72 protein-coding genes and 12 pseudogenes (2 of these 84 running past the window's edge) are annotated in these 115,343 nt (G+C 43.6%); 27 read left to right on the plus strand and 57 right to left on the minus strand.

What is annotated here, in order from left to right; all coding sequences use genetic code 11:
* Together J5A56_RS12070 and J5A56_RS13790 are read right to left on the minus strand one after the other, a co-directional pair.
* Positions 1-71: the 5' portion of a division plane positioning ATPase MipZ gene (locus J5A56_RS12070; protein ID WP_036918809.1), read on the minus strand. The gene continues 733 nt to the left of window position 1, outside the view; the window shows 71 of its 804 coding nt (coding positions 1-71); it begins with the start codon at positions 69-71; the stop codon falls past the left edge of the window.
* 13 nt (positions 72-84) lie between these two features.
* The gene (locus J5A56_RS13790) at positions 85-207 is read right to left on the minus strand and encodes a hypothetical protein (RefSeq protein WP_282958285.1); all 123 of its coding nucleotides are present in this window, start codon (positions 205-207) and stop codon (positions 85-87) included.
* A gap of 454 nt (positions 208-661) precedes the next feature.
* Here J5A56_RS13790 and J5A56_RS12075 point away from each other — a divergent pair, with 454 nt between their 5' ends.
* The 3 genes from J5A56_RS12075 to mobC all read left to right on the plus strand — a co-directional run bounded on the left by J5A56_RS12075 (position 662) and on the right by mobC (position 4,432).
* A complete protein-coding gene (locus tag J5A56_RS12075) occupies positions 662-1,048 on the plus strand; it encodes a hypothetical protein (RefSeq protein ID WP_004346347.1) in 387 nt (128 codons plus the stop codon).
* Between the two features lie 16 nt (positions 1,049-1,064).
* Complete coding sequence (mobB, locus tag J5A56_RS12080) at positions 1,065-2,345, plus strand: conjugal transfer protein MobB (protein WP_009347074.1); 1,281 nt, start codon at positions 1,065-1,067, stop codon at positions 2,343-2,345.
* Between the two features lie 83 nt (positions 2,346-2,428).
* Complete coding sequence (mobC, locus tag J5A56_RS12085) at positions 2,429-4,432, plus strand: conjugal transfer protein MobC (protein WP_009347073.1); 2,004 nt, start codon at positions 2,429-2,431, stop codon at positions 4,430-4,432.
* Between the two features lie 190 nt (positions 4,433-4,622).
* On the opposite strand, the gene J5A56_RS12090 is transcribed toward mobC, so the two are convergent.
* Together J5A56_RS12090 and J5A56_RS12095 are read right to left on the minus strand one after the other, a co-directional pair.
* A complete protein-coding gene (locus tag J5A56_RS12090; protein ID WP_004343303.1) occupies positions 4,623-4,829 on the minus strand; it encodes a hypothetical protein in 207 nt (68 codons plus the stop codon).
* A gap of 128 nt (positions 4,830-4,957) precedes the next feature.
* Positions 4,958-8,647 (minus strand): peptidase M26, encoded by a 3,690-nt coding sequence (locus J5A56_RS12095; RefSeq protein WP_211815531.1) that lies wholly within the window; start codon positions 8,645-8,647, stop codon positions 4,958-4,960.
* 678 nt (positions 8,648-9,325) lie between these two features.
* On the opposite strand from J5A56_RS12095, the gene J5A56_RS12100 reads away from it, so the two are divergent.
* Positions 9,326-10,354, plus strand: coding sequence for a helix-turn-helix transcriptional regulator (locus J5A56_RS12100; RefSeq protein WP_007367162.1), 1,029 nt, complete (start codon positions 9,326-9,328; stop codon positions 10,352-10,354).
* A 185-nt stretch (positions 10,355-10,539) separates the two neighbouring features.
* On the plus strand, positions 10,540-11,901 hold the full coding sequence (locus tag J5A56_RS12105) for a DUF4099 domain-containing protein (protein WP_021670734.1): 1,362 nt from the start codon (positions 10,540-10,542) through the stop codon (positions 11,899-11,901).
* A gap of 90 nt (positions 11,902-11,991) precedes the next feature.
* Here J5A56_RS12105 and istB read toward each other — a convergent pair.
* The 4 genes and pseudogenes from istB to tnpA form a co-directional block, all read right to left on the minus strand.
* A pseudogene (gene istB, locus J5A56_RS12110) lies at positions 11,992-12,779 on the minus strand (IS21-like element helper ATPase IstB).
* Positions 12,780-12,785: 6 nt separating this feature from the next.
* Complete coding sequence (istA, locus tag J5A56_RS12115) at positions 12,786-14,366, minus strand: IS21 family transposase (protein ID WP_004353653.1); 1,581 nt, start codon at positions 14,364-14,366, stop codon at positions 12,786-12,788.
* Between the two features lie 337 nt (positions 14,367-14,703).
* Positions 14,704-15,822, minus strand: a complete 1,119-nt coding sequence (locus tag J5A56_RS12120) for a tyrosine-type recombinase/integrase (protein WP_004338318.1) — start codon at positions 15,820-15,822, stop codon at positions 14,704-14,706.
* Positions 15,823-15,963: 141 nt separating this feature from the next.
* On the minus strand, positions 15,964-16,899 hold the full coding sequence (gene tnpA, locus J5A56_RS12125; RefSeq protein ID WP_004292844.1) for a transposon Tn4555 protein TnpA: 936 nt from the start codon (positions 16,897-16,899) through the stop codon (positions 15,964-15,966).
* A gap of 964 nt (positions 16,900-17,863) precedes the next feature.
* Here tnpA and J5A56_RS12130 point away from each other — a divergent pair.
* The 8 genes from J5A56_RS12130 (at position 17,864) to J5A56_RS12160 (ending at position 33,785) form a co-directional block, all read left to right on the plus strand.
* Positions 17,864-18,037 (plus strand): hypothetical protein, encoded by a 174-nt coding sequence (locus tag J5A56_RS12130; RefSeq protein WP_004339688.1) that lies wholly within the window; start codon positions 17,864-17,866, stop codon positions 18,035-18,037.
* Between the two features lie 23 nt (positions 18,038-18,060).
* Positions 18,061-19,101 carry a hypothetical protein gene (locus tag J5A56_RS13630; protein WP_021670732.1) on the plus strand — a complete coding sequence of 347 codons (1,041 nt, stop codon included), beginning with the start codon at positions 18,061-18,063 and terminating at the stop codon, positions 19,099-19,101.
* On the plus strand, positions 19,053-20,525 hold the full coding sequence (locus tag J5A56_RS13635; RefSeq protein WP_231370784.1) for a hypothetical protein: 1,473 nt from the start codon (positions 19,053-19,055) through the stop codon (positions 20,523-20,525). The genes J5A56_RS13630 and J5A56_RS13635 overlap by 49 nt, the downstream gene beginning before the upstream one ends.
* Positions 20,526-20,946: 421 nt before the next feature.
* Positions 20,947-22,911 carry a phosphatidylinositol-specific phospholipase C gene (locus J5A56_RS12140; RefSeq protein ID WP_004338310.1) on the plus strand — a complete coding sequence of 655 codons (1,965 nt, stop codon included), beginning with the start codon at positions 20,947-20,949 and terminating at the stop codon, positions 22,909-22,911.
* A gap of 107 nt (positions 22,912-23,018) precedes the next feature.
* Positions 23,019-23,531: an isoprenylcysteine carboxyl methyltransferase family protein gene (locus J5A56_RS12145; RefSeq protein ID WP_004338308.1), complete on the plus strand. Its 513-nt coding sequence runs from the start codon at positions 23,019-23,021 to the stop codon at positions 23,529-23,531.
* Between the two features lie 432 nt (positions 23,532-23,963).
* Positions 23,964-25,367: a DUF4099 domain-containing protein gene (locus J5A56_RS12150; protein WP_004338306.1), complete on the plus strand. Its 1,404-nt coding sequence runs from the start codon at positions 23,964-23,966 to the stop codon at positions 25,365-25,367.
* Positions 25,368-25,388: 21 nt separating this feature from the next.
* The gene (gene topB / locus J5A56_RS12155; RefSeq protein WP_004338303.1) at positions 25,389-27,473 is read left to right on the plus strand and encodes a type IA DNA topoisomerase; all 2,085 of its coding nucleotides are present in this window, start codon (positions 25,389-25,391) and stop codon (positions 27,471-27,473) included.
* A 93-nt stretch (positions 27,474-27,566) separates the two neighbouring features.
* Entirely contained in the window at positions 27,567-33,785 is a 6,219-nt protein-coding gene (locus tag J5A56_RS12160; protein WP_004352691.1) for a helicase-related protein, read from the plus strand.
* A 41-nt stretch (positions 33,786-33,826) separates the two neighbouring features.
* Here the strand turns inward: J5A56_RS12160 and J5A56_RS12165 are convergent, their stop codons facing one another.
* The 13 genes from J5A56_RS12165 to J5A56_RS12225 form a co-directional block, all read right to left on the minus strand.
* Entirely contained in the window at positions 33,827-34,780 is a 954-nt protein-coding gene (locus J5A56_RS12165; RefSeq protein WP_004352710.1) for an Abi family protein, read from the minus strand.
* Between the two features lie 375 nt (positions 34,781-35,155).
* Complete coding sequence (locus J5A56_RS12170) at positions 35,156-35,464, minus strand: helix-turn-helix domain-containing protein (protein WP_004338289.1); 309 nt, start codon at positions 35,462-35,464, stop codon at positions 35,156-35,158.
* Complete coding sequence (locus tag J5A56_RS12175) at positions 35,452-37,515, minus strand: bifunctional DNA primase/helicase (RefSeq protein ID WP_004338288.1); 2,064 nt, start codon at positions 37,513-37,515, stop codon at positions 35,452-35,454. The genes J5A56_RS12170 and J5A56_RS12175 overlap by 13 nt, the downstream gene beginning before the upstream one ends.
* Entirely contained in the window at positions 37,512-37,910 is a 399-nt protein-coding gene (locus J5A56_RS12180; protein ID WP_004339692.1) for a hypothetical protein, read from the minus strand. Before J5A56_RS12180 ends, J5A56_RS12175 begins: the two co-directional genes overlap by 4 nt.
* A 51-nt stretch (positions 37,911-37,961) precedes the next feature.
* Complete coding sequence (locus J5A56_RS12185) at positions 37,962-38,378, minus strand: hypothetical protein (protein WP_004339693.1); 417 nt, start codon at positions 38,376-38,378, stop codon at positions 37,962-37,964.
* A gap of 740 nt (positions 38,379-39,118) precedes the next feature.
* The gene (locus J5A56_RS12190; RefSeq protein ID WP_021671723.1) at positions 39,119-40,795 is read right to left on the minus strand and encodes an ATP-dependent helicase; all 1,677 of its coding nucleotides are present in this window, start codon (positions 40,793-40,795) and stop codon (positions 39,119-39,121) included.
* Entirely contained in the window at positions 40,780-42,825 is a 2,046-nt protein-coding gene (locus J5A56_RS12195) for an AAA family ATPase (protein ID WP_021671724.1), read from the minus strand. The genes J5A56_RS12190 and J5A56_RS12195 overlap by 16 nt, the downstream gene beginning before the upstream one ends.
* A gap of 597 nt (positions 42,826-43,422) precedes the next feature.
* A complete protein-coding gene (locus J5A56_RS13640) occupies positions 43,423-43,674 on the minus strand; it encodes a hypothetical protein (protein ID WP_249112106.1) in 252 nt (83 codons plus the stop codon).
* Entirely contained in the window at positions 43,664-44,665 is a 1,002-nt protein-coding gene (locus J5A56_RS12205) for a hypothetical protein (RefSeq protein WP_021671726.1), read from the minus strand. Before J5A56_RS12205 ends, J5A56_RS13640 begins: the two co-directional genes overlap by 11 nt.
* A 107-nt stretch (positions 44,666-44,772) precedes the next feature.
* Positions 44,773-45,786, minus strand: a complete 1,014-nt coding sequence (locus tag J5A56_RS12210; protein WP_021671727.1) for a virulence RhuM family protein — start codon at positions 45,784-45,786, stop codon at positions 44,773-44,775.
* A 25-nt stretch (positions 45,787-45,811) separates the two neighbouring features.
* A complete protein-coding gene (locus J5A56_RS12215; RefSeq protein WP_231370809.1) occupies positions 45,812-48,238 on the minus strand; it encodes a DUF262 domain-containing protein in 2,427 nt (808 codons plus the stop codon).
* 56 nt (positions 48,239-48,294) lie between these two features.
* Positions 48,295-50,280 carry a DUF262 domain-containing protein gene (locus tag J5A56_RS12220; protein WP_021671729.1) on the minus strand — a complete coding sequence of 662 codons (1,986 nt, stop codon included), beginning with the start codon at positions 50,278-50,280 and terminating at the stop codon, positions 48,295-48,297.
* A gap of 22 nt (positions 50,281-50,302) precedes the next feature.
* Positions 50,303-50,506, minus strand: coding sequence for a helix-turn-helix domain-containing protein (locus J5A56_RS12225; RefSeq protein ID WP_021671730.1), 204 nt, complete (start codon positions 50,504-50,506; stop codon positions 50,303-50,305).
* A 355-nt stretch (positions 50,507-50,861) separates the two neighbouring features.
* Between J5A56_RS12225 and J5A56_RS12230 the strand changes: the two genes are divergently transcribed.
* The 6 genes from J5A56_RS12230 to J5A56_RS12255 all read left to right on the plus strand — a co-directional run bounded on the left by J5A56_RS12230 (position 50,862) and on the right by J5A56_RS12255 (position 55,346).
* Entirely contained in the window at positions 50,862-51,173 is a 312-nt protein-coding gene (locus tag J5A56_RS12230; RefSeq protein WP_021671731.1) for a DUF3853 family protein, read from the plus strand.
* Positions 51,170-52,219 carry an AAA family ATPase gene (locus J5A56_RS12235; RefSeq protein ID WP_021671732.1) on the plus strand — a complete coding sequence of 350 codons (1,050 nt, stop codon included), beginning with the start codon at positions 51,170-51,172 and terminating at the stop codon, positions 52,217-52,219. The genes J5A56_RS12230 and J5A56_RS12235 overlap by 4 nt, the downstream gene beginning before the upstream one ends.
* A gap of 184 nt (positions 52,220-52,403) precedes the next feature.
* The gene (locus tag J5A56_RS12240; protein ID WP_036919691.1) at positions 52,404-53,294 is read left to right on the plus strand and encodes a CHC2 zinc finger domain-containing protein; all 891 of its coding nucleotides are present in this window, start codon (positions 52,404-52,406) and stop codon (positions 53,292-53,294) included.
* A gap of 100 nt (positions 53,295-53,394) precedes the next feature.
* Positions 53,395-53,742 carry a plasmid mobilization protein gene (locus J5A56_RS12245; protein ID WP_021671734.1) on the plus strand — a complete coding sequence of 116 codons (348 nt, stop codon included), beginning with the start codon at positions 53,395-53,397 and terminating at the stop codon, positions 53,740-53,742.
* The gene (locus tag J5A56_RS12250; protein WP_021671735.1) at positions 53,739-54,665 is read left to right on the plus strand and encodes a relaxase/mobilization nuclease domain-containing protein; all 927 of its coding nucleotides are present in this window, start codon (positions 53,739-53,741) and stop codon (positions 54,663-54,665) included. The genes J5A56_RS12245 and J5A56_RS12250 overlap by 4 nt, the downstream gene beginning before the upstream one ends.
* Positions 54,666-54,686: 21 nt before the next feature.
* Complete coding sequence (locus J5A56_RS12255; RefSeq protein ID WP_021671736.1) at positions 54,687-55,346, plus strand: hypothetical protein; 660 nt, start codon at positions 54,687-54,689, stop codon at positions 55,344-55,346.
* 121 nt (positions 55,347-55,467) lie between these two features.
* Here the strand turns inward: J5A56_RS12255 and J5A56_RS12260 are convergent, their stop codons facing one another.
* From J5A56_RS12260 to J5A56_RS12270, 3 genes are read right to left on the minus strand one after another with little or no spacing between them, the layout of a single operon-like run.
* Complete coding sequence (locus J5A56_RS12260) at positions 55,468-56,493, minus strand: YaaC family protein (RefSeq protein ID WP_021671737.1); 1,026 nt, start codon at positions 56,491-56,493, stop codon at positions 55,468-55,470.
* Positions 56,494-56,537: 44 nt separating this feature from the next.
* A complete protein-coding gene (locus J5A56_RS12265; RefSeq protein ID WP_211815532.1) occupies positions 56,538-57,827 on the minus strand; it encodes a PDDEXK nuclease domain-containing protein in 1,290 nt (429 codons plus the stop codon).
* Positions 57,828-57,839: 12 nt separating this feature from the next.
* Positions 57,840-59,129 carry a site-specific integrase gene (locus tag J5A56_RS12270; protein ID WP_021671740.1) on the minus strand — a complete coding sequence of 430 codons (1,290 nt, stop codon included), beginning with the start codon at positions 59,127-59,129 and terminating at the stop codon, positions 57,840-57,842.
* Positions 59,130-59,612: 483 nt separating this feature from the next.
* Here J5A56_RS12270 and J5A56_RS12275 point away from each other — a divergent pair.
* Positions 59,613-59,912, plus strand: a pseudogene (locus J5A56_RS12275) (Arm DNA-binding domain-containing protein); the annotation flags it as partial.
* A 17-nt stretch (positions 59,913-59,929) separates the two neighbouring features.
* Here the strand turns inward: J5A56_RS12275 and J5A56_RS12280 are convergent.
* On the minus strand, positions 59,930-61,147 hold the full coding sequence (locus J5A56_RS12280; protein ID WP_211815533.1) for a transposase: 1,218 nt from the start codon (positions 61,145-61,147) through the stop codon (positions 59,930-59,932).
* A gap of 195 nt (positions 61,148-61,342) precedes the next feature.
* Here J5A56_RS12280 and J5A56_RS12285 point away from each other — a divergent pair.
* A pseudogene (locus J5A56_RS12285) lies at positions 61,343-61,609 on the plus strand (phage integrase SAM-like domain-containing protein); the annotation flags it as partial.
* 205 nt (positions 61,610-61,814) lie between these two features.
* Positions 61,815-62,634, plus strand: a pseudogene (locus J5A56_RS13860) (transposase); the annotation flags it as partial.
* A 177-nt stretch (positions 62,635-62,811) separates the two neighbouring features.
* Here the strand turns inward: J5A56_RS13860 and J5A56_RS12295 are convergent.
* From J5A56_RS12295 to J5A56_RS12330, 9 genes are all read right to left on the minus strand, one after another.
* The gene (locus tag J5A56_RS12295; protein WP_021671289.1) at positions 62,812-65,268 is read right to left on the minus strand and encodes a hypothetical protein; all 2,457 of its coding nucleotides are present in this window, start codon (positions 65,266-65,268) and stop codon (positions 62,812-62,814) included.
* Between the two features lie 251 nt (positions 65,269-65,519).
* Positions 65,520-66,827, minus strand: a complete 1,308-nt coding sequence (locus J5A56_RS12300; protein WP_211815534.1) for a DUF1302 family protein — start codon at positions 66,825-66,827, stop codon at positions 65,520-65,522.
* A gap of 1 nt (position 66,828) precedes the next feature.
* A complete protein-coding gene (locus J5A56_RS12305; protein ID WP_211815535.1) occupies positions 66,829-67,608 on the minus strand; it encodes an outer membrane lipoprotein-sorting protein in 780 nt (259 codons plus the stop codon).
* A gap of 139 nt (positions 67,609-67,747) precedes the next feature.
* Positions 67,748-70,129: an efflux RND transporter permease subunit gene (locus J5A56_RS12310; protein ID WP_211815536.1), complete on the minus strand. Its 2,382-nt coding sequence runs from the start codon at positions 70,127-70,129 to the stop codon at positions 67,748-67,750.
* 111 nt (positions 70,130-70,240) lie between these two features.
* Positions 70,241-70,366 carry a hypothetical protein gene (locus tag J5A56_RS13795; RefSeq protein ID WP_282958286.1) on the minus strand — a complete coding sequence of 42 codons (126 nt, stop codon included), beginning with the start codon at positions 70,364-70,366 and terminating at the stop codon, positions 70,241-70,243.
* Entirely contained in the window at positions 70,363-72,090 is a 1,728-nt protein-coding gene (locus J5A56_RS12315) for an ABC transporter ATP-binding protein (RefSeq protein WP_211815537.1), read from the minus strand. Before J5A56_RS12315 ends, J5A56_RS13795 begins: the two co-directional genes overlap by 4 nt.
* 25 nt (positions 72,091-72,115) lie before the next feature.
* Positions 72,116-73,870 carry an ABC transporter ATP-binding protein gene (locus J5A56_RS12320; protein ID WP_211815538.1) on the minus strand — a complete coding sequence of 585 codons (1,755 nt, stop codon included), beginning with the start codon at positions 73,868-73,870 and terminating at the stop codon, positions 72,116-72,118.
* A gap of 32 nt (positions 73,871-73,902) precedes the next feature.
* On the minus strand, positions 73,903-74,517 hold the full coding sequence (locus tag J5A56_RS12325) for a TetR/AcrR family transcriptional regulator (protein WP_021670874.1): 615 nt from the start codon (positions 74,515-74,517) through the stop codon (positions 73,903-73,905).
* Between the two features lie 266 nt (positions 74,518-74,783).
* Complete coding sequence (locus J5A56_RS12330; RefSeq protein WP_081691256.1) at positions 74,784-75,689, minus strand: IS982 family transposase; 906 nt, start codon at positions 75,687-75,689, stop codon at positions 74,784-74,786.
* Positions 75,690-75,803: 114 nt separating this feature from the next.
* On the opposite strand from J5A56_RS12330, the gene mobB (J5A56_RS12335) reads away from it, so the two are divergent.
* Positions 75,804-77,084 (plus strand): conjugal transfer protein MobB, encoded by a 1,281-nt coding sequence (mobB, locus tag J5A56_RS12335; RefSeq protein ID WP_211815539.1) that lies wholly within the window; start codon positions 75,804-75,806, stop codon positions 77,082-77,084.
* Between the two features lie 72 nt (positions 77,085-77,156).
* Positions 77,157-77,420: pseudogene (locus J5A56_RS12340) on the plus strand (YWFCY domain-containing protein); the annotation flags it as partial.
* Between the two features lie 95 nt (positions 77,421-77,515).
* On the opposite strand, the gene ltrA reads toward J5A56_RS12340, so the two are convergent.
* The 3 genes from ltrA to J5A56_RS12355 all read right to left on the minus strand — a co-directional run bounded on the left by ltrA (position 77,516) and on the right by J5A56_RS12355 (position 83,271).
* Complete coding sequence (gene ltrA / locus J5A56_RS12345) at positions 77,516-78,922, minus strand: group II intron reverse transcriptase/maturase (protein WP_211815442.1); 1,407 nt, start codon at positions 78,920-78,922, stop codon at positions 77,516-77,518.
* Between the two features lie 718 nt (positions 78,923-79,640).
* Positions 79,641-79,829 (minus strand): hypothetical protein, encoded by a 189-nt coding sequence (locus J5A56_RS12350; protein WP_021671044.1) that lies wholly within the window; start codon positions 79,827-79,829, stop codon positions 79,641-79,643.
* A gap of 13 nt (positions 79,830-79,842) precedes the next feature.
* Positions 79,843-83,271 (minus strand): leucine-rich repeat domain-containing protein, encoded by a 3,429-nt coding sequence (locus J5A56_RS12355; RefSeq protein ID WP_021671043.1) that lies wholly within the window; start codon positions 83,269-83,271, stop codon positions 79,843-79,845.
* Between the two features lie 466 nt (positions 83,272-83,737).
* Here J5A56_RS12355 and J5A56_RS12360 point away from each other — a divergent pair, with 466 nt between their 5' ends.
* A complete protein-coding gene (locus J5A56_RS12360; RefSeq protein WP_021670644.1) occupies positions 83,738-84,136 on the plus strand; it encodes a transposase in 399 nt (132 codons plus the stop codon).
* A 26-nt stretch (positions 84,137-84,162) separates the two neighbouring features.
* Positions 84,163-84,996 (plus strand): annotated as a pseudogene (locus J5A56_RS12365) (IS3 family transposase); the annotation flags it as partial.
* Between the two features lie 2,360 nt (positions 84,997-87,356).
* On the opposite strand, the pseudogene J5A56_RS12370 reads toward J5A56_RS12365, so the two are convergent.
* Positions 87,357-87,797 (minus strand): annotated as a pseudogene (locus J5A56_RS12370) (RHS repeat domain-containing protein); the annotation flags it as partial.
* A gap of 164 nt (positions 87,798-87,961) precedes the next feature.
* Here J5A56_RS12370 and J5A56_RS13950 point away from each other — a divergent pair.
* A pseudogene (locus J5A56_RS13950) lies at positions 87,962-89,841 on the plus strand (IS1634 family transposase).
* Between the two features lie 44 nt (positions 89,842-89,885).
* Here the strand turns inward: J5A56_RS13950 and J5A56_RS13955 are convergent.
* From J5A56_RS13955 to J5A56_RS12460, 19 genes and pseudogenes are all read right to left on the minus strand, one after another.
* A pseudogene (locus tag J5A56_RS13955) lies at positions 89,886-90,206 on the minus strand (RHS repeat-associated core domain-containing protein); the annotation flags it as partial.
* Positions 90,207-90,239: 33 nt separating this feature from the next.
* Entirely contained in the window at positions 90,240-90,809 is a 570-nt protein-coding gene (locus J5A56_RS12385; protein ID WP_021672197.1) for a hypothetical protein, read from the minus strand.
* Between the two features lie 3 nt (positions 90,810-90,812).
* The gene (locus J5A56_RS13670) at positions 90,813-92,738 is read right to left on the minus strand and encodes an RHS repeat-associated core domain-containing protein (protein ID WP_432757720.1); all 1,926 of its coding nucleotides are present in this window, start codon (positions 92,736-92,738) and stop codon (positions 90,813-90,815) included.
* Positions 92,739-93,739: 1,001 nt separating this feature from the next.
* Positions 93,740-94,045, minus strand: a complete 306-nt coding sequence (locus J5A56_RS12395) for a hypothetical protein (RefSeq protein ID WP_196801649.1) — start codon at positions 94,043-94,045, stop codon at positions 93,740-93,742.
* Between the two features lie 322 nt (positions 94,046-94,367).
* Positions 94,368-95,285 (minus strand): annotated as a pseudogene (locus J5A56_RS12400) (RHS repeat-associated core domain-containing protein); the annotation flags it as partial.
* Positions 95,286-95,322: 37 nt separating this feature from the next.
* Positions 95,323-95,796, minus strand: a complete 474-nt coding sequence (locus tag J5A56_RS12405) for a hypothetical protein (RefSeq protein ID WP_036918826.1) — start codon at positions 95,794-95,796, stop codon at positions 95,323-95,325.
* A pseudogene (locus tag J5A56_RS12410) lies at positions 95,780-100,093 on the minus strand (RHS repeat-associated core domain-containing protein); the annotation flags it as partial. The pseudogene J5A56_RS12410 and the gene J5A56_RS12405, both read right to left, overlap by 17 nt.
* A gap of 58 nt (positions 100,094-100,151) precedes the next feature.
* Entirely contained in the window at positions 100,152-100,367 is a 216-nt protein-coding gene (locus J5A56_RS12415) for a hypothetical protein (RefSeq protein WP_155945330.1), read from the minus strand.
* 115 nt (positions 100,368-100,482) lie between these two features.
* Positions 100,483-102,144 carry an RHS repeat domain-containing protein gene (locus tag J5A56_RS12420; RefSeq protein WP_211815602.1) on the minus strand — a complete coding sequence of 554 codons (1,662 nt, stop codon included), beginning with the start codon at positions 102,142-102,144 and terminating at the stop codon, positions 100,483-100,485.
* A 583-nt stretch (positions 102,145-102,727) separates the two neighbouring features.
* Positions 102,728-103,405: a hypothetical protein gene (locus tag J5A56_RS12425; protein WP_021671509.1), complete on the minus strand. Its 678-nt coding sequence runs from the start codon at positions 103,403-103,405 to the stop codon at positions 102,728-102,730.
* Entirely contained in the window at positions 103,374-105,374 is a 2,001-nt protein-coding gene (locus J5A56_RS12430; protein WP_432757721.1) for an RHS repeat domain-containing protein, read from the minus strand. Before J5A56_RS12430 ends, J5A56_RS12425 begins: the two co-directional genes overlap by 32 nt.
* A 1,178-nt stretch (positions 105,375-106,552) precedes the next feature.
* Positions 106,553-108,169, minus strand: coding sequence for an RHS repeat-associated core domain-containing protein (locus J5A56_RS12435; protein WP_249112200.1), 1,617 nt, complete (start codon positions 108,167-108,169; stop codon positions 106,553-106,555).
* Between the two features lie 1,072 nt (positions 108,170-109,241).
* Positions 109,242-109,463 carry a hypothetical protein gene (locus J5A56_RS13675; protein ID WP_249112112.1) on the minus strand — a complete coding sequence of 74 codons (222 nt, stop codon included), beginning with the start codon at positions 109,461-109,463 and terminating at the stop codon, positions 109,242-109,244.
* 389 nt (positions 109,464-109,852) lie between these two features.
* Positions 109,853-110,440: pseudogene (locus J5A56_RS13680) on the minus strand (RHS repeat-associated core domain-containing protein); the annotation flags it as partial.
* A gap of 164 nt (positions 110,441-110,604) precedes the next feature.
* A complete protein-coding gene (locus J5A56_RS12445) occupies positions 110,605-110,946 on the minus strand; it encodes a hypothetical protein (RefSeq protein ID WP_211815540.1) in 342 nt (113 codons plus the stop codon).
* Between the two features lie 29 nt (positions 110,947-110,975).
* Positions 110,976-111,512: a hypothetical protein gene (locus J5A56_RS13685; RefSeq protein ID WP_249112113.1), complete on the minus strand. Its 537-nt coding sequence runs from the start codon at positions 111,510-111,512 to the stop codon at positions 110,976-110,978.
* On the minus strand, positions 111,512-113,308 hold the full coding sequence (locus J5A56_RS12450; RefSeq protein WP_432757722.1) for an RHS repeat-associated core domain-containing protein: 1,797 nt from the start codon (positions 113,306-113,308) through the stop codon (positions 111,512-111,514). The genes J5A56_RS13685 and J5A56_RS12450 overlap by 1 nt, the downstream gene beginning before the upstream one ends.
* A 614-nt stretch (positions 113,309-113,922) precedes the next feature.
* Positions 113,923-114,402, minus strand: coding sequence for a tetratricopeptide repeat protein (locus J5A56_RS12455; protein WP_249112114.1), 480 nt, complete (start codon positions 114,400-114,402; stop codon positions 113,923-113,925).
* Positions 114,392-115,343 carry the 3' portion of an RHS repeat-associated core domain-containing protein gene (locus J5A56_RS12460; protein WP_249112202.1) on the minus strand. The gene runs 1,070 nt beyond the window's last position, so only the last 952 of its 2,022 coding nucleotides appear in the window; its start codon lies beyond the right edge, outside the window; it ends in the stop codon at positions 114,392-114,394. Before J5A56_RS12460 ends, J5A56_RS12455 begins: the two co-directional genes overlap by 11 nt.

Genomic DNA, 115,343 nt, shown 5'->3' on the forward strand with positions numbered 1-115,343 from the left:
GTGCTTTTTCCGACACCTCCCTTCTGGGAGGAAAAGCCCAGAAAGATGGGCGATGTATTTGTCTGTTCCATTGCGATAGATATTTTATTTGTTGAACTGTCTTTTGGGCGATATGCCGTTTGAACGTTTGATTGTCCGATAGAACCATCGACAGTTTGTTTTATCGTTTGTCTTGCCGATCTGTCGGTCATTTGTTTTATCAATCATTTGTTCTATCAACCATTCGGTTTGTCAAGAGTTCGAGAAATCTACATCTCGAAATGTCGAACTATCGAGAAATCGAACAATCTATTTTCCGAACTTTTTATCGTCCTTTTTAACGTTTGTTCGAGTGATTGTCCGCTCGTTCTGTCTGCAAAATAAAAGCTTTTTCGATAGATTTTTCTATGCCTGTGAAATGGAGGGAAATATGAGGAAAAAGAGGGAATATGGCTGATAATGAGATATTTGGAAATCTGCCGTAACTTTGCAGGCGGATAGGGAACATGGAGGTAAACTACCCGAAGCGGACACCCTTACAGGTGGATGCTTCATTCGCATCAACTCTTGATACCAGCAAGGTGTGTCTTTGTCCGACAAACTCCGTTTCTGCCGACAAAGACCCTTGCCCCGAGGGGGGAGAGAATTACTCCAAAGTCGTAATTAGATAAGGATAAAAACAATGAACGAAAAGATAGAACGATGGGACAGATGGGATACCCGTCTTCCCAAGCCCAAAGACCAGCAACGGGCGATTGATTTGTTCCATAAATCAGGTGCGGAAACCAAGTCGGATTTTGTGCGTGGTCGTATCCTTGGAGAGAGTTTCAAAGTGATTACGGTGGACAAATCTGCCGTGGAATATTACCGAAAGCTCTCAGAACTGACGACGCAAATCCATAAGATTGGCGTGCTGTATAACCAAGCCGTGCGTGCCATCAACAGCTATCACAGCATAAAGACTGCACAGATTATGCTTGAGAAGTTGGAGAAATTGTCGGCTCAAATCATTGCCTTACAAGAGCAGGCTATCAATCTAACCATTGATTATAGAAAGAAGAAGTATTGAGAATTTAGTTAGAAAAATGATAGCAAAAATTTCAGCAACGGAGAACCTTGGAGGGGCACTCGGCTATAACTTCAAAAAGGTGGAGAAAGGGGAAGCAAGCATTCTCCTTGCCGCTGAGTTGTATCAGGACAGAGAGGGACGTTATACGATGGAGGACGTGCTTGCCGACATGGAGGCATTGATACCCAAGAAATGCCGAACGAAGAAGACGGTGTTCCATTGTTCCCTTAATCCGCATCCGGACGAGAAGCTCTCAGATGAAACACTCACGCAGATTGCCAAGGAGTATATGGAGGCACTCGGCTACGGCAATCAACCTTATATCGTGTTCAAGCACAGCGACATCGCCCGTGAGCATATACACATCGTATCACTTCGGGTGGACAGTCGTGGGCAGAAGATTAATGATAAGTTTGAGAAACGGCGGAGCAAGCAAATTACCGATGCCTTGGAAAGGAAGTATAACCTTATTCCGAGTTCAAAGGTTACTGAGAAGGCAGTAGCAGAAACGCCCAAGGTAGATATTGGTAAAGGGAATATCAAGGAGCAGGTGGCAAGCGTTGTCCGCATGGTGCTGAAACATTATAAGTTTTGTTCATTAGGAGAACTGAATGCCATCCTGAGTAAATATAACCTTGCCGTGGAAGAAGTGAAGACGGAGTTTCGGGGAAAGAAATATGACGGACTGGTCTATGTTCCGACAGACGACAAGAGCAATAAAGTAAGCACACCCATCCATGCCTCGGACATCGGCCGTGGTGTGGGCTATACTGCCGTACAGAACAGGATGCAAAAGTCCAAGCAAACCATCAAGCCACTGATACCAACCGTCAGGAACAAAGTGTTACAAGCTATGCGCACCTCTCCCCAGACAGAGAAAGACCTGCGGAGCAGATTGGAGGAACAAGGCTTGCGTGTGGTAATCCGAAAAAATGACAATGGAAGAATTTACGGCATTACCTTTATTGATGACGAGCAAGGTGTTGCACTCAACGGTTCACGATTGGGAAAGGGATATGCCGCCAATGTATTCAATGGCTATTTTTCCAATCCTACGCACAACCCATTCTTGGTTGAAATGCTGTATGGTGGTTCGTCTGTTCGTTTGGAACCATCGCCAACCGCTCATCCCTTGCAATCAGATACGGAAGATGGAGACAACCTTGTCGATGAACTCATCGAGGATATAGTGGGTGACTCTTTCAGATCTACGGGCAATGATGATTGGAAAGAAGCGGCATGGCAGCGTAAACTTCGCAGGCAAAGCAAAGTCAATCTCAAACGGAGGAAAAGATAAGTAGGTATTTCAAATTTTGTTTGAACAGTATTCAAACGCAATTCAAATAACGATAATACAACAAATATAAAAGCAATACGATTATGGCACAAGAAGATGATTTAAGGGCATTGGGTAAGGTTATGGACTTTATGCGGGGTATATCGGTGATATTCCTCCTTATCAACTGTTATTGGTTCTGCTACGAGGCATTTCAGCAGTGGCATTTTACACTCGGCGTCGTCAACAGAATTCTGATGAATTTCCAACACACGGCGGGCTTGTTTTCGTCTATCCTTTGGACGAAACTCTTTTGTGTGGTGTTTCTTGCTTTATCCTGCCTTGGGACAAAAGGCGTGAAAGAAGAGAAAATCACATGGCCAAAGATTTGGGCGGTGCTTTTCGCAGGTTTTGTGTTCTTCTTTCTCAACTGGTGGCTCTTAGCATTGCCCATCGGCAAGATTGGTGCAGCTACGCTATATATCTTCACGCTGTCCGTTGGTTATATCTGTCTGCTGATGGGTGGCGTATGGATGAGCCGACTGCTCAAAAACAACTTGATGGACGATGTATTCAATACGGAGAACGAGAGTTTCATGCAGGAAACACGATTGATGGAGAATGAATACTCGGTAAATCTCCCTACACGTTTTTACTATAAGAAGAAGTGGAACAAAGGTTGGATTAACGTGGTCAATCCCTTCCGTGCCTCAATGGTGCTTGGCACACCGGGTTCGGGTAAATCCTACGCCATTGTGAACAACTATATCAAGCAACAGATTCGGAAAGGCTTTGCCATGTATATCTATGATTACAAGTTTCCCGACCTTTCCGAGATTGCCTATAATCACCTGCTTCATCACTTGGATGCCTATAAGGTAAAGCCGCAGTTTTATGTTATCAACTTTGACGACCCACGCAGGTCTCACCGCTGCAATCCCATCAATCCTGCTTTTATGACGGATATATCCGATGCCTACGAGAGCGCATACACCATCATGCTCAATCTGAACCGCTCGTGGATACAAAAACAGGGAGATTTCTTCGTCGAGTCTCCGATTATCCTGCTGGCTGCCATCATCTGGTTCCTGAAAATCTATGAGGACGGGAAGTATTGCACCTTTCCCCATGCCATCGAATTTCTCAACCGTCCCTACGCACAGATATTCCCGATACTCACTTCCTACGATGAACTTGCCAACTACCTTTCTCCTTTCATGGATGCTTGGGAGGGCGGAGCGCAAGACCAGTTGCAGGGACAGATCGCCAGTGCCAAGATACCGCTTTCACGTATGATAAGCCCTGCACTTTATTGGGTGATGACGGGCGATGATTTCTCGCTCGACATCAATAACCCTAATGAGCCGAAAGTGCTTGTAGTTGGTAACAATCCTGATCGACAGAATATCTACTCGGCTGCACTCGGTCTGTATAACAGTCGTATCGTGAAACTCATCAATAAGAAAAAACAGCTCAAAAGCTCGGTAATCATAGACGAGTTGCCGACTATCTATTTCCGAGGCTTGGACAACCTCATTGCTACTGCACGAAGCAACAAAGTGGCAGTATGTCTTGGTTTTCAGGACTTTTCACAGCTTACCCGTGATTATGGCGACAAGGAAAGCAAGGTGATTCAAAATACGGTAGGCAATGTGTTTTCCGGGCAGGTAGTCGGTGAGACGGCTAAGACGCTTTCCGAACGGTTTGGAAAGGTCTTGCAGCAGCGGCAGTCCATGACCATCAACCGCAACGACAAATCAACATCTATCTCCACACAGATGGACAGTCTTATCCCGGCAAGCAAGATTTCCAACCTCACACAGGGCATGTTTGTCGGTGCCGTGTCCGACAACTTCGATGAGCGCATCGACCAAAAGATTTTCCATGCGGAGATAGTCGTGGATAGTGCCAAAATCTCCGCCGAGATGAAAGCCTATCAACCAATCCCTATAATCGCGGACTTTACAAACGAAGATGGCTCCGACAATCTCAAAGAGACCATCGAAGCCAACTATAAACGCATCAAACAAGAGATTCTCTCACTTGTGGAATCGGAGAAGGAACGCATTAAAGCGGACCCGGCTCTTGCCCACTTGTCTAAGGAGTAGACCATTTACCAACCGATGTTTCCGAGCATCTGTTCCTTGCAAAGGTTTCCGAGAAAAGTTACCTTACTATTGGGAATAGAAAGATATATGTTCGAGAGAATATCTTTCGGACTGTATGTGTACGTCATTTTCTTTAATTATCAAAAGGGCGTGGCACCTGTTATGCACCACGCCCTCGATAAAAATGGATTTAATCATCCCACAGCGATGACGGGCGGCGGCTCGGGGCGTCATAGTCATCGTCGTCCTCCTCGCCGTCAAAGAAGTTGTTGCCTTTCGAGAGTGCAGGCCCCGTGGCGGGGTCTTCACTGATGCCCACGCTGAGGGAGCCGGCGAGGATAGAGTTTTCTAATGTGATGGGGACCACTTTAATTTCCGGTTTGATGTAATTGTTCATTTTTTATTAATTAACTGTTTGTTTTAAATCATCGGGGGGAGCGCACCGCCCGTTTCCGTGGGATTCGGAACGTGATGAATCACGCCCCTGCGGCGTGCCGCACCCCCGATGAAGAGAGACTTCTTTTTTTATTTCACTATCACCTTGCGACCATTGACGATATACACGCCGGTGGGAATCTGTCGGCGCACGCTGTCGTCGAGGCGGTCGGCCACGCGCTGTCCCTGGAGGTTGTACACCGCACCGTCTGCCGCACCGTCTGTCGCACCGTCCGTCGTGCCGTAGATGCCCGTGGTCTCGCCATCGAAGACGATGGAGAGCCGCTTGGCACCCTCATGGCTGTTGTAGCTGATGTAGGCGCGGTAGGCAGGCACCGTGACGGAGGGGTTGTTGGACGTTACCTTGTGGAACAGGCCGTCGGCCTGCAGGATGTAGGCGTGATCGGAAGTGAGCCACCAGTTCACCACGTCATGCACCGCACCCTTGAAGTAGTAGTTGCCGGCAGATAGGACGATGCTGCTACGGTCGGCCTTCACCTGCAGGTTCTCTCCGCCGAGCTGTGGCGTGCCGTCAGCCACGAGCAGGTAGGGCCTGTAGGCTCCGAGCGTGCCGTTTACCTCCTTGAAGTGCACCGCGGTGCGGCTTTCCTGTCTGTCGGCAAGGGTGTAGGCCTTGAAGCCCTGCACGGGCAGGTCGTAGGGCAGGCAGAGCGTGGCCTTGCCGGCGGCGAGGGTGCGCTCGTAGCTTGCCTTCGCGGCGGTGAAGTCGAGCCCGATGGGCAGCGACTGTCCGTCGGTGAGGCGGAAGTCGTCGCACGTCCAGCCGTTGTTTTCCTTGTTATAATACACATAGTTCGGCTTCGCCTTGTCGGTCTCGCAGTAAAGGCCCGGCCACTCGCCCAGCACCTGTGCCCAGTGGCAGCTGTCGGTACGGTCGCCTTGCAACTTCTTTGTCACCTCGCCGCTCTTGAGTTGCTTCTCGACTATCCGCTCACCCTGTGCTGTGCCGCAGGGGTTGAGGTAGTAGCAGTTGTTGAGCGTGGGGTTCGGGGCGAAGGTGTAGCCGCCCTTGGAATTGTTCGTGCCGGTGTAGAGGCAGTTGTCGAAGGTGCAGGTGGCGTCGTCTGCCTGACCGCATACAAATCCGCCCATGCCCTGCCTGCTGTTGTCGGTGGTGCCATTGAGGTCGCCGGCCACGATGCAGTCTTTGAAGGTGATTTTGCCTTTGCTGTATGCTGCGCGCACCATTCCTGCGGCGCAGTAGGTGTCGTTCTTGTCGCCGTTAGTGATTTTCACATCGCTGACGCAGCCCGAGAAAGTGGTGTTGCCACCCGCCTCGAAAGCAAATACGCCCAAAGGCTCGCTGTCGGACGTCATCTGCCCCGTTACGCGCAGGTTCTTGATGGTGGCATTTGTTACAGAGGGGAACAGCGCGATGTAACCACCGCCGTTACCGTTCCAATCGATCGTGATGGTGTGCCCCTGTCCGTCGAAGGTGCCGGAATAGCCGGTGCTCTCGCTGCCTATTTTCAGGAAGTCCCCGCCGAGGTCGATGTCGGCGGTGAGCCTGGCGTTGAGTTTTCCCTCCCCGGATCTTACGAGCTCGCCGAACTTCTTCCAGTCGTCCTTGGTGGCGATGCTGATGTCTTTGAAGACCACGTTTGCCACCACGGTGGTGTTGCCGGTAACGGTAGAGGACGCCGAGAAGTCGCCCTCAAAGCTGAGCGCGTAGGTAATGTTGGGAGCGTAGTCAGCACCGAGCAGCTCCTGCACGGTGGGCAGGCTGACGGTCTGGCCGCGGTTAGCGTAGCGCATGGCCTTCACCTTGCCGTTGAGAGTGAACTTCACCTCGTACACCTGTTTTGCAGCCTCGGCGGTGGGCTGCGGAATGGTGTCGGTGCCGAGCACCTGTCCCCACACGGTTTCCTCGCGCGTGCCCTGCAACTTATGAGCCACATAGCCGTTCTTGAGTTGCTCCTTGGTTACCTGCGTGCCCTGTGCCTCGCCGCAGGTGTTGAGGTAGTAGCAGTTGTTGAGGGTGGTGGTGGCGCCGGAGGTATTGGTCGGGGCGAAGGTGTAACAATTGTTGTTGCTGTTGTCCGCGTTGTTCGTGCCGGCGTAGAGGCAGCGGGTCAGCGTGCAGGTGCCGTTCTGGCTATATACAAATCCGCCCATGCCTTTCTGCCCTTTCTCGGTGGTGGCGTCGATACTGCCCTTGACGAGGCAGTCGGTGATGGTGACGCGGGCACTGGGGAATATATAGGAAATCAAGCCTCCAGCCCCGCATCTGTCGCTGGTATAGCTGCTCGTGATGTTCACCGCGCTGACGCAGTTCGCGACGGTGATGTTGCCGCCAGCCGCTTCGTCAATCAGTCCCGACAGATAGAAACTGTTCGACCGGATGGAGCCTTCGGTGCGCAGGTTCTTGATGGTGGCGCCATTCACTCTCCCGAAGGGGGCGACGTCGTTGGCCGAGCCGGCATCCCAGTTGACGGTGAGCGTGTGGTTCTGCCCGTCGAACGTGCCGGCATAGGGCTTGTTGGCAGTTCCCGCCATCGTGATGTCCGTTTCGAGGTTGACGTCCTTCGTCATCTTCGCATCAACGGCGGTCTGTCCGTCTTCCACGAGGGCGCAGAACGCCTGCCAGTCAGCCTTCGACGCGATTTCGTAGCAGTCTTTTTCGGTGATGCTTACTGTCACCTGCCTGTCGGCTGTTACGGTGGTGGAGGCGTTGAAGCCGTCGGCAAAGGCGATGGCATAATAATGATGAGGGTTGTAGCCCGTGCCTAAGAGGTCCTGCGCCGTGGGCAGCTCGACGGTCTTTCCGCTGTTGGCATAGCGCGTTGCCTTCACCTCGCCGTTGTAGACGAACTTTACCTCGTACACCCGCTTCGTGGCGTCGGTGGTAGGCTGCGGAATGGTGTCGGTGCCGAGCGTCTGTCCCCACACCTGCGACTCTATGCCCTTCTGCAACTTATAGGCTACGTAGCCGTTCTTCAGCTGCGCCTCGGTGATCTTATCGCCCTGCACTTTGCCGCAGGGGTTGAGGTAGTAGCAGTCGGTGAAGGTGGCGCCGTAGCCGTCCTTGCCGAAGGTTTTGCTGTATTTGTCGTTGGTGGCGTTGTTCTTGCCGACGTAGAGGCAGCGAGTCAGCGTGTAGGTGCCACCATTATAAAAGACAAAGCCGGCCATTGCTCTGTCGCTTTCATCCGCATTGTCGGTGATGCTGCCTTTGACGAGGCAGTCGGTGATATGAACCGAGGCCTGGTAGGCTACAGCTTGAACCATGCCCGCGGCATTGGATGAAGCCAAACCACTGCGCCCCCCCGTGATGTCCACGTCGCTGATGCAGCCCGTGAGGGTGGTGGTGCCAAAGGCTCCATAAACCATTCCGGACAAGTTGTAACCCTTCGTCGTGATCTTCCCTTGGGTGCGCAGGTTCTTGATCGTGGCGTCCTTCACAAACGCGAAGGGGGCGATTTGGTTATCTTTGCCCGCATTCCAGTTGAACGAGAGCGTATGTCCCTGTCCGTCGAACGTGCCGGTGTAATAGAAAAAGGCATTATAGGAAGGGGAATTGAGGTCTTCTGTTCCTGCCATCACAATGTCCGAGCCGAGGTCCACGTCCTTTGTCAGCTTGGCGTTGAGGGTGGTCTGTCCGCTGTTCACCCGATTGCAAAACGCTTTCCAGTCTTCTTTCGATGCAATCGTAATGGTCTCGCTCTCGTTTCCGGAGCCGCCCTGCGCCCACGTCGGCATCGTCAGCACGAGGGCAAGCAAGAAGAGGCTGAGCCTCTGAATGATGTTTTGTTGTTTCATATTGAATTTGAAATTAAAAAAATAAATATTCTTTTGGTTATCGGGGGCGTGGCGTAGTTACTACGTTTTCCGGAAGACTTCCTTGTATATTTCTGTCCGTTCCCGATTACGTTGCACGAGAAAGTTGATCGTATCTTTGGAAAGAGAATCCAAAAGATGTTTGTGTGCCAAGCCGTCGAACGGTTTTTCAAACGGACGGAGATAAGACAACTTTTCCTTTCGCGTGGAGATTTCGGTGAACTTTTTATCCATCTCAAGTGAAAAGCCAATGATGAATTCTCCGCTTTCATTTCTTAAAATATATACCCAACAGTTGTTTTTCATTTGCCATAATCTCATTTTCTTTATGAATAACTCTTTTTGCTAATTATGAATTAAATATATTTCTACTTTCTCATTTTCTCATTTCGCATTCCTTTCTGCTGAATTTCGCATGCCTAATGGTGCTCTTCTGAGCAATTCCACAAGAAAAATCTTTGCGAGAGCAGCAAAAGATGATGCAAAAATAGCATAAAGAGAATTGTTATTTTAAGGATTATGACAGAAAAGAGCATTTTAAAGGTATTTCCGCCCCCCTAAAAACCTTAATACCACCTTAAAAACACTTAATAAAAAGCTTGGTAAAGAGAAAATAAAAACGTATCTTTGCAGTCGTTATAAAAAGTAAAAACAGCAACAATGATCATTCATTTTCTCACAGAAAAGGTATCGGCATTCCTACGGTCGCGCACTACAAACACCATTGAGCGGCACCGCGTCATCGTGTATTTGCTCCACTCTGTACTCGTTGTTACCGTCATCTCCTTGCAGTTCATGGGGCTTGGAGGTTCGCAGGAAGCGTTGCCCCAGACGATGAGCGGCATCCATCTGGCGATGTGCCTCCTTTCGCTGTCGCTCTACCTCACGCGGCGGCTGACGCTTTCCAAGGCTTTTTCACTCGTGGCGCTCGTGGCACAGTGTACCATCGCCGTGCGCTTCTTTTATTTCGCTACGGTGCGCCCCGACCATTTTCTGCAGCTCATCCTTATCAATCAGATAACATCCCTGCTGGCAATCTTCTTCCTTGTGTTGAGCTTTGTCCGGCTCACCCCCTTTATCGTCTCTGCTATCAGTGTGGTTAGCTACGGTTGTGTGGCAGCCTATCTTCAAGAGCCTTCGCTTTGGCGCCTGTTCGGTTTCTTCCTCTTCGTGCAGTTTTTCCTCTGCACGCTGGGCGAACTGCTGCGATATAATGTGATGAGTGTAACGAAGGAAAATACCGATTTGCATCACCGTGAGACGACACTGATGCGCGCCGTCAGACTGAATAAACGGGAAATAGAGGCCTACCTGCGCATGAGCAGCAACGACCACCCATCGCCCGAGGACACCGACTGCCTGTTTTCCATGCTCAAGCCGAAATCGCAACGGAACCTCGTCAACGCCGTGCGCCTGCATCTGAAAAAACACTTGATGGATGACTGCGATCTGGGACACCACTTTCCCTGTCTGACTAAATCAGAAACGGATGTGTGCCGCCTCATTCTCGCGGGAAAGAAGCGGAGCGAAATCGGCCTACTACTCGACAAAACCGAAAACAACGTCGACGTGACGCGTAACCACATCCGCAAGAAACTCAATGTACCCACTGACCAAGACTTGCAGAAATTTCTCATCAATTTATTGATAGAAAAAGAATATTCGAAAAAGGAGGAAATAAATAAATAAGTTCCTCTACCGGAAACGTTCATATTTATTTATAACATGCCATTATCCGCTTTCCATACAGATTCGGATAATGGTTTCTTGTTTTTCCCCTGTATTTCCCGCTTTTCCCAAAAGTTTTCCAATCTCTTCATATACCTATAATTTAGCCGCTTGATAACAGTATTCATCATTAAAATTATCAAGCAATGGAATCAAACAACAATGACAACTATGTGCTGGTCTTGGAAGACCGCACGGAAGTGAAGAATGAGCAGGAAGTGGGTAAATTGTCCGTCGTATCCGGTGTTGACGACAAGGGAAATCTCAAGACCACCGAGGCTGTCGCTGCCAATCAGGCAGCGTTCTTGAAGTTCAACAACAAGGACGGACTTCTGAAGAATTTCATGGCCAACTTCCTCAAACAGTTTAATAACCCGACTCACTTCGGATTATACAAGGTATTGGCAGACAATGTGGAACAGGGCGTGGACAACCTGCGTACCATGCTGCAAAACCGCGAGAAGCTCGAAAGCAAGCAGCAGCTGGCAGAGATTGGAGTGTCCTTTGATGATTATCTGCCGCAAAAGAAGAATACCACTGCCATCGACCACGAGAAAGTGGACTGGAAGATGCTCGACAGTCTTGGACTGTCCCGTGAGAGATTGGAACAGAGTGGAGAATTAGAGAAAATGCTTAACTGGCAGAAGAGTAATCTCATCACAATTGCTGTTCCTATCGGCGAGACCACTATCTACACTGAAGCACGCCTTGCGTTCCGTACGGACGATAACGGCAATATCGGTTTGGCTATTCATCCTCTGAGAAAAGAGCCACAGCTTGACTTTCCCTATATGGGCTACAAGTTCTCTCCCGAAGAAAAGGAGCAACTCCTCACTACGGGTAATCTGGGCAAGACCATCGAGGTAACACCCAAGAACGCCGAACCTTTCTCTGCATACGTTTCTATTGACCCGCAAACGAATGAAATCATCGCCCTGCGTGCCGACCGTGTGAACATCCCTAAGGAGATCAAGGGCGTAACGCTCTCTGATGCCCAGTACAAAGAACTTGTGGAAGGCAAAGCCGTGAAGGTGGAAGGCATGACTGCCAAGAGTGGTAAGTCCTTTGATGCCACGCTTCAGGTCAATGCCGAGAAGAAAGGCATTGAGTTCATCTTTGACAATAACCGTGGATTTAAGGAACGCCAGCAGCAGACACAGCAGCAAGGCGTACCACATAAGCTCTGCGGCTTGGAGCTGTCAGATAAACAGCGTGAAGCCTTGGATAGCGGTCGTACACTATATCTAAAGAATATGGTGGACAAACAAGGGCAACCTTTCAACGCGTACGTTCGTATGGACAAGGAACAGAATAGACCACGTTTTTACAAGTGGAATCCTGACAAGAAGCAGGAAACCGGCAAAGAAAAAGTGGTTGCCGTAGCCGAAGAACACAAAACACAGGTAGCCGTGAATAACCACGGTAAGACTAACGAAGCCACCAAGGATGTGAAAGAACCACTCAAAACGGGACAGATACAACCTACTGGAAAAGCCACACTAATTTGACCCACCCTGTCAAAGTATTTTAGACCCAGTAAAACGATTTATTATTGACCCACTAAATGCCCTGGTCGGGTGGGTCATTTTATTTCGCTATTACTTGGTAATATTCTTTGCTTTTATCTTTCTAAGACTCTCTCCAGTTAGTTCTATTTGATATGAGGTATGCACAATTCTATCTAGTACAGCATCTGCCACGGTAGGGTCGCCTATTGCATCATACCAGTTGTCTACAGGAAGTTGAGAAGATATGATAATCGACTTCCTTTCATGCCTATCTTCTATAATATCAAGTAATATAGGACGCTCTTTGCATCTACAGGTACAAGGAAGGCATCATCGAGGATTAACAAGCGACATCGCTCTATCTTCTTTAGCTCTGTTTCTAACGTTCCTTTGTTCTTGGCAACCTTAAGTGTCCCCAGCAGCTTTGACATGTTAGCATACATCGTTCTAATACCATTTTTACAAGCATGATAGCCTATAGCTGTAGCGATAAAACTTTTACCAGTTCCTGATGAACCAGTAATAAATATATTGCGTCCTTGCTTGATAAAATCAAGTGAGAGTATTCTCTCCATTTTGTTTTGGCTAAGGTTGCGATTGATATTATAATCTATTTGCTCAGGATAGGTTTTATATCTAAACCCTGCTGATTTTATGAGTCTTTCAATGGCTGCTGCAGAACGATAGTCCCATTCTCGAGATAAGAGCCAAGATAAAAAGGCATCTGGTGTCATCGTATCTGCAATTGTAGTTGTTAGACTTTCTTCAAAGGCAGTTGCCATACCCGTAAGCCTCATTCTATGCATTAAATCAAGAGATAACTGATTCTTATCCATTTCTTGCACAATAGGTGCTGTCTTATTATTATTTAGTTCCATAGTTGTTTACTTTAATTGTTTGCTATTATTGGATAATTGCTTTGAGAAATAATCCTTGCCTCGTATGTTCTTATGAGTTTTTGGTTTATATTCAGGAGATAGCTCCATATTATCTTCATCCATAGATATATAGGGAGCATCATCACCCTTCTGTAGTATATCCTTTATCTCATTATAGCCATAGCGTCGTCCTTCCGAGGCACAGTTACAAGCTGCTACTAGACGAGCCATGCCATACTTCTTCTCCAGCGACATGATACCACGGCAAGAGCGGAAGGCTTTTGGTGGATATTTCATCTGCGTAGCGACTTCCTTGAGATAAAGCAGAAGGATGTTGTCTATTTGCCCTGCCCGTTGATATATTTCCTCCAAATCCTTTTCAAAGCTACCATGATGACCAGGAAGATTATGTGCATCTTTCTGTGAGTAGGTATAGGGAGTATCATCTCGCTGATGGATGGTAACTAACTTTAACCCATAGTAGATTTGAACATTGTCATTATCGTAAATAAGCTCCATACGTTTGCCGATATACTCTGTTGGAACACTATAACTATGCTTTCTTAGCATAACGAAGCTATTAGCCATGACAGTAGCAGACTTTCTAGACTTCATCTGATAGCGAGCGGTAGGAAGAGGACGAAGAAAATCTTTTTCCATTTCCTCAAATAGTTCTTGACGGGATTCCTTACGCCCACTCAATCTACGGCTGTTAAATGCTTCTAAAGATGTGCGTATAGCAACATTAAGTGATTCTAGATTATGGAAAATTTGCCCTTCAATATCTACATATACCGACCGATACATTAGCTTTACAGCATTCTCAACCAGTGCCTTGTCCTTGGGACGGCGCACCCTAGCTGGATAAACAGCCATGTCATAAAATTCAGCCATAGCAGCGAAGTCGTCATTGATAACAGGCTCATTACGATCACTGCGGATAACGGCTGATTTTAAGTTGTCAGGCACAACAGCCTTGGGTACACCACCAAAGAAATGAAGAGCATTCTCGCAAGCAACGATAAGGTCTTCCTTCTTCTGCGACCACACTGCCTCGCAATAGGTGTAATGACTGCATGGAAGGGTAGCCACAAAAACCTCTACCTTCCGCACCTCACCCGTCTGTTCTTCGACTATCTCTAGCTTATCACCTGCATAATCAATATACATCTGATCGCCAGCAAGGTGCTCTACATGTCCTACGGCTCGTGTTTGACATCTGTAGGCATGGATTGCGTGTTTGAAAGTAGAATACTGGTAACCATTAGGATGAGTTTTGAGATACTCCGTGTGAAGAGATAAGATAGAAACACCCTTCTTGCTAAGCCGTTTCACATAATCAGGAACAAGTGCCTCTAACTCCAACTTGCGAGCAGAAGGCGGACGGTTACGAGAATGCCCATCTGAAAACAAGTCCGCCAGCTTATCATCTGAAAGCGACAGAATTTGCTCCATGGACAAGCCACTTTCTTGGAATTTACGGACATACTTGCGGAGGGTGTTACGAGATATATGGAAAGTACTAGAAATACTTCTTATTCCCATACCAGATGCGTAACAGCGCAATAAATTCTTTAATTTTGTCATATAAATAATAGTTTTATGTTTTTAATGCCGGCCAGGGCAGTAACACAAAACTACAAAATGACCCTAAAAAACTAGCGTTTCAAAGGGTCATTCTTATTTTGGTGAGGTGGGTCTCATTATTTTAACCTTACTGGGTCTAAAATACTTGCCAGGGTGGGTCAAATTAGTGTGGCTTTTCCAGGTCTTTTTCAATGTATTTCACGAAATGTCATCATATCATACTCTGTTTCATACTCTGAGGGGCTTATAAATGGTGGCATCAAGCCAAAAACATAGAGGGGCGATTATAGCCTTGTAGCCATAACCGCCCCTCTGAATACCTGTCAATGTGAGACATTTATGCCTCCTTGCGCTTCAAGGTTATCTTGTCCACCACCTGACACATCTGCTGCGCTGCTATCTTGGAATAGATTTGTGTGGTGGTAATGTTCTTATGTCCGAGATAGGCTTGGATGACAGCCATGTCCGTTCCCATTTCCACGTGCAGGCTTCCGAAGCTGTGGCGGGTACAGTGAAAGGTGATTTTCTTGGTTATCCCTGCTGCCGTGAGCCACCGTTGGAGTGGTCCTTGCAGCATCTTGTCCTTGAAATCCTCAAAGATAAGTCCCTCGCCCCGTTCTCCCAGCAGTCCATAGGCTTCATCACTGATGGGGTTATGCACTATTTCTTTGGTTTTCTGCATACGGGTGGTAACGAACATCCTGCCGTTGGTGTATGGTTGTATCTGCTGCCACGTGAGCTGTCTGATGTCGCTCTTTCTCAGTCCCGTAAGACAGGCGAAAAGAAAAGCTTTTTTCAAGACCTCCTCCTCACAGGGTGTTTCGGCAAGCCGTATCAGTTCCTCTTGGCTCAAATGCTCCCTGATGGTGGGAATGCACTCGATGCGGTCTAAGAAGCCGTTTGGGTTCTCCTTTATCTTCCTGTCACGGTAGGCGGTGTGCAGCACGGCACGGAAAGTTGACCAATAGCCTGCTGCGGAGTTGATGTGCAGCTTTTGGTTGGTGTGGATGGATTGGGGTGCATCAAGCAGGTATTCCATGAACTTGCGGCACAAATCCACATCCACCTCCTCAAAGGTGCATTTGCCGTTCACGAACCGCTGGAAATGCTTGTATACGTGCTGCCACTTGATATTCTTGCGGTCAGCCAGTCCTTTGAAATAGGCAAGGAAATCGCCCTTCATCTTGGTCTTGTCAAAAAAGCCGTTGTTTTCATTGAAAATGGCTTCGTAGCGCTGGTTGCGCAGGATGACCGCTTTCTTCATCATGCGTGCGTTGAAGTCCCGTTCCTGCTGGTTTGCAGGTTTGGCGAAGATGTAAATTCCTAAGGCTTCACGTGTAATCACTCTCATGGTGACATTGTCACGGTAGCCGGGATAGTAGTCAAGGCATAGTGAATACTGTGTCCCGTTCTTAATCTTGCGCTTACGCAAGGTAACTGTTTTGCATTTACTCATAATAATTATGTTTTAATTGGTTGTATACATTTTGGAGTTGTATCCATGTTTCCGATGGCAAAGGAACAACGTGAAATATCCGTGAATACCTCCACGATACATCATTTTGAAATAATTTTCGATAATCCCGATTTTTCACGGTTATTTGTTCCTTTCAGCCATGACACGCTCCACATCTGAGCGCAAAAGCAGGTTTTTCACACCCACCTTTATCTTTTCGATGTGCTTCACCTTGACGATATGGCAGATGTTGGCTGACGAAAGACCATAGATTTGCTGCACCTGCTCAACGGTATAGTAGCGTTCATCGTTCACAAGGTCAGTTCTGCGGAGTTCGTTCAAATGTGATTTGGAGTAATAGGTACGCCCGTACTCTCTTTTAGTGGGTATCTTATGGCGATAGGTGTAGGCACGGAGTGCGGTCGGCTTCATGCCGAACAGTTCCTCCACCTCCTCGGTCAGTAGCCAGTCGGTAATTTCGCTAATATCAACTGCCACACCGAAAAACTCGTCAATATGCTTCTTGCTGTAATAGTTCTTTCCTGCGATACGGCAGATGGGGATATGGTTACGCTTGGCGGAAGTGTAAAGCCATGACTGCTTTACCTTAAAAAGGGACATCACCTCCTCGCCCGAATAGAAGTCCAACACTTCTTCGCTTTCCTTTTCCCTTTTTTCTCTTTTGGCAGGTAAGGAAGATGAAGATGATTTCCTTGGTGTGGAGGTGTTGCCGGGCAGGATGCGGTGATAGGGATTGCCCTCCAACATCTGCTCGATGTCGGCTCTGCGGATGAATGCCATGCGGTTGCTGATGCGTGAGGCTTTCAGCTTGCCGATGGCTACAAGTTTGTAAATGTACTGTCGGGAACAGCCCATGAGGATGGCTGCTTTGGAAAAGGTGAGATACTCCTGATGCTGTATCTCCATCAAGGGTTGGGCGACTTTGAAGAGGTTGTTCTTCTGCATCACTCTGGCTCGTTTGGCTTCTGCCTGACAAGCCTCACTGCAATATCTTTGCATACCGCTTCGGGTTACAAAGGACTTGCCGCAAAAACTGCATTTTCTGGTTGCTTTCATACCGTTTTATCGTTTAATGGTTCATTTCTTCAATCCTATATCTCTGAAATGGTAAACGGATGTGAACGGAAGTCAACCATTGTCGCTTTTCTACACAGTGTGACTGTTTCCGCATATCGGGGCGGTTATTGTCGCTTGTCGTAAACGGTTGTAAACCCTTGTCAACTGTCTGCACGGTGTGACAAAAAACAAGCCCCGCAAATTCTCCACGTCAGAAATACGTCTCAAAAATATGTGGAAATTTGGGAAGCGACAAATGGCAACCGAAAAGTGTTAAATTTTAGAATATGCTGGTAATTAAAGATTTACACTCGGATATTTCTGATTAGTTTTGGTTGTTCTATGGTTATAAATACAGTTAAGAAACAATAGCGCTCCCATATTGGATATATTCAGGAGCAACAAAAATAAAGGTAATAACTATTTTTGATGATGTATGTATAAATATGCGACTCGCAATTTCGGCTGCCTGCCAACTTCTTCTTCCGCCTTTAGCAAAGAGTGCGAAAGAATGTTGCACTCTGCATGTTTATTAACATCTTTTATTACCCCCCCCGAATTTTTAACACTTTTTATTGGTTCGCCGCGCACTACTCTCTCTCCGCCTTTTTTCATCGCAAGAAAAGGTATGAGAGGAGTATCGCCATACCCATGAGTGTCGTGTGACTTGCGCACAGTACTCGTATGTACGAAATAGCAAAAGCAGGAAACGCTACAACAAAAAACTATGAAAACAACCTATAGTCGTGTAGCACTGATAGAGATTAAGACAATAAAAGACTATGTAACCGAAAAACGAACACGCTTATGGAGGAAAAGAGCGAAAAGGTCTGCAAGTTCCAAAACGAAGTGCAATAAAAGGTCACTCACAACACTGACCGACGTCACTCACAAACAAACTTGGGCAGGCAACAATACACGAGATTTTAACCAATTAGTATTAATAACATAAATTTTAAGAATTATGACAGAGATAATTGACACTCAAGAAACAACGAGAGAGAAAAAACAGTACGTTCGTCCAGAAATCACGATGATACCCATGCAGGCAGAGTGTACGCTGCTGGCTGCAAGCGGCCAAAATATAAATATTGGTGCAGGTGACGCTGGCGACGGGGATAATTTAATAGAAGACTAACCTACAATATATTATCAATAGCAATGAATACATTCTTTACACCAAAAACGAGTAAGATGAAATGGCTCTTATCCTGCGTGATAGTGCTCTCATTTCTTGTTTCATGCGCTGATGAAACAATGCTTAATAGCACAGATGTTAAGCAGACTACAGAGAAAAACATTGGTGAAACTTCAAGAATTGGCATTTCGGGTAATGCCTGTGTAGAGCTGGCTGATGTATCCTCCTCATTGGATGGAAATACTACAACCACACGTGCCGTTTCTGTAAATTCAAAGTATCTTCCAGTGATAGAAGGCACCGAACTCAAAGCACGAATCTTTATCGTACGTGTAGACAAAAACGCCAAGACGATGATTGACGGCAAAGAGGCGATGGACGGCAACAAGGTGGTGCTTGGAGCTGGAGAGGTAAAATTTGACAAAGTAAGCTACAATAGCGATGGCTCTATTGACGTAAAAACTAACGACATGGTTGAGTTTCATTGGCTCAACGACAAGGCATTTACACCAAAGCAAAATGAGGAATGGTATGTGTGTGGCATCATCGGAGGCGAATATAACCCAGACTTTGACAGAGAACGCAAAAATATGAGTCTTGACGACAAGACAAGGAGACGTGCAGAAAAGCTATATCATTTCTATGTAGACTTCGACCCTAATCACTCTCCATACCACAACCAACTTGATGCTAATGGAAACATTCGAGTTACCGTACCTTATGCCACAGGCTGGATGAAATTACAGATGAAAGATGGAAAAATCAATTTTGACAAATGGAAGTTTAGGTTATTGGGAACAATGATACGCTTCAAGGTGAAGCGCAATACCGACTTGGTAAAACCAGAGGGACATAAATATGCCTTTGCCAGCTCGCAAATCACTGCCCGAGGCGGTTTCCTGATGATGCCTCCCAGCCTGTTCCGCTCCAATGCCGATCTTGCTATGGACATTCTTTCGGTCTCGATTGCGAGTTGCGCCCTTGGACGAACAGCATTGAAAGCAACTTCTACTGGATGTACGAAAATGACAGGCAGATACATTTCAACAATCCTGGCAACGTGAACCCACTCGACGAGAGCGCAGACTACGGTTCGCCACTCTACGAGTATCGCTACACCTTCGATGCCTCTGCCATGCGCAAGGGAAAGGAGAAAGCCGAGTACGACGAGTTCTACGTGTGGGGTATGCCCATACCTAAGCTCAACTACATCGGGCAAACCATGCTTACCGCCGAGCGTGGAGGATTTATGCTGGGTAGGAAACAGAAAGGCAACCCACGTTATCCGTACGCTGATGAATGGTTGGTTGGGCAGTCAAAACCTCAGGAATGGTCGGGCGAGTTCAAAGTTCTCGATTTCAAAAGCAAAAAAGTTAAAGGCTGTGGCTTCTCCACGGAAGTAGGTGTGTGTCGTCCACGTTTTAGTGAGATGAGAGACGGTAAGCCTGCCTATCCGTGGGCAAACCCTTTGGAACGCTTGGCGGTAACAAACAGCAAGACCGATGAGATGGGCTTCCACGACACCAACGCACCACACCCCAACGAGGCTGATTACGGATGGGTGAACAACTGGTCGCTCAAAAGTGCCGATATGAAAATGCGCTTTGCGCTTAACAATGGCACCATGAAGCCACAAGATTACCATCTTCCCACTGGCGAAGAATGGGGAATCGCCTTGCCTAATATCCTTACAAGCATCTATAATGGTACTTTGCCTATAGGTCTTACAGGCTGGAATAACATCAAGTCTGCTCCCAACCCTTACTTCGAAATGTTCGACCCAGAGGAAGACGACATGCGCCCCATCATCACAGCTGGCGAAACACACAACAGCAACAAGGCAGATATTCAAGAAGAGCGGTTTTGGAACAATAAACCTATCTTCTACTCCTACTTTATGCAAGATAAGAGCCGGCTCGAACTCTACGCCATTCGTTTCTACGGCAACAATAAGGAGGCACAGTCGCACAAAGACCGCCGTCCCTACGGCAACCGCTATCGCTGTGCCTATCGCTGGAGGTTCATGGACGCTGGCGGTCCCGATGCCACCAACGACGGACAGGGCATGCGCCTCGTGGTACAGAGCCGTTGGATAGGCAACGCCAACGTAACCGTGCGCGACATCATGGACGACAAGTGGTGGGGAGAATGTTCGGACAGCAACCCGCTCTATCGTACCGACTGTTATCGTGTTTTGCCCTGCGTAGGCTACCCCTTCCCAAAAGGCGGAGCTACATGGCGCATGGCATACTGGTCAAGAACACGCTGGAAATACGACACCTACGACAAGGACAACGAGCACAGCAACAAGACATTCTGCTACCGTGTGCTATCCAAAGACGGCTTCGACCGTGGACATAACGATAATGCCACCCTGCACTACGGCGTTCGCCTCATGGTAAACAGAGACGTGGACGAGTTCGGCAAGCGCGCCCCACGCCAGTTGCAGAAAGACAAGGACGAGCAACGACTCATACGTCGCAAATAGTATCTAAGGTGAGGGACAATGCGTGTCCCTCACTATAGTATATAATTTTATGTTAAGGAATGGCTAAAAATAACAAATACATGTTGGTTCCTATTGGTGAATTTATCCATAACACTGTGTGTGGTAGGCTTCTATGCTTCCCTACTTATATTTTTAGCTTCCTTACCCCCGTTATTTACAATATTTAACAACCCGGATTGGGTATGTAATTTTGCGAGGCTGTGCATCTCGAAGTCCATAGATGACTACGAGATGCATTTTGCGTGTACATAGACTTTTGAAAAGAAGACCGCTGCAACTCAAAGTTACATCATTCCATTTCTTTCCAAAGCGTACGATAAATGCCAATAGTTAGGTTTTGGAAGTTGCCTATTATTCACTATCTTTGCACCTTAAAAAATAAAAATACATAGGATTTACTATGATTTCAGGACAAATCGCCCTTCAATGGGGTAAAAGAACAATCTATAATTTGACGGTGATATATGCGCTGTTATCCACCATGCTTCTATACGGATGCGACGGTGACACTACAGTGAATAGCGAAAGTTCGTCTCATCAATCAACCACGATACGGCTTACAATAGAAGTCCCTAATGGTGGTGTAGATAACACCAAGATGGTAGCAACAAGATCCTTCACCTATGGTTTTGAGGGAGATATGGTCCCACCGAAGATGCGGCTAAAAGAAGGCGAAACAACTGAGGGACTTTGTGTTATCAGAAACGAAAACCCCAAGATACCAATAAAATTAGTACAGGTGAAATGGAAAACGCATGATGGTGTCTTGTGGTGCGACACTCTCAATGCTGACGTGGAGGCTCCTCACGATGAAAAAATTGGTAATTGGCAGGCGTGTTTTCTACTTGGTCATGGAACCTACGATGAGAAGACGCACAAAATAAAAATGGGCGTAGAGCGTTTGGCACGCCCCATAAGCCAAAATGAGGAGCAACTATGGAACATGCCTTACCTGTCAGCTTGGTTGCCCTTGAAAACGAGCGACGGTTTACACCTGCGTTCGCCACATGTGAGTTTCAAACCGCAAGGAGCGTTCATACGCATGAGATTGACAAATGATACTAAACATGACATGAGCGTGGCATCACTGCGCATGCGCCCCACTGACGATTCCATGCAGGCAGCACCATTCGTGTGGGAGGCAATGTGGCAGACTGATGAACGAGGGGATGCGCCTGTCGTTTCTCCAGTTTTGCAGAAAAGCGGAGAGGATTTCGAATGTCCACTCGCACAACCACTCACATTAAAACCGGGCGAGACATCAGCCTGGTATGGCTTCTGGAGTATGCCCATAGGTAAATCCGTAGGGTATTCGGGCAATTACTTCGTCGTACCTGCAGAAGAAGCCAAGATACATCGATCGCCATGGTGGCTGTACCACACTCCACTGGAAGGAAAAAGCAATGCGCAAGGCCCCGTGGCAGGTCGAACCTACACGCTCTCACTGAAACTGCGGCAACTAATCTCCACTACCTATGCCAACTGGATGCAGGATATGGAGGACGACCGACTGGTGTGCAAGATGTCCATACCCGGAACACACGATACAGGAGCATGGTCAGGCAACTGGTGGGTGAAGACGCAAGACAAGGACATCAAGGGGCAGCTCGAGAGCGGCATACGCTTCTTCGACATACGCTTGGTGCTTGCAGATGGTGTGCTAAAGCTATGCCACGCCAGTAATGTATTCGACCGCACGTTCCACAAGGATGTATTGCGTGCCACCGCCGATTTTCTGCGGGAGCACCCATCGGAAACGGTTATCATGACCATCAAGCGTGACCACGACTACGACAAAGATGGAGGTAACAAGTACCGTACGGCAGTGGGTAACGTGTTAAGGGCTGATCCCTACGTTACACCATACATTGCAGGATCGTTCAGTCCGACACTTACAATGGGAGAACTACGAGGCAAGATGCTCATCTTGAGCCGTGAGGGCTGGTACTCCACCAACTCGGGGTGGATAGACCGCTGGTATGATAACAAACAATTCTCTACCAATATCTACTCCACCAATCACAGTCGTACCACGCTGAATGTGGAGGACACTTACAGATGCGCTGCTGGCGACAAGGTGAATCTCGTGCGCCAGAACCTGCTAAAAGCCAGTGAGGCGTACGGTGGTGCGGCACCCGACTGGTTCATCACCTTCTGCTCGTACACGGGTCCAAACGGCATAGGCACACCCAATGCCGTCACAGGATACGTTGATCCGCATGTGATAAATATTCTTAAGGGAGACCATCAGTTGCGTACAACGGGTATACTGCTTTTCAACTTTGCAGGCTGGTGGGACAACGGACTCACCAACATCGCCATCAAATTCAACGATACTGCCACACCGCCGCTCAAGCAGTGGTAACAAGTTGGGGCAAGTCAACACACCAGCCGAGCCGTGCGTAATCCCCCCCCCGCGTGTCGGCACGGCTTCATAGCGGATTATTAAACATCATAAAACATATTACAGTCATGCTATATGCAATTATCATCTTCGCAAGTTTCTTTGTATTACGCTTGTTCTCCCTCGCTTTCTCAATAAGGAACGAGAAACGTCTCATCAAATGTGGAGCTACACAGTACGGAAAACGCAACTCCCTACTGCTGACGCTTGCCCATATAGCCTACTACTTTGGTGCCCTCTATGAGGGATATACCAGCAATATGGAGTTTGACAGGACCTCTGTCATCGGCGTGGCAGTCATGGCATTCGCCTACATCATGCTGTTTTACGTCATCTACAAGCTGAGTGACGTTTGGACAGTGAAACTCTACATCGTACCCAACCATCGCATCAATCGTAGTTTCTTGTTTCGTACGGTGCGACACCCAAACTATTTCCTCAACATCATACCAGAACTGATAGGTGTGGCGCTACTCTGCCATGCTTGGACAACGTTATGCGTAGGTCTGCCCCTCTACGGCTACCTGCTAATAGTTCGCATCCGTCAAGAGGAAAGAGCCATGCGACACCTGCTATCGTAACGATCGTGACCGACGTCGATAAACTTTATAAAATACTACCTATCATCAGGATAACTTTTATAAACAGGACAGCAATCACAGACAGCCGTGAGGCATCAAGGGGGGAGGAGTTTTTCTTTTCAGAAAAAACTCCCCCCCTGTGTGTTTCATCCAATATTCTTCCAGATGTCGTCACTCACGACGCTGACCGACGTCGGTCACGGTTATTGGTAGCTGACATTCGAGCTGCAAACCAAAAAACTTATCGTTGATGTGCTTTCTCATCCATAGACTTTCTCTTGTAGGGGAAGTTTTTTTTTGTTGGTACATCAAATCTTCCTCTCATTTTGTTTCCCACTTTTTCCCACTATTTCCTCACAGTGTGAACGTTTGGTTTTATCCGTTTAATTTTGCCAATATATAACATTATATATTCATCAAAATGTAATATTTATGGAACCAAACAACAATGACAACTATGTGCTGGTCTTGGAAGACCGCACGGAAGTGAAGAATGAGCAAGAAGCGGGAAAAATCTCCGTAGTATCGGGTATCGACGACAAGGGCAACCTCAAGACCACAGAGGCTGCCGCTGCCAATCAGGCTGCGTTCTTGAAATTCAACAACAAGGACGGACTTCTAAAGAACTTCATGTCCAATTTCCTCAAACAGTTCAATAACCCGACTCGTTTCGGACTGTACAAGGTTTTGGCAAACAATGTAGAACAAGGTGTGGACAATCTTCGCACCATGTTGCAAAGTCGTGAAAAGCCAGAAAGCAAACAGCAACTGACAGAGATTGGAGTATCCTTTGACGATTATCTGCCGAAAAAGAAGAACGCCACAGCCATTGATGAGTCGAAGATTGATTGGAAGCAACTTGGTGACCTCGGTCTTACCCGTGAACGACTGGAACAAAGTGGAGAGTTAGAAAAGATGCTTTCTTGGCAGAAGAGTAACCTTATTACTATTGCCGTACCTATTGGTGACACGACCATCTACACCGAAGCACGTCTTGCATTCCGCACGGATGATAATGGCAATGTCGGCTTGGCTATCCACCCGTTACGCAAGGAGCCACAGCTCGACTTCCCCTATATGGGTTACAAGTTCTCTCCCGAAGAAAAGGAGCAACTCCTTGCTACGGGCAACCTTGGCAAGACAATCGAAGTAACGCCCAAGAACGGCAATCCTTTTTCTGCCTATGTCTCCATCGATCCACAGACCAACGAAATTGTTGCCTTACGTGCCGACCGTGTGAACATTCCCAAGGAGATCAAGGGTGTAACGCTCTCTGATGTCCAGTACAAAGATCTTGTGGAAGGCAAAGCCGTGAAAGTGGAGGGTATGACCGCCAAGAGCGGCAAGTCTTTCAACGCCACCCTGCAGGTTAATGCCGAGCGAAAAGGCATTGAGTTCATCTTTGACAATAACCGTGGTTTTAAGGAACGCCAGCAGCAGACACAGCAGCAAGGTGTCCCACATAAGCTTTGCGGTTTAGAGTTATCAGATAAACAGCGTGAAGCATTGGATAGCGGTCGTACACTATATCTAAAGAATATGGTGGACAAACAGGGACAATCATTCAATGCCTATGTTCGCATGGACAAGGAACAGAATCGCCCACGTTTTTACAAGTGGAATCCTGACAAAAAGCAAGAAACCGGCAAAGAAAAGGTGGTTGCCGTAGCAGAGGAACACAAGACACAGGTTGCGGTCAATAACCACGGCAAGACCAACGAAGCCACCAAAAATGTGAAAGAACCACTCAAAACGGGACAGACACAGCCTACTGCTGAGCAGAAGCAAAAGCAGGACGAGAACAAACAGAAGAAGTCCCGTGGACGTAAGATGTAACCTTTAATTCTATTATCAACTATGATTACTTGTATTATTGCCGAGAAACCCTCGGTAGCCAGAGATATAGCCCGTATCGTAGGGGCTAATACCAGACAAGACGGATATTTAGAAGGTAACGGCTATATGGTTACTTGGGCAATGGGACACCTCATTGCCCTTGCCATGCCCGAAGCCTACGGTTTTTCTGCCTATAAAGCTGAAGACCTGCCCATTCGTCCCAATCCATTTCAGTTAGTGGTACGACAAGTACGTAAGGATAAGGAGTATGTATCAGACCCAGCAGCACTAAAACAGCTCAAGGTGATACGCTCCAGCTTTGACAAAGCAGACCGCATCATCGTTGCTACCGATGCAGGACGTGAAGGTGAACTCATCTTCAGATACATCTATTCCTATCTCAATTGCCATAAGCCTTTCGACCGCTTGTGGATTTCCTCCCTCACCGATAAAGCCATCCGTGAGGGACTTTCCAACCTCAAACCAGGAAGCAGTTACGACAATCTCTATTATTCCGCCAAAGCAAGAAGCGAAGCCGACTGGTTGGTGGGTATCAATGCCAGCCGTGCATTGTCCATCGTCCGCAAAGGCGGCTATTCCTTGGGACGGGTACAAACCCCAGCTCTTGCTATGGTCTGCCGTCGGTACATAGAAAATCGTGATTTTTCTTCCGTCCCCTATTGGAAACTCTCCGTAGCAGCAGAGAAAGAGGGCGTATCGCTGAAAGCTGTGAGCAGTAGTGCATTTGACAATGAAGCCGATGCACAGTCCGCTCTCGCCATGCTTCGCGAACAGAGCCGGCTTACCGTGACTTCGGTCGCAAAAAAGGTGGGACATACGTCGCCACCCCTCTTGTTCGACCTTACCTCCCTACAGAAGGAAGCCAACCGAAAGCACGGCTTTTCAGCAGATAAGACCCTCTCAATCGCACAAAGCCTCTATGAGAAGAAAATCACGACCTATCCCCGCACCGGCAGTCGATACATCAGTGAAGACGTTTTCGAGGAAGTACCCACTTTACTTGGCAAGATAGGCACTGCACTTCCGACACCACTTAACCGCCACTCGGTGGACAACGGCAAGGTAACTGATCACCACGCCATTATCCCTACGGGTGAAACAACATCGGGACTATCGACAGATGAAACGACCATCTACCAAATGGTAGTCCATCGTTTCATCGAAGCCTTTTCTCCCGATTCAGAGGAGGAGAGGATGCAGGCGGAACTGACAGACGGTACAAACACCTACATTTGGAAGGCGTGCCGAAGTATCTCCTTGGGCTGGAAAGCCGTGCAGCATAGTACTGGCACGAACGATGAAAAAGGCAAAGAGGAAGAAGAACAGACTTTATCCGTATTGCCCAATCTAATAGAAAACGAGGTGTTACCACTGCTTTCTTCAGAAATTACCGAGCACAAGACCAAGCCCAAACCGCTCTATACAGAAGCGACTTTGCTTTCTGCTATGGAAAACGCAGGGAAAGAGGTCGCAGATGCAGAAAGTAAAAGAGCAATGGCAGAGTGCGGCATCGGTACACCAGCCACTCGTGCCAATATCATCGAGACATTGATTCTGCGAGACTATATCCGAAGAGAAAAGAAAACGGTAGTCCCGACAGAGAAAGGCTTGGCAGTCTATGAGATTGTCAAGGATAAACGAATTGCCAATGCAGAGATGACAGGCTCGTGGGAACTGACCCTTGCCGCCATCGAGGCTGGACAAATGCCACCCGAGAAGTTCGCACAAGGCATCAACTCCTATGTGGAGACGATTTGCGAGGAACTCCTTGCCCTTGCTCCACAGGTACAAAAGTCCTATCCCACCTACCACTGCCCCAAATGCAGCAATGAGAGTGTGGGCATCTATGCCAAAATTGCGAAATGCAGGCACGAGGGCTGCGACTTTCACATCTTCCGTGAAATCTGCGGCACGTTCCTTTCCGAGGACAATATCCGTGATTTGATAACTACCGGGCGAACGCCTATCCTCAAAGGCTTGACGAGCAAGGCAGGCAAGAAGTTCAACGCACGTCTTGTTTTGGGCGAAGACCACACCACCGCCTTTGAGTTTGAAGGAAAGAAAGGAAAAGCACGAGGGAGATAGTTACCACAGACTCAGAGATAAAACAAATTAGTTGGGAGATAGGAAAAATTATCTTCCGACTAATTTTTCCTCTCCATCTTAAACAGAAAAATTATGGCATACAATAAGAAAGCAGTCTTGGAGGGCAATACGGAAGCCATCCGTGTAATCCTCCGATTAGAAAAAGAACGACGTGAAGCCACCGAAGCCGAGAAAGTCCTGCTCAGAGGTTATCAAGGTTTCGGTGGTCTGAAATGCGTGTTGAACCGTTGTGATAATCCCGATGACCTCCGCTATTGGAGCGCATCGGAGCAAAACCTGTTCGCGCCTACCCAAAGGCTCAAACAGATGATTTACCGTGATGCCGTCGATGCCAGCACCGCCAAACGCTATTGGGAGAGTATCAAGGCAAGCGTACTGACCTCCTTCTATACCGACACCCGTATCGTCTCCGCCATTGCCGAAGCCCTTAGTGCTGCCGACGTGCAAGTAAGAAGGTGCTTAGACCCTTCAGCAGGTATGGGAGCCTTTACCGAAACCTTTGCCAAAAGTGCCGGTATGGTCGATGCGATGGAGAAAGACCTACTGACGGCGCGCATCACACAAGCCCTTCATCCTTACGGCAAGGATAATATCTTTGTTCGGCAAGAACCCTTTGAAGCCATCGGAGAACTGGAAGAAAAGGACAAGTACGACCTGATTACCAGCAACATCCCCTTTGGCGACTTTATGGTTTATGACCGTAGTTATAGCAAGGGAGAGAATATCCTTAAACGGGAATCCACCAGAACCATTCACAATTATTTCTTTGTAAAAGGGCTGGACACTATCAAGGAGGGCGGACTTCTTGCATTTATTACCTCGCAGGGTGTATTGGACAGCCCCAAGAATGAAGCCATCCGCCGTTACCTCTTGCAGAATAGCCGTCTTATCTCCGCCATCCGCCTACCTTCGGGTATGTTCTCCGAGAATGCAGGTACGGATGTGGGCAGCGACCTGATTGTCCTGCAAAAACAATCGGGCAAGGAAATTGGTGAGGGCATCGAACAGCAGTTTGTACAAACCGCCTCTGTTCCCAAAGGCGACGGCTTTTCTATTGCGTTTAACCATAACTCCCTCTTTGAGGGCGAATGGAAGGACATTTCCCACCGCACGATTGCCACAGAGCGCACGATGGGTACAGACCCTTATGGTAAGCCCGCTTGGGAATATACGTTTGACGGCAGTATCGAGGATATGGCTGACAGTCTGTGTACACAACTATCCTTGGAAGTGGAGCAGCGTTTCGACCGCAAGCTCTACGAAACCGGCATACCCATGACCGAGGAGGAATGGCAGGTACACGTGGACAAGATGGTGCAGAAAGTGCAAGGAGGTCTAAAAACAGAACAACCACCTCTGTTACAAGAATCCAAGGATAAGGAGGAAAAGAAAGAGGATAAGGAAGATGAAAAAGAAGAAGAAAATGCTTACAATTTGATGCCCGACAGCACTAAGAAGCAACTTCCCAAACTCTATGCAACAGAAAAGCAACTCATCGGCGACCGCACAGCATACGCTCGCTACTTTTTCCCTATGGGAGCCTATACCGCCTATATGCTGGAATACGACCCCAAGGAACGCATCGGCTTCGGAGCCGTTACGATGGGCTATGGTTGGGAACTTGGGTATATGTCCCTCAAAGAAATGGAGGAAGTCAAGATACACGGATTGGGTATAGAACGGGACTTATACTTCAAACCCACTAAATTGCACGAGATAGCAGAACTGGAAGAGATTGTCAGAGGACAATACACTAAAGAACCCATCATTGAGGAAATCAAGGATGAAAGCCGTCAGGAAGTGCAGAAACCTGTACAGGAAGACAATCAACCACAAGCAATGGTAGAACAAGTCGAGGAGGTTTTGAAAGTCGAAGAAGCTGCGCCAGTTTTACATACAGAGCCTGAAACCGAACCAGCCCCAGAAGGTGTCCCCGTAATTACCCTTCAAAGACAATACGAACAAGAAAGCCGTGAAATTCGCACAGACGTGGAAGCCCCACGCGAGATGAACGGTCAGACGGTATTCTTTGATGAAGACCATCATCCGATTATGGATAGCACCATAGAGACAGAAGCCATGGAACAGTTCTTGTTTGCCCCAGAGGAATATAGTCTTTGGACACAAGATGTAGCCCGTGTAAATAATGAAATCAAAGAGGCTGCTCAACAAAAGAAGGTCAGCGATAACCAACCACTTTCTGCGAGCAGGCAACCCAAGCCGGCAAGAAGCACGCCAAGCAGTTCCCGCAGAAGCAAGAAAACTGCATCTGCTCCCGTCAGAGAGCCCTCGCTCTTTGACTTTATGGAGGAAGCCGAACCTCGCAAGCCACAGCCCATAGCAGAGGTTAAGAAAGAGTTTGATGCTTCACCGCGTCCGTTCCTTTCTTCTCCCGACTCACATTTGCGTGACGGCTCGATAGTCGTACAGAATGGGCAGGTAGGTTTCCTGTCTGACTTGAAACGACATCCTACCTTCAACCCGATGGACTTACCCTTTGCTCAGCTCTCACGGCTGAAAGCATATATTGAGATTAGGGAGAGTTATCACCGACTCTATGATTATGAGGCGAACAACCAAGCGGAGGACAAGGAAGAGCGTGAGAAACTCAATCGGCTTTATGACGGCTATGTAGGTCGTTGGGGGTACTTCAACCAGAAGACAAACACCGATGTCATCAAGATGGATGCCACCGGAGTGGAAATGCTGTTCTTGGAACGCTCCGAGAACGGCAAGTACATCAAGGCGGACATCTTCGACCACCCGACGGCTTTTTCCACCTCCGAACTGTCCATAGCTTCAGACCCGATGGAGGCATTGGGCGCATCACTCAACAAATACGGCACGGTGGAGCTTGACTATATGAGTTCTTTGCTTCCCGATATGGAAGAGAGCGATATGCTTTCTGCTTTGGAAGGACGCATCTTCTACAATCCCGAAGAGGACAGCTATGAGGTAGCCGACAAGTTTATTTCTGGCAATGTGATTGAAAAGGCGGAGCGTATCGAGTCGTGGCTCTTGGATCATCCGGAGCATGAGGAAGCGAAACAGAGTCTGACTGCCCTGCGTGCCGCCACTCCCACGCCCATTCCCTTTGCTGATTTGGATTTCAACCTCGGTGAACGCTGGATACCCGCGAAAGTCTATGGCAAGTTCGCCTCGGAGTTCTTCGAGACGGACATCAGGGTGAGTTATCATTCTAATATGGACGAGTATGCCATTGGCTGCGACCAAAAGAACGGTAATATCTGGCACAAATATGCTGTACAAGGTGAGTTTAGACGCTATGACGGACTCAATTTATTGAAGCACGCACTTCACAATACCATTCCTGACATTAACAAAAGCAAGACCATACTTGATGCGGAGGGTAATGAGAAGACGATTAAGGTTCGTGACGGTCATGCCATACAGATGGCAAATGCCAAGATTGAGGAAATCAGACAAGGCTTTGTAGATTGGCTCGGACGGACACCCGACACGTTCAAGGAGCAGCTCTCTGACCGTTACAACCGCCTTTTTAACTGCTTTGTGCGTCCCAACTTCGACGGTACGCATCAGTCGTTTCCCGACCTCGACCTTAAAAGATTGGGCATACAAGACCTTTATAAGAGTCAGAAAGATGCCGTGTGGATGCTGAAGACCAATGGAGGTGGTATCTGCGACCACGAGGTCGGTGCAGGTAAGACGCTTATCATGTGTACAGCAGCCTACGAGATGAAGCGGTTGGGATTGGCTAACAAACCGATGATTATTGGACTCAAAGCAAATGTATTCGATATTGCCGACACTTTTCGCAAGGCTTATCCCAATGCCAAGATACTCTATCCGGGAAAGAATGACTTCAGCAAGCAGAATCGCCAACGCATCTTCAATGACATCAAGAATAATGATTGGGACTGCATTATCCTCACGCATGAGCAGTTCGGCATGATACCGCAAGCATTGGAGATACAAGAAGCGATTTTGCAGAAAGAAAAAGATTCTGTAGAAGAAAATCTTGAAGTGCTCCGTATGCAGGGAGCGGACATCTCCCGTGCCATGCTCAAAGGCTTAGAAAAACGTAAGCAGACCTTGGAAGCCAAGTTACAGGACATTCAAGACAGCATTGCCGAGCGCAAGGACGATGCCGTGGACTTTAAGATGATGGGTATTGACCACCTTTTTGTAGATGAAAGCCACCAATTCAAGAACCTGATGTTCAATACTCGCCACGACAGAGTGTCGGGCTTGGGCAATCCGGATGGCTCACAGCGTGCGCTCAATATGCTCTTTGCCATTCGCACCATACAGGAGCGGTCAGGCAAGGACTTGGGAGCAACTTTTCTTTCGGGAACTACTATCAGTAATTCGCTAACAGAATTATATTTGCTCTTCAAATACTTGCGCCCGCAAGCCTTGGAGAAGCAGGGCATTAACAGTTTCGACGCATGGGCTGCGGTCTTTGCCAAGAAGTCCACTGACTATGAGTTTTCCATCACCAATGAGATTATTCAGAAGGAACGCTTCAGAACCTTTATTAAAGTGCCTGAACTTGCCTCGTTCTATGCGGAGATTTGCGATTTCCGCACAGCAAAGGATATAGGCATCGATCGTCCCGAAAAAAACGAGATACTCCATAACATTCCGCCGACACCTGAACAGGAGGAGTTTATCGGCAAGTTGATGGAGTTTGCCAAAAACGGTGATGCCACGCTTTTGGGGCGTGCGCCGTTGAGCGAGAGTGAGGAAAAGGCAAAGATGCTGATTGCAACTGATTACGCCCGCAAAATGAGCCTGGATCTACGCATGATAGACGAAAACGGGTACTCGGATCATATTGACAACAAGGCAAGCCATTGTGCAAAGCTACTTAATGACTACTATCAGAAGTATGATGCACAGAAGGGTACGCAGTTTGTGTTCTCTGACTTGGGTACTTACAAGCCCGGCGGAGACTTTAATATCTATTCTGAGGTGAAGCGTAAATTGGTAGAAGATTATCATATCCCGTCTTACGAGATACGCTTTATTCAGGAGTGCAAGAACGAGAAAGCCAAAAAAGCGATGGTAGAAGCGATGAATCGTGGAGACATCCGCATCATTTTCGGTTCTACTTCTATGCTTGGAACGGGTGTCAACGCCCAGCAGCGTGCGGTGGCGGTGCATCAACTTGATACACCCTGGCGACCCTCAGATTTGGAGCAGCGAAATGGTCGGGCAATTCGTAAAGGTAATATGGTTGCCAAAGAATTTGCTGACAACAAGGTCGATGTGATTATCTATGCCGTGGAGCGGTCGTTGGACAGTTATAAGTTCAACCTACTACATAACAAGCAATTGTTTATCAATCAGTTGAAGACCAACACGCTCGGTAGTCGTACCATTGACGAGGGATCGATGGACGAGGATAGCGGTATGAACTTTTCAGAGTATGTTGCCGTGCTATCTGGTAATACGGACTTGTTAGAGAAAGCCAAACTCGACAAGAAGATTGCCACGCTGGAATCAGAGCGTAAGAATTTCCTCCGTGAGCGTGATGCCGCAACGGGCAAGTTGGCGGAGATTGACAGCTCCGTGTCTTTCCATTCAGACAAGATCAAGGAAGCCAAGGCAGACTTGGCGTGCTTTGAGAAGCGTGTGGAGCGTGACAAAGAAGGTAATCCTATCAATAAACTTGTCATTAAAGGTGTGGAGGACAGTACCGACATAAAGGTCATCGCCGCCCGTCTGCATGAGATAGAGGAAAAGGCTCGTACCAAGAGCGAGTACAACAAGATTGGCGAGGTTTACGGCTTTTCCATCATGGTCAAGACGGAGAGCAGTTCAAAGGATCTGTTTGATTGCTCGATAAACCGCTTCTTTGTCAAGGGACAGGAGAGCATCTACTATACTTATAATAACGGTAAGTTAGCGGCAGACCCGAAACTTGCCTGCGAGAACTTCGTAAATGCCTTGGAGCGTATCCCTAAGGTGATAGAGTCGCATGAGAAGGAAATGGCAAAGGTCGTGACCAACAAAGACGTTTACACCAACATTGCCAACAGTTCTTGGAAGAAAGAGGACGAGCTTCGCTCACTCAAAGGTGAGGCAGCAGAACTTGACAGAAAAATTGCACTTACATTGAACGAACCAAATGAAGAAAATGAAAAATCAAACGAAAATGACCAACCCGAGTATTTAAGACAAAATAGTAGTAATAGCCCAAATACTAAAAAGGAAGAGGAGGGGGTAATTTATTCAAGTTCTATGAATAATAGAAACAAACAAGAAGAAAGTAAGGGATATATTGTAAAATCCAGACTGAGATAAATAGCGATGGTGTATCATAATTGATACACCATCGTATTATATTATTTCCACAAAGAGTATTCTCTCCATTTTTCAGGAAAGCCCATATCTTTCAAAACTACCAATTTGGGAGATTTGTCCAATAGGGTGAGCAAACTCTTTCTAAATGAGCTATCAGGACTGATTATTTGCTGCAAATACAAAATTACAGATAAGTAGGCAAACAACTTATTGTCCCTTATCGTTGCAGCTTCTTGCTTTGACAAGAAAGGATAATTCGTTCTATAAGGAAACTTCAAGGCTATTGTAAAGCGGCGATTCCATACACGACTATGATGGGCACAAGTATTGCGTAAAGACGATAAACCGTGCATCCAATTCTTCAAAATATCGACATTGTATAGTCCCAAATCTCTGCAGATTGTTTTACTAGAAGGATTATTCTTGTCCAAAGCAAAAAACAACTTACTCAATGTTCCCATAGAAACAACCTCTAAGGTCATCCACGCTGGCGGAAAAGCAGGTTCGCTATACTTTTGATAATAATGAGCTATAAATTCCTCATTACTTCGCTTGACCTCTTTCATTAAATCCCCTACAACAGGTTTATCATCTATAATCTCGTTGCGTGTCAATGCGATAAACTTATCGTGCTGAAAGTATAACTTATGATTGAGAAACCAAAAGGCGTCATTTTCATCAACGGAATAAGTTAAGGCGATTCTTGTTCTTAATGCCACCTCGATTTTTTCAATGGCATTGAAGATTAAAGAGCGTAAACGCCTATCAAAACAATAAAGGTCTATCACATCTTGAAAAGAAATGTCCTTTCTCAGAAATTCGTGATTAGCACCTTCCCCGTTATTTTGAAAAGGGTATGTGTATGCTCGTAATCTATAATAACTTATATTATAAAGATATTGGGACGCAAGTTTTTCGTCTCCAATATTAAGTCCTCGATCGCATAACTTTTTAACCTGCTCAGATGTGTCTATGGGCTTCTTTTCGTACCTCATAACCGTATATAAACTCGAAGACCTCCCCGGGTGCGCTGTTCTGATGAGAAGCGTGGGAGGTCATATTGACTGCAAAGTTACTACTTTTTTTTGAATGCGCAAGGAAAATGCCGAAAAAATCATTGCAAGCGATGAATTTTCCATTAAAAGTAGCATCAAATGTAGAAATTACAAATATTTTTTGTCTGCAACCCTATCTTTATCGGTTCAATAGTTTCAAACAATATATGGTAAATTCCTTATCAAAGAAATAAGCGAGTACTGTTATCTTTGTGAGCGGTAAATCCGCAACTAACTTTTTACTTGTAAAGGTAATTATTTTGTTGTGTAAACACTTGCATTTACACAACAAAAATAATCTAATCAGGAAATCAATTACCAGCCATCTCGCTTCCGTACCATTTCATCTATCTCTTCCCGAAGGAAAAGCAATCGACCGTTAGCCTTGAGAAAGGGGATTTTCCCTGCCCAAACCCAGTTATAGATGGTCTTCTGCTCCACTTTGAGTATCTTGGAAACGTCGATGATGTCCAAGTATTCGGGTTTCAATGGAGGGTGAATGGTCGTATCGACAGATTGCTCTTGCAAAAACAGCAGATGGTCAAGTTTACTCTCAACAGTCATCAGCTTGTCAAACAAGCGTTTCTGCCATGTATCTTCGGTTCTTTGGTCTATGTATGACATAATTCTCCTTTTTGATAGTTACCACTTGTGTCTTGCGACAAGATACGCTGCTCTTTCATATAGGCAATGTACTTCTTTGCCGTTCGATCCTTGATTTCCATTTCACGCATCAACACATCGCACAACTCTTGATATGATAGCTTTAGTTTGGCACGGAATGCAGACTTTACAACAGCCAACAGTTCATCGGTCTTGCGTTTTTCCTTATCCTCTTTCGACTTTTCTCCACGATAAACGTGCATATCGGCTTCCTTGTCCCATCCAAAAAGCATTATCGGCACATCTAGCGGGCTTCCATCACGCACTTTCAATGCCTTGACGACCGAGTATTCGGGATTGTCATCTTTCTCGATGGAGAGAATGCCCGCAGCCTTGCGTTGCAGTTCAGACCCTATATGTCCTCTGAGTTTGATGCCGTTGGGTACAAAATGGAGTACGCAAATGATACAAGTATTGTAAATTCCTGCCAATCGATAGAGTTCGTCCACGATGGCTATACTCTCTGTTTCGTCGTTGGCGGAGCGTATCAGGTCTGCTATACCGTCAATGACCACAAGATGAATTCCACTGTGTTTGTGATGAAACAAGTCCATACTCTCACGAATGATTTTCAGTCTGTCCTTGCGTGATAGCGATGCTAGATAGAGGGAATGATAAAACTCTGGCACGGACTTGATACCAGCCCTGCGAAGTGTCTTCTCCAAGTTCTTATAGAGTTGTGCCTCCGATTGCTCTGTATCGTAGTGAAGTACAGCCAATCCTTTGGGGTTGGCAGTTACTTCCAATCCCAAGGTTTGCTCTGCCTTTAATCGTTCTCTCCCAAGAGTGCCAGCAAGGATGGCGGCAATGTAGTTGCTTTTGCCTGTTCCTTCTCCACCTGTGATACAAAACAGATTGTCCTGCGTTCCAAGCGGAACACCATTTACTGCCACCACCGACTTTGAAGCGTCTGGCGGATTATCGTAGTCTATCTCACAAGATTGCAATATCATCATCGTCTGTGCATACATATTGGTGAACATATCATTAAGAAGCACTTTCAAGTCCTTTGCTTCATTGCCCAAGGCAAAGAAGTCCGATATATCCTTCTCCGACTTACCCCCTTGCAATGGTAAGGTTAGACTCAATACCTTGTATTGAGCAAATGCATCTGTCTGCCGTTTAGCTTCCCTTACACCTGTCTCGTCCGTATCGTACAATATAATAATGTGTTGAAAGCGAAGCTGCAATCCTTCGATGATATTCTCAGGAATCTGTGCCGTCTCACTGTTGAAACAGATGGCGTTGAAACCATGAGCCGAAAGTGAAAGCACGTCTTTCTCCCCACCTGTGATGAAAACAACATCCCCTTTGCTGGGCAGCTGCTGGAAGCCAAAGACATAGTCGTTCACTTTCTCACCCCCATAAAGAAAGCGCAGCTTACTCTTAGGGCGATAGACTTTTACAAACTTCCCCATGCTATATCCAAACATAGGCTCATCATGTGTAGAACCAAGAGTAAACGGCTTTCCCTGATTGGAGACAGACTCATAGCGAGCAAGCGACTTTACATGAAAACGTTGCAGAGTCTTAGCATCAATGCCGTATTGCTCCCAATAGTCTAGTTCTTTGACATTGAAAGATTGCTCAATTAGCTTGTACCATTTTTTACCTTCCATCTTCTTGAGCTGGTTAGGTGGTTGTACTAAGGGTGGTTTGCAAGGCTTCATCATCATTGTGTGGGGATTACTATGTTCTTTCCTTTCAATGCAAATATTCAGCTGCAAGTCCCGATTTATGGTTTCAAGCACCTTAACAAAGTCTTTCCTCACGTCCAGTCCGAGCATTGTGGCTGCAAACCAAAAGCAGTCGCCGGAGTAGGCATCGTTGCCAAAGTCCTTCATTCGGTAGCAGCCGGACTTGTTGTCGAGATAGATATTGCACGATGCACGCCTGTCGTCATACATAGGATTTCGGAAATTGCGCTTTGGCACAAAGTCGATAGGCATATAGAAGCAGAACACATCCAGTCCTTTGTTGGTTCGGCTCAGTATTTCTTCTTTGATGTTCATAGCTCCTCAAATAAAGTTTGACCATCACCCATATATCCTTTAAGGACACCATCCTTGTAGGCGTTGAGCCGTTGTAGGGCTTCCACTCGTCTGAAACCCTTGAAGGAGGCACGTCCGCTCTTGATGGCGACGTAAAGTCCCTTGAACGGATAGGCAACGTGGTTGCATGATATATACCTGAACGGGATTGCGTTGGTGTCCCTCCATCGGGCAAGGGATGCCCGCGAAATGCCCAAGAGTCTGATGACGTCGGAGGAACTGAGTTCCATCTTATCCTCCAAAACGGAATAATCGCGTCTCATTTCCACGATAAAGCCGGCTATCCGCTCCATGTCGTTCCTTAGTGAGCGTAACTCTGCAATTACCGTCTTTTGTAAATTGTCTTCTTCTGTCATATGCCACTTCTCTTTTCAGTTTAGGATTGAATAGTTGCTCTCCGTGGATTATCATCCGTCTGGAAATTCAGAGTCCTTCCCCAATTGGTGCAATAACTGCATAAGATGCTGCTTAAATCTTCTACTGTCCAGCTTGCACAGCCGATTGAGAATGACGATGAGATCTTCCTGCTCCATTGTGGAGAAGCGAAGGCTTTTATGGGGCGTGGTTGCTATCATGGACTCAATCATACCCTTGGGGAGATGTATCAAGAGCACGTCCATATCGAAGGCTGCCGCACATCTTGCATAAGTGTTGATACGAAGGTCGGTCTGCATCTTGCAGTGTTTCATAAAGTTGGAATATTCCATATTGGCATAGCCTGCCCTTAGCTTGCAGTTTTTGCTGGCGGAGAGCATGATTTCAAGTGTCGGAAGTACAACGTAGAATTTTGCATTACTTCCGGAGTTTTGTTTCTTTGTATTCATATGTATCCGTCTTTTTGTTAGAAATAATGCTGCAAAGTTCTTAACAAATAGGGCTTTAGAAAGAATATTAAATTGCCAATATTGGCATTATATTGCCATTTTGCATTTTTAACATTATGCGTTATTTGTTGCCGTGTTGCCCAATACGTAGGCGAAAATATTGAGCCTGCCATATCAATCACACCTTTGGGACTGTCAGTGCATGGTGCAAGGTCTATCTATATATATAGACTTGCACCATGCACTGAAAATTGTAGCCAAAAGATTTCTAAAACATTTTCCCACAATAATTTGGAGGATGTTCTACTTTTTTGTACTTTTGAACCCAAGAAATGCAAGTGCGCATTTCGGGTAGCAGTATCTGCGTGTACTCTCAAAATACTCTGTTGTGGCTACAATATGGCTACAATTAAAAAGGATAAAAAAATAAAAGACTATGATACAAGGAGTTGCAGCGAAATGGTCATTTTCCTCTCTCTCCGCAAACAAGGGTGTAAATCAGCAAGTTATGCGATTTGCACCCTTTATTACACCCAAGAATTTAAGAGCAATAAAAAAACTGCACCCAAGCAATAATCTTGGGTATGACTTTTGGTATAGGAGAGTTCGTTCACTTCTATAACGATGAAACGACCTCATCACTTGCTAGCTCAGCAGAACGGCATTGTGGTGACTGCCTATAGTGGAAGTAACTAGAGCGAGGTGCAACTTTAAGCCAATAAGTCAAATCTGTCCCGAACCTAATTGGCTATTATTTTTTTTTGGGGGGGGAGTATGTTTATTGGCATGCCTTCCAGTTGGATACGTTTTTCTGCACTCAATGTCGGTACACAGATAAACAAGCGATTTATTGCACGACTGGCAGCCACATAATATACCCGATGTGAGTTGTTGTCATTTAGGTTTGGTGACAACAGGAACTCTAAGTCTTTTTCCTCTTTCAGAACAACAAACACGTTATCATACTCCTCTCCTTTTGACTTATGGATGGTTTTATGCTTGTTATTTGAATCACAATACTTCACTCCAAGGGCAGCATCTGCGTACGTGTGGTTCTGGTAGAAATCCCTGATTGCCGTGCCTTTAATCTTGGTTATTTCGACATGTAAATCATTTACCAGAAAATTGTAGAAATCCATCAGACTTCCGTCTTTGTAGTCTTTATAGCCATCCAGCAAGTATCTTAGAAGCACGATGGTTTGAATCCTATCGCGATCGATGATATCTAACTGATGCCAAGCATTTCGCAAGTCATTCATTCTTGTATATTCCACGGCCTTTATCAACGCCTTTATCACCATCTGACGCTCTGCATTGCTATCAAAATCCATCTCTAATATATTCTCTACCTCTCGCACCCCGTTCTTTTTACGCATGGAATTGGCAAGTATGTTTTGAAAGGCAAGCGATTGTATTTCGTCAGTTCCACTCTTTTCTATACACTGTTGGTAACAGTTAAGCATATCACCGACAAGCAATTCTGGCATCATTCCTTCTGATCCATTCAGCCAGTCTTGCGAAAAATCAGTTCTGACAATATTCAGCAAGTCTATTATCTGCTTCGTGCTACGCCTATTCCCTCGTATTTCATACTCCTGCATTTCTGGAACAGTAAAGCTGTCAAATTGCTGCACTGTAGCACCTAGAAAATCATAGATTGATTGTGCTTTATCGCCAACCACTCCCACAATTACCCCCTCATTGCCTAACTTGGCTAGTAAGTCAATCACAAAAGGTATTGTATCTTGAAATTCATCCACGAAAATATATGGGTATCTAGCCTTTATCAATGTGTATATGTTGGGGTATCTCGAAAGCAGAATCTGAGAAAAATACAAAATGTCATCAAAAGACATATACCCTCTACTCCATAGCCATCTTTTGAACCCCATATAGCAGTCATTGCCAACGAACCACTTGCCGAACTTTATTGGGAACCTTGGTTTATAATCGTTGTATGCAAGGTTTGAATAATGCCACGTGGCATTATTCAAACCTTGCAGATAGCTTCTGACATTCACCCATGACTTATTAATAAGCTTCAATACTGATATAGCTATTCCTTCTGACTTAAAATTAGAGTCATCTATAACCACAAGTTTGCTCAACTCCAACCCAAATTCTTTAGCTACCAGATGAATATAGGGCTTTACTATATTGGCATACAAGAAACTATGGATTGTACATACCTCAACCACGTCATTCCCCATATTCAAACGTGAAGTAATCGTATCGATACCCACGTTGGTATAAGTGATACAAGCCACCTTCCTCACCACATCAAGTTTGTGGCTATTTGACACCACATTCTTGATATGATTTATCAGCCAATGTGTCTTTCCGGCACCAGGCCCAGCAGTCACCTTAAATGGTTCGTCTATAGGTATAGTTTGTTCTGATTTTATGATAGTAGCCATTTTAATGCATCAATAATATATTGGGGAACATGAAACTCTTTTCTTTCTGCTTCTGGTTTCTCTAGGTTATCCATAAGTGTCACGTTTAGTTCCAGCGCATTACTGCCTTTTGAAACGGAGTTCAAATAACGCGATGCAAGTAAGGCTTTTCTCTTTTCTTCATCCTCCCACCCCGATTGGTCTATTGATGACTTTATACGTGTATTAGCCTCACTGTTTCGCATTTTATCCATCATCTTGTTCACATCCAGTTCTGTCATCATTGCTTTTATCTCGTCCCGATTGGACACAGAGTCAGTCAATAACAGTTCACAATTGGGATTCTCACGCATTAGGTCATACTCCAGCGTTTTTCCATACGTTACATCTTGCCTGTAGAACCTAATGTTAGGATGGACTACATATTGATCTACTTCTGTATCAGCATGATGCTTATAGTCGTAGTTGTCTGTATCTATATTGTACTCATATGGGTAACAAACTTCATAATTTCTGTCATCTCCTTTCTTTTTTCGACAGGGGTCAATATCAGTCAAGCAGACAATCTTCTTGTTGATGGTATATGGATTTTTCGTATCAAATAACTTTAAAAAGTGGTTGAAATAGCGACCTCCCATATTCACCACTAGCACATGCTCATCTGTAAGGTTCTTATTCAAATACCTGGCAAAGACTGGGAGCAGCAACTCCTCTGCAATGCCCTCGACAAAAATCAATCTGTTGGCAAAGAACATATCCGCTTTAGTTGCATCCAAAAATCTCTGAACATATTGCTTGGATACCATATCATTAGAGCTCTCTTCTTTATATATGGCACGTGGATAGCCAACATTGATCTGTCCCAACGCAGGTGAGGTTAAGCAAATTAAGTCATCCAGTTTTACCGCAGAGGCAATTTGGGTAGAATGTGAGGTCATGAATATCTGACGTACATGCCCATTCCAATTATTGTCCTGCAGAAACTTTAGGAACTTGTACTGCATGGCTGGATGCAAATGTGCTTCACATTCCTCTACAGCAAGGAATGAGAGTACCTTGGCATTGCGTTTCATGTAGGCAATGTTTCCGTCTGCCTGCATCTTTGCAAGCAAAAGCGACATATATATAAGATTGTTATACCCTAGCCCATTATATGTAGCAGGCACTTCTATACCAACAGCGTATCTGATAAACATTCTCAATACAGAGAACATCTCATTCTCTGTCACCGTTCCATCAAAATCTGGTTCGGCTCCATTAAATGTTGCGCCTGTATCAAGTGCGTACTTCAGAAATACGTTTTTCCCATCCTGTAACCTATTTTGTAAAGTTTGCATCAATGGCCTAGACTGTTGGACAAAATCATCTCTTAAGGCTTTTAATTGTTCCTTTATCTCATCCTCTGTCTTTGTGACATCATTCTTAACTGAGTAATCAATAAAGAAATTCAGTACATCCCTAAGGAGCGGATTATAACCTGCGTATAGGTCATGACTGACATCGCGAATAGCATCAAGGAACTGGAAGTCAATCTGCCCCAACGTCTCATTGATGTTGATACCAGCAGCCTGATTACCTCCCGAGCGACTACTTTTATAGAGTCTGATGTAGTCTTGCTCTATAATCTTCCATATTTCTTTGGCTGTAATTGCGTTAGCAACATCTGCCTTATAGTTTTGCTCTTGGCTATCATCCAGTTTAAACTCGTATCTTAATTCAGCCTCTTCGCTTAATGCTGGGTCTGTCATCATATTGGCAAACAGCGCCATATCTGCAGAATATAAGTTTTCATCTGCACTTCTACGTAAGACAAGAGTTATTTTGATCCGTGGTGACTGCCGTTGAAGCTCTGCCACATCTGTCTCATAAAATAAGTCACTGGTACCTATTCTATGACCATTACTATAGCCAAGCACTAACCCCATTGCACGGAGCAGGTTACTTTTACCGGTGTTATTATGACCTATTATAACATTCACTCCTTCATGAAAAGGTATTAAAGCTTCCTTAAAGCTTCGGAAGTTTAATATATTAATCTCCTTGATATACATACTATATTTCGTCTATACTATCATCTAAAAATAGGTGTTCTGGTTTCAATACTATGCGATGTACCGCCTATGCTACTACTCATATAAAAAGATGTTTAACATGGCTACCTTCTGTCTCAGAGATAGTAGAACTTTGATATTCTAATGTAATGTGGGCAGACTTCAATAAGTCGTTTTCACCCTTTATTGCAAAAAAACTATTGTAGTTTTACTTCGTCGTATTCACTTCCTACGTAATCAAAGAAGGACGAGAGCAGATATAAAGTTATCCAGAGGAAGTCCAATAGAAAATATATAGAAACACCTCTGTATATTGATTTCACAATGAATGACGATATTTCCCATATTGTTTTCCATACATCTATATAGCTTGCTGAAATTATTTTTTCAACGAACTGGCATATTTCATGAAATGGTATGCTAAGTAGTGATGCAGAAAGAAGTAAAATACAGAGTAAGGCCAACACTATAATATAAAATGAAAGTGTGGTTGCCTTTTATAATAGTTTTTTAATCTTACTCCTATCGGCATTAGTTGGGCATTTACATCCTTTTTATAGGGACTAAAGTCTATCTTCTGGAACTTATCAATTAACATTAAATAAATGAGAAGAATAGACCAGCAAAAAGTGATAGAGCCGACACAACATATCCTGCAAAATCCTTACCAAAGCCATCTACTGTTGTAATTGAAACCACAACTGAAATCATTAGTATCCCCCATTGGATTTTGGTAAAATAATATCGTGGCTTGTTCTTTTCTATGTTTGACGTTGTGCTATTAACTTCTGCATATTGAAAAAGATGTGCATCACTGACTAAACTTTTTAACGCTTCTCTAAAACTCATAAATATCTTGGTTTATATTTCGTTCAGCTTTAATTTCTTTTAAAAGTTTATGGCAATATTCCTGTATGGCTTTGAAATCAGGAAGTCCTGTTTGCTCGTCTGAAGTAATTCCTTCATCCGAAAGATAAATGGTAGGTCTTATACTTTGAATATCCTTTGAGATATCATAATTAGCATTTCTCCCCTGCTCGTCAGCGGTATAGATTCGACCTTTACCTTCACCGAGGGTCTGTTGGTCAAGTGTCATTTTTGAAACTTCTTGCATAATTTCTCTTGTTCCTTCTGAATTTATAGGCAGTTTTTGGTTGACAGGTCTTATACGAACTTCAACTTCAAATTCTTGTGCTGCCTCTGTCACTTTTTTGCGAAGACTTTCTGACAGTGGCAAAGGCGATGTAAAACTGAACATTCGTATAGCTGCAGATTTTTCATATTTTTCTTTGAGCCGTTTTGGAACAAATGGTTCCACATCTACCTTAAAGTAATTATCACATCCTCCCAATAATTCTCTTATGAATTCATTTATAGGACCTTGAATACTTTCTTCTGTATAGGATTGTGTTAGCAACACTGCATACTTGTCATTTAAGATAGGGTTCAAAAGTATGTAATACTTATCCAAGACTGCATAATTCGGTTTAATTTCAGTTTTACCTTCTTTTTTCTCTGTGTCTTGATACTCTCTTAATATACCATACTTACCTCCTTCAATAACACCATCTATCATCCAAGTATCTGAATATAGAGTCATTGGCAGCATATTACCATCGTCTATGCCAATGACTTTTTTACTTTTGTCATCTTTATGAAATTCGTCTTGTCCCACACCATTAATGAAAGAGGTAAAAAGATATTTCATTAGAGCCTTATCAGACATATCTGAGTTCTTCGCATATTTTTCTTTCAAAAAATCTCTAAAGGTTTTATTTTCATCTTGTTTTTTAGGCTTAAGACTAATTATGTAAACATTGAGTTTGGGGTTATGTGCCATATTTATTTTCAATTACTTCTCGTCAGAGCACGTGTTTAATGTTTTAAAATCAAAAACTTCATTATCAAGAAAAAGCTACATCATAATAGTTTTCAAATGAAAGAATATTATTCTTTTAGAAGAGGATTCTGTCCTCCTTTGGGAAGTCGCTTTACCATTTTGTCGAAGTCGCTTTCAAGTTGAGCCATTTCTCTTTGTCGGTATATATTGAATTCTCGCTCGGCTTTTTCTATTGCTTCTTGATGCGATACACTTCCTTTGCCTTCCAACAGTTTGCGTTGCAGGGCTATGATTTGGTTGTCAAGAGCTGAAATCCAGTCTGCCATACGCATGGGACGTTCTTCAAGGGCTTGGAACTCGGCAAAGTCTAAAAATTGCGACACAAATAGGTTGAGCCGTTGCAGTTCTTTTTCGGTGAGGTAATTCTTAGCTATCTTTACATCATCCTTAGTAATATAGTTGCCTTTGAAATTGGTCATGCCAACGAGAGGTTTTTCACTATCCACACGGTCGTAGATAATTTCTGCAGCCGTGTGTTCGTGTACGGCATAGTGGAGTTTATTCTGCACAGTAGCGAAGAATGTGCGGGTGAGATCAGTGCGCGGGTCATAATCCACAGACGTGGCGTAGATGTCTGTTACCTGCTGATAAAAGTTGCGCTCCGAAGCCCGAATATCCCGAATGCGCTGCAGTAATTCTCTGAAATAGCGGTTGCCACCTTGTTTGAGTCGGTCATCATCCATTGTAAAGCCTTTTTGGATATACTCGTGTAGTCTTTCAGTAGCCCAACGACGGAAGCGAGTTGCTATCTGAGATTGCACACGATAACCAAGAGCGATAATCATATCAAGATTATAGTGGTCAATATTGCGCTGGACATTGCGACTTCCTTCTTGCCGAACTAACAAGTATTTCTTGTGAGTTGACTCATCTGTCAATTCATTGTTAGCATAGATGTTCTTGATATGTAGGGCTATATTCTGTTGCGTAGTATCGTAAATCTCTGCTAACTGCCCTTGAGTGATCCACACATCCTCGTCTGCAAAGCGCACGTTTATCTTTACCAAGCCGTTATCGTCTTGGTAGATGATGAGATGATTATCATTCTTTCCTTTTGTCATTACTACTTTATATAGAGCCTTTTTTCTACTCCGTGACAACTTCAAATATATCTTCTATTGTCGCAGATAAATCTTTAACTGTCTTCTTTTTCTTAAAGTGAACCAAAGATGGAATCTGTACCCATCTTTCATCGCCATCAATGAAACTGCAATCCTCCAACAATCCAAACAGTTCTTTTGCGTATTTCTTTGCTCTGCATTCAAACTGTATTTTCAGTTCATGGTACTGACAGAATCCTATCCATAATATACAATGCGCTCTATCTTGTTTGAGCCAGATTTCATTGCCGAAACTATCACCATACTGTTTGTACATATCGAGTTGATTTAGATCGTGATAATCAAAGCCATAATTATTAGCTATAGTATTTGCTATTTTCGCTCTTTCTGTATCAAGTGCCACTTTTGCATATTGCTTTCTTGGGACTGCAAACATGATATGACCTTCATACCAATATATTCTAAGTACAGCCTTTCCACTTGCTTCTTCAGTAGCAATCCAGTCATATAGTTTGATATCGTGACGAATCCTGTTCACAGCCATATTGCAGTACTCAATCTCCACATCTGATGTACCAGGCCAGGATGTAAAATTTTCAGCATTATCTATGTATTCAGAAAGTCCTTTCTTAACGGTTTCAACATTATCACTCTCCAGAACATTTGTTAGCATTTTCCTTACACTATTGTTCGATGCTAAAATATTCTTTAAGTACTTATTGGTTTCAGCTCGTTCTGTTATAAAGCGATTTCTTATGTCATCCCATGTAACAAACTGACTTGCAATAGCACGAATCAGTAAATGGTCTTGACGATATGCTGGTGAAATTCCAGATTCATCAAACATATCTTTTGCAAGAGACAAACTATGTTGGTAATCTGACAAAGACATACCTTCTTTATAGAAGAACATTACCATACCTCTAAAGTATGGGTGTTTTTCTGCATCTTCAAAGATAGGGAGCCATTCGTCATTTTCTGCTATACGGGAAGCTTTCAACACCTCTTCAAGTAAAGCTCTATTTTCCCTCTCGTCAGTATTGTCTTCTTTCCACAGGGATAGGGCATAGTAGAATGAATCTCCATCAGACAATCTTTTGGCTATGCTGTGAATAATAGCTGAGAATTTCCTAATTAATGATGAAACAGGAGTAAGGCTGTCAATATTTGTGTTCTCGACAACATTCCATACAATTCGCATCCACTGTTTGAAAGCTTCAGTATCAAATGACTTAAATGCTTCAATAAACTCAATGACAGCACCAAACGTAATAAGTTTAATGTGGGTCATCTTGGTATTAATATTGCTATAGAAATCATCACCTTCCAATGATGGCTTTTCCCATGTAGGAACCAGCATTTCGTATATAGCCTTTTTGGAATCTTTGAAATCATACTGATAGAAAGTATCAAGCACTTTATCTAATGTCAACACATATTCTGGATGATTTGTTAGAATCGACTTAAATTCTTGGAATCCAAGATATTCGTTAGCCTCGGTTCGACTCTCTGCATCTGTATAAATCTTCCTCAATGTGGAATCCTGTCGTATATCCCTGTCATTGACAATATCTTTTGTAGAGATAATGTATTTGCATGCAAAGAATCGTGAGAAGAAGCTCATATAAGAAGCATCAAAGTTCTCAAATCCTTTCCTCCAGAATATGTCAATCCATTTAGCGTCCAGTTTGACCGAGAAATTGAAATGGAACTCAACCTGCTCTTCACTGTCTTTACAGTAAAGAGGGACCTGTTCCTTGAATGGTGGATAATCAATTCCGCCAATATAATTTGTCAAGTCAGCCTTAAAATTCTCAAATGGACTTAGTTGTAAACCACGGGCATTCATCTTAATATACAACTCCTCAGACAGATTGAAGAAGCCCAAAGACTTCACATAGAACTGGATATTTGCCAATTTTGTGTAAAGAGCTTTATTGTCTTGATTGATATAGCGTTCATGTATAGCATCGAGCATAGTCAGCATAGCAGTTATAGTGCTATCTCTATCAAATGACTTGAAATACCATTTTGCTTGTCTGATCACTTTCGATGGTGTCTGGCCAGACAAATCAATACGATAGGAGGCAAGCTTATGGCAAAATACCGTTGAAGTAGAACGTGTTTCATAGACAAAGCGATGCAGTGCATCACGTATTACCTTATTTTCCTCCTCGTCTTCTGTCAGTTCACAATTGGTTATATACCAATAAACGAGGAACAAGGTGGTCATTCGCTGCTGACCATCCAGTAGTTCCATCACATATTCGTCATTAGATGGGCGAACAATGCCATAGATGAAATTGAAGTCAAATATCTCATCTGTCTTAAAATTCTCAAACATTTCATTCAATAAGGTGTTGCGAATATAAGTACATATTCCGTCCAGTCTTCCTTGTGCATAAGGGCGTTGTATCTTGGGAATGATAATTTGACTGACTTTAACCTTCATATCTTTGTTAAGGTCAAGCTCTTTCCTATATATATCTATAAATGTATATCTCTCATTCATTGATCGTTCTCCTCATTGCTTATATAGTTTATAATAACATCATAAACATATCTGTGATACGCATTCATATCTTCTTCTGTCCAAAGAGAATGATTGGTTCCCTTTTGGTCAAAGAACTTTGCAAAGATGTATTGTGTAGCAATAGGAACAAATACACCTTGTTTGATACGCTCTATGATAATATGGCGTTTGGTACAGAAAAGACTATTTCCATACATTCTGTTGGTAGTTGCATCAAGAAGGGTTAAGTTTCCGATGGAGTTTTTAATTTCTTCATCAGCTTCAACCTCCTTGGCATTCTTCTTCAATATGTCAATAACTATATCATAACCTTTTTCTTCCAGATTTTGCTGAATCTGCTTACGCTCTTCTTGGGACAGTTCTTCAGAGCGGTATTCCATTGCAGTCTTGATCCACTCAATCTTGTCTTCCTCCCTTTTTAGTGCATTAGTATGGAAAGAGTCAATATGTTCAATATCCCAGTTCTGCGCACTGAGTACGTCAAATGGGAACTTATATACATCTGAGTCAGATTCGAGCTTTTGGTTTTGCTCATTCAGAAGGTGAATATTCAAAGTCAACAGTAGTTTGTAGATGTTGTCATGCTCCTTATAAGTATTAAGGATAAGCTTCTTGTCTTTGTCTACCTTGATACCGCGAAGATGGTAAGATATGCGCTTTTTCAAATAACGTTCAAAGTCAGCTCTACTTGACAGTTCGGGCATGTAGTCGAAATGGAGGACCAATCGACACAAATCTTCACCACACTGGCTTAACAAGCCAATGAAATTGTAGGTGGATGGGGAAGAGAACCAGTCATCGAGTGTGCGGAACAGTTCCATGACCTCGTTCCATGCTTCTGCAACTTCAAGTTGCAAGTCCTCACCAATCTTCCCCTCAAATCGATTATAGTAGAAACGGAAGATCTCACTCTGTCTGGTGTCCATCAACTTCTCGTCAACAACCTTCAAAATGTTGTCCCATTCCTCTTCTGGCACTTCTTTCAATACATTCTTCTTGTATATCAAATTAAAGAGGAAGTCTATTCGGTTAGGCAGATCAAAGCCTTTCTTTTGAAGGAAGTACCAGAAATTGTTGGCATGGAGTGTATTCTCTATAAACTCCCATTCCAGAGCCAGTTCAGACTGTTTGATATACTTGTCGCCAGCGGTAAAATTCTTTTTTAACAGGAACAAGCCTTTGATAAGTTCAGCATCAGTTAACCTAATCTTGCCTGTATTTATCTTTTGGAACTCCTTAATGTTATTCTTTTCCTTGCTCTCAGCTATTTCATACCATAACACTTGTACAGAACCTCCTTTAGTGTCGCTCATTCCATTGAGCAACTTAAAGAAAGAGGTTCGAATATTGTCAAGACTTCCTCCCAATTGATAGCGGATATTGATTGCCTTTCCGTCCGTCTTTATCCACTCAGAAATATACTTGAAAGCATTTGCCATGTGGAAAAAATCTACGTTTTCCTTGAAATCATCTTCGCTACTATCCTTAATTGTTCTCATGGACATGCTTTCAAGGAATTTAGCAGAACCGTCACGAGTAGCATAGCAAATATGATACAATTCCTTACCGTCCTCTTCTTCTTTCAGCGTTTCTGCATCCCATCCCTTCTGATCCATAAGGTATTTGTACAGAAGGTATATGGTGGTTAATCGCTGTTGCCCATCGATGATCTCCCAGACTCCACGTTCTTTGATGTCGTCGTTGTATTTATCCTTAAAAATGAATTTCAACTTTTCTTTGTCAGTAATTGAACGTGCAATAATTGGCTGAAGACAATAGAACTGGTCTTGCTTCTTTTCTTTCCCTTCATTTGCAAAGTCATTTGTGAAACATAGAAGGTCTCGGAGTAAATCTCCAACTTGCTTCACAGTCCAACGATAACCTCTTTGATAGGAAGGGATATAGAAGTATCTTCCATCAAGGAGCTCGCCTATTGCATATTGATATATAGAGTTGTCCATATTGTTTATTTAGCTTGTTTGACTATATCACTAACTCTTTAGGAGATACACCGAGCAAATCTGCTACCTTGAAGATGGTGACAAGATTAGGTTGCTTGCGATTACAAACGTAGGCGTTGGTGATGCTGAAACTCATACCCAACTCTTTGGCAAGCCACGTTTGGGTGATACCTCGCTTCTTCAAATGTTCCTTGATAAGGTTGCTATGCTCTTTTTTCTGTCCCATCGGATGATAGTTTATCTTGATATTGACTACAAAGTTATGAACTTATAATGAATAAAACGCAGAAAAACGGAACTTTCTCTCACTAAAAATAGTTTTTCCAGTGAGAGGAAGCCATAAGGAATCTCTTAAACAATCAATGATGATTGAAATATAAAATGAGTTTGCCCGAAATAGTCCACTATTTGAATGTATATTAAGCGTTTTGACAGTCTTTGATTTCCTTGCATCTCCCTATACTTCCCGCTATATCCCTGCCTCTTGGAATAACACCAAAAGCCCTCTACTTTTGCATCGTCAGACCTGACCAAAAGCCCTATGCGCAAGGGCAAGTTATTCATTTCAAAACAATTGAATTATGACGATAAACGAATTACTGGACAAGCCTGTTTGGCAGATGACTGGTGAAGAATTACTTTTCCTTGCACAACATGGTAATATTTCCACGAGCAGGGAATCAACAAAGGTTTCCTCCTCCAAAGAAGAAAAGCGATATGTGTATGGATTGGCTGGCATAGCACGTCTTTTCGGATGCAGCTTGCCCACAGCCAACCGTATCAAGCAGAGTGGTAAAATCAATCGTGCCATTACACAAGTGGGGCGTAAGATTATTGTTGATGCCGACCTTGCGCTGGAATTGGCAGGGCGAAAGATAGGAGGACGAGGATGAACACGACAGATTATGAAAACATTTGGAAAGCATCGCTCATTCACGTTACGGACGAGTTCTCGCTTCCGCCTGTTGTGCTGCAAGCAGGTGAAGCCATTATTGGCACACTGGGTAATTTCAGTGTGTCAACAGGCAAGGCGAAAGCAAAAAAGACTTTCAATGTGAGTGCCATCGTTGCAGCAGCCCTTGTCAATGGACAGGTGCTGGAATATCAAGCATCATTTCCTGAAAGTAAACGCACGATACTTTACTTTGACACGGAACAAAGTCCTTACCATTGTCAACTTGTAATGCAACGCATTTTGAAATTGGCAAAACTGCCGATAGACAAGGAACCACAGAATTTGAAGTTCAGTCATCTTAGAGCCATTGCTGACCCTAATGAACGCAGAGAAATCATCCGTTATGCCATCTACAGCACACCCAATGTGGGTTTGGTGGTCATTGACGGCATCCGTGATTTGATGCTCGATATCAACAATTCAACCGAGGCAACCAAGTTAGTGGGTGACCTGATGCAATGGACGAGCGAGCAGAATATCCACATCCAAACCGTGCTTCACCTCAACAAGGGGGATGACAACGCACGAGGACATATTGGGACGGAACTCAACAACAAGGCTGAAACAGTTCTTCAAATCACAAAGGACAACACTATGCCTGAACGCAGTATTGTTGCACCTTCCATCATTCGTTCCAAACCTTTTGAAAAGTTTGCCTTTCGGCTCAAGGAAATGGAAGATGAGGTGTGCGTTCCTGAAATCGACCAGACCTACACAGACAATGATCACAAACCCCATCGCTTCTCCTATCAAGAGTTAAGCGATAATGAACATCGGAACGCTTTGAATCAAGTGTTCTCTTCAAGTGAAGTCTTGCCCTATGGTGAACTAATTGTAGTTCTTAAAGAGGTTTATGCGGAGATTGTGGGACAATCCTACGGACAAACAAAGCTCAAGGAGCTTTTGCAATTCTTGCTCAACAAAGGCATAGTGGTTAAGGAAGAACGAGGAAAATATCGGCTCAACCATAATTCTTTACAATAAAACCTTTGGTCGGTCGGACACAGGCTATATATACCTGAACTAATCCGACCAAAGAGAAACAAACTTGGTCGGACGTGAAGGTGTGCCTATAGTGCACGACTGTCCGACCAATCCTAAGCCCTTCAGCCTCCAAAAGAAAAAAGCTGAGAGACTTATTCATTTCAAACATCAATACAAAATCACAATGGAAATACAAAATATCAAGCAAATCTCTATCACAGATTATTTGCAGCAACAGGGTTATTCACCTGCACGAGTACAAGGAATTCACTTTTGGTACTGCTCCCCACTACGCAACGAAAGTACACCATCCTTCAAAGTCAATACAGAGCGCAACCAGTGGTACGACTTCGGCTCAGGCGAACATGGCGACATCATCGACCTTGTATGCGCTTTACATCGTTGCACTATCAGCGAAGCCATCAGGCTTTTGAGTGGTGCTAAACAAGTAGCGCATCAAGAATTTTCTTTTGGTGGTGAAAGAAAAATCTCCGAGCGCAAATTGGAAATCCTATCTGCGCAACCGCTCTCCAATCCCTATTTGTTCCGCTATCTCGCAGCACGTGCTATTCCTCTTCCCGTAGCCAGCGCCTACTGCTCGGAAGTTCTATTCCAAAACATGAAACGGACATACTATGCCATTGGATTTGCAAACGATGCTTTGGGATGGGAAATCCGCAATATGTACTTCAAAGGATGCATCGCCCCAAAGGCTGTTACAACGATTAAAAGAGGAACCGACCGCCTACAAATCTTTGAGGGATTTATGGATTTTCTTTCGTGGCAAACGCTAAATCCTTCTTCAACCTCCGATGCCATAGTTCTTAATTCTTTGGCTCTTTTGCCACGCATACAAGAGAAGATAAAAAGCTACAAGCAAGTAGAAGGTTTTCTGGATAATGACGATGCCGGGCGTAAATCTTTTGCCGTTTTGAAGCAAATATGTCCGCAAATCGTTGATGGTTCTACACGCTACCTAGAGCACAAAGACCTTAACGAATGGCTCGTAACTCAATCCCAACTCAAATGCAAACAGCCGTTATCACCGACCACGAAGCGTGGTATCAGAAGATAGTATGTATCTGGGAAGCAAGTTTGTGTTTTGAGTATCTCAAAACCTACTTGCTCCCCAAGTTGGGAGGACAAATCCCGTTGGTCTCATTAAAAAATAAAAAATGGAACAGAAGAATAAAGGTGGGCGACCCACCAAGACATTATCAGAGAAACGGAAATATCAAGTACTTCTTCGGCTTAATACAATGGAGTACTACACCTTGTTGGGAAAAGCACGTGAAGCCTCTATCCCTCGACCTGAGTTTTTACGGCAGCTCATTACAAATGCAGAAGTAAAGAGCCGAATCAAGCCAGAGGAAATGCAACTCATCCGTACAGTTTCTGGCATGGCAAACAATCTTAACCAGATTGCCCATCGACTCAATGCTTTCGGCATCTCTGCACTCAACGAAGAACTGAATGCGCTGAAACAACTTATTCATGAACTTATGAAACGATTGAAGCCATGATAGCCAAGATTATTAAAGGAACAAACTTCAGTGGAGTTGTCAATTATATGCTCAGCAAACGTGAAGGTAAAGTCAAGGTCTTACAAGCCAATGGCGTGCGCAGTTCTTTACCAAATGACGTTGCACACGACTTCAACTTGCAAGCCTCTATGCGTCCAAGTGTACAGAAACCAGTTTGTCATACCATACTCTCATTCTCGACACATGATTCAGAACGACTAACAGATGCAACAATGGTGAGGATTGCCAACGAATATCTTCATAAAATGGGCTATGGCGACACACAGAGCCTTATCGTAAGGCACAACGACCGCCAGCATCCGCACCTGCACATTTGTATCAATCGCATTGGAAATGACGGTAAGACCATCAGCGACCGCAACGAAAAGTATCGTTCCACAAAGATTTGTCGAGGACTGACTGAGCGTTATGGTCTAACCATTGGCGAAGGAAAGCAAGAGGTAAACCGCTCGCGATTGAGAGGTGAGGATAAATTGCGATATGAAATATTCGATACCATTAAGTTTATATTACCTCAATCTCAGACTTGGAAAGATTTTGTTGCAGGGTTAGAGCAACAAGATATTACCACTCGTTTCAAAACAAAAGGTAATACCGATGTTGTACAAGGAATCACCTTTGAAAAAGACGGATGTAGTTTCAGTGGCTCAAAGATAGACCGAACGTGCTCTTTCTCTCGCCTCAATGCTGAGATAGAACAAAATTCTCACAAACAAGAGCAAATTAATCAACAAAATGAACCTATGGTACATTCTGTAGATGAAAGCAATTTTATTACCGACCTATCTGAAGCAATTAGTGAAGTGTTTTCTATGCCAACACCAAGTAATGGCGTAGATGTTGATGAACTTCGATTTCAAAAGAAACTCCGTAATAAAGCTAATCGCAAACGTAGAATTTAATCACATCAAATTTATATCAGTATGAATAACGAAATAGCACCTGTTCTCGATATTCTCGAAGAACTCAAACAAGAATGCAAAGCCATCAGTAAGGCACAGGTAGAACTGCACGCTACTATTGCTGAACAGCTATCTAATCCAAAGGGAGATAGCATTAAAACGCAAGGAGCTGTACAAATCCATCTCTCGAAAGAAACTCAAGCCAAAATCAAGGAGTATCAACTTTTTGTTTTGGAGGCACTATCAGAGTCGAGTAAGAAGCTTGACCCAAAGTTTGAAGCGTTGCAACAGCTTATCAGCAAGCATCAAAAATCTTTAGAATACAAGAACTACTCGCTCTTTGCAAGCGTGCAATTAGCCGAGCGTATGCTACTCTTATTGGTTTCTGGGCTGGTCATGATGAGTTGCTGGTTCTTCGGTATGGGAGCCAACCAACTGCAAACAGCCTCTGATTACGACCTGCGTTATCGCTATCTGCGTATGCAGGGTAAAGCAACCGCTTCAGAATTCGCTCATCTTGACAGCATTTTTACTTCGCATCGAAATCCCCAAACCATTCAGCAGTTGGAGCAGAAGGTCTTTGATTACGAGCAAGCCCTGCAACGGCAAGCGGAGTTATTGTTACAACAAGATAAGATTAAGCAAGAGCAAAGAGAACTAAAAAAGCAGTTGAATAAATAGCAAACAGTCCAAGAATCTATTTAGTACAGATTCTTGGAGTGTCTTCGTTCAGTAGTTTATTTTTCTACTTGCAGATAACTTATTGTTTAGCAACAGAAAATTTCGTATTTTCACTCATCAATTATATAGATTTTCCATATCCAATATTTTCGCCTGTTATTTCACAGCAAATTTCGTCTATAAATTGCTGAAAACATATATCCATAAATTCATTAATTAACCAATTATAATGTCCCGAAAGTAGTTGACTAAATTCCTGGGGATTGTATCTTACTAATTCACTTAACCAATGCATTAATGCATAAGTAATTACTAGAGGACTACGGTTCACAACTCCTTTTACATTTTTCTTAATATACCAGGATGTTTGAAACCCTCTTATATAAAAGAAATTATGTCTGATTTTGTTATGATATTTCACAAGTTTCTGTATTCTTTCGCTTTCCTTTTTGTGAATATCCCAATCAAATCTCTTTTTTACCCTAAAAATAACAGCTTCTGTATCCTTAGTTTTTTCGAAAGTTTTCGGTATATTTCTTAATGTATTACCATTTGAATATGCGTCATCGATAGTGAATTGAATATAAGCTTTTTTATGCGGTTTATTTAATTTGAAAACTATGTTTTCTATAGGAATAAATAGCTCAGTTTTTTTAGAACAAGTAATACTAAACGTACGATGAATAGCTGGCAGATTTCGAAGGAGATCCAACACTTTGATCCTTTCTTTATTTGTACTATCTTTTATACAATTAGCAAGTTTGGCTAACACGCCTCCACCTTCAAGAATAATTTCCTTGTTTAAGATACTTTGATTCGAATTACGGTCTGATGAAACCCCGTGGCTGATATTTATTAACGGATCATTATCGTTTTTCAAAGATATAAGTGATTTAGCGGCATTCATACAACAATAGTATGCAATAAGAGGTTTGGATTCTATAGGTAATTCCTTTGCTGCGTTATAGAAATTCATGGCTTGTTTCCAAAAGAATCTAGCATATTGAGTTTTTTCCTTAGGCTGACTAATAAGCCATAGTTCTACATAGGAAAATGGGACTTTAGTAAGCACCCTTTTACTCTTGTAATTAGGAGCGGTATATGCCTTTGCTATACTGAGCTCTACGGAATTTAATTTTATAGTCATATTATTTTATCAATAATGATATCTTCTATCGCAATTTTATTATTTTAGTCTTTCTTTAATATATCTACCCCAACGATCTTGGACAATTCTTCCTCAACTTCCTCCACCGTAGGTAATGCAGATTTTAGATTGTCAGGGATTGCTTTTGACAGTTGGTAATCACTCACACCAATTGGTTGGTCATAGCCTGAGAGAGCATATTGTGCCACGACTTTATCACCACCATTACAGAGAAGCAAGCCGATGGTCTTATTGTCGTGTTCGCCACGGAGGGTATCATCCACTACATTGATGTAGAAGTTCAGTTGCCCCATATATTCAGGCTTGAAAGGTGTGGCTTTAAGTTCGATAACAACGTATGCATGTAGTTGGATGTTATAGAGTATGAGGTCGGCATAGAAATCAGAATCGCCCACTTCAAAATGCTTCTGCTGTGCCACAAATGCAAAGCCACAACCCATTTCCAGAAGATATTTCGTAATATGCGAAACCAATTGCCGTTCAATGTCTCGTTCTGCCATTTTATCAGTCTGTCCCATCATATCAAAGATGTAAGGGTCTTTCATCAGATAATTGGCAAGGTAGCTTTGCGGTTTGGGTAATCGCACAGAGAAGTTGCTCACTTTCTTTGCCGTAATCTGCCGAGCGAAAAGATTGGTTTCAATCTGCATTTGCAGAACATTGCTACTCCAGCCATTTGCAACCGCCTGCGTGATATACCAATAACGTTCACCCAAAGGCAGCTTGCTATTAAGCAATATAACATGGCTCGCCCAATTAGTGCGAACTACGGCAGACTGCTTAAAAATGTCTTCTATCTGATTTATATCGTGTTGGTAAATGACAGACAGTACTTCAGATATCTCTCCTAATTGTGCAACAGGTTCTTGCGTAATTATATCTCCTAGATTACCTGTAGCTTGGATTTGCGCAAGAGGTTCTTGCGTAAATTGATTGAGTTCGTTTGTAAGTTGTAATACATTATCAACCGAAGTACTATTAAGCTGTTTTTCAACCTTACCCACTTCTAATAGAATCTCCATAGGATAGACTTTGGCGAATTGGCACATATAGATAAGGTTACGAGTGGAATAGCCTTTCTTATCAGGATATTTAGAACGTATCGCCTTGGAAAGATTATCTATGACTTTGCTTCCCCAACCTTCTTTCTTTTGGAGGTAGAGAATAAAGTGCCCTACTTTCCAATAGTGGAAAAGCATATCTGCATTTGCAGAGGCTATCATGCGTACTTGCGTATGCTCAAGATCAGAACCGATGGCTTGAACAACGAGTAATAAATCTTGTTTTTCTGCTTTATTTATTTCTTGGCCCATATTGTTTCGGTATTATAATTGATTGAATTTACTCATGGCATTTGCCTTGATGTCGTCCGCAATATCTATGTAAGGTTTCATAGCCTTGTAATCGCTGTGCCCAGTCCATTTCATAACTACTTGCGGAGGAATACCCAATGCAAGTGCATTACAGATAAACGTTCTACGACCAGCGTGTGTTCCAAGCAAGGCATATTTAGGTGTAACTTCGTCAATGCGCTCATTACCTCTATAATAAGTTTGACGTACAGATTCGTCAATACCAGCCAATTCTGCCAACTCTTTAAGATAATCGTTCATTTTCTGGTTAGTAATGACAGGCAAAACTTTGTCATCTTCAAATACCACATCCTTATATTTATCCAGAATCGCTTTACTATGTTTATTCAACTCGATAATCAGACTATCAGAAGTCTTAACCGTTGTAACCTCAATATGGTCGCCCTTTATATCACTTCTACGAAGATTAAACACATCGGAGTAGCGCAAGCCCGTGAAGCATTGGAAGAGAAATACATCACGCACTCTATCTAAAGCTTGCTTGGCAGCAGGTACCTCGAACTCTCGGAGTTTGTTCAGTTCCTCCCAAGTGAGAAAGATGATTTTCTTCTGTGTGCTTTTGAGTTTAGGCTTATAACTATCGTAAGCATTGTTCTGATGTAGACCTTTCTTGAAAGCCCAGCGTAAAAACCACTTCAAGAAACTTAATTGCTTGCCAATGGTAGAATTGCGCATTTCCTTTACATCACGAAGATAGGTAACATAATCATTTAGACCTTTCTCATCAAAGAAATCAAATGTAAGTCCATCACGAAAGTTCATCAAATGATTTTTCACAGCAGCAAACTTCTCGTAAGTAGAATCAGTCCAATCATTCTGTCGTCCACAATCTCTCACAAACTCATCGAATACCTTGTAGAAAGCATTAGGTGTTGATTTTCTCGGTTTGAATTCTTTCTCTATAGGTTTGTGCAATGCATTGAATGCTTCTTTAATTTGTTCAGGGGTTGGCATTATTTCTTCTACCTCAAACTTTTTGAAAATTTCCTGCACCTCTGTATAATAGCCCAAGAGTGAAGCATTGATTTCAGAAGCTGATTGTTTCAGTTTGTTGCTACAACCATTCTTTACACGTTGCTTATCTGCATCCCACTTGGCAGCATCGATGCGATAGCCTGTCGTGAACTCAATCCGCTTGGAAGCGAAATTGACACGCATACGGATAGGCACATTCTCAACAATGAGAACACCGTCCTTCTTCCTACTTTCCAACGTGAAGATAATGTTTCGTTTGATGTTCATGCTTTTGGGTGTATAGATTTCTGCACCCAAAATTACACCCAAATTTTGATATTACCAAAGATTTTTCATGAAATCTTATTTTATTAACATTCTGTATAAATCTCTATTATACAATAGATTGAACGTATATGATACTATTTGAAGGTTCAAGAGAAAGAGCCTCTCTCTCCGCTAATAGGTTTCAAAAGGACTTCACAAAAGTTGTCATTTTAGCCTTCACAATTTAGATAATCGTTGTAAAATCAAGGTTTTACAACGATTTTTATTTGTATATACCTCTATCGCCTGACGGCATAAACCTATGTTTTGACAATCATCATTCGGTCAAATTCTGCTACATAAACTGCTACACAAAAATTGTAGCAATAAAAAATGTAGCAATGACGGGATTTTGAATACCATATTGACGGCATTAATTCTTTCTTTTTCAGAGTGTTATATATTAACTTTGCAGCCGAGTGCTACACAAAAGAATGATACATTATGAGAACAAATTTCAAGGTATCCTTCTACCTACGCTCAAACTATGAGAACAAAGAAGGAAAGTCGCCTGTAATGCTCCGTGTATTCCTTAACGGAGAGATGTCAAATTTTGGATCTACGAAAATCTTCGTGGACAAGACAATGTGGAATAATGCCACAAGTCGGCTCAAAAGCCGGACGGCAGAAAGTTTGTCCGTCAATGCGGCATTGGACTCTATTTCCACTACACTGAATGGAATTTACCGCAAGTTTGAGGATGACGAGTCCCTGTCATTGGAAAAAATCCGTTCTTTCTTTGTACAATAGTCCGTTAAATATTATGCTGCGTCAGCATCGAAACTAAATATATCATTTATCCTTTCTTTATTTAATGGCGTGTTCGGGTTCTTCTCGAACACGTCAATAATTCGTTGCGCATAGTAGGCATTGACCATCTGCGCTTTAAGTCGACCGATGGACGTGCCAAGTTCCTTGCACATGATTTTGGTCACATTGAGTGCTGTGAATGAAGAGTTGAAAGCAAATTCAAGTTTTCTCTTGTCGCGTGCCTGACAATCTGTAAGACCGAGGAATTGCTTTGCGTCGCGAAAGCAAAACTCCTCTTGGAAACGTGTGGTATAGTACTCCATCACATCGCGTCCACTCATGCTCTCATCCGTAGAGAAGTACAGACGGCGGACACCGTTGGGCAACTCGTGGATGACAAGCGACACGACCCTATGCAAGGATTTGCACCATGCCTTGAGCGCATAGGCTGTACCTTTGGTCTCTCCTAAATCAAGCTCATTGCCTTTGGATATGTCGATGTTCCTTACGTCAATCTTATCACCTTTGACACGAGGACGGCCGGGCTTTCCTGTGGGCTCTCCGTCCCATATATAGAACAAGGCTGCATCATGACGCAAGCGACTCACAACATGGAAGCCCATCTTCATTACCTTGTCGATGAAAGGTCTTTTGGAGAAGGCTGAGTCGGCGACAAGAACCTTGCAAATACGCTGTAAGGTTACCTTGTCGTCCTCCAACACCTTGGCATACCAGTCGTATAGACTCATCTCTTTTTTCTCCTCCCCTTTTTCCAATGTGGTCTGCACAGCCTTGAGCATCATACACTCATGCAGGTCTACATCTATCACACCGATGCCGAGAATCTCAAGACCGTGCTTTACCGCACCTGCACAGCCCGACCAAAACGTACCCACGTATGGGGTATGCTTCCCAGCCTTCTTAATGAAGCTTGGATCAATAACGATGGCATTGCGACCCTTACCCTGCTTGAAGGCGAAAGCACTCAGCCACATATTCATTTCGAGCCAGTTCACGCTGCGCTCTGCCGTCTGCCGATAGCATTGCTCGCCACGCTTTCCATAGCGTCCCATCTGCGTGAAATTACATTTCCTTGGGATGACCATCAAAAGAAAAAGCATTTCCATGACGTTTGTTTGAATACTTTTGTTTAACTTTGCTCCATCTTCGGCACTAAATGCTGCTTTGCAGAGCCTCATATATCGGCTAATCAAGTTGGTTATCAGCATAAACTTTATTGTCTTTTTACATCTATAAAGTTACTGAAATTCAATGAGATAGCCGATTTTATTATGTTATATTTTGTTATATTCTGTTGCCTAATTATCTCTTTCTCAGAGACTTATCATGTTTCCTTTCTACCACAATTCCTGTTGCCTTTTGGGTAAAAGCTTCGCAAACTGCGAAAATTTAACGGACTATTGTTTGTAGGAAAAGACAGGGAATACACGACTTTTCTCCCAGTATTTGACAAGTTCAACGAAGACATCAGGCAACGCGTCAGACACACCATCAGCAAAGATAGTTTGCAAAAGTACTGTGTTTTGAGAAGACATTTCTCAGAGTTCCTTATCCATAAATATGGAAGAAAGGATATAGGACTTACAGAATTTACTCCATCCGTGGTACAAGACTTTGAGTTATATCTGAGTACAGTGGCAGGCTGCGCTTACAATACATCGGTTAAAAAAAACATATTCTCGTGATTTTATTTTATCATTATTTATTTAAATAGCCTTAGAACCATAGAACTTTTCTTTTATCACCTTAATTCCGCAGAACAAAATCTTATAAGAAACCCAAGTGCCTGAGTGACAAAGTCTTCAAAACACTTGGATATGTCAGAAATTTCACCTAACATAGTGCTGTTAAATAAAAGCAAGCAAAACAAGTGACATGACAAAGATAGCAATTAAAAACGAGAATATCACTTCTTTCGGTGGAATTTATCATATTATGGACGTATTTTCAAAGTTGGGCTTTGAAAAACTTACAGAATCTGTCTTGGGCAAATGTGGGTGTAGCGATAAGGCTTTTAGTCATGGAAACATTTTCGGTTCTCTCTTCTTCAGTTACCTTTGTGGTGGAGAATGTCTTGAGGATATCAATGCGCTTATAGGGCAGTTCAGGCAGAGACCTGGCACGCAACTGCCTGGTGCCGACACTGTAGGACGTGGACTTAAGGAACTTGCCGAAGAGAATATCGTCTATAAGAGCGAGATCTCTGGGAAGTCGTATAGCTTCAATGCAGCAGAGAAACGGAACACCTTACTTCTGCGAATGATACGACAGATGGGGCTTATAAAGGTAGGCAGCCATGTTGACTTGGACTTTGATCATCAGTTTATTCCTGCCCACAAGTTCGATGCAAAGTATTCTTACAAACAGGATTTTGGCTACTTCCCTGGTTGGGCTTCCATTGGGGGGCATTATCGTTGGAGGTGAGAATCGTGATGGAAACACCAATGTGAAATTTCATCAGGAAGACACGCTTCGTCGCATTATGGACCGAGTAATCTCAGAACTTGGTGTGACAATAGAGCGTTTCCGTGCCGACTGTGGGTCGTTCTCAAAGGAAATTATCCAAACCGTAGAGCAACACTGTAACACATTCTATATACGTGCTGCCAACTGTGGCACCCGCCACGAGGAGTTCTGCCAGCTGGAAGAATGGAAGAGCGTTGAGGTTGGTTATGAATTTTGTCAGTGTGCCAGCGAAATGGGTGCGCACAGGAAGGCAGAACGTTCTAAACCTTTATACCAATAAAGCATACTACTCTGAAGTGTTCCTTGAATAAACAGCATTTCTTTGTGGCATTCATTTTCCCCATTGGCTTGGGTGGGGGATTTTATGCGCCTGCAAGGGCAAATTCCAGTCTAAGGTCGCTTCCTATCACATGTAGAGGCAAAAAGACGTCTCAACACACAAAATCATCTCACAAGAAAAAGTGCTGCGGAATTGAGGTATCAAAGAAATTAGCTCTGCAAAATTAAGTTTAAAAACTTTCTGCGGAACACGGACATCATAACTGCCATTAATTCTTATATCTTCTTCTCCTCCTTCAAAAGCTGCATCAACCCTTTTTTTTAATTCTGCTTCGAGAAGACCAATATCGTCACAAACTTTCAATAATTGTTCCATTTCCTCAATTTTCAAGCACTCCTCATTTTCTACACGTTTTTTGTCAAAATTCCACATTTGAGCAGAGATCAAGGAATAACGCATAGGGTGTTCTACCGCTGTTTGGAATTGCAAAGCAGACATAATTGCCTGTTCCTTATTTATCCACCGTGATTTAATTTCGATACGATATGGTTCAAAACCATCTTTACTTAGTATTAAATCCTGACCGCCTTGCTCATTCTTTACAGAGATGTTTGTATCTTTTAGAGTCTCTTCTATAAGGCGTTGAACATTCTTCTCAACATAATCTCCTAACATCTTAATGTATTGTTCATGCTCATAAGCATCAATAGCTTCATTTATTTTATTTAGCACATTGTCCGCATCAGATCTTTCAGACACATCTGCCATCTTTGTAAGTAATTCTGGCTTTTTCTGTTTCATCATTCGATTGATGGCCTTACGTTCTTCATCAGTGCCCAATTTATATCTTATTGATTCACGTTGATCATATATATCTTTGAAAAGTCTCCGCCATTGCTCTCCTTCTGTACCTTTCTGCTCCGTAAGTTCTATAATATCAAGCAGGATTATATTATCGTATTGTGAAGAACTCAATTTATTTTGTATTTCTTTAGCAACACTTTCAGGAGTGAATTGATATGTCTCTTCATTATATTTGGAGAAGAAATCTGCAAAACGAGAATCTACGCACTTACCATTTAAATCTTCACCAATGACATCTGTGTATAATTCAAATAACTTGGTACTTACATTTATATTCTTTTTCAGGTCGTCAGGTTTATGCAAAAACCCATTCATGTCAGGATAAATAGCATATTGTGTGCAGAATGTTTTATAATCATCACCTCGAGCATAGTCAACAAAATCGACCAAATCCTTGATATTCTCTTCGGTCCACATTTTATTCTTTTTACTAATTTTCATCATCTGATTCTCTACAAGCGATTTAAATACTTGCCGATATAGGTCAAATCCATTTTGATCTTCTTCATCTGCAGGGATATATATTTCCTCATAGCCTTTAATTCCTTCAAAGCGATAGATTATAGGCATTAACTTGTTACGCTTAGAATCACCATTTTGTGTCGTAAATGCAGAACAGAGATTGATTATGCTTTTCTCGAAATCACCACCATAAGGTTGTGGAGTCACAGAATTTTTCCAACAAGTATTTTCTTTTTCCCCTACAATATCATTTAATTCCTCTCGCAAATTTTGTCGAGTATATGGGGTGAGTTTAATTATATCTTGATATTCCATATCAACCATCTTTATGCAGATGGTTGAATCTACTGCTTTTACAAGGTTATATAACTCGGCGGGAATTACTCTAGCATCACGTAAATCATCACGCTTTTTTAATTCACCTTCACGGTTAGGAATAAGTTCGTATTTTTCAAAGAATTGTGTAGCATCTGCCGCAACAAGTAATTTCAACATGTTCAGTAGATTTTCACCTTTTTCTTTACTCACAAATTTTACGATGTCTTCAAGTGTCAAAAAGTTTTTTTCTTTTTCACAATCCCAAACGCTAATGATTTTTGACCATTGAAGTATTTCATCCTTGCAAGGTATCAGTTTTGTCCTCTTTGCATAAGGGTAAATGGTATTAAGGTACTCTGTTTCATTCTCAGATAAAAATTGTTCTAGTGAGGATTCTAAGACCATAGGGTGCTCTTCTTCATCCATACAATACCGTTTTCCATCAATCTCAATCAACTTTAGTTTTTGAAATTCAGTTACCCACTCTTCTTTTAGATCTTTATAATAATTTTCTGTTTCCTTCTCTGTAAATCCATTATCCTTTATGTCAATATTAGCCATCAAAATAGTTTTATCCCATTTTTCGACATATATTTCAAGAAATTTCCAGAGGTATTGTGTCATCTCATTTAGTATTTTCTTATTGTCCTGGACAATGCTCTCATTTGCATCATTATTCTTTGGAACAATAATATTATCACGCTTTTCTTCAGGAGTAAAACGATGAGAGTGGAACAGGAAATTTACATTAAAATAATTAGAGCCAATTAAAGGGAAGTGTACAAATAATTTAGGTATATCACCTAAAGAACATACCTCTGTTTCGGTTTGGAGAGGCAATAATATTCGACTCTCTCCATCGTGAAGCTCTAAATAAAAACAAATATCAGAGTAAATAACTATATTTGCAGTTGTGCACTTTTGCTTGACAACGTACACATCCTACACCTATGGTAGAACAGATATTCCTATATGGACGTGGCAGTATCAATTGATACACTTTTCTCTTTCACCGATATCAACCTACGACATAACTACAAAAGATATAAAATTGTGATAGAAAGAAAGTTAGAATGTAGTTAGAGAAAAACAAGCATTACAACCCTATGACTACATTCTACTTTTCTTCTTTACGTACGTTCACTTGTTATTTTATTTTGAGTATAGTCATTTCATGTATTAAAATGGAGTCAGAAACTGTACTTCATCTTCACCCACGCTTCGGAGTTCTTACCATACATGGCAAACTTGCCTTTGTTGGCATGGAAATAGTCGTAGCCGACGGTGAGTTCTATATCGTCGTTGAGAGAATAGGAGGCGGAAAGGCGGTTGAAGATGCCGCCGCTTGCCACGTCGATGTAGGCAAAGGTGGAGAGTTTCAGCGTGTTGTGCAGCAGTTCCTTTGAGAGTCTTGCTGTGGCAAGTCCGGCATTGCGATAGATGGAGAGTGCTGCGAGATTGCCCGATGTGTATTTATGGCAATACTGCATGCTGATGTTCCAGTCGTTACCCGGATACCAGTCTACCCCTGCAAGGGCGTTGAGGGTGTTGCGCCGCACGGTATTCTGCCCCAAGCCGCTTCCTTGTGCCTCACCTATGTACTCGGCGACTTCGGCGCGGAGGACAAACTGACCGACGGGCAATGAGCAGTCGGCACCCAACATCGTCATACGGCGGTACTGTCCGTTGATGTGGAGCGTCCTTCCATCGCCCGACAGGGCAGGGCAAAGGGCGGGCAACTTGTTCCACGTCCGCAAGGCACTCACGGAGAAGTCTATTCCGCTGAGATTGACGCTTGCCCGGCCGCCAAACTCCATATTCTTGATTTTCTTTTCCGGCTTGCCGCTTTCCAAGTCGGTGGTATAGGGTAGTGTAGCAGATGGCAGGCGTATTGCCCACGGATTGCGCTCGTCTGTCGGCAGAATAAAGAAGTTTACCACAGGATTGCACACGGCTTCAAGGGTGACCGAACCTCTTGTGTATTTTGCACGCAGTCCGTTGACGGGCATGCGAATGTCGTCGTAGTCTTGTGCGAGAAACTCGGTATAATCGAACGGCGACACGCAATCGGTAACGCGCAGTGCATCCGCCACGCCCCATACGACAATCTGCCGCCCGACGCGCAGGTCGAAGTTGCCCTTTGCATAAGAGAGATAAGCCTCGCGCAATTCCAGTCCTGTGCGTTCTTTCAATATTCCGTTGTAGGTGGCGTTCAGGGATAGGAAGAGCGAAGCCGCCCCTTTTTCGAGTTTGAGTTCTCCCCGCGCCCGAGTCCGCGAAGCCATCCAGTCGGTACGTCCCTCCGTCCTGACGGCATGGTAGGTATCAAGAAAACCTTTCACCTGCACCTGCAAGGCCTTATCGTCCGATGCTTCGACCGTTTCCAGCGGAGTGCATTCCGAACCGATGGTGTCGCTATCGGCCGGCAATGTATTATCGATTTGGGCCGCTGCCTGCACCGAGAGTATCGGCACAAGCAAGAGCATAAATAGTTTCATATCAGAGTCCTTTCTCCAGTTGGGAAACAGTGAAAAGGTTAGGCGATAGCTTTATGTTGAACTTCTGATTGTCCATACGGATAATGGTTTTGTGTCCCGTCTGTACATTCTCCATCTGCATATGGTGCATCGTCCAGAAGCCCTGCACTTTATTTATGTTGGAAATCGTGAGCCTACGGTGCAGCTTGTTCAGTTTGTCGTAGTATTCCGCCTTTACCGCCATCAGGCAGTCCTGCCGAACCCAGGTGACGCGGCGTGTGTAAATCTCGTCTTTGTCGTTGGGTACCGACTCTACCACCCAACATTTTTGACCGCCCAACATTTCTTCGCGCAGAAGCGTATGCTTCTCTTCGTCCACGCTGCGGGCGCTCATATCGTTGTAGGTAAAGTCGCTGCCCATGAAATAATCGGTTTTCGACGACTTCCCGCTGATGCGCCTCGTCTTTTTCATTGCCGGAAGATAGAGCCACTTGTCGTCCACCTTGGCGGTATTGTCGTAGTCCCAAGTGAGGAATCCCGTACCCTTCACGTCGCCGGGATAGGTGAAGAACATGATTTTCTTCGTATCATTGCCTATGTCCATTGCCCACGATTCGAGTTTCCTCACACGCTTATGCCCGCTCTTCTGAATGAGCGTCATTTCGATGGTGGCATAACGTGTGTCACCGTCTGCGCGGTTTCTTACTTTCTGCATGATGTCTCTGCCCGACAGCCCTGCTGCCTGCGCGCCGCACACCGCCAGTATGGCGATCAGCAGCAATGTGAAATGTTTTGTTTTCATATCGTTATATTTTATGGTGTTTTGTTGTTATCAAGGAAATTCATTTGTCGTTCCCAGAGAAGTCCTCTTGTCATTTCTTGAGAAGTCCGTTTGTCGTTCCCTGGGAAGTCCGTTTGCCGTTCCTTGGGAAGTCCGTCGGTCATTCCTTAGGAAGTTCATTTGCCGCTTCCGAGGAAGGCCGCTTATCATTCCCGAATACACGGAGATACTTGAAAAGAATTGGCGCGAGAAAGAGGTCTGCCAGCAGGGCCGACATCATACCGGCCACAGCCAGAATGCCCCAATTGCGCATCTGTGTGCCGTCGGAGAAGATGAAGCCTGTAAACGTAGCCGAGATGACGACTGTGGACATGACAATGGCGAGTCCTTCGGTGCGGAAGGTTCGGTTGATGGCTTCTGCATAATTGCCGCACCTGTCATATGTCACATGGCTGTGGTTGATGAAGTGGATAGTGTCATCGACGGCAATACCCAAGACCATCGGAATGAGCGAGGCTGTCATCATATCGAGCGGATAGCCCAACCAACCCATCATACCGCCCACGATGATGGCGGGGGCAATGTTCGGTATCATCCCAACAAGCCCCACTTTCCAGTTGCCGAAGACAAGCACGAGGATAACGCCTATGACCAAGACCGACAACAGCATCGACCACATCTGCCCGCGCTCCACATACTGCTGCATCACGGTGAACTGCGGTATGCTACCCACCACTGAGACGTGTGCGCCGGGAAAGAGTTTGCGCGCCTCCGCCTGTAAGTAGTTCATTTCCTTTTCCGCCTCATTGGAGTTGTAGTCTTTCATCTCCAACTGCAACCGCAGCCGCTTGTAGTCGTAATCCATCCAGTATTCCGACTCCGTACCGCCCGCATTCTCATAGAGCAACAGCAACTGCGCCACCATATCGGCATTGTCGGGAATACGATAGAACTGCTGCTTGTTGCCGTTGAGCGTACAGTTCATATCCTTCACGATGTCGGTGATGGAATTGTGGCGTTTCGTCAGCTTGTAGCCGCCTGCAATCTCCGCCAGTCGGTCAAGTTTCTGCAAATTCTCCGGCTTCTTGGCGTCGTTGTCGTGCGGCAAGGTAATCATAAGGTCATAGGAATATATCGAACCGAGTTCGGTTTCACAGAGGTCGAGGAATTTCTTTACGTATGGAATCTTCCGCCCCATCGTCTTTTCGATGTCGAACGCCGGCTCGATGGAGAAGAGTCCGATACCGCAGAAGATGGTCAGCACAACCGATGAAACGACAATGGAACGATGCCTGCGCGTCACGAAACTGCCAAACTGTTCGAATCGTTTGCCGATATATCCTTCAAAACTCTTCGACATATCGGCGGCAGGCTTGCGGTCCTTACCGAACGACAACAGGATGGGTGTGAGCAGCAGGCAGGTGAGCAGCACAGCAAGCAGACAGAGCGAGGTGTTGATGCCGATGGCTCGCATCGGTACTATCTTCATGGACAGGAACGTCATCATGGCAGCCACGGTGGTAAGTCCCGACAGCAACACGCCCCAACCGGTTTCGCCTACGGCTTCCTTGATTGATTCCCTACGCTTGCCTGTTTCTACAAACTGCGTCTTGAAGAAATTGTACAGGTGAATGTTGTAGGCGATGGAGCAGGCAAAAGTCAGTATCACGGCAATCATTGTTGTGGTCATGTCGATGTAAATGCCCGTCCAGCCGATGATGCCGAAACTGATGAGCAGTCCGAACACGGACGTGAGCAGTGGTGCAACAACGCCGCGCAGCGAACGGGTTACGATGAGCATCACAACGATGGAGATGATGAAGGCAAAGAGGAACAGTCGCCCCAGTTCGCTTTTGAGATAAACGAATTTCTCGTAGCCCAGATAGGGCATTCCCGCAGCGTTGGGCGACAGTTCGGCGTATTTCGCCTTGCCGATGATGTGTCCCGCTTCTTTGCCCGTAATCATGTCGGGCGCAATGTCGCTCGTCTTCTTCCACACGCTGTCTTCGGGGAACGGCCGCAGTTTCACCATAATCCACGTCATCGTGCCGTCGTTTGACACCATCTTCTTTGCCAAATACGGTTTGCTGTACGCTTTCTGCCGGATTACGTTCAGCGAAGCGGCATCAGACGGTATTTCGTCGGGGACAATCTGTTCGATGGTCATACCCTCCTCCGTACCTACGGCAAACTCAATATCGGTGAGCGACGTTACTTTGTCGGCATACGACAGGCTGTCTTTCAGTTCGTTGCTCAGTTCGCGAATGAGCGTCAGGCTGCGTTGGGAGAAGATGTCCTTGTTTTTCACCAGCACCGCCACATAGTAGTCGTTGCCGAAGATAGACTTGAACTCGTTGGTCTTGAGCAGCATCGGGTCGTCGCTCACGAAATAGTCGTCGAACGAAGTTTTCATCACGATGCGCTTCGCTCCCACAAACGAGAAGGCGATGATGACTACGAACAACGCACCGACCACAAGCCGGTGGCAGAGTATCCAGTCTGCCAACTGCTTGAACTTACTGTTGATTTTTACGATTTTCATTGTTGTTTTATCTTTATTCTTAATATTATCTCCAATCAGTCGTTGGGAACCTTTAATACTTACGGAATTGGACACACATGTCCAACTAATTGGATGAATTTGTCCAGCTCATTAGACTCGCCTGTCCAACTTATTGGACAAGCGTGTCCAATTTGCACGAACGTCATACACACCGTAAGACATATACTGTTGCTGTTTGCCATAATCCTTTGCGAGCGATTGATGTGGGGGTATCATTGCCGTTTTTCCTGTTGCAGACGAACCATGCGGGCGAACTCGCCGTTGCGAGCCAACAGCTCGTCGGGCGTGCCCTGTTCGCTCACCGTTCCGCCGCTAAGCACCACGATGTGGTCGGCATTGCGGACGGTGCGCATACGGTGGGCGATGATGATAACGGTCTTGTTACGTACCAGTTCGGAGATGCCCGCTTGTATTTTCGTCTCGTTCTCGGCGTCAAGGCTTGCGGTGGCTTCGTCGAGAAGTATGATTGGGGCATTCTTCAGCAGGGCGCGGGCAATGGAAATACGCTGCCGCTCGCCACCCGAAAGGGTTTCGCCGTTTTCGCCGATGACGGTATCGTAGCCTTGCGGCATTCGGCTGATGAAGTCGTCGCACTGCGCCAGTCGGGCGGCGTGGCGCACTTCCTCGTCGGTGGCGTTGCGCTTGCCGATTCGGATATTGTCGGCAATAGAGGCATTGAACAGCAATACGTCCTGAAAAACAATGGAATAGTGTTTCAGCAGCGTTTCGGGGTCAATCTTCGAGATGTCGTTTCCGCCCACAAGAATTTGTCCGTCTTCGATGTCCCAAAAGCGTGCGGCGAGTTTGGCAGTAGTGCTTTTGCCTCCACCCGACGGCCCTACGAGGGCGGTAACGGTGCCTTGACGTGCCGTGAACGAGACATTGTGCAGCACTTGCTTCTTGGTTTCGTAGGCAAAACTTACGTTGCGGAACTCGATGTCGTAGTTTTCGAGTTGTACGTCTGCACTTCCCTCCTGCGTAGGCATGTTTTCTATTTCCTTCATACGGTTGATGCGCACGTCGAGGAAAGAGAGAAGGGCAAGGTAGTTGCACACTTCGATAATGGGATTGTAGACCATTGCCGATGCCAAGAGGTAAGCCAAGTAGGTGAATACCGACACTTCGCCCTGCTGCAACAGCCACGCTCCCACCAATATAACGGTGGGCATACCGAGCTTGAGCAGCATTCCGGCGAGATTGAGGAAGACTCCTGCCACGAGTTCGCCGCGCACCAGCTCGCGTTCGTAGCCCTTCAGCCGCTTGTCGAAGCTGCGGCAGTATGTCTGTTCGCCACTGTACGACCTTATTTCCTGCATACATTCCAGCCCTTCCTGTATCTGTTCGGTTACGCCACGCTTCACTTTATAGTGTTGGACGAAGGCTTTGTGGAGCTGACGGCGCGACAGCAGCAGGGTGGTTACGGCGAGCGGAACAACCCAAAAGAGGGCTAAAGCCAAGTGCCAGTTGTAGGAGAACATGCCCACGCCGATGATGACGACGCTCAGAGCCGACGCAAACAGCTGGGGAACAGCGTGCGAGAAGGTTTGCTCGAGCATCGTGCAGTCTTCCATCACGGTAGAGGTGAGGTCGGAAAGGTTGCGTTCGCCGAAGAAAGCGAGGGGCAGTCGGCGCAGCTTTTCCGCCACTCCGATGCGGCGTTGCGCACTCTCGTTGTAGACGGTGGTGTAGGTGCTGTCGTACTGTCGGAGGGCTATGAAGAACATAAGCACTGCCAAGAGCGTTGCCACAAGCACATAGAACCACAGCGTGTGCGGCTCGGTGGAGGGCTTGGCGTCGATGTACTCCATGAGGAAGAAGAACAAATAGGTGGGCGGCAGCATCAATGCGAGGTTCATTAGTGTAGAGCAGGCGATGCCTTTCCGCAAGTCTTTCGCTCCTTTTTCGGTGAGGGCGAACCGTTGTTGAAGATATTTTATCATAATCTTGTGTCCTTTCTGTTTAGGTTTATAGTTTCCATGCCACCGACTTTTGGTATTCGTTCCACATCTTATAATATAATGTGGCTTGCTCCATGAGCTGTTGGTGGGTGCCCTGTTCGGCTATTCTGCCGTTGTCTACCACGACAATGTTGTCGGCATCTTGCACGGTGGTCAGTCGGTGGGCTATCATGAGCACGGTTTTTCCGCAAGTCAGGTGGGCAAATGCCTGCCTGATAAGGTGCTCGTTTTCGGGGTCGGCAAAGGCAGTAGCTTCGTCGAGCACCACGATGGGCGCATCTTTCAGAATGGCACGGGCAAGCACTATGCGCTGCTGCTCGCCGCCAGAGAGGTATGTTCCCTCCGCTCCTATCACGGTGTCCAGCCCCTGTGGCAGCCGCTCGATGATTTCCCGACTCTGCGAGAGGTCTACGGCACGGTTCACCTGCTCGATGGTTGCATCGGGATTGCCGTAGCGTATGTTCTCCAAAATGGAGGTCTTGAACAGTCGGGTGTTCTGAAACACGAACGACACGTTGCGCATCAGCGTTGCCTTATCCATGTGCCGAACGTCCACACCGCCTATTTTCAAGCTGCCTTCGCGCACGTCCCAGAAGCGTGGAATAAGTCTTGCGATGGTTGTCTTGCCGCTTCCGGACGCTCCCACCAGCGCAACGGTCTTGCCTTGCGGTATGTCGAGGTCGATGTGGCTTACGGCATCGCACTCCGCCGCTTCGTATCGGAACGACACATTGCGCAGGCTGACATCGAAGGCTGTTGCTTTCTCAGGCTCGGAACTCTCTGGAAGCGGTGGCGTGGCAGTGAGTTTCTCCAATCGGTCTACCGCTTCGTTTGCCAGAAAGAGGTTCTCGCTGAGGTGCATGGCTTTCATTACGTTGGCTGCAATGATGGGTGCGATGAGCACATACAGCACCATATCGGAAACGATGATGGCAGTTTCGCCGCCGTGCCCTATCAGTATGATGCCCGTAGGCACAAGCAGAAAGGCGAAAGCATTGATGGCTATGGTGTAGGCAGACATGGGCGTGCGCCACAGAAGGGTGTACCTGATGACGAGGTCGCGGTAGTTGATGATGCTGTCGTGAAAGCGTTTGAACGAGAATACCGTCTGTTGGAAGACCTTCACGACGGGTATTCCGCGCACGTACTCCACAGCTTCGGCACTCATTTTCTCCTGTGCGTCAAGGTACATACGCTGGAAATCGTTGTTCTTAGGGTTCATCATGTAGCCCATAATGCCGAAGGCGCACACTATCGGCACCATTGCGGCAATGCCCAACTGCCAGTCTACGGCAAGCAGAAGCACTATGATGCCTATCGGAGCCACCACGCTGCCTGCCACATCGGGCAGTATGTGTGCCACGAAAGTGTGGGTCTGGCTCGAATCTTCGTCTATTATCTTGCGCATACGCCCCGTGTTCTGCGTGTCGAAAAAGCCCAACGGAACACTCATCAGCCGTTCCATGGCAGTGCGCCGCATATTGGTTTCGATGCGGAAAGCGGAAAGATGCGAGAGCATGAGGGCGGCGAAATAGAGCAGAACATTCGCCACCGACACCACGAACGCCGCAATGGCATAATCCCATACGGGCGTATCGGCAAGGTCTCCGTCGGCAGTGAGCAGCGTGCGCACCACCAACCACAGGAAAATAAAGGGTACGAGCGACAGCAGTCCGTTCACTGCCGACAGCACAACCGAGCAGGGCAGCAACGGCTTGCGCCCTCCCATGTAACGTCCTAAGCGTTTCAGTATTCTTATCATCTTCTTCTATATATGTTAAAAGGTTGTTATTTCTACGGTTTCATCAGCTCTCTCCACCCTGCCATACTGTAAGCGGCATACTGCTCGAGCGCACGGTTCACCTCGCTTTCGTCGTACTCCTCGTGCTCCACAAGTTCGCAGAAGATGTTCACCCACATGGAACTCGCAATGTGCAGGAAGAAGGGCGATATGTCGATGTTGATGTGCGGATAGCGCGCTTTCATCAGTCGCAGGTATTCCGTGCCTGCTTTCAGCTGGTGTTCAGCTATTCTCTCCTTGTAGCCCGCAAGCGATGTGCCTTCGGCATTGAATAGCAACAGGCACAGCTCGGGGCGGTAAAGCCTCACCATTCGCTTCATTGCACCGATGTATTCGTTCTGAAAATCGAGTGCGTCGAACACCTCGATGCAGAGGTGCCGCTCCTCGTTGTGCGACAGAATGTAGCGGTTCAGCTCGTTGAGCAGCGGCCGCAACACCTCGCAGAACAGCTCGTCCTTGCTGCGGAAGTAGTTGTACACGTTGCCAGCAGCAATGCCCGCACGCCGCGCCACCGTACGGATAGACGTGCTGCGTGCGCCGTGAGCGATAAATTCCTCGCGCGCTACGGCAACAATACGCTGTCGTATGTCGTCTTTCAGTGTCTGCATACGCCGATGAAAACTTTAAATAATGAACCAAGTTCTGTTTTGTTCATAAAAAAATCGCACCGTTTCGTAATCGAACGGTGCGATTTATTGAACGAGCCTATTTGCGCTCTTACTATATAAATATTGTGTATTCGCATAGCTGCAATGTTTATTTTGCAAAAGTAGTAAAGATATAAAAACGCCGCAATACCCAAAAATAAGTATTTTGCAATAAACACTTATGTGTGTTGAATGTCTAAATTTATTTTAACGTGAGTTCGACGAATTCAGAACAAAGCAAGCTGTGTATCAATAGTCCTTTGCAGATTGATGCACGGCTTCTTTGGAAACAGGCAATAGGCAGCAATTGCCCCTAATAAGTTGACGATGAAATTGTCAAAGCATCTATGCCTGGAGTGTTCCACTTGTGCAATGTTCTTAAGTTCATCATTCACCGTTTCTATAATGGCTCTTTTTCTGAGTAAAAGTCTGTCTGAAACGCTCATTAAAGCTCCTTTCATGTTACTTTTCAATTTGGTAATAAGCTGTATTCCGTCAACGAAAAGCCTTTGAAAGAGGTTCTTGCCGATGTACCCCTTATCACCGACCAGCTTACCATAGATGAATTCTATGAATGCCTTGTACTCCAAAGGCTTACGATCATCAACATCTCCCGGCGTTATCATAAAGTTGAGAAGCTCTCCTTTCTCATTGCAAATCAAGTGCAATTTGGAACCGAAGAACCAACCCATAGAGCATTTTCCTCTTTGGGCTATGCCTTTGAAAACTTTGTGAATATGTATTCTCTGATTCTTGCAGACACACAATGGTGTACTGTCAACAAATCTTATGCCCGTGCATTTTCCCAAGAGGACCTTCTTGATAAACAAGGTTAAGGGTACGGCTACCTCCTTTTCCAATTCTACTAAACGGTTATAAGAAACAACATTGGGAAACAGATGGCGAAGATGCTTGCATACTTTTTCAAGATAGAAATGTTTAAAGCAGCGATAACCGGAGTCGTGGAAAAGAATCATTATCAGCATGACTTCTGCCTTTGACATCGTGGAACTTCGATGATATTTTCTTTTTCCGGCAGGTTTTAGCGCATATTTTGTTGTCATAGCATCAAAAAACTTGCAGAAGTCGTCTGCCATACAAAATATTTCAGTAACTTTATCTTCGGTGATCATAGCGATTTTTGTTTGTAATTCTATGTATATCAACACTTTAAAATTACAACAAATTTCGTTAATCACCAAATCTATAGACACTTATAATTCATCGAACTCACGTTAGTTAGAAAAATGATAGCAAAAATTTCAGCAACGGAGAACCTTGGAGGTGCACTCGGCTACAACTTCAAAAAGGTGGAAAAAGGAGAAGCAAATATTCTTCTTGCCGCTGAATTGTATCAGAGCAAGGAAGGACGTTATACGATGGAGGACGTGCTTGCTGATATGGAGGCATTGATACCGAAGAACTGCCGTACCAAGAAAACGGTGTTCCACTGTTCGCTCAATCCGCACCCAGACGAGAAACTATCCGATGAAACACTCTCGCAGATAGCAAAAGAGTATATGGAGGCACTCGGCTATGGCAATCAGCCCTACATTGTGTTCAAGCATAATGACATCGCCCGTGAGCATATCCACATTGTGTCGCTTCGGATAAACGGTGAGGGAAAGAAAATCAACGACAAGTTTGAGAAGCGGCGGAGCAAGCAGATTACCGATGTCTTGGAGAGGAAATATGGTCTCATTCCAAGTTCAAAGGTCAGGGATAATGTGGAAACAAAAACACCAAAAGTGAATATTGATAGAGGAAACATCAAGGAGCAGGTGGCAAGTATTCTCCGCATGGTGCTGAAACATTATTGCTTCTGTTCATTGGGAGAGCTGAACGCCATCCTTTCCGCATACAAACTTGCCGTGGAAGAAGTGAAGACGGAGTTTCGGGGAAGGAAATACAATGGACTTGTCTATCTTCCAACTGATGGCAAGGGCAACAAGGCGGGCACACCCATCCATGCCTCAGACATCGGCCGTGGTGTGGGCTATACTGCCGTACAGAACAGGATGCAGAAATCAAAACAAGCCGTCAAGCCGTTGGTACCGACTATAATAGGCAAGGTGTTACAAACAATGCGTACCTCTCCAAAGACAGAGGAAGAACTTCGACAAAGATTGGAAGTACAAGGCTTGCGTGTGGTAATCCGAAAGAACGAAAGTGGACGAATGTATGGCGTCACGTTCATTGACGACAAGGAGGGCATCGCCCTCAATGGCTCCCGATTAGGCAAAGGATATGCCGCCAATGTATTCAACACTTATTTCTCCAATCCTACACACAATCCATTCTTGGATGAAACGCTGTATGGCTGTCCGTCTGTCCATTTGGAACAATCGGCAACCGTTCAATCTTTGCGACAGAATACGGAAGAAGGCGATAACATTGTCAATGAGCTTATTGAGGATATGGCAAATGGTTCATTCCTACCTATGGGCAACGATGATTGGAAGGAAGTGGCGTGGCAGCGAAAGCTCCGCAGACAAAATAAGGTAAATCTTAAACGCAGAAAGCGTTAAAGTACACCGTTCAAATAATATTCAAACACTTTTCAAATAGTATTAAAACGATATTCTAAATAAAACAGCATTATGGCACAGGAAGACGATTTAAGGGCATTAGGTAAGGTCATGGACTTTATGCGGGGCATATCGGTGATATTTCTCCTTATCAACTGTTATTGGTTCTGCAACGAAGCGTTTCACGAGTGGCACTTCACGCTCGGTATCATCAACAAGATACTGATGAACTTCCAACATACCACAGGCTTGTTTTCGTCCATCCTTTGGACGAAACTCTTTTGTGTGGTGTTTCTTGCTTTATCCTGCCTTGGGACAAAAGGCGTGAAAATCGAGTAGGAGGTAAACGCTAATCAAAGGTATTTATCTCCTATTTTCACGTTTACCGACCTCTCACACCACCGTACATGCCGTTCAGCATACGGCGGTTCCTATTTTGGGTTCCATCCGAGATAGGCATCCAATAAGCAGACATAACCCTGCTTGCGTAGCCGGTCGTTTGACATGGCTATACTCAAGATGGGACTGCCTGCTATGCGCCAATAAGCCAGGCGAGTGTTCCCCCATTGGTAGGCTTGCCACTTGGCAATTCCGCACCTAATGAGATTGACAACTTTCGTCTTTGGCTTCTTCCAAGCTTTCCATATGCACATGCGTATGCGTCGCCTTAGCCATTCGTCGGTTTCAAGGCAAAACCGTTTCATATTGGCAAGGTGGTAGTAACCTACCCATCCCACAATATACTTTCTCAGTTTCTGCTTTCTCTTCACATATCCCCAACCATTGCTACGACTTGTCAACTCTTTGAGGGATGACTTCATCTTCGACTTAGATTTGGAGTGTACCGTGAGTTGGCATTTACCTCTGTGTACATAAAAGGAGTAGCCGAGGTACTTCACACCCTTGATATACGAAACGACCGTCTTTTCCTTGTTCACCTTAAGGAAGAGTTTTCCATCAATAAACTTGGTTATGGACGACCTTACACGTTCTGCAGCCCTCTTGGACTTACAGAATATCATCGCATCATCGGCATAGCGGACAAAGGGGTGACCTCTACGTGCGAGTTCCTTGTCCAACTCGTTGAGCATGATGTTGCTCAAAAGTGGACTTAGAGGACCGCCTTGCGGAGTTCCCTCCTCGCTCGCGTGCCAAAGACCTTTGGCTATCACACCGCTGCGCAGATATTTGTGTATAAGGCTAACCACTCTGCCATCCTTTATCGTACGGCTGAGTATCTCTATGAGTTTGCCGTGGTTAACTGTGTCGAAGAAGCGTTCGAGGTCGAGGTCAACTACATATGTATAGCCATCATCAACCGTCTTCTGCACTTCTCGCAGTGCGTTGTGGCATCCTCTGGTCGGGCAAAAGCCGAAGCTCCGCTTGGAAAAATGAGGCTCATAGATTTGGGTTAGCACTTGGTTGATGGCTTGCTGCACCATGCGGTCAACCACAGTGGGTATGCCCAGCAGGCGCATCTTGCCATTGTCCTTGGGTATCTCTACCCGGCGGACAGGATTGGGACGGTATGTACCGTCAAACAAGGAGCATAGAAGTTCATCCTTATGGGTCAAGAGCCATGGTAGTAGCTGCGCGCATGACATCTTGTCGATACCACCCTTACCCTTGTTCCCCACAACTGCCTTATAGGCTCGGTTCAGGTTCTCGGGACTGAGGATTAACTCCAACAAGTGCTCCTTGTCGAATGGAACTTCCACGATGTTGTCTTCGGATATCCACATGAAAGTCTGCACTCCCCCATACCATTCGGATTCCGTCCTATCTCTCTGGGGGCAGTCATTAGCATAAGCTGATGTTTTCTGCATTCGTTCCTTCATACGGTAACTTTCAATTACTATCGCTTAATTATTAGGTTCTGCCCTTCGTGAAGCGTTACCGACCGCTACACTACTATGGCATCTGCTGACTTCTCACGGCAAGTTTTGCTCCGCAACTTTTGTAAAGACAACTAATCGTCACGTCCGTGAGACCTCCTCGAATAAGGGCATTGTCTTTCCATCTTATACCTACTTCATTTTTTCACTTCGCTCAAGGAAACTCCACCAACCGTTCCGAATAGCTATGGGACTTTGATTTGTTTGGCAATCTCATCCACGGTCATATGCCTTATATGAAGTTTCTGTACGTTAGGTCAGATGTTTGCCGATGGCTTCCTTCAGATTTCACCTCACGATGAACACCCTTGCCGTTGGCTATGTAATTCCCGCTATTAGGGCTTACTCGGGACTTACACCCGTTAGACAATGCCCATGCCGAGCGTACTAATAAAACCCCGAAAGTTTTTTGTCTAACTTTCGGGGTTCATATCATATTGGCACACCCTCTTTTTATTGAGAGAGAGAATTTACACTGTTGTGTAAAGAATGAGAACTCAGGATGCGAGTCCGTATAGATAGATGCAAAGTGCCAGGATTGCCAGGGCAATCAGTATGAGGCTTGACAGAAATGCCTTTTTCAGTTGCCTCATCTTACGTTGATGTCGCATCTGCGTAAAGAACCGGTCTCTTGCATCCATTATCGTATTTGTCGGTTTCCTTAATCTTCCCAAGGTGAATAATGAGGATATTCCGTAGAATTGAAAGAGGGGTTTTCTTTTGCTCCTACCTCATCGTCATCCGGGTCAAACTCGTCGTTTGAAACACCCGGACTGGCGGTAATCATCAGGTTCTCCATTGAGAAGCGGTGGTTCTCGGTTGAAGGTATGATATATCTCTTCTTTTTCATGACTGTTCCTTTCTCATTTAATGATAACTTTCTTTCCGTTGTGGATATAGACTCCGTGCTGCGGATGTTCTACACACTGCCCCTGCAGGTTGTAGTAAGCTCTGTCGGTACTGTTGTCTGATGAGGCTGTATCAATCGTGTCGATACCTGTCGTTGAGGAGTCGTCGAAAGAGAACATCACCTTGGCACCGACCGGTACCCCCTGGATCTTGGCGTATGCCTTGTGAACCGGTATATTGATTGTAGCCTTGGCTTTCTTGAAGATACCTTCACGGGCGGACATGACGTAGATAGGATCCGTGCCTGTCGTGACGGTGTGCGGATTGACTGTGACACCTTCCATCATGTTGTGGCTGATGGTATATGTGTGGTCGTCTTTCTCACCGATGGTGTAGTAGAAGTCAGTGGGAGTTTTCTCTCCGTCAAGCACCTTCAGCAGTACACCGGTATAAGCCGGTATATAGCCGTATTCGTTGGTAACACCGCCGTTCACATCTACACTTGTCATACGTACCATGTAGGTAGACGTACCGTAGTCGCCGGAACCCTGTGTGATGCTTGAGATAGGAGCTACAAATGCGCCCATGTCGCAGATGTGCTTTTCCTTCTTGTACTCGCTGAAGTCCGTGTCGAACTCACGTGCGAATGTACCGTACTTGTGTGTGATGTTGATACCCGGAATCTTGAAGTCAATCTGGTTGATGAAGTTCCTGGTGCTTTCAACATATTTATGTTCAGTCGTACTGTAGACCTTTTTATCCCATTCAGTCTTGTAATTGGAAAGCTGGGACTTCTTCACATAGACTTTCGTAGAAGAGGCGAACTCATTGTAATCTTTTCCAGTCTCATCCAGTTCAAAGCGGGTAGTACTCAGCATCTGCTTTGTCGGGTTGGAAGAAAGGAAGAATACATTTTCGATGGTAGAAGCATCAGCTGTAATGTTTGTCTTGAAAGCCTTGGCACCGATGTACTCTACATTCTTCTTCACAACCACCTCGTGTACGTTAGCAGAAGTTGACTGGAAAGCATAGTCACCAATCATGTTGACATTGTAGGTCTTGCCGTTGTGCTCCACTGTTTCGGGTACGACGAAAGTATAATCGGTGTTTTTTACATCGAGGAGATCGACAGAGTTTTCTGATACCGGCAGATACTCCAGATTGTTTTCTATGAAAGAGGTATGTGTACTCTTAAAGTTCTGATAGAATGTGTTGGTTTGATAATCATTAAGGCGTTCTTTACGTACATAGATGTTTATGTTGGTCGGCATATTCGTTGTTCCTGCTGAGCCATTGTCGAAGCTGCGCTTGTTTTCTTCCTGATTGATTTTTGCCGGGTCAATCATCTTGTCGCAGAGGAATGTAATGGTATTCAAGTTCTTGCAATTATAGAATGCACGCTCGCCAATTTCTTCGACCTTGTTAGGAATAACAACATTCTTCAGACCTACGCATTCATAGAAAGCATAATTTCCAATCTTCTTGATTGAAGGAGGCAGGAGTGTAAAGTGTTCACTCGCCTTTCCATGAGGAAAGAGAATCAACTCTTCTTTATCGTGAGAAAGGAGATAACCGTCAACACTTGAGTACTTGGTATTCTCCTTGTCAACGTTGATTGCGGTTAAATGCTCGCAATATTTGAAAGTTTCCGGACTGACACTCTCTACATTCTTTGACAGATTGACGGTTGTCAGGGCTGAACAGTTGCGGAAAGCTTCTTTTTCAAGGGTCTTAACACTGTTTGGAATACTGATAGAAGTCAGACCGCAGTCGGCAAGTGCTCCTGCCTTAATGGTTGTAATGATAGCGTCGTCCTTAAAAGTGGCGGTTGCCATGCTCTTACAGCCGTTGAAAGCATTGCTGCCGATGGTAGTCACATTCTTGGGGAAGTTGAATCCCTCCAACTTGTCCAGGTTCTGGAATGCTCCGTCCTCGATAGTCTCAAGATCGCAACTGCCTTGGAAGTTGAAGTGCTTCAAGTTCCTGGTAAATTGGAGTGCACCGTTCTTTATCGTCTTCAGTTTGGAGTTGTCAGGTACGTTGATGGTTTCCATACTTGAACATGATGTGAAAATCTTATCCAGTTCCTTTAGAGCGGAAGGCAGGGTTACCTCCTTTAATGCATAGTTCCATCCAAACGCACCACCGTCAATCTTCGAACAGCTCGAAGGATTGATAAATGTAACTTTCTTCAAATCCTTGAAGGAGCTGATGGCTTGCGTGTTAATTGTCGTTACACTGCTCGGAATTGTCAGCTCTTGGATATTCTGATTACTTGCAAAGGCAAACTTTTCTATTTCTTTGACGAAAGATGGGATGGTGTATTTCCCATCTGTTATTTCTTTTGACGGAGGGAAGAAATAAACTTTAGACTTGTCTGGTTTACTGTAGATGACACCTTCTTCTTCAATGAAGTTAACGCAGCCTGGTGCTGTTTTGTATTCCTTGATTTTCGGACAGCTGGCAATGGCTCCCGCCGTTCCGTCTACTTCAAGATCCTTTGGCAGAGTCACTGTCTTCAGATTCTGACAGCCAAAAAGAGAGTTGACATCTAATTTGGTCACTTGGTTCATATCGATACTCTCCATCTGTCTTACAGCATCGAAAGCACGCAGGTAAATTCCTTTTATACCATTGGGAACCTTGTAATCTTTGTCCTGTTTGTTGCGAGGATATTGCACCAGTTTGTCTTTGTAGAACAGCACACCTCCATCAACCTTATAATCTCCTGTAGCACCTGCAGGCATCTCGTAAGCCTCTAAAGTGTTTATCTGTGCAAAACTTGGATAGTCTGTTGCAGCATTTTTCAGATGAGGCAGTAAAATGATTTTCTTTATGCCTGTGTTCTGAGGAAAACTGATAAAGGCAGAATGCTTTATCACTTCTACGGCAGGGTTGATGGTATAAGTGCAGTCGGCAGTCATATATGCATCTGTCGGAACGGCATAGAGTTGGGTTTTGTCGTGGTTATAGAGTGCCCCATGTCCGTCATCCGAAAATGTTGTACTGGCTGATGCAACCGTGATTTTCGGCATTTTCTTTACTCTGTAGAAAGTGTTGTCAGATATTGTCTTAACAGTGGCAGGTATATTCAGTGTCTCCAGCTCTGCATCTGTAAAGGACGAATAGGCAATTTCCGTAATGCCTTCCGGCAGGTTCACGCTGGTTACCCCCTGGCATTTATAGATCTCATTACCACCCACTTTTGTAACCTTAAAGGTGGTACCTTTATTGTCACTCCATGTTGCGGGGATAGTAATGGCCCCCGTCTTGTTCTCTGTTCCAACAAACGACAAGGTACTTTCACTTGCTTTTACCACTTGGTAGACGATACCGTCATGTTTGACGATGTCACCATCAGTGTACGCTGCCACTTGCTTAGGCAGCAACAGCATCAGGAAGACGATAGACCATAACCTGAATTGAATTGTTTTTTCTCTCATGTTTATTATTGTGTTTGATAAAAATACTCTGCCTTATATAAATATGTCTGAAGTCTGCCTGTTGTTTCCTTCAGACTGAATCAGTATGTTTTGGGGTTAATTTGTATGTATCCATTTTAGAACACTCTCTAAATATGCTGTTTTGCAGGTGCAAAGTTAGAGAAATTTTTCATTGTAGTTGTATTCTAAAAAGTATCTATGTTTTCCTTTTTATCTTCTGTTAATGTCGCATAATAACTTAATTTTCTTTTAAAGTCTTTCCCTTATTCTTTTGAGGAGGTCTTCTGTTCTTTTGTTACATACGCGTTGGCATGGTTGAAACTCTGTTTGCTTATTAGCATGGTTCTGTTCCATAGAGGATAATAGTGAACGCCTGATTTGTAGATTATGGGTGTGAGAATTCGCTGACCCAGAGCATGTCTTATAGCAGATTTACTTCACATCATTTTAACATTTAAAATTCAAAATGGGAAGTAAACATTCTAAACACAGAACATTCAGTGAGAACTTTATTCTCACTTTACTTCGTGAGTATTACTCATCCGAAGTGTCAATTAATTTCATCTGTCGTAAGTACGACATTAATAGTGCCAGCTTTTATCAATGGCAAAAAAAGTATGATTTAGATGAAAAAAAGCTATCTTTGTCGCATGATATTATTACTAAAGTAAAAGCTATGCGTAGTAAGAAAGCTATGGAGAAAGCCCCTCTAACGCGTGAGGAAGAGCTTGAAGAACAAGTATCCAATTTGAAGAAAGCTTTGGAGTATTCTGAACTTCGCAATCAAGGTTTGATGAAAGTCATAGAGATAAGCAGTAAGGAATACGGTGAAGATTTGCTAAAAAAAGCTGGCGCCAGGCAGTAGACAGCCTTCGAGTCAGCAACCCTCGTTTATCAATTGGGCTGCTGAGTGGACTGTTTGGCAAGACTCGTGAAGGCTATTACTCTGTGAGTAAGGAGAAGAGGGAGCACCGTAAACTTACTGAGAAAATTGTCGTACGTGCAGTAATGGATGTTCGTGCAGATGCTCCTCGAATAGGAGCACAGAAACTTTTGCACATGCTTATGGATATCTATCCAGGCTTAATGCTTGGGCGCGACAGGTTCTACCAGCTAATGCACAAGCATCACCTTATGCTGAAGCCATCCAGATGTCGCCACACCACGAACTCCAATCACAACTATTTCAAGTATAAGAACACGGCAAAAGGAATGGTTCTTACACGTCCTGCACAACTCTGGGTAGCAGACATCACGTATATAGATACTGAGGATGGTGTGGTCTATCTTCACCTCATAACCGATGCGTTCACTCATGAGATAATCGGATGGAAGCTTTCTGACAGTCTGCAGGCTGTCAATACGCTTGCTGCCCTAGACATGGCAATAGAACAGTCACAGGGTATGGATCTCTCGCTGATGACGCACCACTCTGATCGTGGGGTTCAATACTGCAGCAACGCCTACGTGGCAAGGCTGGAGAGTATACACTCAGGCATAAGCATGACTGAAGACTACAACCCTACAGATAATGCAATCGCCGAAAGAGTGAACGGAATAATAAAGCAAGAGTGGCTCTACCACATGAAACGACCGAAGAACCTCGATGATGCACGATGCACTATTGCTGGTATCATAGACTTCTACAACAATAAGAGACCCCATATGAGTAACGGCATGCTTACGCCAAGACAAATGAGAGAAAGGCACTGCAATGTGGCATAAGGCTTTCTGTGCTTTTCATAGTATTAATTTTTGTAAGTTGAAGGAAAAATATTAACTTTGAACATGTGCTACACACGTTCGGACTTCATTGTCAAAGTTTATGATTATGTAAAGCGAATCAGTAAAGTTTCCATGGGGGAGGTAAAGCTGTTCAGGAAGCAAGTAAAAATGTGTAAACCAATTCAGTAACAATAACCAAAAAGTGTGAAGTAAATTTAGGCATAGTCAACTCAAGACCAATACATGCTCTTTTGGCTTCTAAAAGATGCCTAATTGACTTGTAAAAGATACCCTTTTGGAGTGTTGCTAACGCCCTTTTGAAGTCCAATTAAGCACCTTTTCTTGCACGAGTTTATAACTAATTGATTTTCTGTTGGTTGCAAACTTGCTTTTTAAACGTGTTATTGCCATTATTTATAGATGTTTTATCCGAAATTATGTAATGATTTTTCAGAACCTTATCTGCATTTTTGAAGTATTAAAATGAAAGGGTTTTCGGTGTTGGAGGGTGATAATAGAATGGACAGTTGACAGTCTTGACTATGTTTTTATTTAATGAATTACTTCGGTTTTCCCGTTAAAGCTATATGAAAAGTATCTACGCATTTAACGGAAGAACCATCTTTTACCATATCCAAGAATACCTACTATTTTCAATTTGTGAATCTTTATTACAAACACTGCTAATATTCTTTTTTCTTTTGTGACAACAGATTACTGGCTTCTCTGCATTATTAGAACAACACCATTAAAACGACTGCTTTTCTATTTTTCTGTCACTCCTGTCACAATTCTCTACGTTGCAACGCATTGATAACAAGCGGTCTACGTAGAGTGTTAAAAGTGACAGCAACTAAATACAAAAACTATGTTAGGGGGTTAGAGTAGCGATAAACCATGTAATATCAAAAACTGTATCCAAGAAATATATGCTTCTTCTCATATTTATAAGTGTTCTTTACATTGAAACAAAGAGAACCAAAAGCAGAATCTCTATTGAGAAATTCAAATTTCAATAATATCTAACAGATAATGCTATGGATAAACAAAGAGTCAAGACTATTTTCAAAAGAATGATTTTAAGCCTTTAAAGAATTAAGCATAAGGTTGAGAAGAAACAAATAAGAGGAACATCCATAAAGATATTCCCCTTATTTTTCGATTATTCTGCTAAAACCTAAACTCATTCACGTATATAAGCTGCTTACAAGCCAATTTTGTTTGAGAGTATAACTCTAGAAATAGACTAATTTTCCAATCATTTAATTGGAAGGTTATTCACCTCTTTACCTTCTTTAAATAATTTATAACCATCAGTAGCATATCCTTGTCCTATATATATAAACGACTCAGGAGAAACATCTTCCATAATATAGTCCTTAAAATAACATCCACCAAAGTCCATAGCATCCTCACAAACAAGCCTTAGCGGATAATAAACATGGTACGAATCTTTCGCATACCCTGTATTTTTACATACCATGAAGCTACTTACATCAACGCCCTTAGTGCTGGCATCGTTGTATGTAAATATATTGAATCTCCATAGCCCCCATAAATGCTGTCACCTATTCTGGTATAACCATCTATAGTTTCTCCATTTTTAAGTGGACCCATTCTCCTTTGCTTTTATAGTTATATTTCTTATCTTTGCAAGAAACTAAGAAAGCACATAATATGATAATTATAATGTAAAGTCTCATCTGCTTAGTCTTTTATATGTATACATCTTCAAAAATGAACTAGTCCAACTCATTGTTCCTATTCTGATACCAATATGGTTACTAATTGGAGAATATCGATTAATTTGCCCTGTATTATAGTTATGAATAATACTTTGTATTTGAGAATCCTCAAGCTTACCTACATTTGCATAATTATATACATGATTGCGTCTTAAATACCCAGTTTGAGTCATAAGGTTACTATATAAATTAACAACTCCATTATTTCTATGTTTGCATCACGTAATCCTGCAGAATGCCCTAACTCATGGGGGATGGTCCGAGTGTTTGAACCATTTAGTAAACCTTTCACAGCTCTTGGTCCTATCCTAATATGTAATCCGTTTAAATCACTAGTAGCTAATATGGAATTACTTTCAAACCTATTTTGATCAACTATTTCGAAAACATGATCATCTTTTGAATATCTTCAACAGAATTGACAACCCGTAAATTAATATTAGTTTTAACATTATATTTTTCGAGGAGAAAGTATATCTCGATTCTATTTGTGCTTTATTTGATCTCTGACGTTATTAATATTTATTTCTTATCCCTGGAGTTATTATAAACTACTCCTGTAACGTTTATAAGTACATTTGTTTTACCATCTTTATTTTTCGAAGTGTGGATATCCCATTTATTGCCATCAGAATCTATTAATTTAATAGGATTATCTATACAAAAAACATAACCACTACTTTCAACATACTTCTCTGCAAATGCATCTACCCCATACCAAATACTTGCCATAGGGTTCATGTACCTTGCACCGTAATAGTACAAGCCTGTTTCCTCATCAAACTGTTTGCCATTGAACTTATACGGTAGTTCTTCACTACTACTATGCTCGTCTACCAACAGCTCACCATACGGCAGGTAGGCATCATACTGGGTGATGTTGGCTTTATCATCTGTGATGTAAGACGTGCTGCCGAGGTGGTCACTGTGATAAAAGAAGGTTTCTTCTTTCGTTGTATCATTAGGGATGTAACCGTATCCAGCCTGCGGGTCATCAGGGTTGCTTGGGTCGTTCCATGAGATGGGAGCGCCGGGGTTGGTGCCAGGTGTGGTGTTAGCCCAAGTTTAACTGGCAAAAATATTTTCATAAATATTCGGGATGTTTTGTGTAGTATCAATTTTATAAATGATTGATAATCAAGCATAGGGTATTGTAACGAGGTGTAAAATCCGAATTGTAGGACACCGTCATATCAAAATTATTTTGTTACTTTGCACTCATGCACGCAAATGTACAGACACGATTCAACCCTGCAACAGGCGACATGGCTCCTTATTATCGCATCAAGGAGTCATATCGTGACGTGCAGGGTCATGTACATTCGCTAATTCTGTTGAACATCGGTTTTGAACCTTCACTTACTGCCGTACAGGTTCGAAAAATTGCATACGCACTTACCGAACGCTTCAAAAACAGAAGTACACCCTCGCTTTTCAAGGAACATCTTGACGGACTTACTCCTATTGAACAGGCAAAGGCTGACGAATGGTGGAGCCGTATGGAGCAAGAAGGTGGAATCGATAGGTTTAACAAGGAAGAGCAGAAGTCGCTGAGAAAATATGAGAACTACGTTGACCTTGAGACGGCAAAATATACTGACGCAAGGAATGTCGGTGCTGAGTGGCTCTGCAAGCAGACGATAGACAAACTGCAATTAGAGGGTTTCCTGCGCAGAAACGGCTGGACAGAGAATACGATACACACGGCTTTGTCAGCATTGATTGTTCGCACAGTATATGCAGTTTCTGAACGTTCGTCTTATTATTATTTGCGCGATAACTCTGCTGCTGGTGAACTTTATAGTGGAGTTCCTGGCTGGACACCAGGAATCAATTCTCTATATAAAGTCACTGACAAATTATATGAACTAAAGGAACAGTTAGAGCGTCATCTGTGCAACGTTACTGACGACCTTTTAATATAGACAACAAGTTGATGCTCTTCGACTTAACCAACTTCTATTTCGAGGGCAGTAAGCGTAACAGCGACAAGGCCAAGTTCGGTCGGTCAAAAGAAAAACGCTCTGACTGTAAGCTACTTGTACTTGCACTATGTATCAATAAAGAAGGTTTTATACGTTATTCTTCTATCTTGGAGGGTAATACAGCAGACCCCAAGTCTCTGCCCGATATGATTGACACGCTGGCAAAGAGGAATCCATCACGGACAAAGGATACGCTCGTTGTCATGGATGCAGGTGTTGCCACGGAAGAGAACTTGGAGCTGATTAAAAGAAAAGGTTACAATTATCTCTGCGTATCTCGTACGAAAATGAAGGACTATACGCTCAGTGATGATAACAGGAGTGTTACGGTAATGGATGCCCGTCGGCAGAAGATAACGCTGAAAGAGGTTAAGACAGAGGATAACAAGGATTATTATCTCGAAATAACATCTCCTTCGAAAGCTATGACAGAGTCGTCCATGAACAGGGTCTGGAGAGAGCGTTTTGAGATGGAACTGCAGAGAATAAACGATGGAATCTCCAAGAAAGGTGGAACGAAAACCTATGAAAAGGTTGTTGAACGTACAGGACGTGCCATACAGAAGTACCCATCTATAGCGAAGTTCTATCAGATAAGCTACATAAAAGATGAGAAGAAACCCAAGCAGATGCTGCGCATAGACTGGGAGATAAAAGACCTCTCCGCAATGGAATCTGGTCACGGAGTATACTTCCTCCGCAGCAATGTCAGGACACTTGATGAGCGTGTGACATGGGAATACTACAATCTCATTCGTGAGATAGAATGCACGAACAGGCAACTAAAGAATGATCTCAACCTCCGTCCTATCTATCATCAGAAAGATGAGAGAAGCGACGCACACCTCTTCTTCGGTTTATTAGCCTATTGGGTGGTAAACACCATCCGTTGTCAATTAAAACGAGAAGGAGAATCCTGTTACTGGACCGAGATTGTACGACGTATGAGCACCCAGAAGCTCGTCACAACAAAAGGGAAGAATCCATTAGGAGAGAACATCGAGATGCGCCAATGTAGTAGTCCTTCGAAGCAAGCAAAACAGATATACGATAAGTTGAACTTAAAACACTCACCATACAAAAAGAATAAAATTTGTAGGACACAGAACCCATAAGAAAAACGAGGAAAGTACGGTCACTGCAAGAAATAGGCGAAAGTGGGGGTTAAACTTGGGTTAGGATGTGGAGTCTGAATCCAACCCTGTGGCACATCATGGTTACCGAGTTCGGTGAGAACAGCATTATAACCAACACCCGTGTTCTCTGGATCACCATACGCACCCTTCTCTGTTGGTACACCAGGTGCTACACCCACTTTCTTATAATAAGCCTCCTTCTGTGTCTGTATCTGATTCATACGTTCCGCATAGTCCTGCTGACCAGCTGTTACGTATGAGCCGTTGCGTCCATAGACATTATTGAACAGACCCGTTCCAATCCTTGAAGCAACTCGTTTGTCACCAATGAAGTAATGCTTCGTAAGGTGCTCATAAATCTATCTATGAAATATAATTTACAGAGAATCATCTATCAACTTTATTTGTGATAATTTATAATCATAAAAAAAATATACTTTCAAGTTATTATTACTAAATTTTATTATAGGTATATCATCCCCCCAAAATGATAAATTTTCCTTCAAGTGGTTATGGAATTTTATATAATTATAGTCAAAGACATAGAACTTCGCTAGTCCAGATATATTATAGAATATATAAATATAAGAATTGACTCCATTTATATATGTGATTTTTAATCTTTTCTTTTTTTCTTTTATCCGTATTTTAACCTGTCCTAATTTATTGTAAATAGAATCTGTAAAAGGCGGCGTACGTATGTATAGCTCATTTTCATATTCATTAGTGATTGCATCCTTCTTTAAAGTTTTGATTACAGAGTCTTTTCGAATATAATCTCGTTCACCAATTCTTCTTATAAAGAAATAGCGTTTTCTCTTATAATTCCCTACAATTTTCAACATCTGGGCAGGAAACCTATCTACTATATATGCATCTACGGATATAGTTTCCTGAGCATAAATAGGTAAAACGTAGAATAATAATAACAAAAATATTGATTTCATTTTTTATTCCTTTGGCATTATTAATCCAACACGTGTTCCTCGATCTCGCCCAATCCGACTCAACATTAATGCAATGCCCCCAGTATCTACATGTGGATTATTATCAAATAATGAAAAACCATTTTGCATTTTGAATTGTGTATTTGCAAAGTTTGGAAGAGCTTGGGACATAATTTGCGTATAAAATACGTCTGAGTAACCCGCCCTAAAATTCGTTTCAGGATGAATTAAGCCCAAGTTATGACCAATTTCATGAACGAATAATGCACGATATATGTCTTTAGAGTATCCCGAGTGTGAGAGAAGATTCTCTATTCCATTACGATACAATTCTATACACCAAGGATAACTACCATCTGAACCTAACGGAATATTCCCTGATGTTACTTCAGACATACCAATCTTTATTTTATTACCAAATCTTACATCCATGTTATTTATATCTTTTCCTATAATACTACGCTCAAGTGCTTCATTCAATTCTCCTGATGAATTAAAAGTACGTAACCTTAAATCAAATCTTACATATAAAGGATTATCATTGTCCAGATTGTAGAAAAGGGTATTATTAGAATACGGGGCATTGAGCCCTATAGGCTTTGCTTTTGGGACTTTGTATACAGTTCCATTATTATTATATTCGTTAATAGCAAGCTCTAATCCCTTTACTTCATCAGGCTTGAGATCCGACTTCACATAATAATATTCCGCATGAATTACAAATGGAGATTCCTTTGTTCCATTACCCGTAACTTCTCCATCCATGCCTGTCGAATCTACAAACTTAATTGGGTTACCCAAGGTGTAAGTATAAGTGCTTGTCCTTGTGTTTTTTTCTTGCATTGGATCCACTCCATACCACAGACTGGTAACAGGGTTCATGTACCTTGCACCGTAATAGTACAAACCTGTCTCTTCATCAAACTGTTTGCCATTGAACTTATATGGTAGTTCTTCACTGCTGCTATGCTCGTCAACTAATAGCTCCCCATACGGTAAGTAAGCATCATACTGTGTGATGTTGGCTTTATCATCTGTGATGTAAGACGTTGAGCCGAGGTGGTCACTGTGATAGAAGAAGGTCTCTTCACGTGTGGTATCATTAGGAATGTAGCCATAACCAGCCTGCGGGTCATCAGGGTTGCTTGGATCATTCCAGCTTACAGGTGGACCGGGGTTAGTATTCGGTGTGGTGTTGGGGCGTGGAGTTTGAATCCACCCCTGTGGCACATCGTGGTTACCGAGTGTGTCAATGATAGAGTTATACCCTCGTTTTGTATTCTCGGGGTCACCATACGCACCCTTCATTGTAGGTACACCAGGGGCAATGCCCTGCTGCTTATAGTATGCTTCCTTCTGACGTTGTATTTGGTTCATACGTTCAGCATAATCCTGCTGACCAGCAGTAACGTATGAGCCGTTACGTCCATAGACGTTATTGAACAAGCCTGTTCCTAGCCTTGAAGCAGCTCGTTTGTCACCAAGGAAGTAATGCTTCGTGAAGCGGTTCTTGTTGACAGAGAGGATACTTGCAGGATAAAGTGTGAAGTTGTCCGTCTCGTGGAAAGTAATACCCTGCGGTGCTCCATTGATATACACACCCTCCATCGTACCGTAACTCTTCATGATGCGTTCGCCAGCAGCGTTATAAGTATAGCGTGAGGTTTTGCCATTATCGCTTAAGACCATCAGGCGGTTGTCCTCGTCCCAGTACATCTCACGGGTCGTGTTGGTTGAGTCGTTCGTTACCAGCGTTGGATTACCGTTGGCATCGTAGGTGTAATGGTCATGACCAATCTGCGTTGGAGCCGTCGGGTGGTTGCTGTCCTCATACTTATAAGCAAAGTTATAAGACTTGGCGGTTGTTGTTGAGTCCACTTTCTGTACCTTAGTGAGCGGTTCACTCATCCGTCCGAACGACATCACCATATCATACGATGCACGCTTTGCCTTACCGTTTGCGTGGACAAGGCGGTTCAGTTCATCATACTCATACGTATGCGAACTCCTTCCTCCTAACTTCGCCTTGTTGAGTTTCGTCAGCGACGTTGGGTTGGCAGCATTCGTAATACCGAGGATATTATCCACAGCATCATAGCGATACTTGTTTTCCATCACAGTCTGACCATCCGCTGTAAGGTTCATCACCTGCAGACGTTCACGCTGCTTGTCGTAGGTATAGGTTGTCTCCGTGCCATTACCAAGTTTCGTATAGACCGTATGACCCTCCTTGTCGTAACCTATCCTGTCAACTATAACGCTCTGACGTCCCTGTTTATTGCTCGTAAGACACTCAACCTGTCCGGCAGCATTGTAGTGATAAGTTACCACTTCACCGTCAGGATAAGTCATTGTCTGTACACGATTCCAGCTGTCATAGGTAGCACCATAGACATAAGTCCTAATATCTGCTACGCTCGCCATGACTGTACGGACAGTTTTCGTCACCTCACCCTGTCGACCATAGTAATAGGCTTCACCGCCCGAAGCATTCTCTACAAGAGCAAGAACAAAAGGGCAAAAATAAGCTTCATTTCTTACTTCCATGATAACCTTTCATATAGAGTCTCATGCAAAGTACTGAGAGCAGGCCTAATGAAAGAATTCCCAACCTAACATATATATCCTCTTTTTCATCATAAAAAAGTGTATCATTCCATTTATTATGGTATAAAATTTTATTTAGATTCCCGTCATTTATATCCTTCCTACTTACTGTGACAGTGTATTCCTTACTCATATAACGTACTATGATATATGAAGTTATATTTATAGCACCACTATGTTCTGACACTATTTTATATGACTTAATTGGACCCGATTTAATTGCTTGAGTATCGTAATAAACAACTATAATACTGTAGAATAAATATATAATACAGCCAGAGATCATCAATAGAAGATATCTACGAACTTGTTTGTATTCCATTTTATTGACCACCATAATCTTTAGGTAATTGTGATTGTACTTTCTTTCCAACTTCTTTTTTTACCGTCTCTACCCCTGTTGTAAATGAGACCAAAGTCCCATATAATGCTCTCGCTTCTCTCATTGCTGATTTAGCATTTCTAATTAATTTCATGTTAGGAGTTCTACGTGACTGTAATTTTTCTAATTTATGTAAAGCAACACTATAGTTATGCCTAGCCTCTGCTGTTGCTTTTTTTAGATAGCTTGACGGGAGAATATGTCCAACTCCTTTGCTTATAAGAGTTTCTGCTATGATGGACTTCACAGACATTTCTTCTTTATTTATAACTCTCCCTATAACATTTTCGAGACCTTCCAATAAGAAGCCAATCCCCCTCTTTAGCTATAAACTTTGCTACAGGGTTTTTAATAATCTTCAAAATGCTTGAAATGCCATTATTGATGGCACCTTCCGCTGCACCTGTTGCAATACCCCATGTGATGCTCAAATAATCTCTCCCCTCTAATTCTTTATTTGCATTGATGAAAGAGTTTATAGAGACCTTATCCATCTTATCCATGATAATCGTTAAATATTGCGATAATCCACCAGCAACCCCTCCGATAATAACACCATCAATCCCTATTTTTCCATCTTTGTCATAGTATCTAATAGGATTATCAGAGCAATAGACATAACTAAGTAACGTTGGCTTTGTGAGGCTCATTGGATCCACCCCATACCAAATACTTGACATAGGATTCAAGTACCTTGCACCATAATAGTATAGACCAGTCTCTTCATCGAACTGTTTGCCGTTAAACTTATATGGTAGGTCTTCACTGCTACTATGCTCGTCAACTAACAGTTCACCGTATGGCAAGTAAGCATCATACTGTGTGATGTTGGCTCTGTCGTCCGTGATGTAAGACGTACTGCCAAGGTGATCACTGTGATAGAAGAAGGTTTCCTCTTTCGTAGTGTCATTGGGAATATAACCATATCCAGCCTGCGGGTCATCAGGGTTACTCGGGTCGTTCCAGCTTACAGGTGGACCAGGGTTGGTACCTGGTATCGTGTTAGGATGTGGTGTCTGAATCCAGCCCTGTGGAACATCATGGTTACCGAGTGTGTCAATGATAGAGTTATACCCTCGTTTTGTATTCTCGGGGTCACCATACGCACCCTTCATTGTAGGTACACCAGGTGCAATGCCCTGCTGCTTATAGTATGCCTCTTTCTGCTTCTGTATCTGATTCATACGCTCCGCATAATCCTGCTGACCAGCTGTTACATATGAGCCGTTACGCCCATAGACGTTATTAAAAAGACCTGTCCCTATCCTTGAAGCAACTCGTTTGTCACCAATGAAGTAATGCTTTGTAAAGCGATTCTTGTTGACAGAGAGGATACTTGCTGGATAAAGCGTGAAGTTGTCCGTCTCGTGGAACGTGATTCCCTGCGGTGCACCATTGATATACACACCTCAACCGTTCCGTAGCTCTTCATGAAACACGCGCCACCTGCTATAGGTGTAGCAACTTATCTTGCTGTTACCAAATATAGACATGAATTCTTTTCTCTATCTGTGTATTTATTTTCTATATTAGCTTTAGATACCATTGATTAGATTTTACAACTATTATATCCTTTTTATGCGAAAACGCCAATATGGCTATCCGAAAACGATAAAAATTAACACTCCACAAACTGCTTTTTCCAAAGTAAATAATTAAAGGATCCCTTCGATTGGTAAAAGTTATTTTTACATATAGCCCCAAAAATGGTGTTGAACAAAAAAAGATGTGCGATATTTCCTTCCATGAAATCTTCATATTTCCTTCCTTTTCTGTAATTAGTAAGCCCAACTCATTTATGACTATTTTTCTATTGCGAGTTTTTACTAATCCATAAATAAGAATAATGATTATAAATACTGAAATCAAAAGTATTATTTTCATATTGCTTTGGTGATTATTCATAATATCACCTACTGATAATGCAAATGGTATTAGCATTATCAATAACAATAAAAAAAAGGTAGGATATGTATATATATTAAAATCTTTTGCCATTAGAAGTAGACCTTTTATAAGTTGAATAACCATATGAAAACATTGAAGGTGTCATTTTTCCTGCTGCCACGCCAATTGCTGTTTGTACAGGGTAATTAGTGGCATTTTTTCCAAAAATGGCAAGATGACTATCAAATTGACGATTAACACTCACTCTTCGATTAACCATTCTATTAGCAAGCTGTTTTGCATATTTTCCAGAAGTTGTACCCAATGTTCTTTTGATTTCACTTTTTACTTCTTTACGAAAAGCTTGACGAACAACTGATGATGCATATTTATTTGCAACCTTTGCCGTCAACTTTGTTGCTCCTTTTTCTATAATTTTACCCACTCCAGTACCAATACCTGCACTTACAACATTACTAACAACACTTTCTGCAATATCTCTTTTGTTTATATGCCCTTTTCCTATCAACGTTTCTCCTAAAGATGCAACAGTACCACCTGCGGCGGTTGCCACAAAACCAGCACCACTTGCAATTAGAGCTCCGCTTACAGCGCCACTTAGTGCAGCTCCAGCAATCTCTCTAGCGGATTTTCCTTGGTATGCTGCAATACCTGCATTTATTAATCCCCCAGCAAAAGCACCAACTGCAATCCAAGCAACTTTACCATTTGGATCTATAAACTTAACAGGGTTGTTATGTGTATAAGTATGCACACTTTCAGCTGGATACTTCTCCGCTAAAGGATCCACTCCATACCATAGACTTGTCATAGGATTCAAGTACCTTGCACCATAATAGTACAAGCCAGTTTCCTCATCGAACTGTTTGCCATTGAACTTATATGGTAGCTCTTCACTGCTGCTGTGCTCATCAACTAACAGTTCACCATATGGCAGGTAAGCATCATACTGGGTGATGTTGGCTTTATCGTCTGTGATGTAAGACGTTGAACCGAGATGGTCACTGTGATAGAAGAAGGTCTCCTCACGTGTTGTGTCGTTTGGAATATAACCATAACCAGCCTGTGGGTCACCAGGGTTGCTCGGGTCATTCCAGCTTACAGGTGGGCCGGGGTTGGTGCCTGGTGTCGTGTTAGGACGTGGAGTCTGAATCCAACCCTGTGGCACATCATGGTTACCGAGTTCTGTAAGGACAGCATTATAACCAACACCCGTGTTCTCCGGATCACCATACGCACCCTTTTCTGTCGGTACACCAGGAGCTACACCCACCTTCTTATAGTATGCTTCCTTCTGTGTCTGAATCTGATTCATACGTTCAGCATAGTCCTGCTGACCTGCAGTTACATATGAGCCGTTGCGTCCATAAACGTTGTTAAACAGACCCGTTCCTATCCTTGAAGCAACTCGTTTGTCACCAATGAAGTAATGCTTTGTAAAGCGATTCTTGTTTACAGAGAGGATACTTGCTGGGTAGAGCGTGAAGTTGTCTGTTTCGTGGAACGTGATGCCTTGTGGTGCACCATTAATATACACACCTTCCATCGTTCCGTAACTCTTCATGATGCGTTCACCAGCAGCATTGTAAGTATAACGACTCGTCTTGCCGTTGTCAGAGAGTACCATCAGACGGTTGTCTTCATCCCAATACATCTCACGGGTAGCATTTGTAGAGTCGTTCATTACCAGCGTTGGATTACCGTTGGCATCGTATGTGTAATGGTCGTGACCAATCTGCGTTGGAGCCGTCGGGTGGTTACTGTCCTCATACTTATAAGCAAAGTTATAAGACTTAGCTGTTGTCGTTGAGTCCACCTTCTGTACCTTCGTCAGCGGTTCACTCATCCGTCCGAACGACATCACCATATCATACGATGCACGCTTAGCCTTACCACTTGCATGAATAAGGCGGTTCAGTTCATCATATTCATACGTATGCGAACTCCTTCCTCCCAGCTTCGCCTTGTTGAGTTTCGTCAGCGACGTTGGGTTGGCAGCATTCGTGATACCGAGGATATTATCCACAGCATCATACTGGTACCTGTTCTCCATCACAGTCTGACCATCCGCTGTAAGGTTCATCACCTGCAGACGTTCACGCTGCTTATCGTAGGTATAGGTTGTCTCCGTGCCATTACCGAGCTTCGTATAGACTGTATGACCCTCCTTATCGTAACCTATCCTATCAACAATAACGCTCTGACGTCCCTGTTTATTGCTCGTCATGCTCTCCACCTGTCCTGCAGCATTGTAGTGATAAGTTACCACTTCACCGTCAGGATAAGTCATCGTCTGCACACGGTTCCAGCTGTCGTACGTAGCACCATAGACATAAGTCCTGATATCCGCCACGCTCGCCATGACCGTACGGACAGTCTTCGTCACCTCACCCTGACGACCATAGTAATAGGCTTCACCGCCCGAAGCATCCTCTACAAGGGCAAGACGACCGGCACGGTTATACTTATCGCCAGCCTTACCATAGGTATAAGTAACACGGTTGAAGAGATTTTCAGGATAAAGCACCTCATGAAGCCGTTCGAAGTCGTAGGTGTAAGAGATATAACCCTTGTCAGATATCGACTTCCTAAGTTCTGCTGTGAGCTTCGTCAGGAGGTTACCCGCCGCATCATAGGTCATATCCGTCTCACCTGCATCAGGATGATTCACCATCAGTTTCCGACCAAGCAAGTCGTAGGCATACTTCGTCTCCTTGCCGTTAGGATGCTGAACCGTCATCACCTGACCGACAGGGTCATAGCTGTACTTCACCGTGATATCCTCACCACGGGCATGCTGCACCGTTTCACGGTTACGCCCCTTGGCATCCGTATAGCTCTCCGCATGTCGTCCCAGTGCATCCGTGACCGTTGTCTGGAGCATTGGTTCACCGTCATGGCTGCCGATACTATAGGCTGTACGTGTCACACTGCCATCAGCAAGCGTAACACTCATGGTACGGTCGTGCGTATCATACTCCGTCTTTGCCTGCAGATCACCCGTAGCGTGGTTGTAAGTGCCAATATTACCATGGCTCTCCGTCATTGGGTAATAAGCCGCAATATTACGTCCAAAGGCATCGATAACAGCCCTTCCACTGACGATGGAGACCTTTTGATTGCTGCCACCAGACCACACCACGCCCGTCTGTTTCGTCTGGACGGCACGCATCAGTGAGTCTGCGAAAGTATAGGTATCAATGTTGCCTTCCTTAGAATAATGGATGGTATGTGCCTTGCGTTCTGCAGGGAAGTACTCAAAGCGGATGGTAAACGGCTGACCGCTTTCTATCTCATACGGAGCACGGATCGTCATCTGTCTGCCCAGTGCATCGTAGGTGTATTCCATCTTCTGCCCGTTAAGGTCGGTCGTTACAGACGGAGCATTCCAAAGACCATCATAAGCCGTACTGGAGCTATAACCGTAGGCATCCTTGACACTTGTCACAAGACTGTGATAGAGGTCATCATAGGTGTAGGCATAGAACATACGCTGATGGTTATAGTTCTCTGGCTTCATCATACGTGTGATGTTACCATAGCCATCGTAAGTCATGTTATAGACAGAAGGCTTGTCACCGTTATGGAGCATGATCTCCGTTATCTCACCGTTTCCGTCCACCTTCGTGCTGCGTTCACGGTAAGTCTTACTACCACTGCTGACAGTGATATGGCTCGGAACACTGACAATATACTTATCTGCTATCTTATGATAGTTGATGTTTGCCTCTAAGCTATAGCCCGTTGTCGTCTCCTTATATCCCTGTAGGTTACCATAGTCATCGTAAGTATTATTGACAGCAACCGCCAGGCTATCCCCACTATTTACATCAAAGTTACTCTGAACAAGTGTCTTTAGGGCAGGGAAGACAACAGCATCAGCCGTATTATGACCAACGGCGAGTGTCTTCAGGTCGTAGTCATATAGAGATCCCTGCAGTTTCTTTCCATCAGCAGTATAGAGATACTCACTCGTAACAAACCCATGCGTATAGTAATCCCTGTTCTTACCATAAGTCTGTACGGAGTAACGATAGAGTCTGTCACCGTTCTCGGTGTCTATCTGATTGGTACGTACCTGCTTGAAACCATAGAAGTCACGCTCACGACGGTCACGATAGCCACCGCTATATTCAAAGGTATTCCTACTTCGTAGTGCTCCGTTCTCCTTGTATCCACCCGTAGTCTCAACAGATGACATCACCCAGCGACGTCCCGGCAAATCGTAACTTGGAGTTGTCTGTTCATAGTTGATATTAATATGTCCACCAAAAGGAAGCGTCACAGAGCGCAGCATGTTCGTTCTGCCCGTAAGGTTACGATAGACAATAAGCTGCTTTACTCCATCAGCGACAATAATATCTGGATGTCCGTCACCGTCGATATCCGTCTAGCCCCTTGCTGTACGAGTGTTGCCAGACAATAAAGACAATCCTGTATTATTTTTAACGTACTAACTCCTGGTCACAATACATCGGAAGAACAATAGTAGTATCTGCACGTATCAAACATATATCAGTTTCTCCTTTCTTCTTGAGAATATAATCGCCTGGTTGATAGTTCTCTTCTATCTCCCAAAAATAAGGAATCTTGATACATTTATGTTCCCCACAATTATCTATTCCAAATATTAAAAAAAATCTGTTTTCATGTTTTCCCATACTTTGTCCTTTTAAGCTGTATTCAATAGGCCTCAAGTCTTGTACAATTTTATTGCAGGTTATACAGCTTGAGAAATTAAGAAAGAAAAGAAAAGATAAAATAATATGCCTCATATTAGAATTTAAAAATATACTTTGTTTTCAACATCTCTCTAGATACACCATTACTCCCTCCTATAGCTTTTATACTTATTCCTGTTCCTAGTCCATAGGATGAATAGGTATGATTATCAATAGGTGTTCCATAAACGGCATTCAATGGGCCAATCGTAGCGGCATTGTTATAACCAGTACCTTCATACAGATCAATATTATTCTTTAAATTTGTATGGTTTTTGTATCCAACAAGGTTGATATATGCATTAAAACTTAAAGCAGGTTTAGCCAAATCACCCCCCGCAGACATAAGGCTATAAAGACCTCCCTCAGAACCACTAATTGTGAAACCGAGACCATAAGAGTAATGTAAATTGGCAATTTGAAAACTAAATCCAGCTTCCAATCCTATTGCGTCAAAGTTAAAAGGGGCATAGATACCTGAAGAAGTTTTTGGCAATTCTTTATATCTACAAAGTTCCAGTCCCATATTACTTAGAATGTCTAAGAAATTAACATGTTTTTTATGGGACACAGACACTTCATCCATTGGGTGGGCTGAAAGAATATTCCCTTGATTATCACCGAATTTATATTGTCCTTGATTATCGAACATATTTACAGTATTTCCTAAATATCTTCCACCTTCTGGGATAAACTTTCTGTCTTTAGCAGAGTTGACTCTTTCATCCCAATAGACGCCCTTGTCCTTTGTTTCAACCCATCCCATTCCATTGGGGTCTAGTATCCTAACAGGATTTCCACCACCATATAGATAAGGGATAGTTTGAACATACTTTTCCGCCAACGGATCCACCCCATACCATAGAGTTGTCATAGGATTCAAGTACCTTGCACCATAATAATACAAGCCTGTCTCAGAATCCATCTCTTTGCCGTTGAACTTGTATGGCATGTCCTCGCTACTACTATATTCATCGACAAGTAGCTCGCCATACGGCAGGTAAGCATCATATTGGGTGATGTTACCCTTGTCATCGGTGATATAAGACGTTGAGCCGAGGTGGTCACTGTGATAGAAGAAGGTCTCCTCTTTTGTGGTGTCGTTTGGAATATATCCATAACCAGCCTGTGGGTCGTCAGGGTTGCTTGGGTCGTTCCAGCTTACAAGTGGACCGGGGTTGGTATTCGGTGTGGTGTTAGGGCGTGGAGTCTGTACCCAACCCTGTGGCACATCATGGTTGCCGAGTTCGGTGAGGACGGCATTATACCCTACACCAGTGTTCTCTGGATCACCATACGCACCCTTCTCTGTAGGTACACCAGGGGCAATGCCCTGCTGTTTATAGTATGTTTCTTTCTGCTTCTGTATCTGATTCATACGTTCTGCATAGTCCTGCTGACCAGCCGTTACGTATGAGCCGTTACGCCCATAGACATTATTGAACAGACCCGTGCCGATTCTTGAAGCTATACGCTGGCTGCCGATGAAGTAGTGCTTCGTGAAGCGGTTCTTGTTCACCGTCAGAATTGAGGCCGGATAGAGCGTGAAGTTGTCGGTCTCGTGGAACGTAATCCCCTGCGGAGCACCGTTGATATATACGCCCTCCATCGTTCCATGGCTCTTGATAATCCGTTCGCCACTGGCATTGTAGGTATAGCGGCTCGTCTTGCCGTTGTCCGAAAGCACCATCAGCCAGTTGTCCTCGTCCCAGTACATCTCGCGTGTCTCGCTCGTGCCATCGTTGGTTACCGTGAGCGGATTCCCGTTGGCATCGTAAGTGTTATGGTTATGCCCGATTTGCGAGGGCGCCGTAGGGTGGTCGCCGGCCTCGTACAGATAAGCAAACGCATACGACTGTGCCACCTTGCTCGAATCCACCTTTTGCTTTTTGGTGAGCGGCTCGCCCATGATGCCGTAGGTCATATCGAGCCAGTACGATGCCGTCTTGGCCTTGCCGTTTGCAGAGACCAATCGGTTGATGCCATCGTAAGTGTAGCTGTGGCTGTATGCAACGCCGAGCTTCGCCTTGTTCTTCTCAGTGATATTCTGCGAATTGGCACTGTTGGTGATACCGAGGATATTATCCACCAAGTTTAAGTTGTACTTGTACTTGTTCTGCATGACGGTATTACCCGACGAGATGAACATCACCTCTTGCAAACATTCGTGCTACGTGTTGTAAGTGTAATTGCTTTCCATCCCATTACCGAAATTAGTAGAAACGGTATGTTCATAACCTAACTTCTCGATAATAGTCCATTCTTACCCGAATTTATTGCTCATGAGACAGTCTTTCTTATTATCTTAAACTCGCATATGTTATTCTAATCTCATTTTTTTCTTTCCCTAAAGTTGTTATATATATAATTCTACCATAATTATCATATTTGTACTGACATCTGTAAATAACGGTCTCGTCAGAAAAATCTGGCTTGTATTCATATCGGAACTCTTTAAGTAAGCCTTTTTCTATAACTATTGTGAGCGTTAAAACATAATCGACTCTTGCATTAATATATGTGTAATATTTGTTGATTTTTAATATATTAATTGTTTTACAATCGCCTTTTGTTTGAATAAAAGATTGAATTTCCGACTTATCATAATTGGATAATATATCAGAGATAATACAAAGGTCTTCGAAAATAACCTCCGGATATTTTATATTCACCCCCCACGATTCCAAGTATTTTAATTGTTCGAAAAAGATATTTTGCATATCTTTCTCGACTTTTGTGAGCCTTATAGGTTTCTTTTTCTTGCTTTTATAGACAGCTTCTTTCTTTCCATTTATATATAGACTCTTGGAAATATACCCAGATTCATACGATAAGGTAACATCCACCTGATGATCTTCCGCTACTTTACTGTTAAGAGGAAAATATAATAAAAAAAGAAGTAAAAACACTTTCATAATTAATATCTTGTATAATGACAGATTTTTATTAATTTGTTTTCCAAAATATTGTTCTACCATATACAGCAGTGGATTGTAACCGCATTTTTCCCGCATTAGGGTTAGGATTTGACTTCTTTGTTACTGAGTTATAAAAAGAATCCCGTGCAGCACGAATCATAGGTGCTTTGAATGATTTACCAATATTATTTTTCCACTGAGCATAATGTTTTGGAGAAATATTCCAACCCATAGTATTCATATGTATTTCAAAATGACCATTACTTTTACGCTGTTCATTTTCTGAGAATTGGGCTTGCTCGGCCCCATCCCACATTGTTGCACCATAACTATAATCTATACCATTTTTAAGTGCATTAATTTCAGCAGCAATAGCTGTCCGCATAAGAGGTAAATCATTTCTTTCTTTAGCACTTTTACTTCTAAAATCTTTTGCAGGCTCAGAACTTATTCCATAAGCCTTTGAATTCCGCTGATGAACACTTGCAATTGCATACATCTCCTTTTTCAAATCTTCCGATGGTTCACTTTTTTTATCTCGGACTCTATAAGCACTACTCTCGCCATATACTGTTGAAGATTGGCTTATAAATTTGGAATGAGATATTGATAATTTCTGGGGATTTTCGAAAACATTTACCATACTTCCATTTTTGTCCTTACTCTGATGGACGCCACTGGCTGTATAAACAAAATTATCTTTCTTTTGATCAGAGCCTAACCATACACCTCCATTTGTGTAATAATCACCTTGTCCATCCGGGTCGAATAAACATATTGGATTCCCATGACAATATACAAAAGTAGATACATTTTCATATTCTTCACTTAGAGGATCACTTCCATACCATAATGAGATTTTTGGGTCCATATATCTGGCACCATAGTAATACAGTCCAGTTTCTTCATCCAATTCCTTGCCATTGAACTTATACGGTAGGTCTTCACTGCTACTATGTTCATCAACCAACAGTTCGCCGTACGGCAGGTAGGCATCATACTGTGTGATGTTGGCTTTATCATCTGTGATGTAAGACGTTGAGCCGAGGTGGTCACTATGATAGAAGAAGGTCTCCTCTTTCGTTGTGTCATTAGGAATGTAACCATAACCAGCCTGTGGGTCATCAGGGTTGCTTGGGTCGTTCCAGCTTACAGGTGGACCAGGGTTGGTATTCGGTGTGGTGTTGGGGCGTGGAGTCTGAATCCAACCTTGTGGCACATCGTGGTTACCGAGTGTGTCAATGATAGAGTTATACCCTCGTTTTGTATTCTCCGGATCACCATACGCGCCCTTCATTGTAGGTACACCAGGTGCAATGCCCTGCTGTTTATAATAAGCCTCTTTCTGCTTCTGAATCTGATTCATGCGTTCAGCATAGTCCTGCTGACCAGCCGTTACGTATGAGCCGTTGCGTCCATAGACGTTGTTAAACAGACCTGTTCCTATCCTTGAAGCAACTCGTTTGTCACCAAGGAAGTAATGTTTCGTAAAGCGATTCTTGTTTACAGAGAGGATACTTGCAGGATAAAGCGTGAAGTTGTCCGTCTCGTGGAACGTGATACCCTGTGGTGCACCATTGATATACACACCCTCCATCGTACCGTAACTCTTCATGATGCGTTCACCAGCAGCATTGTAGGTATAACGGCTCGTCTTGCCATTATCAGAGAGTACCATCAGACGGTTGTCTTCATCCCAGTACATCTCGCGGGTAGTGTTCGTTGAGTCGTTTGTTACCAGTGTTGGATTACCGTTGGCATCGTATGTGTAATGGTCGTGACCAATCTGTGTTGGAGCCGTCGGATGATTACTGTCCTCGTACTTATAAGCAAAGTCATAAGACTTAGCAGTTGTCGTTGAGTCCACCTTCTGAACTTTTGTCAGCGGCTCACTCATCCGTCCGAACGACATCACCATATCATACGATGCATGCTTTGCCTTACCGCTGGCATGAATAAGGCGGCTCAGCTCGTCATACTCATACGTATGCGAACTCCTTCCTCCCAGCTTCGCCTTGTTGAGTTTCATCAGCGACGTTGGGTTGGCAGCATTCGTAATACCGAGGATATTATCCACAGCATCATACTGGTACCTGTTCTCCATCACAGTCTGACCATCCGCTGTAAGGTTCATCACCTGCAGACGTTCACGCTGCTTGTCGTAGGTATAGGTAGTCTCCATGCCATTACCGAGTTTCGTATAGACCGTATGACCCTCCTTGTCGTAACCTATCCTGTCAACAATAACGCTCTGACGTCCCTGTTTATTGCTCGTAAGACTCTCAACCTGTCCGGCAGCATTGTAATGGTAGGTAACCACCTCGCCATCAGGGTAAGTCATTGTCCGCACCCGGTTCCAGCTATCATAGGTAGCACCATAGACATAAGTCCTGATATCCGCCACGCTCGCCATGACCGTTCGGACAGTCTTAACGACTTCGCCCTGCCTGCTGTAGATGCGTAGTTGAGGATGTTCCGTGTACTCGTATTGTTCATTGTTATACCGAAGAATTTCAATTTACTTAGTCTGCACGATTACTGCATACGTCTTGCAGTTCTTCTGCAGAGGCTTTGCAGTATTACTGCACGTATGCAGCAGTGTTTCTGCAGTACTATTGCGAAATGATTTAGTGCGTTGTGTCGATTCATTCGTTCAGTGTTGTCCGCCTTAAACATATGGATGTTCTTGTCCGATCTTATCTTTTTACGATGCCATTTACCTTGGCAAGTTTATTAGTTTCTAATTAAGGTTATCTCATGGCTATTAGTTCATACTTGTAGAGATATACTTATAATTTAAAAGTTCTTTCTTATTGATAATAGTAATCTCATTGAACGCAACCTCACCATTTCTTAAAGTTGGTCTCAAATAATGAACCACGAATTTTGTGTCCTCACATTTTATAATCATATCTTCCTTATTATAATAATAACCAATGATTGATTTAACATAAAATAGAGGATGATATGTATCATTTGGGATAGCCGATCCATTGCCTAAATATTCTGATTTATTATAAACAAAAGAAAAATCCATTATGCTCACATATTTTCCATTTACTTTCTTTTTATAAGTCAAACATTCTGTTCTCAAATCAAATGGCAATATGTGATAATTAATAAAACTTTTGCCGATATAATAATTTCTATAATCGACCCATATGAAAATAAGAAATAAGACTATGCCTATTATGCAAATACTCTTCCTCATTTTTTTGTTGTTAATACAGGTTTGAAATAGTATGTTACTGTCCTTGCTTTGTAATCATATGGTGTCCCACCTAATTCAAATCCTAAATCAAGAGGATCTCTAAAGCCATCAACATAATTAGGTTTTCTAAACAATGTAAAATCAACATGACTCGTTTGTTTGCCGGGATGAACTGCATATGATACGCCAGTTTTTCCTATATGAAACACTAAGGCTGTCATATCTACATCAAAGCTATTCTTATCTCTTACTTTTGTTGTTACGGCTTTAAGATTGTCTTGAAAAGTTTTTGTATTTATCAAAAGATTTGTTGCAATATCTCCGACATCGGCAGGCTCTCCATTTCCAAAATAATAATGACTAATTGCTAATTGATCCTGTTGAGCCCCTTTAGCACTTTCTGGAGCAACAATATTTAAATTTGGCGTTTGCTCTAACACTGTACCACTTAAATCTGCTTTTACGGTATATAATGAACCTTTATCTAATGAAAGTTTACTTAAATTTCTAACAGCAATATTACCACCTTTAGTTGTTCTAATATTATTTCTATTTAATATCTGCAGAACATCCTTCTGGCTTGTTCCAAGGAATTGTGCTAAAGTTTTGGTGTTATCTTTTCTATCAGCATGCAAATTACCATTTTTTTCCCAATGCCAACATCCATTAGGATCAACAAATCTTATAGGATTTCCAATGCAATAAACATATCCACTCACACTTATATATTTTTCCGTTAACGGGTCTACCCCTAACCACATGGAGATTTTGGGATCCATGTATCTGGCACCATAGTAATACAGTCCAGTTTCTTCATCCAATTCCTTGCCATTGAACTTGTAGGGCATGTCCTCGCTGCTACTATGCTCATCAACCAACAGTTCACCGTATGGCAGATAAGCATCATACTGAGTGATGTTGGCATGATCGTCTGTGATGTAAGACGTTGAGCCAAGGTGGTCATTATGGTAGAAGAAGGTTTCCTCCTTCGTGGTGTCGTTTGGTATATAGCCATAACCAGCCTGTGGGTCATCAGTATTGCTCGGGTCGTTCCAGCTTACAGGTGGACCAGGGTTGGTATTCGGTGTGGTGTTAGGGCGTGGAGTCTGAATCCAGCCTTGTGGCACATCGTGGTTACCGAGTGTGTCAATGATAGAGTTATACCCTCGTTTTGTATTCTCTGGGTCACCATACGCACCCTTCATTGTAGGTACACCAGGTGCAATGCCCTGCTGCTTATAATAAGCCTCTTTCTGCTTCTGAATCTGATTCATACGTTCAACATAATCCTGCTGACCAGCCGTTACGTATGAGCCGTTACGCCCGTAAACGTTATTGAAGAGACCCGTCCCTATCCTTGAAGCAACTCGTTTGTCACCAATGAAGTAATGCTTTGTAAAACGATTCTTATTGACTGAGAGGATACTTGCTGGGTAGAGCGTGAAGTTATCCGTTTCGTGGAACGTGATTCCCTGCGGTGCACCATTGATATACACACCCTCCATCGTTCCGTAACTTTTCATGATGCGTTCGCCAGCAGCATTGTAAGTGTAACGACTCGTCTTGCCATTATCAGAGAGTACCATCAAGCGGTTGTCCTCATCCCAATACATCTCGCGGGTAGTGTTCGTTGAGTCGTTCGTTACCAGCGTTGGATTACCGTTGGCATCGTATGTGTAATGGTCGTGACCAATCTGCGTTGGAGCCGTAGGATGGTTACTATCCTCATACTTATAAGCAAAGTTATAAGACTTCGCAGTTGTCGTTGAGTCCACTTTCTGTACCTTAGTGAGCGGCTCACTCATCCATCCGAACGACATCACCATATCATACGATGCACGCTTTGCCTTACCGTTTGCATGAATAAGGCGGTTCAGCTCGTCATACTCATACGTATGCGAACTCCTTCCTCCCAGCTTCGCCTTGTTGAGTTTCGTAAGCGACGTTGGGTTGGCGGCATTCGTAATACCGAGGATATTATCCACAGCATCATAACGATACCTGTTCTCCATCACAGTCTGACCCTCGATTGTCAGCTTGGCGTTCTGCAACCGCTCACGCTGCTTGTCAAAGGCATAGGTGGTCTCGGTACCGTTGCCCAGCTTTTGGTAAACGGTGTGACCGCCCTTGTCGTAGCCTATCCTTTCTACTATAACGCTCTGCTTACCCAGTTTATTGCCTGTAAGGCGAACTATTTGCCCTGCCGCATGTAGGTACTACTTAATCGTTACTTTACGACACATGCTTATTTACCTCTTTGTACAAATCACTACTTTGGATTTCGAGTTCTTCTTAATTTTCCCTTTGAATCTGCCCAGAAATATTCCTTGATATACACCTGACCTCCCATTCCTGAATGGATTACAACATATCTTGTATTGGGACGGAATTTAATTCTCCGAAGATTTTTAGTAATACCATAACTGTTCATTTCCTCCACAGATAATGCAGACGATACGTTTCTAAAGTTTATTGTGTCACAACTCCTAGTGTCAAATTCATTTTTCTTTGTAATGAAGAACAGATGACTTTCGCTAGGATCTAGACAGTCAGACTCTATTTCCATATGTAAAAAGTTATGTACTATCAAAAGTTGCCGGCTCTCATCAAGTGAGAAACTATGATTCTCGTTACAAGCTATTAAGAAAGGCAACACCATAAAAATACAAACAGAATATATTTTCTTCATTTCTCTTGTTCTTTATATGCGTTCCACCACTTGTCGATTTGTTTAATCTTCTCTTCTTCTGAACCTTTGCCGATAAATAATCTGTTCAGATTTGCATGAAATTTAGATTTTACAAAATCCCTAAAAGACTCAAATACTTCAGAGCCTTTTTCTGCCTCTCGTTCACGAGGGGCTTTATCGTGGCTTAGGGTCGAGACATATCCCCAAAGGGTCTTCAACAGGTATAGGCCTTCACTCCCATCCCTTTTTATCTGTTTTATGTGACCAACTTCATGTGAAAACTCTTTAAACCACCAGTCGTAATATTGCTCTTTACTAATATTTCTTCATTGAAATATTCAGGTGACACAAGCATGCGAGTGTTTTCAGGGCTATCACCCAGTGTTATACTATTACTTTCTCTTTGAAGGTTAAATTCTTCTAACCTAACATTCTTTATATAATTTTCAGGGACTCCAGAAACCAAAGAAAGTAGATGAGTTGCCGATTTTGTAAATTTATAGTACACATATTGTGTAGGGACGTTCATTGTTGCACCTGTGATGCTTGGAGCTGTTGTTACAATGCTCCTTTCATAGTGAATTGTGACAATGCCTTTTGGGTAAAGTCCTTTTTCATCTATATAATTCATTGGAGAAGATTTACAATAAGAATAAGGGCTGATTGAAACGTATTTCTCCGCCAACGGATCCACCCCATACCAAATACTTGCCACAGGATTCATATACCTTGCACCATAATAGTACAGGCCAGTCTCATCATCGAACTGTTTACCATTGAACTTATAAGGTAAGTCTTCACTCGATGAGTGCTCGTCTACAAGGAGTTCACCGTACGGCAGGTAGGCATCATACTGCGTGATGTTGGCTTTGTCGTCTGTGATATAAGATGTTGAACCCAAGTGGTCACTATGATAGAAGAAGGTCTCTTCCTTTGTGGTGTCGTTTGGAATATATCCATAACCAGCCTGTGGGTCATCAGGATTACTCGGGTCATTCCAGCTTACAGGTGGACCGGGGTTGGTATTCGGTGTGGTGTTGGGGCGTGGAGTCTGAATCCAACCCTGTGGAACATCATGGTTGCCGAGTGTGTCAATGATAGAGTTATATCCTCGTTTTGTATTCTCCGGATCACCGTAAGCTCCCTTCATTGTTGGTACGCCAGGGGCAACACCCAGCTGTTTACCATAACCCTCATGCAGAATCTCGTTCTCGTAAGAAACATTTATAATAGATAATCTCAAATTTTATTTGTATGGCGTTTACGCATGTTTGATGCTTTGCCTCTTGATCATTCTTCCTTTGTAATCTACATAAATATGAATTGTATCAGGCGGAATCCTACTAGAAGTGATACTTATTATGTCATAATTTTATTTGGTTTCAAAATAATCTTATGTGTACGAACTGTATCACCTTCTAACAGACATCCACTTAACACGAAATAGTCATCTGAAATATCTTTAATGTTTATATAATAAGCACCTTGTTTTGTTTCTTTTCTTTCTATTGAATAACACTCATCACCATCCTGACTATAAATTAGAATGTATTCTATTTGATCATGAGTAACTGAGTAAACATACTGCCTCTGCTCATTAAGGTCTATTTTATTAACTTGATCTTTACAAGCATATATAATACAAAGCGCAAGAAGACTTATTATTTTAATAAATCTACATTTCCTTATTTTATGTTCCATATAAATATTTTTTAATCAATAAATATTTATTATCTTCTTCCATTTTTGAATAGTTGTAAGATATTTTTGGGATTGAATTGATTCCACCACACATCTATCATTTTAATCTTTTGTGAATCTGTCATTTCGGTATTATTTATCAATGCAGATAAACCTCCTTTGTATTTAAGAGTTTTTGTAACAAAGTCATTAAATCTCACGAATACATGTGATTTACTTATAGCCTCCCTTTCTTCAGGCACTTTGTCATGACCTGCATTAAAACTTCCTTCATTAATAAAATTTTTCAGATACATTTTGGCGAATTTACCTGTATATTTAAAATAGGATCCTGCCTTCTCTATATGTTTCAAGTGTTTCACCTCATGACTTAATAAATATAACCATTCATAAGTATTATTAGAAAAATCGTTTTTCTCTAAGCTTTTATCTTCTTCAAAATAATTTCTAGTCATTATTGTGGATGCATACTTAGGATTGTCACCCAAAGTAATCGCACCTCCTGCCTCATCTGCTTTTGAAGAAAGAGGATACCATGGAACTTCTTTTCCTAATCCTTTTTCCATTACATGAAGGTTTTAACATATTCTTCTTGTACACCGCTAACCAAAGATAAAAGGTGTGCTACTGGCGCTGTTAACGTATAATAATCAGGGAGATAAAAAGGTGTTTTATGAAAGATAACCACATTTTTTGGATAAAGCCCTTCTATATCACTTAACTTTACCGGATTATCCAGCGTATACACATATCCACCCGTACTTACATACTTCTCTGCCAGCGGATCCACCCCATACCACAGACTCGTGACAGGATTCATGTATCTTGCGCCATAGTAGTACAGTCCAGTCTCTGCATCCATCTCCTTACCATTGAACTTATATGGCAGGTCTTCACTGCTGCTATGCTCATCAACTAACAGTTCACCGTATGGCAGGTAGGCATCATACTGTGTGATGTTGGCTTTATCATCTGTGATGTAAGACGTTGAGCCGAGGTGGTCACTATGATAGAAGAAGGTCTCCTCTTTCGTTGTGTCGTTAGCAATGTAACCATAACCAGCCTGCGGGTCATCAGGGTTGCTCGGGTCGTTCCAGCTTACAGGTGGACCGGGGTTGGTATTTGGTGTGGTGTTCGGCTTCGGAGTCTGTACCCAACCCTGTGGCACATCATGGTTGCCGAGTTCAGTGAGGACGGCATTATACCCTACACCCGTGTTCTCCGGATCACCATACGCACCCTTCTCTGTTGGTACACCAGGGGCTACACCCACCTTCTTATAATACGCCTCTTTCTGTGTCTGAATCTGATTCATGCGTTCAGCATAGTCCTGCTGACCAGCCGTTACGTATGAACCGTTGCGTCCATAGACGTTGTTAAACAGACCTGTTCCTATCCTTGAAGCAACTCGTTTGTCACCAAGGAAGTAATGCTTTGTAAAGCGATTCTTATTTACAGAGAGGATACTTGCAGGATAGAGCGTGAAGTTATCCGTCTCATGGAAGGTAATACCTTGCGGTGCACCATTAATATACACACCTTCCATCGTACCGTAACTCTTCATGATGCGTTCACCAGCAGCATTGTAAGTGTATCGGCTTGTCTTACCGTTATCGCTTAAGACCATCAGGCGGTTATCCTCATCCCAATACATCTCACGGGTAGTGTTCGTTGAGTCATTTGTCACCAACACAGGATTACCGTTGGCATCGTATGTGTAATGGTCGTGACCAATCTGCGTTGGAGCTGTCGGGTGGTTACTGTCCTCATACTTATAAGCAAAGTTATAAGACTTGGCAGTCGTCGTTGAGTCCACCTTCTGTACCTTTGTCAGCGGTTCACTCATCCGTCCGAACGACATCACCATATCATACGATGCACGCTTAGCCTTACCGCTTGCATGAATAAGACGGTTCAGCTCATCATACTCATACGTATGCGAACTCCTTCCTCCCAGCTTCGCCTTATTGAGTTTCGTCAGCGACGTTGGGTTGGCAGCATTCGTAATACCGAGGATATTATCCACAGCATCATACTGATACCTGTTCTCCATCACAGTCTGACCATCCGCCGTAAGGTTCATCACCTGCAGACGGTCACGCTGCTTGTCATATGTATAGGTGGTCTCCGTGCCATTACCGAGCTTCGTATAGACCGTATGACCCTCCTTATCGTAACCTATCCTGTCAACAATAACGCTCTGTCGTCCCTGTTTATTGCTCGTCATACTCTCCACCTGTCCTGCAGCATTGTAATGGTAGGTAACCACTTCACCGTCAGGATAAGTCATCGTCTGCACACGGTTCCAACTATCATACGTAGCACCATAGACATAAGTCCTGATATCCGCCACGCTCGCCATGACCGTACGGACAGTCTTCGTCACCTCACCCTGTCGACCGTAGTAGTAGGCTTCACCGCCACTCGCATCCTCTACGAGGGCAAGACGACCGGCACGGTTGTACTTATCGCCAGCCTTACCATAGGTATAAGTAACACGATTAAAGAGATTTTCGGGATAAAGCACCTCGTGAAGCCGTTCGAAGTCGTAGGTGTAAGAGATGTAACCCTTGTCAGATATCGACTTCCTAAGCTCTGCCGTGAGCTTCGTCATGAGGTTACCTGCCGCATCATAAGTCATATCCGTTTCACCAGCATCAGGATGGTTCACCATCAGTTTGCGACCAAGCAAGTCGTAGGCATACTTCGTCTCCTTACCGTTAGGATGCTGAACCGTCATCAGCTGTCCGACAGGGTCATAGCTGTACTTCACCGTGATATCCTCACCACGGGCATGCTGCACCGTTTCACGGTTACGTCCCTTGGCATCCGTATAGCTCTCCGCATGTCGTCCCAGTGCATCCGTGACTGTTGTCTGGAGCATCGGTCCACCGTCATGGCTTTGGATGGTGTAGGCACTCATTAATTTTCTTCATAACTTGCCTTTTAGTAAAATCACTATATATTCCTCTTCTTCTATTCCTTAAATGTAGAGTAAAACATTTTGGGCTTTAGCCAATAAACCTTTTTTAGATAATATACTCCTTCAAGATATTTCGTGTCATTCTTTATAGATTTAGCCCATTTTAAACCTTCTCCAGATTTACTATAGGCTATATGTATTGTACTAACACGTTTAATTTGTTTAATAATGACAAAAGCTTCATCTAGCCTATCCAAGTTCAGCAATGCAAATATATAATTATACTTAACCAAGTAGTCTGCGGAATTCAACTCAAACGCTTTTCGTGAATATTCATATGCTTCTTCCAATTGTTCCAACTTAGTGCAAACATTGGATAGTTCCGTTAAGAAGAATGATTCATTATAATATTTTTTTGACATTTTTACTAAGAATAGTTTAAGATTATTCCATTGTGATTCGGCTTTAAGAAGTGACAATCTTTCATCTATTCGCTTCGTCTCCTCTTGCAGTAAGAAACCATTACTTCCCATTTTTACGTTTATTTGGATTTGCTTTCTTTTGATATTTTTTATTTTTGTCTCCCCGGTTACTATTTCGATTCTGTCCATATGAAGATCCGGCTCGATGAGCAGTGTGCTTATCACTAGTTGATTTTCTAGCACCTTTTGTATGCTCTGCAGCTAAGAAGATAGACTCTTTGGGACTGCTATTTGCGCTTACAAACTCATTATAGACGTATGCTCCGAAGCCGACTAAGCCTACTATTGGTATTGCTATATCATCCACAGTTCCAATACCTGTAGCATCATCAGCACCTAAAACAATAATACTAGATGTCGCAAAGGCCATAATTGCTTGAGCTGTGGATGAACCATGTGGAGATGAGACAACATCTTTTTTATAATATACTTTTGTCCTTTTTGTACGTTGATTCTTCGGATAACTTACGATACGTCCATCAGTATCCACTAACTTCACCGGATTATCCAGCGTATACACATATCCACCCATACTTGCATACTTCTCTGCCAATGGATCCACTCCATACCAAAGACTCGTGATTGGATTCATGTACCTTGCACCATAATAGTACAGGCCTGTCTCTTCATCGAACTGTTTACCATTGAACTTATACGGTAGGTCCTCACTACTGCTATGCTCGTCAACTAACAGTTCACCGTATGGTAGGTAAGCATCATACTGGGTGATGTTGGCATGATCGTCTGTGATGTAAGACGTTGAACCTAAGTGGTCACTGTGATAGAAGAAAGTTTCCTCTTTCGTTGTGTCGTTAGGAATGTAGCCATAACCTGCCTGCGGGTCATCAGGGTTGCTTGGGTCATTCCAGCTTACAGGTGGACCGGGGTTAGTATTCGGTGTGGTGTTCGGCTTCGGAGTCTGAATCCAACCCTGTGGCACATCGTGGTTGCCGAGTGTGTCAATGATAGAGTTATATCCTCGTTTTGTATTC

The sequence above is a fragment of the Prevotella melaninogenica genome (assembly GCF_018128065.1).
Taxonomy (GTDB): domain Bacteria; phylum Bacteroidota; class Bacteroidia; order Bacteroidales; family Bacteroidaceae; genus Prevotella.

Coding starts and splice junctions, on each gene's coding strand:
- J5A56_RS12145 (WP_004338308.1), top strand. CDS start 23,019: ATGCTATATGCAATTATCATCTTCGCAAGTTTCTTTGTATTACGCTTG.
- J5A56_RS12205 (WP_021671726.1), bottom strand. CDS start 44,665: ATGGCACATAACCCCAAACTCAATGTTTACATAATTAGTCTTAAGCCT.
- mobB (WP_211815539.1), top strand. CDS start 75,804: ATGATAGCAAAAATTTCAGCAACGGAGAACCTTGGAGGTGCACTCGGC.
- J5A56_RS13635 (WP_231370784.1), top strand. CDS start 19,053: ATGTACGAAAATGACAGGCAGATACATTTCAACAATCCTGGCAACGTG.
- tnpA (WP_004292844.1), bottom strand. CDS start 16,899: ATGAAAGCAACCAGAAAATGCAGTTTTTGCGGCAAGTCCTTTGTAACC.
- ltrA (WP_211815442.1), bottom strand. CDS start 78,922: ATGAAGGAACGAATGCAGAAAACATCAGCTTATGCTAATGACTGCCCC.
- topB (WP_004338303.1), top strand. CDS start 25,389: ATGATTACTTGTATTATTGCCGAGAAACCCTCGGTAGCCAGAGATATA.
- J5A56_RS12095 (WP_211815531.1), bottom strand. CDS start 8,647: ATGAAACAACAAAACATCATTCAGAGGCTCAGCCTCTTCTTGCTTGCC.
- J5A56_RS12425 (WP_021671509.1), bottom strand. CDS start 103,405: ATGGTAGAACAATATTTTGGAAAACAAATTAATAAAAATCTGTCATTA.
- J5A56_RS12075 (WP_004346347.1), top strand. CDS start 662: ATGAACGAAAAGATAGAACGATGGGACAGATGGGATACCCGTCTTCCC.
- J5A56_RS12180 (WP_004339692.1), bottom strand. CDS start 37,910: ATGACAGAAGAAGACAATTTACAAAAGACGGTAATTGCAGAGTTACGC.
- J5A56_RS13790 (WP_282958285.1), bottom strand. CDS start 207: ATGATTGATAAAACAAATGACCGACAGATCGGCAAGACAAACGATAAA.
- J5A56_RS12330 (WP_081691256.1), bottom strand. CDS start 75,689: ATGATCACCGAAGATAAAGTTACTGAAATATTTTGTATGGCAGACGAC.
- mobB (WP_009347074.1), top strand. CDS start 1,065: ATGATAGCAAAAATTTCAGCAACGGAGAACCTTGGAGGGGCACTCGGC.
- J5A56_RS12220 (WP_021671729.1), bottom strand. CDS start 50,280: ATGGACAACTCTATATATCAATATGCAATAGGCGAGCTCCTTGATGGA.
- J5A56_RS12160 (WP_004352691.1), top strand. CDS start 27,567: ATGGCATACAATAAGAAAGCAGTCTTGGAGGGCAATACGGAAGCCATC.
- J5A56_RS13685 (WP_249112113.1), bottom strand. CDS start 111,512: ATGGAAAAAGGATTAGGAAAAGAAGTTCCATGGTATCCTCTTTCTTCA.
- J5A56_RS12265 (WP_211815532.1), bottom strand. CDS start 57,827: ATGGGCCAAGAAATAAATAAAGCAGAAAAACAAGATTTATTACTCGTT.
- J5A56_RS12255 (WP_021671736.1), top strand. CDS start 54,687: ATGAATAACGAAATAGCACCTGTTCTCGATATTCTCGAAGAACTCAAA.
- J5A56_RS12195 (WP_021671724.1), bottom strand. CDS start 42,825: ATGTATATCAAGGAGATTAATATATTAAACTTCCGAAGCTTTAAGGAA.
- J5A56_RS12250 (WP_021671735.1), top strand. CDS start 53,739: ATGATAGCCAAGATTATTAAAGGAACAAACTTCAGTGGAGTTGTCAAT.
- J5A56_RS13795 (WP_282958286.1), bottom strand. CDS start 70,366: ATGATACCCCCACATCAATCGCTCGCAAAGGATTATGGCAAACAGCAA.
- J5A56_RS12270 (WP_021671740.1), bottom strand. CDS start 59,129: ATGAACATCAAACGAAACATTATCTTCACGTTGGAAAGTAGGAAGAAG.
- J5A56_RS13670 (WP_432757720.1), bottom strand. CDS start 92,738: ATGGTGATGTCGTTCGGACGGATGAGTGAACCGCTCACTAAGGTACAG.
- J5A56_RS12430 (WP_432757721.1), bottom strand. CDS start 105,374: ATGAAACTCAACAAGGCGAAGCTGGGAGGAAGGAGTTCGCATACGTAT.
- J5A56_RS12415 (WP_155945330.1), bottom strand. CDS start 100,367: ATGGGAAAACATGAAAACAGATTTTTTTTAATATTTGGAATAGATAAT.
- J5A56_RS12305 (WP_211815535.1), bottom strand. CDS start 67,608: ATGAAAACAAAACATTTCACATTGCTGCTGATCGCCATACTGGCGGTG.
- J5A56_RS12300 (WP_211815534.1), bottom strand. CDS start 66,827: ATGAAACTATTTATGCTCTTGCTTGTGCCGATACTCTCGGTGCAGGCA.
- J5A56_RS12350 (WP_021671044.1), bottom strand. CDS start 79,829: ATGAAAAAGAAGAGATATATCATACCTTCAACCGAGAACCACCGCTTC.
- J5A56_RS12185 (WP_004339693.1), bottom strand. CDS start 38,378: ATGAATACAAAGAAACAAAACTCCGGAAGTAATGCAAAATTCTACGTT.
- J5A56_RS13630 (WP_021670732.1), top strand. CDS start 18,061: ATGAATACATTCTTTACACCAAAAACGAGTAAGATGAAATGGCTCTTA.
- J5A56_RS12360 (WP_021670644.1), top strand. CDS start 83,738: ATGGGAAGTAAACATTCTAAACACAGAACATTCAGTGAGAACTTTATT.
- J5A56_RS12165 (WP_004352710.1), bottom strand. CDS start 34,780: ATGAGGTACGAAAAGAAGCCCATAGACACATCTGAGCAGGTTAAAAAG.
- J5A56_RS12190 (WP_021671723.1), bottom strand. CDS start 40,795: ATGGCTACTATCATAAAATCAGAACAAACTATACCTATAGACGAACCA.
- J5A56_RS12455 (WP_249112114.1), bottom strand. CDS start 114,402: ATGGGAAGTAATGGTTTCTTACTGCAAGAGGAGACGAAGCGAATAGAT.
- J5A56_RS12315 (WP_211815537.1), bottom strand. CDS start 72,090: ATGATAAAATATCTTCAACAACGGTTCGCCCTCACCGAAAAAGGAGCG.
- J5A56_RS12100 (WP_007367162.1), top strand. CDS start 9,326: ATGATCATTCATTTTCTCACAGAAAAGGTATCGGCATTCCTACGGTCG.
- J5A56_RS12150 (WP_004338306.1), top strand. CDS start 23,964: ATGGAACCAAACAACAATGACAACTATGTGCTGGTCTTGGAAGACCGC.
- mobC (WP_009347073.1), top strand. CDS start 2,429: ATGGCACAAGAAGATGATTTAAGGGCATTGGGTAAGGTTATGGACTTT.
- J5A56_RS12420 (WP_211815602.1), bottom strand. CDS start 102,144: ATGTACTGGGACGAGGACAACTGGCTGATGGTGCTTTCGGACAACGGC.
- J5A56_RS12445 (WP_211815540.1), bottom strand. CDS start 110,946: ATGGAACATAAAATAAGGAAATGTAGATTTATTAAAATAATAAGTCTT.
- J5A56_RS12280 (WP_211815533.1), bottom strand. CDS start 61,147: ATGCTGATAACCAACTTGATTAGCCGATATATGAGGCTCTGCAAAGCA.
- J5A56_RS12235 (WP_021671732.1), top strand. CDS start 51,170: ATGAACACGACAGATTATGAAAACATTTGGAAAGCATCGCTCATTCAC.
- J5A56_RS12320 (WP_211815538.1), bottom strand. CDS start 73,870: ATGATAAGAATACTGAAACGCTTAGGACGTTACATGGGAGGGCGCAAG.
- J5A56_RS12325 (WP_021670874.1), bottom strand. CDS start 74,517: ATGCAGACACTGAAAGACGACATACGACAGCGTATTGTTGCCGTAGCG.
- J5A56_RS12260 (WP_021671737.1), bottom strand. CDS start 56,493: ATGACTATAAAATTAAATTCCGTAGAGCTCAGTATAGCAAAGGCATAT.
- J5A56_RS13640 (WP_249112106.1), bottom strand. CDS start 43,674: ATGAGTTTTAGAGAAGCGTTAAAAAGTTTAGTCAGTGATGCACATCTT.
- J5A56_RS12450 (WP_432757722.1), bottom strand. CDS start 113,308: ATGGCGAGCGTGGCGGATATCAGGACTTATGTCTATGGTGCTACGTAT.
- J5A56_RS12175 (WP_004338288.1), bottom strand. CDS start 37,515: ATGAACATCAAAGAAGAAATACTGAGCCGAACCAACAAAGGACTGGAT.
- J5A56_RS12225 (WP_021671730.1), bottom strand. CDS start 50,506: ATGGGACAGAAAAAAGAGCATAGCAACCTTATCAAGGAACATTTGAAG.
- J5A56_RS12120 (WP_004338318.1), bottom strand. CDS start 15,822: ATGAGTAAATGCAAAACAGTTACCTTGCGTAAGCGCAAGATTAAGAAC.
- J5A56_RS12105 (WP_021670734.1), top strand. CDS start 10,540: ATGGAATCAAACAACAATGACAACTATGTGCTGGTCTTGGAAGACCGC.
- J5A56_RS12240 (WP_036919691.1), top strand. CDS start 52,404: ATGGAAATACAAAATATCAAGCAAATCTCTATCACAGATTATTTGCAG.
- J5A56_RS12435 (WP_249112200.1), bottom strand. CDS start 108,169: ATGTATTGGGATGAGGACAACCGCTTGATGGTACTCTCTGATAATGGC.
- J5A56_RS12090 (WP_004343303.1), bottom strand. CDS start 4,829: ATGAACAATTACATCAAACCGGAAATTAAAGTGGTCCCCATCACATTA.
- J5A56_RS12140 (WP_004338310.1), top strand. CDS start 20,947: ATGATTTCAGGACAAATCGCCCTTCAATGGGGTAAAAGAACAATCTAT.
- J5A56_RS12170 (WP_004338289.1), bottom strand. CDS start 35,464: ATGTCATACATAGACCAAAGAACCGAAGATACATGGCAGAAACGCTTG.
- J5A56_RS12355 (WP_021671043.1), bottom strand. CDS start 83,271: ATGAGAGAAAAAACAATTCAATTCAGGTTATGGTCTATCGTCTTCCTG.
- J5A56_RS12130 (WP_004339688.1), top strand. CDS start 17,864: ATGACAGAGATAATTGACACTCAAGAAACAACGAGAGAGAAAAAACAG.
- J5A56_RS12230 (WP_021671731.1), top strand. CDS start 50,862: ATGACGATAAACGAATTACTGGACAAGCCTGTTTGGCAGATGACTGGT.
- J5A56_RS12215 (WP_231370809.1), bottom strand. CDS start 48,238: ATGAAGGTTAAAGTCAGTCAAATTATCATTCCCAAGATACAACGCCCT.
- J5A56_RS12385 (WP_021672197.1), bottom strand. CDS start 90,809: ATGAAATCAATATTTTTGTTATTATTATTCTACGTTTTACCTATTTAT.
- J5A56_RS12310 (WP_211815536.1), bottom strand. CDS start 70,129: ATGAAAATCGTAAAAATCAACAGTAAGTTCAAGCAGTTGGCAGACTGG.
- J5A56_RS12210 (WP_021671727.1), bottom strand. CDS start 45,786: ATGACAAAAGGAAAGAATGATAATCATCTCATCATCTACCAAGACGAT.
- istA (WP_004353653.1), bottom strand. CDS start 14,366: ATGACAAAATTAAAGAATTTATTGCGCTGTTACGCATCTGGTATGGGA.
- J5A56_RS12245 (WP_021671734.1), top strand. CDS start 53,395: ATGGAACAGAAGAATAAAGGTGGGCGACCCACCAAGACATTATCAGAG.
- J5A56_RS12405 (WP_036918826.1), bottom strand. CDS start 95,796: ATGGCAAAAGATTTTAATATATATACATATCCTACCTTTTTTTTATTG.